Origin of the sequence: Pedobacter mendelii (genome assembly GCF_014635725.1) — a bacterium.
Taxonomy (GTDB): domain Bacteria; phylum Bacteroidota; class Bacteroidia; order Sphingobacteriales; family Sphingobacteriaceae; genus Pedobacter; species Pedobacter mendelii.
On sequence record NZ_BMDJ01000003.1, the window covers coordinates 288,358 to 403,700 of the forward strand.

Consider the following 115,343-nt stretch of genomic DNA (forward strand, 5'->3'; position numbering starts at 1 on the left):
CTCCTTAAAATCAAAGCTAATTTAAGAATGTAACCTTTAATTTCAGTAAATATTGATTGAAAATCTTCTAACCGAATACTACATTTTTGATGAAAAAATGTTTAAAAATTGTTTTTATATCTGCTAATGTACTGAAACAAAACAACTACAAATTAACGACATTTAGTCAGTTATTCAAATTACAATGATAAGCTTCTAAGTTTAGAAAGGTCAAATACAAAAGTCAAAATAACTTAAAAACTCTAATTAAAACCTAGCATATCGCTATCGAAAAACATAAAGATATTCAATCAATATCGCGTATCAAAATACATTACTCCATAGGAAGAATATAAGGCAAAACTAGTGTTCAAAAAGCAAAAAAATCAAAGATTTTATTGATCAATTTTAGTTATAGATCAAAGAAATAATTCTCGAAATTCATAACTAAAATTAAAAAACGAGGTAAAAAATTTTGAAGAAAATCGATTAATAAATGTAAATTAAGAGCTTTATTTAAGGGGTTATCAAAATTACTTATTAAAGCTAAAAAAGGCAGTTTAAAACATTAAAAAACATGATAAATCTGAAGAAATGTAGATTTAAAAATATATATATAAAATTAAAAATCAGATGATTAACAATATTTAAATAAATTAAATATTCATAAATTATAAATTTTAAAACACAACGAAAACTAAATATTTTAGCAAACATTTTAGATGAATATAAATAATATAAACAAAAAACTATTTATCAGATACTTACCTATACTTACATTAAGTTTTATTTCACCATCGGTTTTTGGGCAAATTTTCAGTACTGAACAAAACCCACTTAGTGTAAAATGGAACTACATTCAGTCAGGCGGCTTTAAAATCATCTACCCAAAAGAACTGGAAAAAGACGCTCAAAGAATGGCTAATACCTTACCTTTCATTTACCCTAAAATAGGACTAAGTTTAAGGCAACAAAACACCTCCATCCCACTCCTCTTACAGAACCGCGGAACCATAGCAAATGGCTTTGTTCAGCTGGCTCCAAAGAAGTCGGAATTCTATGCAACACCACCTCAGTATTTTGATAGTCAGGATTGGATGAATAACCTTGCTGTTCATGAACTTCGACACATTGCACAGTTTGACAAATTGACAGGAACCCAAGCAAAGCCTTTCCCTGAACTGGTTTACTTCGCTTACTTTGGCGCAGGTATACCAACTTGGTTTTTTGAGGGAGACGCAGTAGTGAACGAGACCGCTTTGACCGAGTCGGGTCGTGGCCGGCAACCAAAATGGATAATGCCTTTTAGGGCTTCGATTTTAGAGGGCAAAAAATTTTCGTACAGTAAAGCCTATTTTGGATCGAACAAAGACGTAACGCCTGGCTACTACCAAACAGGCTATTTGATGGTAGCCGACATGAGAGAAAAATATGGTCAGTTCATTTCCGACAGTTTACTTGGCGACATCAGAAAAAGACCATTTAGGCTTTATCCATTTTCGCAAAGCCTTAAAAAATTCACCGGTAAAAACACCAAAAAATATTTCCTTTCAACCCAAGAAAAATTAGTAGAAAAATGGAAAGCACAAGATGAAAAAATCTTTTCAGAAGACTATGAAAGTGTGAACAAAAGAACATTGCTCGCAACCAATTATTTTCTACCTGCTCGACTGAATAAAAATCAAGTTTTAGCACTTAAAGAAAGTAAGCAGGATCCGAGACATTTCGTCATCTTAAATATCGATAAATCAGAGCAAAAATTATTTGGAATCGGTTACCAGGAACAACCTTGGTTTAGCTACAAAAATGAAGTATTAGTTTGGGATGAAATTCGCTATGACCCCCGATACAAACAGCGAAGTTACAGTGTAATCTGTTCCTTTAATTTAAAGACAAAAAAATTCAAAAAATTGAGTAGTCAAAGTAGACTTTTCTCTCCAGCCTTATCCGAAGATGGGAAGAAAATTATTGCAGTGAGAGTAGAACTCAACAACCAATTTAATATTATTGAAATTGATGCCTCGTCAGGAAAAATTTTAAAAACTTATGCTAACCCAGAAAATGAAATTTTGCAAACGCCAAGTTTTGACAAAACCGGAAAGCGCATCGCTTACATTGGTGTTAGCGAGAAAGGAAAAAGCTTATGGTTGCTGGATGGAGACAAAAAAATGCAACTCATTTCAAACAGCAGACAACAATTGAGCAGGCCGATTTTTATTGACAATAAAATTGTTTTTAATGCGCATTTCAACGGCATCGATAATATTTATGATATTGACATTACTTCAAAAAAAATCAGCGCACTCAGCAGCTCAAAATATGGCGCATCCAATCCTACAGAAACTGAAGATGGGAAAATCACTTTTAACGAGTATAAAATCAATGGTTATGAAATTGCTGAAAAAGAGGTTTCAGAAAAACCTATTGGAAAACTTAGTTTTGTAGACTTCTCTTCCGCAGCAGAAAAGCAGGAAAACGCTGGCAATGTTTTCGAAAATATTCCAGACAGCACCTACCAGTCGCAGCGTTTTCGACAAGGCTTAAATCTTTTCAGTTTCCATAGCATCATCCCGGTTATAGATAATGAATATATTTTTGGTTTAGAACTTCAATCAAACAATTTATTGAACACGATGGACTTCTATACTGGTGCAAAATACCACCGAGATTTAAAGCGTTTTGAATACACTGCAGACATTAGCTATAAAGCGCTTTACCCTGTTTTTAGCATTCAGTACAGGAATAGACCAAAACGAACGTTCTACAGAGCTAAAAATGCGATTCAGCAGGGCGATTGGCGAGAGAACTACATCAAGCTTAATGCATCGGTTCCGTTATCGTTTAATGCAAGGAATCAGAATTATTCCTTTGCCCTAAACGCGGCAACAAGTTTTACCCAAAGGTATTTACTTGAAAACATGCCTGGCAATTTTATTCGCGAGCTTAAATTTCCGATGGAATATAATTTTACGTTTAACCATAGCGTCCGCACCACCGAAAGAGATATTGCTCCACAATGGGCGCAAGTGTTAAGAGCAACCTATAATCATCAACCTTTTGATAAAAATTTGGGTGGCGAAATTATGGCACTAGAAAGTTTCTTTTACTTCCCTGGTTTAGCTAAAAATCATTCTTTCCTGGCAAGTTTTAATTATCAGAAAGCAAGCGGCGTAAATCAATACGCTACAGAAATTTCGACTGTTTATGGTTACAACAACATCTTAGCGAAAAGTAAATTGCAAAACACTTTGCTTTTTAATTATCGTTTTCCATTTGCGTTTCCTGATTGGGAATTGGGTTCGCTAGCGTATATTAGAAATTTTAGGGCTGGTTTGTTTAGCCATTATGAAAACATTGGAATAAACACAGATTTGAGTCAGCCAAAAACTTATGGCGTAGAATTGAATAGTAGTTTAAACATTTTGCGCTATCAACCTGTTGTTGATGTTGGAGCCAGATTGGTTTTCGTTAACAAAATTTACAATCAAAACCCGATATTAGAGTTTTCATTTAATTATAGCTTTTAACCCATGAGCGGAAAAACCATCTTCATCATCATCCTAACAGCAATATTGACCATATTTTTAATGGTTAATACCGAACCTGTCGATTTTAACTTCTTAGTTACAACTGTTGCGGTATCAAAACTTTTGGTAATTGGTATTTGCATAATTGTTGGTTTTATCATCGGTTTCATTGCCGGCCGACCAAGAAAAACAGTTAGCAGTTACGATGATGAGATTCAAAAAAACAATCCTACCGGAAATAAAACGGATTTGAGCGACGAAGACAGGGAATACATTAGCTAGACAAGGATTTACCAGGATTTTAATGATTAAACGATTTTAGGATTTTAACATCTAATTAAAATTATCATTTAAAAACATTGTATTTCTAGATTTTATAGCTTAGTTTGGTTGAAAGAAAGTCCCTATTTCTAAAAAAATAAATTTATTTATTATGATGAAATATGGCGAAATCACAGGTCGAATTATTGGCTGTGCAATGAAAGTTCATTCTTTTTTAGGCTCTGGATTTCAGGAAAAGATTTACCAAAAAGCATTAGGTATTGAAATGTCAATTGAAAATTTATCTTACAAAGAAGAGATGACAATGACTATTTTTTATCGGGATACGAAAATTGGATGCAGAAGAGTTGATTTTTTCGTTGAAAACAATATCATGGCTGAACTAAAAGCTGTGAGTGCATTAAACGACGCACACCTTGCTCAAGCAATCAATTATCTTGAGGCATATAATCTTCCTATTGGACTACTTATAAATTTTGGGAGTAGGAGTCTTACTTTTAAAAGAGTTTATAATACAAAGCATCCGGACAACAAAAACCAGGATTAATGGGATTATTTGATTTTAGGATAAAGTGAGAAAAGTAAGCAGGTCTATCTTTCGCATTAAAGTAATTCCTTGATTTAAGATATTTATATTCTTATTAAATTCTAAAAACATCAATTCCATAAATTATGCTTTCTATTTGCAATTAAATCCTAAAATCAAATAATCCTATCAATCCTGGTAAACGACAGTTAGCCCAGTGCAGTCATAATTTCTCCGTAAAGCAAACCACTTCCACCACCATAATGTTGAATGATTTTAACCTTCGGTTGAATAGACAAAATATTTTTCTTTAGTATTTCTTCTGCATTTGAATCAATACCATTACCCAAAAGAACTAAATCAACTTTCTGGGTTTCCAAAATTGAAATTGCCTCCGCATCGCTACAAACGCAAATGCCCTTCCATTCTGGCCTGGCATTAAGTAAGCGATTCATCACGATGGTAATTTCTGTATCTCTGCCGATGTAAAGTATTGTTGTTTGCATATTCATCTAAAATAATAAACCTCATAGGCTTTTAAAACCTATGAGGTTTGATAAAAATAATTATTAATTCAATTCCATCGGAACATCCATTAACAAAACCTCTGCATCTGAAGAAATTGCTTTAAAATTAATGCTTTCTGTATCCCAGATACCAATTGCATCGCGTTTGCTTAGTGTTTGTCCGTTAATAGTAACTTCTCCGCTTATTACGAAAGCATAAATACCGTTTCCAGCTTTTTTGATTTTATATGCTGTTTCAAATCCTTCATCGAATTTACCTAGTGAGAACCAAGCATCCTGATGAATCCAAACATTATCATCTTCTGCATTTGGCGATAAAATCTGCTGAAAATTATTGTGACGAGCATCAACATTTAAAGCTTTTTGGTCGTAACGTGGTGAAACATTCTTTTTATTTGGAAACAACCAGATTTGCAATAAGTTTAGCTGAACATCTTCCAAAGCATTAAATTCACTGTGACTTACACCAGTACCTGCACTCATAACCTGAATTTCACCAGCATTAATAACAGCAGAATTCCCCATACTATCTTTGTGGGCAATTGCACCTGCTAATGGAATTGTAATAATTTCCATGTTATCATGTGGATGTGCTCCAAAGCCCATTCCACCATCAATCAAGTCATCATTTAAAACCCTTAAAACGCCAAAGTGCATTCTATCAGGATTGTAATAATTAGCAAAACTGAACGAGTGGTGAGCATTTAACCAACCATGATTAGCATGGCCTCTGGTGTTTTCTTTGTGCAAAATAAACTGTGACATAAATTTCCTTTCTTGTTTATGATACAAATTTACTCTGTGTTTGGTATTTGGGTATTGATGTAGGGTAAGTAATGGCTAAGATTTGCAGGATTATAGGATTTTAAGATTAAAGTGTACTATCGTTCTAAATTTCTAAGATATTGATGCAAGAGTAAGTAATAGCTAGGATTATAGGATTTTAAGATTAAAGTGTATTATAGTTTTAAATTTTCAAGATATCGATGTAGTGTAGGTAATGGCTAAGATTTGCAGGATTATAGGATTTTGAGATTAAAGCGCACTATCGCTTTAAAGTTTTAGATGGAAAAGTAGAGATAAAAAAAAAGCGAGGTAGAAAAACCAACTTGTTTTTCCATCTCGCCTGTAATTCGCACTTCGAAGGCTAAGGGGTGTTTAATGCCTGTTCTATATCAGCCAAAATATCATTAATATGCTCTAAACCGATTGATAAACGTATAGAACCTTGCTCTATACCTACAATATTGCGTTCTTCTTCGGTTAGTTTGCTATGTGTACTTGTTGCAGGATGTGTTGCAATGGAACGAGTATCTGCCAGATTTGCAGAAATTGAGAACATTTTCAATCCATCCATAAACTTTCTTGCACCATCAACACCACCTTTAACAACGATGGTTACAATACCACCACCTTGTTTCATTTGCTTTTTAGCGATTTCGTATTGTGGATGCGATTGCAGAAACGGATATTTTACCAACTTAATTTTAGGGTGTTTTTCAAGATATTCGGCCACTTTTAATGCATTTTCGCAATGTCGATCCATGCGAACGGCCAAAGTTTCTAAACTTTTAGATAAAATCCAGGCATTGAAAGGCGATAAAGCTGGGCCACTGTGGCGGGCAAAACCTATTACTTCTGCAATTAATTCTTTGGTACCTAAAATTACCCCCCCCAAAACACGACCTTGTCCATCGATGTATTTTGTAGCTGAGTGAATGGAGATATGTGCGCCCAATGCGATTGGCTGCTGCAAATAAGGTGTCGCAAAACAGTTATCGACCACTAAAAGTTGATTATGTTTCTTAGCTAAACTGCCTAAAAATTCCAAGTCGATAATATCGATACCAGGATTTGATGGCGTTTCAACGAAAATCATTTTAGTATTGGGCTTAATCAAAGCTTCCCAATCTTGTGGCTTATCTAAATCAGCATAGTCGAATGTTACGCCCCATTTCGAAAAAACATTGGTTAGCAATTGATGAGTAGAACCAAAAACCGAACGACTGGAAACAATATGATCGCCACTTTTTAAGAAAGCGCCAAAAGTAGTAAAAATTGAGGCCATACCCGTGGCGGTTGCAAAACCATCTTCAGCACCTTCTAAAAGACACATCTTTTCTATAAATTCTGATGTATTTGGGTTAGAATAACGGCTATAAACATTCCCTTCTTTTTCGTTAGCAAAAAGAGCTCGCATTTCTTCGGCATCATCAAATTTATAGCTTGATGTTAGGTAAATTGGCGCAGAATGTTCTTTGTGCAAACTGCGTTCGGTTTGAGTGCGTATCGCTATGGTTTCAAAATTTTCGGATTTCATTGTTGTTAGTATCAAGATTTGAGTATCAAGTATCAAGACGCTGTATGTTGTAGAATTAGCATCATGCATTTTAGGCTTTCGCACTTGATACTTGATACTCGCTACTTTATACTTATATCTTGCTACTATTTATCGTGTATGTAAAGTTTATTTTTGCTGAGCGACCTAAGATGTTCGAAACAGAGCAATATTTATCGAAAGTCATGGCTAAAGCACGTTCTACTTTTGCAGTGCTTAAATCGCCAAATAAATCGAAATGAATTTCAATCTCATTGAAAATTGGCGGCATCTCTTCGTCTTTTCGTGTGGCATTAATGCTTATTTTAATATCATCTAAAGGTTCTTTTTGTTTCATTAAAACATTAACCATATCAATGCCACTACAACCACCAAGACCAACCAAAAGCATTTCCATTGGACGGAAGCCTTTACCTTCCCCACCGATAGCTTCTTTTGCATCTAATTCGACAGTAAAGCCACTTTCATTTACTGCCTCAAAATTAAATTTTCCGCTTTTGCGGATGAGATTTATATTCATTTTGTTAGTCTCGAGTATTTAGTATCCAGTATCAAGACACATTTTGCTTTAGTCTTTCAGCTTTTACCTTTCAGCTCTTTTAAATATTATAATAAACTAAATTGTCTTTTTCCAGTTCGGGCAGTTTAACGGGTTCGTTAAAAATTGCAAAAACCGACGAACCGCTACCACTCATTAAAGCGAATGTTGCACCTGCATCGTATAAACTGGTTTTTATTTGATGAATTTGGGGATATTTTGCGAAAACAGAAATTTCGAAATCGTTGATAACCTTATTTTTCCATGTTGTTGGAGACAAATGTATGATTTCTTTTAATGATTGCAAAGGCTTTTGAGGTTTTACCAAAGCGTATGCATCAGCTGTGCTTACATGTACAGGTGGTTTTATCAAAACTTTAAACCAGGCTGACAAATCAACTTCGCATTTTTCGAATTCATCGCCTTTATTGAAAGCATAAACTGGCTTGTTTTCGATAAAGAAAGCACAATCTGCACCTAGCTGCCGAGCATAACTTTCCATTTTTTCTACCGATAAACCCAAATCAAATTTTTCGTTAATCAGTTTAATTACAAAAGCACAATCTGCAGAGCCGCCGCCCAAACCAGCACCAACAGGAATATTTTTTAAAAGATTTATTTGTTGCAAAGGAATATCAAAATCAGCCTTAATGAGGTGATAGGCTTTTAAACAGAGATTATCATTCGCATCTCCTGGAACATCAATGCCATGAATCTTGCAGGATATATGTTCGTTATCTGTAATTTCTACAGCATCTTTTATATTTATTGGATAAAAAACAGTTTCGAGGTTATGATAGCCATCCGCCCTTTTTTCGGTGATATTTAAACCCAGATTTATTTTTGCGTTTGGAAAAGATAACATATTCTTAGTATCGTGTAGTGAGTATCGGTTATCAAGATTTTCTTTCAATCGCTACAACACTTCGCAAACATACAAAATGTTTAAAAAACAGAATTGTAGAAAACTAATGACAGTTCAGTTTGATTAATTTTAGATATTTGTGAATTATCAATGTAGTATGAAACAATATTTAGATTTAATGCAGCATGTGCTGGATAATGGCGCACAAAAACACGACCGTACCGGCACCGGAACCATCAGCGTTTTTGGCTATCAAATGCGTTTTAACTTGCAGGAAGGCTTCCCGATGGTTACAACAAAGAAATTGCATTTAAAATCTATCATACACGAATTAATTTGGTTTTTAACAGGCGATACCAATATCAAATACTTAAAAGATAATGGTGTGCGCATTTGGGATGAATGGGCAGACAAAGATGGAAATTTAGGTCCTGTTTATGGTTCTCAGTGGAGGAGTTGGCCTACGCCTGATGGTAAACATATTGACCAGATTACCAACATTATAAATACGATAAAAAACAACCCTGATTCGCGTAGAATTATTGTTTCTGCCTGGAATGTTGCTGAAATTGAAAATATGGCTTTACCACCTTGTCATGCTTTTTTTCAATTTTACGTTGCACCCCCTAACCCCCTGAAGGGTGAAACAAAAGGTAGGCTCAGCTTACAATTGTATCAACGGAGTGCTGATATTTTCTTAGGTGTACCATTTAATATTGCTTCTTATGCTTTATTAACGATGATGGTGGCACAGGTTTGTGACTTACAAGCAGGCGATTTTGTACATACTTTAGGTGATGCACATTTGTATAACAATCACATTGAACAAGCCAATCTTCAATTAAGTAGAGCGCCAAAACCGTTGCCTACAATGAAAATCAATCCTAATGTGAAAAGCATTTTCGATTTTAAGTTTGAAGATTTTACTTTAGAGAATTATGAGGCGCATCCACACATTAAGGGTGTAGTGGCGGTGTAATCCCTATCCTCCTAAAGGGTTGCGAATGGCAATAGTGATAAAAACAAAAGACACAATAAATTATTATATTTGCTTATGGAAACTTTTTCAATTAGCGTACCAGAGAAAAAAAGCAGTTTAGTAAAGCAGCTATTGAAAGAATTGGGTGTGGTTATAAATACAGATTCAGAAAAAATACCCAACAAGAAAACACTTGCATCTATGGATAAAACCAGCCAAGGCAAAGCGTTAACAAAATCTTCTAGCCATGCTGATTTAATGGAAAAGCTTAACGCGTGATATGTACGAAATATCTTTTTCTAATCAATTTAAAAAAGATTACAAACGTTGCTTAAAACGAAATAATGATATTGCGCTTTTAGAAAGTGTTCTTCAAATATTAAGAGAAAATGGCACTCTTCCATTAAAATACAAACCTCATATCTTAATTGGAAACTATGCAGGCTTTTGGGAATGTCATTTAAAAAGTGATTGGCTATTAATTTGGTTTCAAAATGATAGCACAAAAGAAATTTACCTCGACAGGCTTGGTACTCACTCCGATTTATTCTAATTCTAATTCTAATTTTTAATTACAATGACTATTTCAATAGCTGTTGCCGTAGGTGAAAACTTCGCTATCGGCAAAAACAACAAGCTTTTATGGCACATGCCTGCTGATTTAAAGTTTTTTAAACAAACCACTTCTGGGCATACCGTTATTATGGGTCGTAAGACATTTGACTCTGTCGGCAAACCTTTGCCAAACCGCAGAAACATTGTAATTACAAGAGATACCTCATTACAGATTGATGGCGTGGAAGTAGTAAATAGTTTAAATGAGGCTTTGGAAACAACTAAAAGTGAAGAAAAACCAGTATTCATTGTTGGCGGTGCAGAGATCTATCGCCAGGCTTTACCGAAAACGGATATACTTTATTTAACAACTATCCATCATACTTTTGATGCGGATACTTTCTTCCCTGCAATAGATAGAAATGAATGGGAAACCATCAGTTCTGAGCCACATCAAGCTGATGAAAAGAATAAATACGATTATACTTTTGAGGTTTTGAAAAGAAAATAATTTTTTTTATTAACCACAGAGAAAAAGAGAATTTCACAGAGGACAAAAAGAAACTTTAATTAGTTAAAGCAATTTTAAATAGCGGTGATAATTGCTATCATCCAAAAATAGTTATCCTATCCGTGCCACCTAAACCCGATATTCGTGGATGCCGATTTTTCATCGGCAGGAACATTAGCGGGACCGAACCAAAGCGAAAAGCCACTGCAATTGCTTTCCAAATAAATTTCAGGTTCAAAATCAAAAGCTTCAATAAGTTCTGCGTAACAAAAGTGGCTTTATTGCCCAATAAAAATTTATCTTAATAAATTATCAATTAAGGGGTTCTATAATTTAAAAATTTAATTAGATTTGCCGACTTGTTAAAAAACAGCGAAAGACAAATTATTTTAAACAAACAATGCAAGGAAAAGGTTTTATTAAGTTTATAGCGATAGTATTAGCTATCGTTTGTGCGTATGCACTTTCTTTTACTTTGGTAGCATCCAGTGTAGAAAAAGACGCAAAAAACTATGCGAAAGGTGATTTAGCTAAAGAGAAGGCTTACTTAGATTCGATGAGTACGGAGAAAGTTTATCCTCTTTTGGGTTTTACTTATCAATCTGTTAAATCTAAAGAAATTAATTTAGGCTTAGATTTAAAAGGCGGAATGAATGTAACGATGGAGATATCGTTAGCAGAATTGGTTAAATCTTTAGCAGATAATACAACTGATGCTAATTTTAACAAAGCTTTACAGAACGCACAAGTTCAACTAAACGCTGGTGGTAAAGATTACATTAAATTGTTTGTTAATGAGTTTGAGAAACTAAGCCCAGGCGTAAAACTAGCGGATTATTTTTCTAATCAGGATAATGCAACGCAATTAAAAGCTAGCGCTAGTAATGGCGAAGTTCAAACGTTTTTAGAGAAAGAAGCAACAAGTGCTATCGACCGTTCATTTATCATTTTACGTTCACGTATTGATGGGTTTGGTGTTGTTAGTCCGAATATGCAAAAGCAAGAAGGCAGCAATCGTATTTTGATTGAAATGCCAGGTGTGCAAGATAAAGAGCGTGTTTATAAATTATTACAAGGTTCTGCCGAATTACAATTTTGGCAGGTTTACGAAGTGCAAGAAGTGGTTTCTTTATTAGAAAACATAAATAAAACCTTGGCTTCTACATTAAAAGAACCTACAACTGCAGCATCAGCTGATACAACTGCTACCCCGGCTAAAGGAGGAAAGTTAGCAGGTTTAGAAAAGGCAGCAACTGACACTACTAAAGGTGGAAAGTTAGCTGGTTTAGGTAAAAAAGACTCTACAGCTGCAAAAGCTGCTGTAGCAAAATCAAATCCTTTATTCTCAATTTTAAGCATTCCTACTTACCAGGGAGAAAATGGCCAACCGGCTTTACGTCCAGGACCAATTGTTGGTTGGGTTGCACAAAAAGATACTGCTAAGGTAAATGCATATTTCAAAATGCCTGAAGTAGCTGCTTCTATACCTTCTACAATGAAGTTTATGTGGAGTGCAAAACCTATGGAAGGCTCTAAAGTTTTTGAACTATACGCAATTAAAGTTACAAGTGCTGATGGTAAACCAGATTTAGGTGGTGATGCGATTAGCGATTCTCGTAATGATTTTGACCAGAAAGGCAAGCCTGAGGTAACCATGTACATGACCAGCGAAGGTGCTGCAAAATGGAAAAAAATTACTGCTCAGGCTGCAGGAAATGTTAACGACGAAAATGATAACAAATCTATCGCTGTAGTTTTAGATAACAGTGTTTATACTGCTCCAAGAGTTGGCGGAGAAATTCCAAATGGTGTTTCATCTATTTCAGGAAACTTTACACAAGAAGATACTAAAGATTTATCGAACATTTTAAAGGCTGGTAAATTGCCTGCTCCGGCTCGTATTGCCGGTAGCTACATTGTTGGTCCTACGTTAGGTGCACAAGCCATTCATGATGGTTTAATATCTTTCATCATCGCATTTATCGTAATCTTAGTCTTCATGGCTTTGTATTACCACCGTGCTGGTTGGGTAGCTAACTTTGCTTTATTGTTAAACTTATTCTTCATTATGGGGATATTGGTTTCACTAGGAGCAGTACTAACCTTACCTGGTATCGCTGGTATCGTTTTGGTAATTGGTTTATCAGTTGATGCGAACATCCTGATTTTTGAAAGGATTCGTGAAGAACTTGCTCAAGGAAGAAATGTTGCAACTGCAATTAAAGAAGGTTTTAAACATGCAATGCCTTCAATTATCGACTCAAATGTTACTTTATTTATCTTAGGAGCAATTCTTTGGTTCTTTGGTAGCGGACCCGTTCAAGGTTTTGCAACTACATTATGTATTGGTATTCTTTCGTCGTTATTTGCAGCTGTTGCAATCTCGAGAGTTGTTTTTGATTCATTACTTAACCGTAAAATTGAAATCAACTTTGATAACAACTTCACCCGTAATGCCTTCAAAAATGTGGCTTTCAACTTTGTTGGTCGCCGTAAAATTTACTATGTTATATCTACTGTAATAATTGTTTTGGGTTTTGTATTTTACTTTAAAAACGGTGGTTTAAACTTAGGTGTAGATTTTAAAGGCGGTAGAACTTATCTGGTTCATTTCGACAAAGCTGTTAACACAGAAGATTTAAAAGTAAAATTAAATCCTGTTTTTGGGAACGAAACACCTGAAGTTAAAACTGCAGGCGAAGATAGTCAGGTAAAAATTACAACAACTTTCCACATTGAAGATCAAAATCCAAAAACGGATAAAGTTGTAGAAGATGCTTTAAATAAAGGCTTAGCAGGTTCTAAATATGAAATTGTTAGCTCGCAGAAAGTAACTCCAATTATCGCTAGTGATATTGTTAATGGTGCTTTTTATGCGGTGTTATTATCATGTTTGTTCATGTTTATCTATATCGTAGTACGTTTCAAAAAATGGCAATATGGTTTAGGTGCCGTGATTGCATTGTTCCATGATGTGCTAATGGTACTATCGTTCTATACAATTCTAGATGGAATTATGCCTTTCTCATTAGAAATTGGTCAGGATTTTATCGCAGCAATTTTAACAGTAATGGGCTACACTATGACAGAAACTGTTGTTGTATTCGACCGTATCCGTGAGAAATTAAAAGAAGCAGGTAAGGATGATTTACATGGCGAAGAGCGTAACAACTTAATTAACTTCGCATTAAACAGTACCTTAAGTCGTACCATTTTAACATCACTAACAGTATTTTTCGTGCTATTGGTTATCTTCATCTTTGGTGGCGATAGCATCCGCGGATTTATCTTCGCATTGTTAATAGGTCGTATTATTGGTACGTACTCATCATTATGTATTTCTACGCCTATCGTAATTGATTTGGGTAGTTCTGCAGAGAAAAAAAACTAAGATTTATATAGAATATATTTGAACGCCTCGATTTTTATCGGGGCGTTTTTTTTGATCTCTAAAATAAATATTTGCTTCCGAACGGTTTAAGTAATAGCTCTAAAACATATTTTGAACATCAAAACCATCAATTCTTGGGGTAAACCAGTCCTGCTGTACACTTTATTTCGCTGCGCTTCATGCTCGTTTCCATCAGGTTTATGCACTTAAACCTATACTAAAAACTTCCATAAAGCTCCATCGTCATACCAAAGTTATATAAGGGAATGATTACTACTGAATGTCAAATTTTAAACCTTTTGGCTATCTTTTTGTTACATTAGCAACAGATAAATCAATAGAAAATGGATTTAAAACTTCCTAAAAGTGAATTCCCAAGAGTAGTTATAGTTGGTGGTGGATTTGGTGGAATTGAATTAGCAAAAAGATTAAAAAACAAACCTTTTCAGGTGGTTATGTTAGACAAGCATAATTATCATACTTTTCAGCCATTACTTTACCAAGTTGCAACAGGAGGTTTAGAGGCAGACTCAATAGCTTTCCCGCTTAGAAAAATCTTTAAAGGTCAAGAAAACCTAATTTTTAGGGTAACACAAGTTAAGGAAGTTAACGCAGCAGAAAACTATTTAATTACCGATATTGGCAATATTGGCTACGATTATTTGGTTATTGCGACGGGTTCTACGAGTAACTTCTTCGGGAATAAAGAAATTGAGGCGAACTCAATGCCAATGAAATCTATTCCTGAGGCTTTAGATTTAAGAAGCTTGATTTTACAAAATTTCGAAAAATCTTTAATTGAAACTGATTCAGATAAAAAGAGTGCCTTATTAAACTTCGTTGTTGTTGGTGGTGGTCCAACAGGAGTTGAAACCTCTGGCGCCATTGCAGAGCTTAAAAAACATGTTATTCCGAACGACTATCCAGAAATGGATTTAAGTAAAGTTAATATCTTCTTAATTGAGAATTCCCCAGAACTTTTAGGCCCAATGTCGCCACAGGCTCAGCAGAAAGCAAAAGATTTTTTGATAAAAATGGGTGTTCAGGTTATGAATGAGACTAGAGTTTTAGGTTATGATGGGCAAACACTTTCATTACAAGATAAAGCACCAATTTTAAGCTCTACAGTAATCTGGAGTGCTGGTGTTAAAGGAGAAGTTTTACCAGGCTTGGATGATGCAGAGGTTGTTCGAGGTGGAAGACTAAAAACAGATACCCAAACTTTAGTGGTTGGCTACCGAAATGTATATGCAATTGGCGATGTCGCTGCAATAATTGATGATGAAACACCAAATGGCCACCCTGGGGTTGCACCTGCCGCCATACAACAAGGACATCATCTGGCAAAAAATTTAATCAACATAAGCGAAAACAAACCGCTCGAAAAATTTAAATATTTCGATAAAGGTTCTATGGCAACCGTTGGTAGAAATAAAGCAGTTGTTGATATTGGCAAAATTCGTTTTCAAGGAGTTTTTGCCTGGTTTACCTGGATGTTTGTTCACCTTATGACTTTGGTTGGTTTCAGAAATAAAATCATCGTTTTCATCAACTGGCTTTGGAGTTATTTCAGTTATGACAGAGGAACAAGATTAATTATCAGAACCTTTGCAAAAGATAGAAGTGTAGATTATCGAGAAGAGGTAAATGAAGTTCGTTAGTCGTTGTTTATTAGGGCAAATTGAGGACCACATAATTGCTTTTATTTTTTCTTTGCGAAAAACTTTGCGCACTTTGCGGTTAAAATGTAATCAAGATGAGCCAAAATAAATTTAAATTAGTTGAGTGTCCTCGTGATGCTATGCAAGGTCTTCATGATTTTGTTCCAGCTAAATTAAAATCAGAATATTTAAATTTGTTATTGCAGGTTGGCTTCGATACGCTTGATTTTGGAAGTTTTGTTTCACCTAAAGCCATTCCGCAAATGGCTGATACGATTGAAGTTTTAGCAAATTTGGATTTAACTGATATATCTACAAAACTTTTAGCAATTGTGGCTAATTTAAGAGGCATAGAAGACGCTTTAAAGCATGAACATGTAAGATATCTAGGTTTTCCATTTTCTATTTCAGAAACGTTTCAGCAGCGAAATACCAATTCTAGCATAGAACAATCTTTAACTACGGTTGAGAAAATGCTCCTATTGTGCGATAAAAACAATAAAAAAGTAGTTATTTACCTTTCCATGGGTTTTGGAAATCCTTATGGTGATGTGTGGAACTACGAAATTGTAGAAAAATGGGCAGATATTTTAGTGAGTAAAGGCGTTGAGATTATTTCCTTAGCCGATACCGTTGGCGTTTCTACTCCTAAGAAAATTGAACACATTTTGCCTAAGTTGATTTCGAGGTTTAGCAACACTGAAATAGGAATTCATTTACACTCCACTCCTACTGAACGTTTCGAGAAAATTGAGGCAGCTTACAATTCAGGAGTAAAACGAATCGATTCTGCCTTAAAGGGTTTTGGAGGTTGTCCAATGGCTGCTGATGATTTAACAGGCAACATTGCTACTGAAGATGTAATTGCTTACCTAAATAGCAGATGCGAAACCGTAGAACTTAATATGGAGAAATGGAATGAAGCAATGCGCTTATCGGCGAAGATATTTGGTTAAGGCATTTACTCTTTGTGTTTAAAATACTGGTCATTGCGAGGTACGAAGCAATCCTACAACGATGGGTGGGAATTAATTTTATACGAACCTATTTAACTAGCGAACGCTTTAAGATTGCTTCGTACCTCGCAATGGCGATATGTTGAATTTATACCTTCTTAACCATTTTAAAATGTTGAATACCAGCTTCTTCAAACTGTTCTCCCTCCGCTACAAAACCAAATTTAGCGTACAAACTCATTGCATCTAATTGAGAATTTAAATATATATAGTGTGCACCTTCAGGCAAATCAGAAAGTGCTTCAGCAATTAGCGCCCTACCAACACCTTGGCCTCTAAAATCCTTCATTACTGCAAAACGTTCGAGCTTATAGCCTGCATCCGTTCTACGCCAGCGACAAGCTCCACACGGTTGTCCATTCTGTGTAGCTAAGAAGTGAACTGATTCCTCTTCATGCTCCCATTCTAACTCCGGTGGACAGTTCTGCTCATCTACAAATACAATTTTACGTATAGCAAATACCTTATCTAAATCTTCGGGATGATTAACTTTTTGAACTAGCAGACTCATTATTTACGGTGTTTAAAGTGTTTATTCGTTTTTAATTTCATTTCATTTAAATCTTTTGCTACATCAATAGAATGCGAACAATGAATATCGGCCTCTTTTTTGGCAAGTGTAGCGATCGTAACGTAAAATTTATGTAACTGGTCTAATTCATCTTCGCTCAAATCCTCAATATCTACCATTCGGTTACTTGCACCCTGTTGAGCTGCAATTAACTCATTAAGCTTTAACTGAATAGCTTTTCCATCTTTATTTTGAGCCTTCTGAATCAAAAAAACCATTAAAAAAGTAATAATTGTGGTACCTGTATTAATAACCAATTGCCAGGTTTCAGAATAACTAAATAATGGCCCGGTAATTCCCCAAACAATAATGATTGCTGCAGCGATTATAAACGCCATCGAGCTACCAGTAAATTTAGTTGCTGAATTAGCGAACTTTTCAAAAAAATTATTTTTTTTTGTATCAGATCTAGATTTTATCATCACAAATTGTTTGTTTAAATATAGCAAATAAAAGCGCCATAAGTTTTAAAACCTATGGCGCTTCATTGAAAGATTGATTTTTGAATGACTGAATTCTAAATCCTAACTAAAAATCAGTAAATATTATAACTTATCGTTTGCATTAATACAATTCAAATCTTCGAAAGCACTCGTTAAGCGTTTAACAAAAGTTTCTTCCCCTTTACGCAACCATACGCGAGGGTCATAATATTTTTTATTTGGCTTATCGTCCCCATCAGGATTACCGATTTGGCCTTGAAGATATGCTTCGTTCTTTTTATAGTATTCTAAAATACCTTCCCAAAATGCCCATTGCATATCAGTATCAATATTCATTTTGATAGCGCCATAAGAAATCGCCTCTCTAATTTCTTCTTGGGATGAGCCTGAACCACCATGAAAAACGAAGTTAATTGGTTTTTCAGCAGTTAATCCAAATTTCTCTTTTACAAAATCTTGAGAATTTTTCAAAATTACTGGCTGTAACTTAACATTACCTGGTTTGTAAACACCATGAACGTTACCAAATGCTGCGGCAACTGTAAAACGAGGAGAAACCTTGCTCAATTCTTCATAAGCATAAGCCACTTCACTCGGCTGAGTGTATAATTTCGAGCTATCAACATCACTATTATCTACGCCATCTTCTTCGCCACCTGTAACACCAAGCTCGATTTCGATAGTCATATTCATTTTAGCCATTCGGGCTAAATATTTAGCAGAAATTTCCATGTTTTCTTCAATCGGTTCTTCCGATAAATCTAACATGTGTGAAGAAAACAAAGGTTTTCCGGTTTCAGCAAAGAATTTTTCACCATGCTCTAAAAGGCCATCAATCCAAGGCAATAATTTTTTTGCCGCATGGTCTGTGTGTAAAACCACGGCAACACCATAATGCTCTGCCAATAAATGTACATGCTTAGCCGCCGATACAGCACCTAAAATGCATGCTTGTAATTTCTCATTATCTAAAGTTTTACCAGCATAAAACTGCGCACCACCATTAGATAATTGAATCATAACAGGCGAATTTACTGCCTTAGCAGTTTCCAATACCGCATTAACCGTATTTGTACCGGTTACGTTTACTGCTGGTAAAGCAAACTGATGTTTTTTAGCCTGCTCAAACAATTCTTGAACGGCATCCCCGTAAATTACGCCTTTGTAGCCTTTTAAACTCATTTCTTGTTAATTTTATTAAGTCCGAAGTTATAAAAAAAAATAACATTTTAAGCTTTTGTAACAACAGAATTATTTGCCTAACAATCAAATAAAGGCTATTTAGTGTAAAAAACACATTATCCATCGTGTACTTTTTACACTAAATAGAAATACTTGACTTAAATATTTTTTTCGTTTCTTTGCAATCCAATTCTTTAAAAAATTATATGGCTTGGTTTAAGAGAGAGAATAAAGGTATCATTACCACAACAGAAGAGAAAAAAGAAGCACCAGACGGCTTGTGGAATAAATGTCCAAATTGTAAAAAGCCGCTACATCAGGCAGAACTTCAGGAAAACAAATACGTTTGTCATTACTGCGATTATCACCTTAGAGTTGGTTCAAAAGAATATTTCGAAGTCTTGTTTGATAACAACGAATTCAAGGAGCTTTTCGCTAATTTAACATCTGGCGACCCTTTAAAATTTAACGATAACAAACCTTACACCGAAAGAATTATAGAAAGCCAGGCAAAAACTGGCTTAAAAGATGCAATACGGGCCGGAGTTGGTAAAATTGAAGGTCAGGACTTAGTTATTGCCTGTATGGATTTCGCTTTCATTGGCGGTTCAATGGGTTCGGTAGTTGGAGAGAAAATTGCACGTTCAATTGACTATAGCATAAAGCACAAAATTCCGTTTCTGATGATCTCAAAATCTGGCGGTGCACGCATGATGGAAGCTGCATTTTCACTAATGCAAATGGCTAAAACATCGGCAAAACTAGCTTTATTGAGCCAGGCTAAAATTCCATATATTTCTTTATTAACAGACCCTACAACTGGCGGTGTTACCGCATCTTATGCTATGCTTGGCGATATAAACATTGCAGAACCAGGTGCCTTAATCGGCTTTGCCGGGCCGCGAGTGATTAAAGAAACCATCAAAAAAGATTTGCCTAAAGGTTTTCAAACATCAGAATTCGTTTTAGAACATGGTTTCCTTGATTTTATTGTTGACAGAAGAGCTATGAAAGCCAAACTAAGCGCTTTTATTAAGATGATGAATAACTAGATTGGTTCATTAGTCATTGGTTCATTTGCGCAAATCGACTAATTAATATTTAAAATATAATATGAAAAAGCAGGGCTTGAAGAACTTCGGTTAATTCAGTCCTGCTTTTTGTTTCAAGTCCGCTCCCAATGAAAAATCGGGATTGCGGGCTTTCCACAGCAATCTTGTTTAAATTACTAAGGTTTTGTAATTCTTGGGGAAAGGCAGTAAAAAAACACCCCGCCCTTCGGGCACCCCTCAAGAGGGGAATTCAAACACCGAAAAACTACAGTGCTAATACGCTTTCCTAAGATTTGCCACGGAAACACAGAAGTCGCGGAAATATAAGCTGTGTTTTTATGGCGGATGTTTTAAACAAACTTTCACAACACCACAAACTTTCATAAACGAATCTGGCAGAAGATAAGCTCGCAGAAACGCCTTTTTTTTACAAGGAAAAAAGAAAGCGCCATTCCAGCGGTGTTAAAAAAATACTAATCTGCAACATTTCCATTAACATCACCACTCCCATCACCTTATTCCTTAAATTAGCTTATCAATTAAGCAAACTGAAATGAATAAAAAATTACTATTTCCAACTTTACTTCTATTTACCTCATCTTTTATTTTTGCGCAAGACAAAAAAGTAATCGATAATATCGTTAAAGAGGTTAACGAAAACTCACAATTAGAAAAATTAGCTCACGAACTTCTTGATGTTGTTGGTCCGCGATTGGTTGGCTCACCGCAAATGAAACAAGCAAACGATTGGGCAGTTAAAAAATACAGCGATTGGGGAATCTCTGCGAAAAATGAAAAATGGGGCGAATGGCGTGGTTGGGAAAGAGGCGTTACCCATATTGATTTGGTTAGCCCAAGATTAAGAACCTTAGAAGGTACACAACTAGCCTGGAGTCCATCAACTAACGGTAAGGCTGTAAACGCTGAAGCAATTGTTTTGCCTGCAATTACCGATTCCATTTCTTTTCAAAAATGGTTACCAAACGTTAAAGGAAAGTTAGTTCTAATTTCAATGAATCAAATTTCTGGCCGACCAGAAAAAAACTGGGAAGAATTTGCTACTAAAGATTTGTTCGACAAATACAAGAAAGAGAAAGCAGATGCTGCAAAAGCTTGGGCAACAGGTATTGCCAAAACAGGCCTAAATGCTAAAAATTTAGCCTTAGCAATTGAGAACGCTGGTGCAGCAGGTATCATTATCAATAATTGGTCTCAAGGTTTTGGTGTAGATAAAGTTTTCGGTGCAAATACAACAAAAATCCCAACTGTAGATTTATCGGTAGAAGATTATGGTTTAGTTTATCGTTTAGCCACAAGCGGTAACAAACCAATGTTAAAAATCGAATCAGAATCTAAAGAATTAGGTGTCGTACCAACTTTTAACACTGTTGCCGAAATAAAGGGAAAGCAAAAACCAAAAGAATATGTGATGTTATCCGCTCACTTCGATTCGTGGGATGCAGCAAGCGGCGCAACAGACAATGGCTCGGGTACTATTTTGATGATGGAAACCATGCGAATTTTAAAAAAATTCTATCCTAATCCAAAACGTACTATTTTAGTTGGCCATTGGGGTAGCGAAGAACAAGGCTTGAATGGCTCAAGAGCTTTTGTTGAAGACCATCCGGAAATTGTAAGCAATCTTCAGGCTTTATTTAATCAGGATAATGGAACAGGTAGAGTGGTTAATATCGGCGGACAAGGATTTGCAAAATCAAAAGATTACATCACTCGTTGGTTAGCAGCAGTTCCTGATACGATCAAAAACCAAATTAAAACGAGTTTCCCTGGTATGCCGGGTGCAGGAGGTTCTGATTTTGCATCGTTTGTAGCGGCTGGAGCTTTGGGTTATTCATTAAGTTCTACAAGCTGGGATTATGGAACTTATACATGGCACACCAACCGCGACAGCTATGATAAATTAGTTTTTGATGAGATAAGAAGCAATGTGATTTTAGCTGCGATTATGGTTTATATGGCTTGCGAAGACCCCGAAAAAACGTCAACAGAGAAAGCAACAGATTTACCTGTAAATCCTCGAACAGGCAAGCCTACAGAATGGCCAGTTCAAACAAAATCGAATAGAAAAGGTGGATTATAGATAATTCATCTAGACACTTTTTTAAACGGAGCATTTGGAAACGGATGCTCCATTTTTATGCTATTAATTTCCCTGTACAGACTTATGCTCGATAAACCCGATAAAGTGAAAATACTTTTTGTTGCAGTGCTCCAACAAGCTTAGCATGACTTGAACAAAAAGATTGAAACGATAGCGGGACTATCAGAACCAAAGGATTACTGCATTTGCTTTTCAAGTAATTTTAGCGAATCGGGATAGTAATATAACGGTCTTCTACAGCCTCAGACTGACAATACTGTAAAACTATTCCTCTTTCTTCTGGAATTTATAAAATAAATATCCTAAAAAAGGTAAAATTAAAACACTACCCAAAAGCAAGGCCAGACCTAAACTATAAATTGTTTTCTCGGGTCCGATGGCTTCAAAAAGTGAAATTGCATTTCCATTTTTTAGGCGAATAAAGTTTGGAAAGTGGGCATAACTTATTGCAAGCAAAATCATGGTAACTTGGAAACCGGCAAGAATTCTAAGCACTTGTGTTTTTCCTTTTATCAACAAGTACCAAAGTAAAATAAGCGATAAACTTGCTAAGACGATGGCAGAAAGTCCTACCGGGTTTTTGAAAACCCAATCTGTTAATGGTATATTATCTAATTGTGCAGCGATAAAAACCATAGCTCCGAAAACTACTGCAGCGATATTCATGTATTCGGCCTTCTTAATAAACCGACGTTTATCATAAGCTTCTGTAGTTTCGCCGATTAAATAAATGGCTGCAAGAAAACCACAAAGTGCAACCGTAAATAGCCCTACCGATACCGAAAACCAATTTAACCAACTATAAATGTATGCAGAAGAAAAATCTTTAGCGTTCGTATCGATATGACCTGAAATTAAACTGCCGGCAATAATGCCTAAGAACAGTGGTGTGATAAAACTGGAGTACCTGAAAATACGATTATAAAGCCAATGCATATCATCTTTTATTGCATCGTAATGCCGAAATACAAATGCAGTACCGCGAGCAATGATACCAATAAGCATAATTAAAAGCGGGATATGAAGGTAAACGGACATGGTGGTATAAATACGCGGAAACCCGACAAAAAGAATTACAATGGCGATGATAAGCCACATGTGATTCGCTTCCCACACTGGTCCGATAGCTTGATACATGGTTTTACGGGTTTTACTTCGATTGTTTGCAGATGTAAATAACTCAATAATTCCAGCTCCAAAATCTGCCCCGCCCAATAGGAAATAAAGCAAAATACCCAAACATAAAAAAGTAATTACAACGTATTCCATAAGTTATCTTGTTGCCACATGTTAACACGGATTTGGCTTAGTGTATCTTTTAAAAATTGTTTATCTGTGGTTATTCTTTTCATCTGTGGTTAATTCGTTTTAACAATCGATTTATCATTGTACAGCACAGGAACCATTTTTATTTGTCGATACAGCAAGAATGTAACTACAATGCTCAGCGAAAAGTAAATTGCCGAGAAAATATAAAAGGAATATGCAATGCCAGGCATTGGTGTCACAGCATCTTTGGTACGCATAACGCCATATATTATCCAGGGTTGACGGCCAACTTCGGTAACTACCCAACCAGCTTCTAAGGCAAGGTAGCCAAGCGGAATAGCTAACACAAACAATTTAAGCAACCAGCGTTTCTCCACAAGTGGTTTCTTTCTGATTAGATTGACAAAATATATTAGTGAAATTAAAGCCAATAATGTTCCTATTCCAACCATAATCTGGAATGCATAATGCGTAATAGCTACTGGAGGGTGTTCATCTTCGGGAATTTTATCTAATCCCTTTACTTCAGCTTCGAAATCGCCATGGGCAAGAAAACTAAGTGCTCTTGGAATTTTAATTGCACCTTTTACGGTTTTATCTTTTTCGTTTACAATCCCGCCAATTAAAAGTGATGCAGGCTTTTCAGTTTTATAAAGCGCTTCCATAGCAGCAAGTTTCGCAGGTTGCCTTTTAGCTACATCTTTTGCAGAAATATCGCCACTCAAAGGTTGTAGCAATGCTCCAATACAAGCGAATACTGCAGCTATTTTAAATGCTTTCAGATGAAATTCCTTGTTCTGATTTCTCAATATCATTAGCGCATGTACACCTGCTACTGCAAAGCCTGTGGCAGTAAATGCAGCCAGACACATGTGTAATGCCTGAGAGAACCATGCCTTATTAAACATGGCTTGAATCGGGTCGACATTTAAGTATTGTCCGTTTACAAAATCGAAGCCAGCAGGGCTATTCATCCATGCATTTGCGGCAACTACCAAAATCCCTGAGGCTAATCCGCTTACTCCAACAACCATCCCTGTGAACCAGTGAAACCACTTATTCAATTTATTCCAACCATAAAGGAAAAATCCCAGAGCAATTGCCTCGATAAAAAAGGCCGTTCCTTCCAACGAAAATGGCATCCCAAAAATCGGACCTGCATGTTCCATAAATTTAGGCCAAAGCAATCCTAATTCAAAGGATAACATTGTACCGGAAACAGCACCTGTAGCAAAAAAAATAGCTACACCTTTACTCCAGGCCTTTGTTAGGTTTTTATAAACTTCATCGTTCGTTTTTAACCATTTATAATGCGAAACAGCCATAAAGAATGGCATAACCATACCTATACAAGAGAAAATGATATGAAAGCCTAAGGATAAGGCCATTTGGGATCGTGCTGCTAAAAAATCATCCATATCTGATATTGGATTTTGTGTAACACAAATATAGCAGATAAGGCTTAGGATATAGCGGTTTTAGAGTGGTTGTTTAGATTTATTTTAAATATAGAATGTTTATAAATTGAAGAAAGTTTTGGGTTAATGGGACAATTAGATTCGCAGATTATGTCAGTATCAATCTGCGAATCTGTAGCTAAAAATTAAGCACCTTTCAATTCATCATAGGCAGCACTCAAACTTCTCTGAATACCATCGCCTTGCCATTCTGGTGCTTTTGGTATTGATGTTGCCTTCAAAATATCTTCTTTCGATTTTCCAGCTTTGATTTCTCCACCTACAAAAGCCATCAAATTTTTTAAATAATCCTGATAAGCTTTTACATCTGCCTTCGTTCCTGTCACTTTTTCTGGGTCTAAACTATGTCCCCAAATAAACAGTGTATCTTTATCAAATTGCTTCTGGATTTTATCCAATGCAGTAATCCAATTGCCAATATGTGCACCATTTTCTCTATCAATATACGGAAACCTACGATTGAATACTAAATCGCCTACGTGAACGATATTAGCATTTTCGAAGTGATAAACTGCATCTCCATTTGTATGACCAGAACCATAATAGTAAGCACTAATTTTTTCATCGCCGACAGGCGCTTTCCAACCTGTGCCGAATGTTGTGTCGGGCAATAATTGTTTATCTAAATTATTTGCTTTTTCAGCAGCCTTTTTCTGATTTACAAGTGAGTTTTGATGTGCTACTACTTTCTCTGCCAAACCTTTAAATGCAATATTCCCTGCGGTATGATCGCCGTGATGGTGAGTATTGATTAAATATTTGAAAGGTTTCTCGCCAAGTTTTTTCAATTCTTCTATAACATGAGGCGCTGATGTAGGGAATTGGGAATCAATAGCAACAAATCCATTTGATGAATTGAGCCAACCAATAGTTCCACCTTGCTCGGTAAAAATACCAACGTTATTTCTTAATGGTTTGAAATTGTACGCTCTGAATAATTCTTGCTGTGCAAAAACATCTGTTTTATAAATCGAAAGCATAGCCATAGCCAATGCAGAATTTTTGATAAAATTTCTTCTTTCCATTTTCGTATTTAACTTAAAAGCCACAGCATCTTGCTGTGGCTTAAATTTAATAATTTTTGGTTATAAATTATTTCATTACAAATTTATATTCCAGAACCTGGTGTTGTACCTGGCTCATGACCTGGTCCGAAAGAATTATTCTTGCGGCCTTTATCTTTATTGAATAAATTGGTGCCTACTTTTGATGATTTGTTTTCATCAAGTTTCCTATCGTCTTTAATATCTTCTGCTGATTTGTTTAGCAAGTCATTCTCAACAACTTTACCTTTTTCTTTATTATTTTCCATTGTTTTTCAATTTGATATATTAGAAGAACAAGCGAAAAATAATATTGTTTTTGTTAGTTGTTTTAGGAATGAGTTTAAACATAACGGTTTCTTTCCTTTCGTAGAAAAGATTTTTATTTTGCTTTTGATTTAAAATTATAACATTGAGCCAGACAATTTTCTTAATTCATGTATGCAACCAAATGAATTAAATTTCCTTTTATGAACCTTGTTAAAGTGATTTGAAGATTCAAACGAAAACGGCAGCAAAATGAATTTGTAAATGTGCTTTCTTTCTGATAGCGATTTTCCATTCTCAAGATTTGTTGATTGTGGATTGGTTTCCTGATTTTCCATAACAATAAGTTTTATAAAAGCTTGGTTGCTTTTGTGGGTTGATTAAATTTTAAAAAGAATATGTATTGATTCTACTACCGAGAATTAAAGAAAGCTGTTTTTAAAATTTGTTTAACCTTATACCAAGGGATTTTTGATAAGGTTTCGTTGAGGAACTAAATGTTATTGGCAGTTTTGGAGTGCCTTTATCTTATTTAAATATAAGTTTTTGTTTTGAGATTTGCAAATGATAAATCTTCAGTTGACTTAAGTCAACGGCGATGAAATGCAACTAGCCAAATAAAGTCGGAGGTAATGAAGTGCAACTAATTTAAAACTGAAGCCATTAAATTCATTGCCGTCTTGCTTCAGCAGACGGATTTAAAAATTTATTTTCTTTCCCAAGCACCACAAACCTTTGTAACCCAAACCTGATTGACGTGGAAACCAAAAGCTTTTTCTGCTTTTGTTGGAACAGAAAGCAGGACTAACTTTAACAATTGCACTACAATTGCTTTCAAAAAAAATCGGCATAAAAAAAGTCTCGAATTGCTCCGAGACTGTTCCTATTTGGTTATTGATATTTTTAGGCTAAAGCATTTTGCTTAACCACCATTTTAACTTTTTCGATTACATAATCTAATTCTTCTTTTGTAGTAAATTTACTGAAAGAAAAACGAACAGAGGGACGATTTGGATCGGCGTTTATACCATTTAAAACGTGCGAACCGATGTTAGAACCAGAAGAACAGGCACTACCGCCGGATGCGCAAATTCCATTAATATCTAAATTGAATAATAACATATCGGCCATGTCCATTTCAGGAAAAGAAACGTTTAATACGGTATAAAGGCTTTTATCTGCATCGGTTTCACCATTAAAGGCAATACCCGAAATTTCTGCAATTAGTTGCTCTTTTAAATAATCTTTTAAGCCTTGGATGTGATTTTGGTGTTGTTCCATTTCCGTATAGGCAATTTCTAAAGCTTTTGCCAAACCAACAATACCGTAAACATTCTCTGTTCCGCCACGCATATTGCGTTCTTGTGCGCCACCATAAATCATTGGTGGAATTTTGATATTACTATTTACGTATAAGAAACCAACACCTTTCGGACCATGAAGTTTATGTGCAGCGCAAACAATAAAATGTGCTTTTAAATCGCGAACATTATGTGTGTAGTGCCCCATTGTTTGAACGGTATCTGCGTGATAAATTGCATTATATTTTTCGCAGATATCGCCAACTTTAGCCATATCAGTTAATGTGCCTAATTCGTTATTTGCATGCATTAGAGACACGAAAGTACGTTCATTATTTTGAAGCAATTCTTCTAAATGTGCGTAATCTACATTGCCTTTTTCATCGACTTTTACAAAACTCAACTTATCAATCTCGCCGTTTTTAAGCATGATATTTAAAGTCTGTTCTACAGCGTGATGCTCGATTTTTGAAGTAATTGCATGTTTAATGCCATAAGCTGATATACCGCAACGAATCGCTGTATTATCTGCTTCGGTACCGCCCGAAGTGAAAAATATTTCGGATGGTGATGCACCCAAAAGATTTGCAACCGTTTTACGTGCCTTTTCTACTAAAGTCCTTACTTCTCTTCCAAGCGCATGAATAGCCGATGGATTACCAAAATAGTTCTCCATCACGTTTGTCATTTCTGCAATTACTTCCTTATCTAAAGGCGTTGTAGCTGCATTATCTAAATAAACTCTCTTCATGTGTTAGTTTAATTTAAGGATTTCTTTAATATCAGAAATGATTTTGTTGGCCAAACTTTCGGCAACCGTTTCATTTTCGGCCTCACTATAAATACGGATAATCGGTTCTGTATTAGAACGACGTAAATGAACCCATGTTTTATCAAACTCGATTTTTAAACCATCAATTGTGCTATAAGGCTGATTTTTATATTTTTCTTCTACTTGTTTTAACAAATTATCGATATCCATTTCTGGCGTAAGGGTAATTTTATTTTTGGAAATATGGTATTGAGGATAACTGCTTCTTAATAAAGAGATAGATTTACCAAATTTAGCCAAATGTGTTAAAAATAAAGCAATTCCAACTAAAGCATCTCTGCCATAATGCGATTCAGGATAGATAATTCCACCATTTCCCTCGCCGCCAATAATTGCATCGGTTTCTTTCATTTTATTAACCACATTCACTTCTCCAACTGCCGATGCGTTATATTCTGAACCTGCTTTCTCAGTAACATCGCGTAAAGCACGTGTTGAAGAAAGGTTTGAAACCGTATTTCCTGGAGTATTTTTCAATACGTAATCTGCAACTGCAACCAAGGTATATTCTTCGCCAAACATCCTTCCGTCTTCGTTTACGAAACATAAACGGTCAACATCTGGGTCAACTACGATACCTAAATCGGCATTTTGTTTTTGTACTTCTTTCGAAATTTCAGTTAAATTTTCAGGAAGCGGTTCAGGGTTATGCGGAAACTGTCCGTTTGGTTCGCAATACAATTCGGTAACTCTGGTTACGCCCAAAGCCCTTAACAAAGCAGGAATAAAAATTCCTCCGGTAGAATTTACGCAATCTATAACAACTTTAAAATCGGCTTTTTTAATTGCTTCAACATCAACCAAAGGCAACGCCAAAACTTTATCTATGTGTTTTTGCAGATAAGTATCATTTTTAATCACCTTACCTAATTTATCTACTTCAGCAAATTCGAAACTTGCGCTTTCTGCCAAATCTAAAACTTCTTTACCATCTAAATCGCTAATAAATTCACCATCATGATTTAATAATTTCAAGGCATTCCATTGTTTTGGGTTGTGACTTGCGGTTAAAATAATACCGCCACCAGCTTGCTCACCTGGCACCGCAACTTCTACAGTTGGCGTGGTCGATAAGCCTAAATCGATCACTTCGATACCCAAACCTTGCAAGGTTCCGAGAACCAAATTGTTAACCATTTCGCCCGAAATACGTGCATCACGACCTAAAACGATTCTTTTGTTTCCTGTTTTTTGTACTACCCAGCTACCAAAAGCAGCTGTAAATTTCACTATATCTATCGGTGTTAAGCCGTTTCCAGCTTGTCCGCCAATGGTTCCTCGTATTCCTGAAATCGATTTTATTAAAGTCACTTCGTGTATTTTATTTGAAGCTCAAAAATAAGAAAAAAAACAAGATAGCAGCTATTTTAAGCAGGCTTGGCTTGTTAATTTACATTGTTTTTATATCTATTTATACGATGTATTTAATAGAAATTCGGTTGCTGGTTTTAGTCAAACGTGTGACTGATTTTTTTATTTTTTGAAAAGCAATTGTAGTGATGCTTCGGTTATAGCAGTCCCGCCCTCGTTTCAAATCCTCGTCTCGTTCCTCGCCTTGCGGGTTTTTCACTAAGTCGGGTTTAAAGAAATTAGGATTGTGAGGCAAAACGAAAACTACTGCCGCGACTTTTGTCTCTCTCTTTTGGCGTTCGTCATTCCCAATTTAGTTGGGAATCTTAAAGCAGAATGCTGGCGCATTAAGATTCCCGTATGCATGGGAATGACGTGAGATTGAATACGATGCTTTTTCATTAAACATATTATTCGCTATACTCCCCAATTAAAAACTGAATGCTGATTTCCAAAATAAGACATTAGTCATCAAACTTTATTATAGATAAGTTGAAGATTAGCTTATGTTTAGCATGACAAATTATTGAACTAACAATCATAAAATTGCTTAGCCATGAAATTAATATACTCTGTTTAACCCAAATTTATCTAAGTTTGCAAATTCGAAAACAAAAGGCTTTTTTTATGCAGCGTAAGTGGTTTCAGTATTGGTTTAATTCGCCCTATTATCATATTCTTTACCAACAACGAAACGACGCTGAAGCCGAATTTTTCATCGACAACATCACCAAATTTATTAATCCAAAGTCTGATTCTAAAATGCTTGATATTGCCTGCGGCAAAGGAAGGCATTCAATTTATTTAAATAAAAAAGGCTTTGATGTAACCGGAATTGACCTATCTGAGCAAAGTATAAAATACGCAAAGCAATTTGAAAATGAAAAATTACATTTTTTAGTTCATGATATGCGGAGATTGTTTTACATCAATTACTTCGATATTGCGCTAAATTTATTTACTAGTTTTGGTTACTTTGATACTGAAAAAGATCATGTAAATGCTTTAAAAACCTTTAGAAAGTGCTTATCAGTCAATGGAATTTTGGTTATCGATTATTTCAATACCGAAAAAATCCTTCGAAATTTAAATTCTTGTGAGACGAAATCGCTCGACGGAATTATATTTAACATCACAAAAAATGTTGTCGAAGGCAAGATAATAAAGAAGATAAATTTTGAGGATAAGCAAAAGGTTTACAATTTTGAAGAACGTGTTCAGGCTTTTAGTTTTGAGGATTTTGAACGAATGTTAACAAAAGCTGGCATGACAATCGAAAAAGCATTTGGCAGCTATTCTCTTGATGGTTTTGATGAATCGAACTCCGATCGTTTAATTCTAATTTGCAAAAAAGCATGATAGAAAGCATACAACAATTTGATGTTGAACTGTTTTTGAAAATCAACCGCGGACTTTCGAACGGCTTTTTGGATTGGTTAATGCCTTTAATGAGAAACCGATTTTTCTGGTCGCCACTTTACCTTTTTATTATTGTTTTTTGCATTAAACAATATAAAAAACAGGGGTACTATATTATTGGAATGGTACTTTTCACTTTCGCAATGGGCGATTTAATTGCGTCGAGATTAGTAAAACCATTTGTAAATAGAATCAGACCGTGTAACGATTTGAGCTTGGCAAATGAAATTATTCATCGGGTTCCTTGTGGCAGCGGCTTAAGTTTCCCCTCAGCGCACGCCACCAATCATTTTGCCATTGCCGTATTTTTGATTTGTATTTTCTACCGTCGCTGGAAACCAATTTTACCAATCGGAATATTCTGGGCAGTAATTATTAGCTTTGCGCAGGTTTACGTCGGTGTTCATTATCCTGTCGATGTTACTGCTGGAGCATTACTTGGAATAATAATCGGTTTTGTCTGTTCAAAAATATTTAAAAAAATTCAACCTGATTTTTAATGGAAGCTTGGAAATTTGCTGTACTTTTTTTCTGCGCTTTTTTGGGCGGCGCCGCCATATTTTTGGTTAAAAGCGATAAATCTAAACTGCTGAAACTAATATTATCTTTTAGTGGAGCTTATCTTTTCGCCATAACCGTTTTACATTTAATTCCTGATGCATACAGCGGACCAGATAAAGGACAAATTGGAATTTTTATTCTAATTGGTTTCTTATTGCAAATATTTTTAGAGCAATTTTCTGAAGGTGTAGAACATGGACACATCCACAAACACCACGGCGACAATGTTTTCCCTTTTGGTATAATGATTAGTCTTTGTTTACATGCTTTTTTAGAGGGTATGCCACTTGCTAAAGACCAGCATAACGAACTTATATTTGGGATTTCATTGCATCATATCCCTGCTGCTTTTGCATTAGCCAGCATTTTAATGCAAAATCATTTCAAAAAAGGAAGCATTATAATTTATTTACTAATTTTTGCTATTATGGCTCCTTTAGGCTTTTATGTAAGCATTGGCTTAAGTAATGGAACAATTGGTGGCATCGATGCGTATTTTAATAAAATAATGGGGATTGTGATTGGTATTTTCTTACATATTTCTACCACTATTTTATTCGAATCTAGCGCCGACCATAAAATTAATACTCGCAAAATGATAGCTGTATTATTGGGGATTGGTGTTGCACTGATTGGGTTCTTTGCGGGGCATGCGCATTAATTTATAGTTTGTAGTTTTTCCCAAAAGGATGCCTTTGGCACACTTAGTTCTTCGGCACCTATAAATTAAGAACAGAAAACTGATAATTTTCATTAAATTAGATGATGGAAGAAATTGTAAATGAGCCAAATGTAGAATACAAAAAAAGGCATTTTACTGTTGCGGAATACCTGGAGATGGAAAAGACCTCACAAGAAAAACATGAATATTTTCAGGGTGAGATATTTCCATTACATCGGGATGAAAGTAACGGAGTAAAATCAATGTCTGGTGCTGGTTTTAATCATAATCTTATTTTCTCCAGTGTATTCGGTTTTCTCTCTTCTAAGCTTGGCAGTTCTAAATGCATTCCTTTTGGTAGCGATATGAGAATGAATATACCAGAAAACACACTCTTTACCTATCCCGATATTTCTGTATATTGTAATGAAATTAAGCATCCTAATGAGGATAAAGACACCAATTTAGAGCCAACAGTAATTATCGAAATTCTATCTCCATCTACTAAAAATTACGATAGAGGTGGAAAATTTAAGCTTTACCGAGATATCCCAACACTCAAAGAATACATACTAATTGATTCTGAATCTATTTCTGTTGAGGCTTTTTATCTCAATGGAAAACAAAACTGGGAGCTTATCGAATACAAAGAAACTGATGATGCTTTAAACTTTGTTTCAATAGGATTTGAATTGGCATTAAGCGATATTTACAATCATGTGCGTTTCTCTAAAAGTTAGAACTGAAAATTGAAGACTACCAACTGATTTACTTCTTCTCTTTCATCTTTCCATAGCCCCAAGGACAATGTTTACACTTGTTTTTGCAGCAATAACCTCGCTTTAAGTGATAGGCTTCTGTAAAAACCATCAATCCATCTTCATTAAAATAAAAGTCTTCGCCCTCTTTCATAATTAATGAGTGAATGAGTGAATTTTGAATGAGTGAATGTTTGAAATCATCATAATCTTGAAAAATCCCGTTCCTTAGTTTAGTATTTTAACTTCTAATTTATCCTTAAAATATTCTTTTAATTGTGTTCCATCTCCATGCAAAGTCCAAACCTGTTTTGGCTTCACTTTTTCAATGGTTTCTAAAATCGCTTCCCAATCTGCGTGGTCTGAAATATATAGGGAAATGCCATTCTGTTGCTGCAAGTTTTTCCAGCCAGAAGCGAAAGCCCTAACCACATTTATTGCCTTGTGGTAGCTATGAAAAACCATCGGCGGTACAATATAAACCTGATACTCATGATTATTCTTCATCACTTTTCTATCGTACATTTTGTAATTGCCGATTTTCATTCCGTAATCTTCATAGATTTTTACGAAAGGCATAATGCTATGGTGGACCATCACATTTTTTGCAGGGCAATGCTCGTTCAATAACTGAATAATCCGCTGGCTTTTACCTAATGCATAAGAGCCAAGCATGATATTCGCATTGGTTTCATTCAGTTTTTTAATCTCATCAATTGGCGATGGATGTTTAGTTTCAGGATTGGCAAAAGTGCTTTCCGTAATTAAAACATCGGCTTGAATAAACTCAAAAGGCTCGCAAGTGGCATCGGGTTCAATTTTGTAATCGCCCGTATAAAGATATTTTACATCCTGATATTCCATTAAAACCTGCGCTGAACCTAAAATATGTCCTGCAGAATAAAAAGTGATGGCTACATCTTTAATCTTAAAAGTTTCTTGGTATTTCTTTACATGAAAATCAACCGCGGCAAACTTACGGTAACGATGTTTCATAAATGTTTCAGTAGCGGCAGTACAATATACATTCTGACTCCCGCCAATGGCATGGTCGCCATGCGCATGAGAAACCACTGCTTCTTGCACAGGCTGTTGTGGGTCTAAATAAAAATTGCCATAAACGCAATATAATCCCGTTGGTGTGATGGTAATAAAATCGTCTAAAATCATGACCAGGATTTGTGGAAGTTAAGGATATGACAAGATTTTAGTTTGTTAAGCATATTTGATATAAAATAATTTAATGAAGTATTTAAGATTATTCTTAAATCTGCAAATTAGCTGCCACTTCCAAAAACTGTTTATGCAAAGCCAAAACTTGCTCAATCACAGAATGTTCTTCATCATTGTTTATAAAATAATTGGCCATCTTTGATTTATCTTGATCGCTCATTTGCTTATCCATTATAGCTTTCACCTGTTCTGCAGCAACATTATCTCTTTGCATTACTCGCTTAAGTTTGGTATTTAAAGGAGCAGTAACCAAAATAGACGTATTACACATTTTGTAAGAACCGCTTTCGAAAAGCAATGCTGCTTCCTTTAATATATAAGGAGTGTTCGAATTAATCTGCGTTTCCCAAGTGTCAAAAGCTCTAAAAACTGCAGGATGTACTAATGCATTTAGCTTTGCAAGTTCGGCTTCGTTATTAAATACAATGCCAGCTATGTATTTATTATTCAGTTTTCCATTTTCAAAATAGCTTTCTTTACCAAAAGTCGATTTTACACCTTCGATAAGTAGTAAATCTTTAACCATTATATTTTTAGCTTCGATATCTGCATAAAAAACAGGAATGCCCAAAACTTCAAAAACCTTACAAACAGTCGTTTTACCACTACCAATCCCTCCTGTTATACCAACTTTATACATTATTTTTCTACTATAAAATCTACTTTAGATGGACTGATATTTATCAACTTGCAATAATCAGGAAACTCTGTAAGTTTCACAGTAAATTGATTATGATGCAAAACGGACCATTCATCCACATCAACTGTTGCTGTAATAAAACTTTGATCAACCTGCTCAAAATAACTTAACGCAACTAAAAAAGTAACCTTAATCTTTTTAGGGTAAAGCTTTATGCTATTGTAATTTCTGTTATTGGTAATTTTTAAAGGAACTTCAACTGTTTTTTCTGTGAATTCATCTACGGGTAATTTTACCTCAACAGTTGATGGAAATATGCTTACGTTTTTATGCGTACTATGTTGCATATTTACCCTAACAGTTGTGCTACTCTGCACTTTACTTAATTTTAGTGTATCAGTGGCCCATGTTTCAATTTTTTTAAGCTCTTCAATCGGGCCAGTAACCGTTACAAATTTGGGGTTCACCTTTATTTCACTTGCAATACCATATTGCTTTATAAAATCTACATTTTGCATTAAGCTTACAGGTACCTTTTTAACGGTACGCTTGGTAAAATCAAAATACAAGGTATCGGGTTTTACAGATATTACTTTTTGAGAGGTTTCTAATTGTTTGTTAATGTTGTATAACTGATCTGAAAATACAATAAACTCTCTTGTATTTAATTGATTTAAACTTACAGCTATAGATTGGGGATTAATTCTTAACCGTGCAAAAAGTAATTGCCAACCTGTTCCCTCAACTTGTAAATCTACAGTATCAGATTGTAATGGGTGAAAAGCACGTTTTTGAGGGAAGTTTTTATAGATGAGAACAGTTTTAGCAGTGTAAACATATTTATTATTTAAAGCCATAAAAAGCCACGCAGCTATAGCCAATAGCAAACATGCTAAAAGGCTAAACACACGTCTTCTCTCTATTATAGTTAGTTTAACAAATGGCATAAATAAATTCCATGTTTTATTTGGAAAAGGATAGTTTAATCCAAAATTCAATTAAATCAAATGTAGTAAAACAAAAACAGTCTCGAAAACATTCGAGACTGCACATTATATTTTTGCTGATTAAATTATACTTTCGCTGGAGTAGTTGAGGCCTTTGTCGCATCTAAAGAAATTGCAGATTTATCAAATCTGATTTTACCGCCTCCTTCTGTTTCAATTAAAAATGTTGTATCATTTGCACCAACAATTTTGCCATGAATACCCGCTGTTGTTACAATTTTATCGCCAATACCAAGTTCAGCAACTAATTTTTTATGGTCTTTTGCTTTTTTAACCTGCGGGCGAATCATAAAGAAGTAGAAAACTACCATAATTAGTACCATGGGTACAATTGTACCTAACATACCACCACCTGCTGCTTGTAATATTACTGTTGATGTCATTTCTTATTTATTTGTATTATTTATTTTTTAATTTATTTTTTGGCAAGTACTTCTCCAACCAAATGAACCGTACTTACATTTGGGTTTGCATTTGAAGTAACTGTTACGACTTTATCTTGCATACCCATTTTACCTTCGCTGTTGAATACTACTTTTATTACACCTTCTTTTCCGGGCAATATTGGTTCTTTTGGTGTTTCAGGAATTGTACATCCACAAGTTGCAGTTGCATTAGAAATAATTAAAGGACTTTTACCTGAATTTTTAAATTTAAATTCATGCTGAACCTTTTCACCCTGCTCAATTTTTTCGAAATCATAGATATCACGCTCGAAAGAAATAACAGCTGCATCAGCAGGCGCAATTTTTGAAACATTGGAGGTGTCGTTTCCAACAGAAACTTTTGAAGTTTCAGGAGAATTTGTGTTTGCATTACGACAAGCTGCAAAAGATAATGCAGCTATAGCCAGGATGAATATTCTTTTCATTTTATTCTTCAATTAATCCGCGACCAATCTTTTTTATGGTATTAGTTTTCTTTAAATCGCCTAAAATTTTGTCTAAAATACCGTTTATAAATGAATTACTTTTCGGTGTACTGTAATCTTTTGATAACTCCAGGTACTCGTTAATGGTTACTTTTACCGGAATTGAAGGGAAATTAAGTAATTCGCAAATTGCCATTTTCATCAAAATAGTATCCATTAATGCGATACGTTCTGATTCCCAATTTTTAGTTCTTTCGGCAATCATTTCCTGATATTTTACATCATTTTGCAAAGTATATACGAATAAGTCCTGAACAAATTTACTATCCTCTACCCAATCAGCACTTATTTCAGTAAGCTTATTTTTAAAAGGATCATCTGATGTAAAGTTTTTGAGTGTTTTGGCAACCATACCTTTCATCACTTCATGATCAACTTGCCAATTGATAAATTTCTCTTCAAAAACCTGAATAATTGACTGATTTTTTAAGATGATTTTTCTAAAAATGTATTTGATAATATCTTTTGATGATTCTAAACTTTCATTAGAATCTGCAAGGTATTCTGCATATTCTTTTGAAGCTTTTAACGAGTTGTAAACTGTTTTACGGATTTCCGGATCGAAACCCCAATCTACCTTATACTTTTTAATACAAGAAACATATTCAGGATTTTGCTGCATTAAAACACTAAATTTATTATGCAGTAATTTCATGTTCGGATTGATGTCTTCTGCAGTTTTTATGTGCTTGTTGGCACGTTCTGCAGCATCATTAGCAGTAAACTCAGTAACTTCCACCATTAAAGAAAGCATCCAGATGTACATTTCGTACACACTATCAATACTCTGCATTAAAGTTTTAAGTTCACCTTTAATGTCTTTTTTGTCTGCCATGTGCCAAGCAAAAATATTTTGCAAAGCTTTAATTCTTAAGTGCCTTCTGTTTAACATGAATGTAAGAACGAGTGTGGTTTATATAACCGATTAATAAAATGTTTAATATGTTGATTTAATTTTTTTTATGTCTGCAATACGCTTTTCAGCAATACGATTTGCTGCTATATTTGTTGGTATTTTCTCAGTTTTACTTAATTTGATAACGTTTCTTGTTGCTTCGTAAATATTTTCTGTTAACTGAACAGTACGCTTTTTACCAAAACCAGTTAATTCAGAATAGCAAGAGATTAATCCGCCAGCATTAATTAAATAATCAGGAGCAAAAAGAATTCCTTTTTTCATTAGCAACTCACTATCTAAAACTTCATCTTTTAACTGATTATTTGCCGAACCTGCGATAATTGCAAATTTCATGCGCTCAATGGTTTTGTTATTTACCGTAGCACCCATTGCGCATGGCGCATAAATATCGGCATCTATTCCGAAAATTTTATCAGCTTCTATTGGTTTTGCTTTGTATTTGCGGGCTACGTAAGTTAATTGTTCCTGGTTAATATCACTGATTAAAACTTCTGCATTTTCTTTTCTAAGCAAAGCAACCAAATGCTCACCTACGTTTCCAATACCTTGTACAACGATTGTTCTACCTGCAAGCATATCCGTACCAAAAACTTCTTTAACACTTGCTTTAATACCTAAATATACACCTTGAGCAGTAAAAGGTGCGGGATTTCCTGCACCACCTATCGATTCTGGAACGCCTGTAACATGATTGGTTTCCATGCGTATGTATTCCATATCGCGGGTATTTGTCCCCATCTCTTCAGCAGTAATGAATTCGCCATTAAGGTTATTAATAAACCTACCATAGCTTCTCATTAAACTCTCTGTTTTATCTTTTCTCGAATCGCCAATGATTACCCCTTTTCCACCACCTAAATTTAATCCTGTTATAGCAGATTTGTAGGTCATTCCTCTTGATAAACGTAAGGCATCTTCTAAAGCTTCCCCTTCGGTAGCGTAACTCCACATACGTGTTCCGCCTAAGGCTGGCCCCAATGTAGTATCATGAATGGCAATAATTGCTTTTAAACCCGAGTCGGCATCATTACAGAAAACCAACTTTTTATGCCCGTAAGCACTTAATTGCTCTAAAATGGAAGAATCTGACGAAGAATTTGCTGGCATAATGAACGTTCGGCTAACCTGCTGCAAAATTAAAATAAAAAACCATTATTACATGATTTTAACTAAACTATAACAAAATTTGTTGCGCATTGGCTAAGTTTGTGAAGTATGAAACACCTGAGTCGCTTAAATAAATACTTTCTTAAATATAAATGGTGGATTATTCCCGGAAGTATTTTCGTTGTAATTTCTAATATTTTCGGTGTTGTACCTGCTCAGGTTATTGGTTATGCCTTCGATTTAATTACAGAAAATATTCAAATATATAAGTTGTTTAATGGCTTTAATCGCCAACAGGTTATTTATGATATTTTTAGCAACATCCTTTTATACTTTGGCCTTTTGGTTATTATACTTTATATATTAAGAGGGCTTTTTTTATTTTTTATGCGCCAAACAATTATTCTAATGTCGAGGCATATTGAGTTTGATATGAAGAATGATATCTATCAACATTATCAAAAATTAAGTTTAGGTTTTTATCGCAGAAATAATACAGGCGATTTAATGAATCGGGCAACTGAAGATGTAAACCGTGTTAGAATGTATGTTGGTCCTGCAATTATGTACACCATAAATACCTTCGTATTATCGGTACTAATTATTTGGTCGATGTTTGATGTAAACGCTAAACTGGCTATTTATTGCCTTTTGCCATTACCGTTTCTGGTTATCATCATATATTATGTAAATACATTAATTTTTAAGAAAAGCGGAAAAATTCAGGAACGCTTATCAGACCTATCGAGTTTTGTACAAGAACGTTTTTCTGGAATCAGAATTATTAAATCTTATGTACGTGAAGATTACACCAGAAATATGTTCGAAGCACAAAGCAATGAATATAAAAAAGATTCGATGAGTTTAGTTAAAGTTTCTGCCTTGTTTTACCCAACAATGCTACTTTTAATTGGCTTAAGTACTATTCTAACCATCTATATTGGTGGCATTCAGGTTATGAATGGAAGCATCACAGCTGGAAATATTGCAGAATTTATCATTTACATAAACCAGTTAACTTTTCCCGTAACAATGCTCGGCTGGGTTACCTCTTTAATTCAGCGGGCAGCAGCTTCGCAAAAGCGGATAAACGAATTTTTGGATATTCCCTCAGATATTCAATCAATAAACAAAGAAGAAAAAATATTAAAAGGAAACATTAGCTTCAATAATGTAAGCTTTACTTATCCTGATACGGGCATACAAGCATTAAAAAATGTAAGTTTTAAAATCAATAATGGCGAGTTTGTAGCAATAATTGGCAAAACTGGTTCTGGAAAATCTACTTTGGCCAACTTAATTATGCGCATGTATGATGTAGAAAAGGGTTCAATCAATATTGACGGGCAAGATTTAAAGTCATTAAACCTAAAAAATTACCGTACGCAGATTGGTTTCGTTCCTCAGGAAGTTTTCCTTTTTTCTGATACCATTAAAAACAATATTGCTTTCGGCTTAGATACTGTTACGGATGATGAAGTTTACGATGCTGCAAAAAATGCTTCGGTTTACCATAACATTATTGATTTTGAAGAAAAGTTCGAAACCATGCTTGGAGAACGCGGAATAACCCTTTCCGGTGGTCAAAAACAACGTGTATCAATTGCAAGAGCATTAATTAAAGTCCCTAAAATTTTAATATTTGATGATTGTTTATCTGCTGTTGATACTAAAACTGAGGAAGAAATTCTACAAAATTTAGGCAAAATTATGAATGGTAAAACCAGCATTTTAATTGCGCACAGAATTTCCACCATTAAAAATGCAGATAAAATTTTAGTATTAGATGAAGGTAAAATCATTGAGCAAGGCACACATAATGAATTGCTTAGTTTAAATGGCAGTTATACCGAACTTTACAATAACCAACTTTTAGAAGAAGAAAGCAGAAGTAGTTAATTTGTGTTAAATTCTATTTTGAACTTTAAATATTTGCTTTATATTTACCGAAACCAAAAACCAACATCAATACCAACCATGGGAGAATTCGACAATAAAGAGAGAGAAGAAGTTTTTTCAAAGAAAGTAAGAGCAGGTAAGAGAACTTATTTTTTCGACGTGAAGGCTACTCGTTCAGGTGATTATTACTTAACAGTTACCGAGAGCAAGAAAAGATTAGAAGACGGTGTGTTTGTAAAACATAAAATCTTTTTATATAAAGAGGACTTTGAAAAATTTGCAGAAGGCCTTACAGAAACTGTTGAATACATTAAAACACACCAGGATGTTATAGAGAAGCGCTACGAATACTCTGAAAACGGAGAACATAGCGCAAAAGCAAGCGACGATTTTTCTTTTTAAGTAAATATAATTTCAATACTTGAAGTCTCGATTTTCATCGAGACTTTTTTTATGTTTAAAATCAACTCAAAAGTACATCATTATGAAAAAAATCATCTCTTCACTCCTACTACTTTTCATTATTCTATCTTCATACGGACAGGAAAAGATTGACAAGAAGCTACAATCAAAATTAGATGAATTAGTCAAAGGCTTTAATGGAGATGTTGGGATTTATGTTAAAAGTTTGAAGACCGGTAGATCAGCATCAATAAATGCCGATACAATTTTCCCGACAGCAAGTATGATAAAAGTACCGATAACTTGTGGAATCTTTAATAAAATAGAGAAAGGAGAACTAAATTATCACAGCGATTTAATGTATTGCGATAGTTTATTATATGCTGGCGAAGATATTTTAGGTTCGTTTAAAGATAGCGAGAAAATTGCCTTGAGCAAGGTTTTAATGCTAATGATTACCACAAGCGACAATACAGCGAGTTTATGGTTGCAGCTTTTAGCAGGAACAGGAAATGCGATAAATGAAGTTATGGCTAACAACGGATTAAAAGATACCAGAGTTAATTCTCGAACGCCGGGAAGAAGCCTAAATCAAAAAAAATACGGTTGGGGCCAAACAACACCTAAAGAGATGGCAACATTACTAATGTTAATTAGAAATGGTAAAATGATAAGTCCTGCTGCATCTGAAAGGATTTATAGAAATTTAATTCGCATTTATTGGGATAGCGAAGCACTTTCTCAAATTCCCCCAACTGTACAGGTAGCATCAAAATCTGGTGCCGTGGATGCTGCTCGATCGGAAGTTTTATTGGTAAATGCACCACATGGCGATTACGTTTTCTGTATTACTACAAAAAACCAGAAAGATACTTCGTGGAATTATGGCAACGAAGGATGGACAATAATTAGAAAACTCAGCAATCTTTTATGGAATTATTATGAGCCAAATTTTGGCTGGAAACAACCAGAAGGCATGCAGAAATACTTTTAAATAACTTAAGCTTTGGCCATGCTTGCTGCAAAAAGCAATATAAAAAGGAAGTAACAAACCATTATAACAATTGTAAAAATACCCCAGAATTTAAATAATGATTTCATGTTCATCATAGCATCATTTAAGCTTTCCTGGTCGCCAAATAAAACACCTTGTTTTCCTTTATTTGAAAATTTGAAAAGCAATAAACTCGGATAAAAATACATTAATGCCAATACTAAATAAATAAGCGTTACCCCTATTGCACCAGCACCTGCAAAAGGACCTAGTTGTGCAAGAACTGAAGGGTTTGCAGTTATCGCAGCTCCAATTCCAAAAGAACCGATGATCAAAAAAGCAGATAAAATAAATCCAATAACGGATAAAAATCTAGCCCATTTAGAAATTTCATAAATATAGCTTCTCATTTCTTCAGTTACTATTAATTTTATTTCCTGAGGCGTTTGCTCTAAATCTTCTATGCTCATTTTTATAATTTTGGATAAACTTAGATAAAATATCCATTAGCAACAAATTGCTGACTTAAAATAAAGGTTTAAAAGCTTATCTTTGCCGCCTGAAAAAGGTGAAAGTGAAGAGCTAGGTTTAACTAAAAACCAAAAACGAACAACCAAAAACGTAAATCAATATAATCGTAAATCAATATAATATAAATGGCATTACAATGTGGTATTGTTGGCTTACCAAATGTGGGTAAATCGACACTTTTTAACTGTTTATCGAACGCAAAAGCGCAAGCGGCAAACTTTCCGTTCTGTACAATTGAGCCCAATGTTGGCGTAATTACTGTGCCCGATGAAAGATTAACAAAACTTGCAGAATTGGTGAAACCGAATAAAGTTCAGCCAAATACAATTGAGATAGTTGATATTGCTGGTTTGGTTAAAGGTGCATCCAAAGGTGAAGGCTTAGGTAATCAGTTTTTAGGAAATATCCGTGCTACAAATGCAATTATTCATGTTTTACGTTGTTTTGATGACGGTAATGTAATTCATGTTGATGGCTCTGTTGACCCGATTCGTGATAGAGAAATTATTGATACAGAACTACAACTTAAAGATCTGGATACTGTTGATAAGCGTATTCAAAAAGTGGAGAAAATGGCTAAAACCGATAAAGATGCAAAACGCACTTTTGACATTTTAACTGTTGTAAAAGCTCATTTAGAAAGTGGTAAATCTATTCGTACGGCTACATTAACTCAAGAAGATTTTGATTTCATTGAGGATTTAGGTTTATTAACGCAAAAGCCTGTAATGTACGTTTGTAATGTTGATGAGGCTTCGGTTATTACAGGTAATAAATACGTTGATTTGGTTAAAGCAAATGTTGCTGATGAAAAAGCAGAAGTTTTAGTAATCTCTGCAAAAATCGAATCAGAAATTGCAGAATTGGATAGTTATGATGAACGTGAAGAATTTTTAGCAGATTTGGGTTTAACAGAATCAGGTGTAAACAAGCTGATTAGAACTGCTTATAAATTATTAAACCTTTACACCTATTTTACCGCGGGTGTACAAGAAGTTAGGGCATGGACAATTACTAAAGGTTTTACAGCACCACAGGCAGCTGGAGTAATTCATACAGATTTTGAAAAAGGTTTTATCCGTGCCGAAGTTATTAAATACACCGATTTTGTAACCTTAGGCTCTGAAAATGCTTGTAAAGAAGCAGGAAAATTAGGTGTTGAAGGAAAAACTTATATCGTAGAAGATGGAGATATTATGCATTTTAGATTTAATGTTTAAACCCCAAACCCCTAGAGGCTTATAAAATCATAAAGAATAAGAAGAGCTGCCCAAAAAAGGCAGCTTTTGTTTTTATAGTTATTTTTTCTTAAGATGAAGTCTAACGCACCAAAACTAAAATAATAGCATTAATTAGCTTTTTAAACCTGATTGAAGTGGAAATCTCCCGATTTTTCATAGGGAATTGAAACAGAAAGCGGGAAGAATCTTTAATAGAAATACTAACGTTGCTTTCCAAAAAAAATTAACACAAATAATTTAGCTTTTTCGATAAATTTAAACCTCCAATCCAAAGCCTGCTAATTGCGCTTTAGTGTCTTCGTAACTTGTATGATGAATACCTTGTAAACCCAAACCTTCTGCAACCTGCACAAAAAGCATTCTATCATCTATATACAAACTCGTTGCAACATCACTTTGCGAAATATCTATCGCGACTTTAAAAATATCGGCGTCTGGCTTGCGGAAATGAACAAAACTTGATGAAACAAAGAAATCAACAAACTCATTTAGCTTGAAAGTATTAATTCGATATTGATTAAGTTCTCTTCCCTCATTGCTTATTACTGCAACTTTTAAATTATACTTCTTCTTTAAATCGCAAATTAATGCAATCATATCATTATATGGCAGCGATTTTTTGAACATGAATTCCTTAAAATCATCGTAAGAAAACGAACGTTCTTCGTAAAAAACCAATCTTTCTAAATACTCATCCAAAGTGATTTTACCTACTTCGTAAGTATCAAAAGTCAGGTGATGCCTTTCTTCAACTTCTGCAGAATCTAAATTGAAAAGCACCGCAGCTTCACCCCTAGCCTTTCTATCCCAGCCATTGGTTAAGAGTACGCCACCGATATCGGTAAAAAGTGTTGTGATTTTTGCTTGATTTTCCATAAAATTGATTTAGAGCAATACGCCTTTTAAAAATAAAACTGCAAAACTGAAATATATAATTAATCCGGTAACATCAACAAGGGTTGCTACAAAAGGCGCTGATGATGTTGCTGGGTCGGCACCAAGTCTTTTAAGCAAAATTGGAAGCATTGAGCCGCTTAATGAACCCCAAAGCACCACAAAAACTAGTGAGACGCTTATGGTAAAAGCAATTAAAAGCCAATGTTCTCCATAAGTGTTTGGCCAGGCCAGGTGCCAGAAAAAAATTCTTAAAAAGCCTATAACCCCCAAAGAAAAACCCAATAAAAAACCCGAGCTAATTTCTCTATTCATTACTCGCCACCAATCTTTTATGGTTACTTCGCCTAAAGCCATTGCCTGGATAATTAGTGTGGATGCCTGAGAACCACTATTTCCACCACAAGAAATAATTAATGGAATGAATAAGGCCAACACTGTTGCTTTATGAATTTGTCCTTCGAAAAAGCCCATTGCGGTTGCAGTAAGCATTTCGCCAAGCATTAAAATTGCCAACCAACCCACACGCTTTCTAACTAAATTAAATATGGAAGTATCAAGATAGGGCTCATCTAATGCTGCGGTACCACCAATTTTGTGCATATCTTCTGTGTATTCCTCGTTTGCAATCCACAAGATATCATCAACAGTTACAATACCCAAAAGAATATTATTTTCATCAACAACAGGCAAAGCCACGCGGTTATTCATTCTGAAAATATTAATGGCATCTTCCTGCGGGTCGTTTGCCTTTAAAGCGATAAACCTTTTATCAGTTAGCTCGCCAATAATTGCATCAGGGTCAGCCAACAAAACCTCCCTAATTCTGATGTCATCAAGCAGAATACCATCTTTATCAATAACATAAACTACATCAATGGTTTCTGAATTTTTACCGTAGCGCCTGATATGCGAAAGCACTCTTGAAATAGACCATTCAGGCTTTACGGCAATATAATCAGGGGTCATTAAACGACCAATACTATCTTCTTTATAACCTAAAAGCGCTAAGGATTCCTTACGTTCATCTGGAGGAAGAAGCGTAATCATTTTTTTAACTACATCACCTTTTAATTCACTAAAAAGAGCGGTACGATCATCAGGTGGTAAATCTTTTATAATTTGATTAAGCTTATTGCCCGATAGTTTTTTGATAATACGCTCTTGAGTCGGAAAATCGAGAATCCTAAATACGTTTACTGCCCGGTTTAACGAAATTGTTTCGATAAATTTAGCTGCATATTGCGGAAGTTCATCAATCAGTTCTTCTACATCAGAAATATTCAGCGCATCCAAATATTGTTTTAACGCTTTATCATTCTCTTTTTCAAGCAGTTCCTGAACCTCTTCTACAACCAATTCTTCCATAAACAACTAAATTTTTATTACATGCTTAAACCTTTATAAATGGTTCGCAAAGGTGCATTTTTATTTTTTAAAAAGCCAATTTTGCCATCAACAGGAAGTTAATTTATGGTAAAGTAAATACAGCAAATTCTTTTATCTTAATATTTGGAATTCATTATTTCTGCGATATGCAAAATCAACAGACAAACGAACATGTTGTTTTAATAAACCTCAAATTATGCTGATTTTAACTTCTATATAAGAAGAAAGTAACATTTTGATTTTCTATATTTGCAACTTTATGCTCCCGTAGTTCAATGGATAGAATTATGGTTTCCGGTACCATCGATATGAGTTCGAATCTCGTCGGGAGCACTTCACGAGACAAACCAGTTTTAAGCTGTTTGTCTCGTTTTTTTTATTTCCCACAACTCGATGTTAATCATACATATTAGCTCCACCTCTTCGTTCAATCTGGGTTTTCGATAACCATTCTCATGATAGACTAATTTTTCAGTTAAAATAGCAAATATAATTTCGCTTTTTACGTCTATTTCGTTCTCAAAATATGCCTTATCGATATTTAAAAGGGTGTTAAATAATTTTTTTAATTATGTTGTTTACATCTTCTTATTTTTATTAAAATAGTTTAATTTTTTTTAAGACAATACAACTTTTCCTCATATATACCCAAAATTGGGTTTTACTAAATTTTAAACTTTTCGAGTTTGCTATTATACTAATCTCATTAATCATTGACATATGTAGATCAGAGATTAACATGAAGGTAATTTTACAGACCTTTCTAAGTTCGAATCAATAATTCGAATTTTTTAAATTAATCAACATTAATATTTTAAATTTGATTTGCTTAAGTAAACAATAAATAAAATTAATAACCTTCTACCCTATCAATGAATTACCTGGAAGACACCAAAAAACTGCTTGATAAATCCAATTACTTTTACATTATTACCGCTGGTATGGATGGAAACTATTCCTATGTGAATAAGCATTATGCTAATCAGTTTGCTTACATACATAGAGAACTCCAGGGTCAGCCCTATCACATTACTATGCATGAAGATGACCGGGACATCTGCCGGGAAGTTTCTGAAAAATGCTTCGCCAATCCAGGTTTGCTTTTTCCCGCCACTATCCGCAAGCATGATGGAAAAGGCGGATATATTTATACCCAATGGGAGTATTGTGCGATCTTGGATGAAGAAAACAATCCGGTTGGAATTTTCTGCCTGGGTTATAACATAACTGAGTTTATTGGGGACAAGATTCGTTTGAATGGCGCAATGGATCAAATCCAGGAAAAGTCAAATCTTTTAAATAAGGTTGCTTTTCAGCAGTCCCATTTAATCAGGGCACCACTTACCAATATTCTTGCCCTTGCTGCAATCCTGGAGAAACAGACTAATAACAAAAAACTTTTGTCAATATGTAATATGATCCTGGAGAGTGCCCTCAATCTCGATCAAGTGATTAGAGATATTGTTGGTGATATTAACCACCAGAAACAATAGGATTAGATAAAATTAGGTATCCTATTTTTAGTAAAACAAGTGAAATTAAAATTTGTTATAAAGTTAAAAGTCTAGTCTTTCTACCATATTTGATTTTAATACTACTTGCAAAAGATGAATTACGAAACCCTGATTATAGATGACGATGATATTGCTCTTTTCTTGCACGAAACCATCTTGCAAGACTGTGGATTCGCTAATGAACTTAAAACTTTTAATAAAGCCCAGCATGCATTAGCATATATTGAATCCTATCAGAATAGTGCCGTGAAATATCTTATTTTCTTAGATATCAACATGCCAGTAATGAATGGATGGCGGTTTCTTGAAGCCTTGGAGAATTACCCCAACAGCGCTGATATTAAAGTGATTATGGTTACCTCCTCAATCGAAAAAAGCGATAAAGAACGTGCAATGTCAGTCAAATTTGTAAACGCCTATTTGGAGAAGCCATTAAAGCAGGAGCAAATTCGCAAACTCCAAAACAATATTAACTTTAAGGATTTCTTTATAAGTAATGGTAGGTAAGCGATAAGGACTAATAATATGCCTGTTAAAACCAGTGTTTCAAGCCTTTATTACTATGCATTGTCCCATTTTTTCAATTCATAAGCAGCGTACCAATAACGATATTCCATTCTATAAGCCTAAGTTATCTTTTATCGGTTTTCAGCTTGGCGAAGTGGCGGAAATCGAAGCAGAAAACTTCAATTTTGCACAAAAGTTGAACCGAAGAACAACTGTTGAATTTGGCACTAAACCCGCCATTTTGCCAAACTGATGTTGGCGGTTCGTTGTTTATTCAATATTGTTGGTTAAGTATCCATTTTCAAGTTCTACCAAGTCAAGTTTAATAAATTCTTGAAGATGTTTTGAATTTAAATGTTCGTTAAATGATTGTTCGTTTCTGAAACATTCCCAAATAATTATTGTTGTCGGGTCGTCTTTTAATTGTTTAATGTCAAATGAAATATTTCCATTTTCCAATAATGTCTGGTTTCTTAAAGTTTTAATTTGTGAAATTACAAAGTCGGTTTTAGTCGGGTCTTTTATTTTTAAAATTCCTGTTGAATAAAATTGTTGCTCTACTTTTTTTGGTTCAATTAAGTCCCACTGATTACCATACAAATCTTCAAAAACAGCAACTATTCCATAGTCTTCAAAACTTGGTTCTCTTATAATTTTAATTTTGTTGTCAATTAGGTTTTGATAATCCCTTTTGAAATTGTCGGTATGTAAAAACAGAAAAACTCGTCCACCAGTTTGATTTCCAATTCTACTTTTTTGTTCGTCATTAGCGCCTTTTGCTAATAATAAAGAACACTCATTTGCACCTTTTGGTCGAACTAAAACCCAGCGTTTTGTATCTGATAAAACGGTGTCCTCAATTAAAGTGAATTGTAATTTTTGTGTGTAAAATGCAATTGCCTTGTCATAATCGTCAACAACTAATGCAATACGTGTCAAATTTTGTTTCATTATTCATTTTGTTTTCGGTGTCGGTTTTTTACAATGACCGCCAACTTCTCAATTTGGTCTGACTGGCTGCTTTATTTCAGCGTTCAATCGATTGATGATTTGAAATTAAAAACTCATCATCCACAACACCTCAATTCATTTTTGGTATGGCTTGCTACCATATCTCGTCCTTTACTTATAACCACTTTGTCATCTGGCCATTTAAGAAGGATTTCAACGATTGCCGTCAGATCATGTATCATAGAATATTGAGATCTCACACAAAAAAGCCAAAATGCTAATTAAGAAATCATCGGCATAATGTGATATTATTTTGATTGGGATACGTGAAAGGTTTTTTTTTACGCTTACAGCTTTCAACCCGCAACTGCCTGCTTCTATCCGAAATCTTACCTGATCTCCTATCCTTAAAAACAAGGAGTTTTTGGGCATTTCAAAATCAATGTCCTGAAGATTTGAATCCATAATTTTTCCTTTGCCCCTTAACGCATTATATTTAAATATCTTGCCATACCTTAACATATTGAAATTCAAAACAAAGTAATATTTTTTACCCGTAATTTATATATAAAAAACTACTTTTACAACGCTACTACTTTCAACTAATAATTTCTTAAAAAGCATTTCATTGCACTTCTGCTTTCAAGCTTAAACCAAACTCAGACCGCTAAAAGTTGCATTAGATATTCTCAGACTATACTCCAATTTATGGCACAATACATTTGAATTTAACAAAAGATTACAGATTACTTCAGCATCGATTAACTACGTACAGTAAAAAGGTGAATAATAAAATCACTTTATAAAAAGGCAGCATAAGGCTCAAAACTTTTACCTGCTTAATAATGTTGTACAAGCATTAATTCATTAAAATTATATAGATTCAGGAGAAAAAATTTGAAATAAAGAAGGGCGATACTGAATAAATTGTCGAGCCTCAGGAAAACGGCAATCACAGAATTCTTAAGGAAAAGAGAAATATTAGTTTATGATGTAAGCTCAAACTTGATGAACTGGCATATGCAGGCATTTGAGATTTGATATACTAATCCTGTGCACCAATCTAATAAATATAAAGCTCAGGACTTTATCCGGCCTTTGGTACCTGAACTTTCAGGCAGAAACGACATTGAGGTTTTAATCCCTTGGGAATTTGATATTCCTAAATATATCAAACCTATTGAAATATATAAGAAGTGGAGCAGAGGAATTAACTTGATAAGGTCTAAAGCCGAATAGGCGTTCATTATCCATTGGACAGAATTGGCTTCATAGATTACCTATTCTGAAGTCTGCAATTCGCCTTACATCTTCAAAAAAATTTCGTTGGTTTCTTAGGATAACCTCACTAAAAAAATCAGTTTTTAAGCTGTATCTCTCGTTCTTTTTTATTTTATCTGGATACTGTTTATAATAGATTTTTAGAAATTTTATTTATAAACGTCAATAATAATAAAACCGGACTTTTAAGTTTAAAAGTCCGGTTAGTTAACATGATAAAGTATTTAAAATTATTTAATCACCGGCAATAAATTTCAATATTATCATCGTTAATTTTAAAGCTACCAAATAAAAAAACTTTAATTTACTTCGTTTTTACCATATCAATCATCATTGAAATTTCATCTACAGCAGCTTCATTACTTCCATCAAAGCCTGTTAATTTAAATCTTATGTTTCCTGATCCGTCAATTATAAATTTGGCCGGGATACCAACTACATTATAACTGCTAACAACTTTATTTTTTTTAGTTTGTGCATCTTTTATATCCATTAAAACCTCAAAACTGTACTTCATATTTTTAATAAATGCACTGGCATCTTCTGTTGGATTAGCCTCTCTTTCCCAGGTATGAATAAATAAGAATTTAACATCCTCATCATTCTTATACTTATCTACTGCCATTTGCATCGCCGGAAAAGAAGCTTTGCATGGACCGCACCAAGTTGCCCAAAAATCTAAAATTACTATTTTGTCTTTATAATCCACTAAGGAAACCTGTTTACCATCTAAATCGGTTAAGGTAAACCCTGCAGCTGGTTCTTTAATCATATCCTTTGTTAATTTCTTGCTCAATGCCTCAAGATAACTTTTCCTTATCGCTAATGCATATTCATCAAACCCGACATCGTTTCCTTTAACCTTAACATATAGCTTTTTAAAATCAGCTGCCATTGCAGCATCAGCTTTGCCCGCTTTAACAACTTCCTCAAGTTTATCGTAAGCTTCCTGGTCTTTTTTTAAGCCCATTAAAATTTGTGCGTAACGATAATTTAATTTAGGATTTAAGCTTGTACTTTTTTTATAAGCCATTTCAGAATATTCTAATGCCTCGTTGTACTTTTTACGATCGTAAAGAATGTTAGCATAAGTACTGGCTAAACCAGGATAGCCTGATGCTGAAAATTTAGCCCAGTTTTCATTTCCTTTTTTACCATCTAGGTAAGAAAATGCATTATCCATTGCCATTTTAGCATAAATTTCTGCGTTAGCCAAATCACCATTTTTATGAAAAGCGGTTGTAAGGCCAGAGTATGCATTACCTTTCCAAAAATCTACTTCAAGCATTTTTGCATAGGCATTTGCTTTAGCAACATTCTTTTCAGCAGCATATTTGTTTGCTATTATAGACCGTACGTAATCATAATCCAAACGGTCAGAAACATCTTTATTTTCATATTTTTCTGGTGGGAATTTTTTAATCCATGCTTTATAAGCAGCTTCTGCTTCAGCAGCTGTTTTCATTTCGTAAAAGTCCTTAGATGCTTCTCTTCTTGCTTCCACACCTAATGGAAAACGGACTATAACATCTTTGTAAAGTTGTTCAGACCGCTTTAAATCGCCCGACTGGTAATAATAGTTTGCAGCCATTAATACCGATTTTTCTGTATTCCCTTTTGATAGTTCAGCTAGTTTAGACCTCAGCAATTGCTTGTCAGATGAATCTTTTGATGCAACCAATCGGTTAAGGTATTTAATTGTTGTGTCGGCTGTTGATTTATTCTGTGCCTGTGCAACATTTACCATGGCCGTAAGCAAAAGTAAAGCGCAAAGTGGTTTTAAAAATTTCATATTGATTTTCATATTTAGTATCGATGAGTCAAGTATAGGCTGCCATAGCTTAATTGGCCTGGCAACCTGAATATTATTCATTAATTATAACCCGGATTTTGAGTTAAATTAGAATTTAAATTTATCTGGCTTAAAGGTATTGGATACAATTGAGCAGTTGTTTTGTAGGTCGATTTTAATGGTCCCAGAACAGCATCTGCAGTACCTGTTCTTTTTAAATCGAACCATCTGTTACCAAATTCACCAAAAAATTCTAATTTTCTTTCTTTAGCAATTGCGGTTAAAAGTGTTGCTTGAGTTGAAGCAGTTGTGTTTACCAATCCTGCTCTGGTACGGATTATATTTAAATCACTTTGTGCGCCAGAAATATTAGCTTGCTGTGTTCTTGCTTCTGCACGGATCATATATACTTCTGCTAAGCGAAACAAAACGGTATATTCATTCCCTAATGTTGCTGCGGTAGCCGTTTGAACTTTATACTTGTTAATTCTATAGTATTTTATTGCATTAAAAGTTGTAGAATCAATCCATGTTGTTTTTCGGTTGTCATTTAACTCAAAATCTTTTGTAAAGTTATTGTACAAAACGTAGTTAGGAGGCGAAACATTGTTAGCAGAGCTAGTAGTACGATACGTAGAAAAAGCTGATGCACCAAAAAGGGTAGATAATTGTAAAATTGTTTCTGGACTGGTATTGATGAAAGTATTGGCAGTGGTTGCCATAGTGTAAGTACCAGAACCAATTATTTTTGTAGCTTCTACTTCTGCATTTACATAATCTTTATTGTACAAGTAAACCTTTGCCAATAATGCAGTTGCTGCCCATTTATTTGCCCTCACTTTTAAAGCCGCTGTACCAACATAACTTGTTGGCAAAAGATTTTGCGCATCCTTTAAATCTGTTAGTATTTGTGTGTAAGTTTCGGTAATACTTGCTCTTGGATTACGGGCATTGTTTAGCTCTGTTGGGTCTAAACTAATCGGTACGCCACCAAAATAATTTACCATATTGAAATACATCATTGCCCTGAAAAATTTAGCTTCACCTGTTAATTGGCTTTTCACAGCAGCAGAAATACCAGCTGACTTATTTACACCATCAATAATTAGGTTACTTTGCCTGATAACCTGATAGGGATAATCCCAAAGATAGGATGATGAAATTGAAACGTTTGATGGCAGTACATTCTGAGCGAACAGAATTAAATCAGCATTGGATGTGGTATTTTGCAGCTCATCAGCAGAAAGTCCGCCAAGCCAGCTTACATATTGTAGGGAATTGACCGTTAAAAAGTAAGAATATAACGTCAAAGTGGCACTCGTAGCCGAAGCATCGTTGGCAAAGGCATCTTCTCTGGAAATAAGGTTTGTTGCCAAATCGGCCTCCACAAATTTTTTGCATGAAGATAAAGTAACGGCAACCAAGGCAAGGATGATAGCCTTTTTGAAAAACATATAAATAATTTTCATAATTCTCTTAATTAAAATGAACAGTTTAAACCAAATACAATTGTACGTAACTGAGGAGCAGCAATATACTGACCCGTTCCAAGTCCAGGTCCAGTGCCAGGAACTGTTGATTCAGGATCGTAAGTATATTTCTGCTTCGCCCAGGTATACAGGTTTTGTCCCTGAACGTAAATACTAAGATTGGATAGTTTTAATTTATTTGTTAATTCTTTTGGGAAACTGTAATTGATGCTAACGGTTTTAAGCTTAAGGTAAGAAGCATCACCCCAATTCACATCAGAAGATGTAAGATTGCCATAAGATGGATCATTCACTGTAGACGCGGCAGGAAAAAGTGCAACATCGCCTGGTGCCGCCCACCTATCTAACAACGCTGTGCTTAGATTAGTATAGTTAATTCCTGCCGGGCTTGAGCTTAAAGTCGAATTTAGTATTCCATAACGATGGTTATACTGGAACATAAAATCTAAAGAGAAACTCTTATAACTAATACTGTTATTCATTCCTCCGAAATATGGATGACCATAATAACCTACATACCTATCGCTCGCAAAACTGATAAGTCCATCTCCGTTCAAATCCTGATAGGTTGGTAATCCTGTAGCAGGGTTAACACCAGTGTATTTATAAAACCGCCTGATGTCAGTTGGTTGCCCAACCACGTAGGTACTGGCATAAAAGGTATTTGCAAGGTTATCGAATTTAAGCAGCTTACTTCTGATGATACTTAAATTGATATTGGTTGTCCACTTGAAGCTTCCGGAAGCCACATTAATAGTTGTCAGTTCAAACTCAAAACCTTTGTTTTGAACAGTTGCATCCATATTAGCTGTGTACCCGGTACTTCCAGACTGTGATGGAATGGTTATAAAATTTAGCAGGTCGGAAACGCGGTTACGAAAATAATCCGCCTTTAAGAAAATCCGGTCTTTAAAAAAACCAAGCTCTACTGCTACATCAAGTTTTTTATTGGTTTCCCATTTCAAATCAGGATTTTGAATATTTGAAGGAATAATTGTTGTGGCACCATCGTAATTATATGCAGTACCTGAAGTAGAATAAAGACCAAGATATTGATAGTTCGAAATCTGATCATTACCGGTAAGGCCATAACTAGCCCTTAACTTACCGAAACTTAAAAAAGTAAAGTCTTTCATGAAATTTTCCTCAGTGAATATCCAAGAAGCACCTACGGCACCAAAATTTCCAAACTTATTATTATCACCGAAACGTGATGAACCGTCTCTTCTAAAGGTTCCATCAACAATGTATTTTCCCTTCCAGTTATAATTCAGACGTCCAAAAACAGCATTGTACTTATAAAAGCTATTTGCATTTGCAGATGTGGTAACCGCCGCTGCACCGGTTAGCGAATAAAGTAAAGCTTCATTATTGTATCCCGTACCGTTCAATAAAATTCCGGCTGCATTGGTTTTTTGAAAAGTCGTACCAATTAAAGCTTCCAGATTACCCGCCCCTATTTTAGCTGTATATACCGCTTGCGGTTCAATGATATAGGTGTCGTTATTATTATCTGCATACCTCAAAGTGCTCACTTGTGCCGTTGCAGGATTTTGAGAGCTGGCCGGATTTATCTGCTGTTGTTTTAGTCTGGTTGTGGTATAACCTAAATTTGCCCTTACCATTAAATTTTGTAAAATTTTATAAGAAAGATTAAGGTTGGTTAATAAATTACTCGTTTGGGCATCGGTTCTTTTAGGATCGTAAGAAAGCGGGCTTGTAGATGTCCAGTTTACAGTTCCGTTTGCATTATATAATGGATAATTTGGTGCAAGTGCATAAATACTGCTTAAATCTGTATTTGGCAAAAGATTTTTCATGTATGCATAATTTACTGAACCATCAATACTGAATTTTCCATCAGCACTTTTATGCCCTGCATTTAACCGGCTCGAAAATGTCGTTGCACCATAATCACTTCCATAAACAGTACCTTGCTTACGGTAAGTTGAAGAAAAAAGGAATGAGTTTTGAGCATTTCCACCCGAAACCGACCCAGTTAAGTTTGTAGTATGTGCCGTATGTCCAATAAAATAATCTTGCCAGTTTGTATAAGCATTCTGATCCCAAGTAGTTAAATCTAAAGCATTTGCTGCAGTCGGTGTAACACCCGAACGAGCAAAGGCAGCTTTACGCGTTGCTAGGTATTCCTCTGTATTCATCATTGGAATGAAGTTGGATACATTTGAAACACCACTGTTGAGGTTGAAATTGTAACTGGTTTTTCCTGTACTACCTTTCTTTGTCGTAATTAATACAACACCATTCGAACCACGTGAACCATAAATAGCGGTGGCATCGGCATCTTTTAAAATATCGATACGCTCAATATCTTCGGGTGCAATCATGCTAAAAGGGCTCACGGCTCCGTTAGCTGCACTAACTCCATTTGCATTTAAATTATCAGCAGCAGGTTGCGCACCATTAAAAAGTGTAAATGGAACACCATCAATTACATATAATGGTATAAATCCAGCACCTGAAAGACCTGTATAAGCGCCCCTGATATTCATTCTTACGCCTGCGCCCGGTAAGCCATTATCTTGTGTAATTTGTACACCGGCAATCCTGCCTTGCAGGGCTAACAATGGATTTTCAATTGTTTGTTTACCAATTTCAGTTGCCGTGATTGAACTTACAGCACCCGTATTGTTTCGTTTGGTTGTACTTCCATAGCCAATAACCTGAACCTGATCTAACGATGAAGCTGAAACATTAAGGCCAATATCCAGCAAGCTTGCAACACCGCTTTGCAATAAACCCTGATTAATTTTCAGCTCTTTTGTTTCATAGCCAATGTAAGAAATCACCAAGATGTCGTTTTCTTCCAGATCAAGTACAAATGCACCTGTGGAGCCAGTTATTGTATATTTTTTTGTTCCCTTTACCGTAACGGTTGCACCAACAAGTGGATTTTTATTTTCATCAACAATACGTCCGTTAAATCTAGAGGAAGTAAATACAGAACTGATTTTATCTAAAAAAGAAGATTCTTCTCTTTTAATGAGTATTGTATTTTGTTCAATGGTGTAGGTTAATGATTTATCTTTTAATATATATTTTAATACTTGTGCCAAAGGTGCATTTCTAAAATTGACACTAACTTTAGCCCCATCATTAAGAATATTTGTAGCATATAAAATTCTATAATTGGTTTGCTTTTCAACTTCCTTAAATAAATTGTTGATGGTTACATCTTTTCCTGAAAAAGTTAATTTTTGGGCGAAACTGCTGGCACTAGCATGCATGATTATAGTTGTCATGATGATGACGATGAGTTTCATAATGAGCAGGATTTTTTTGGATGGGTACGTCAAATACCTTCCTTGATAAAAAGGATTAAAATTCATATTTTCGTTTGTTTGGGTTAATGCGTAAATGGACTTCAGAATTCGTTTTTAAAGGGTTAACTCAGATATTTTTCCATGGATGTGCTAGTAACACATTCATGGTTTTTTCTTTTAAACCCTATTGCCTTAACGCGGTTGGAGTAGCTTTTTCTTCATTTGTTTGGTTTTTTTAGTTGATATTTATTTTCTATTTAGGTGGTTAGCCTAAAAGACCTATTTATTTTACGGTTACGATATTACCGTTTATATAAAATTTTATGTTCCCAGTTTCTTCAAGCATTTTAAGCACAACGGAAATCTGATCAAAGCGTGATACAGAACCGGAGAAAGCTGGTAAATTATCAATGCCTTCCTCTAAGACGAATTTAACACCATACCACCTTGATAATTTGCGAAGAATACTTTTAAGGCTCTCATCCTGAAAACGGAACTCTCCATTTTTCCAATCTACAGCAGTTATTGGATCTATCTGCCTAACATCAAAATGACTACCGCTTAAAATTGCCTGTTCACCCGGTGCAATTATTTTTTCAGTATTTGAATTACTCACTTTTACTGCCCCTTCTAATAGGGTAGTTTTAACAACGGGTTCATTACTGTAACTATTAATATTGAAATGGGTACCCAAAACCTCCACTTCCTGCGTAGCACTATTTACAAGAAAAGGATGGTTTTTATCTTTTGCCACTTCAAAATAAGCTTCTCCACCCAACTCAATAATCCTTTTAGCACCAGCAAAATGATTTGGAAACTTTAATTTTGTTCCTGCATTTAACCAAACCTTTGTTCCATCAGGCAAATCAACCTGATATTGGCCACCCAATGGCGTTTCGATTGTGTTATATTTATTAGAATCTGGATTTTTACCTGCATTCAAAACCGAAAAAACCAATAAACCACTTGCAGACTTTTTTATGCTTATTCCATCTAATTTTGCCAATTCACCTGTTTTACTTGTTGCAAGATTAATCTTCCGTCCATCGCTTAAAGTTAAAACGGCCTCATTTCCACCTGGCTTAATATCGTTAGCAAATCTATTATCAAAAGATTCATTTTTTATTTTTACTAAATACAAGCCACCAAGTATAAAAACTGCAATAACTGCTGCAGCTGCAGAAATCTGCCATAATTTTATAGATTTGGCTTTAGGGCTTACAGTTTTTTTATTATCGAATAATTCATTTTCTATAAGCTGTTTAACCTTTAATCCTAAAGCTTGCTTTTCAGTTTCTGAAGCATCCCAGGAATTTGACAACAACTGCTCTTCAATAAATGAATCAATTAAATACTGCTCTTTTGGGTTTGTATTTTCATCAATGTATTTTTTTAATAACGATTTAGCTTGGTCGGTTTTCATAGATTCATAATACGGTTTGGTAGCGTGTTACAATAGGATATTCCAAAAAGATGGTTTTGGTAGTAGATTTATTTGAAATAAATTGAAATAAAAATATTTTATCTAAAAAAATACAACAATAAGGCACTCACTGCAATAGAAAACCTTCCTTTTATTGCTTCAGATATAATTTTTAGAGAATTACTGATTTGTTTTTTAACTGTTAGCTCAGAAATATTTAGCTTTTTAGAAATTTCCCTATAAGATAACTGTTCATCTCTACTAAGAATATAAATTTCCCTCATTTTTTTAGGCAATTTTGCAATACCTTTATCTATTTCGAGCAGTAAATCTTTCAGCGAAATGTTTTGTTCAATATCCTGGCTCTTGTCTGCAATAAAATCAGCCAGTTCTTCAACAAAATGAGTATTATGGACATTCCTTTCTATATAGCGGAGTGAAAGGTTTTTGGTACTTTTAATAAGATACGCACAAAGAGTTCCTTTAATGGAAATTTCGTTTCTCCTATTCCAAAGGGAAATAAAAATCTCCTGAACAATATCAGCAGATTCTTCTTCAGATTTTGTTAATCTTATCGAATAAGAAGCCATTTTTTCCCAATAGCGATTATATATTTCAGAAAATGCAAACTTATCTTCCTTTTTAAGTAGAAAGAGAAGTTCATCATCCGATAAATTCGAAAAGGACACCATAGATTTGTAAGAATACGAATATAAATACAAAATGGCCTAAAAGTTTAAGATTATTGAACATTAAATGATTTGACTTAATTAACCATTTAAAAAATATTAACTTAAGTTTTAAACTTTGTTAAAAGTATAGTGTGGATACTACCTTTTAAGGTTTGCAAATAAACATTTATTTGCGCTTTTTTAGACATTGGAAAAAATAACCTGTACGAATGTTGCGCCAACACTCATACAGGTTAAATTTACTTTATAATTTATTGTAAACTACACTAAAATAAGAACTAAGTGTAAATGATGATGCACTTCCATTAGAAGCCCAAGATGGACTAACCATGTTCATACTATTACCATCGCCGTTCCATGCCCAACCAAGAATGGTCCATCCTTTAGATTTTGCGTAATCTACAATGGCCGACCAGTTTGCACCAGAACCACCCTGGTTACCAAACTCACCCAGTATGCAAGGTTTTCCTGCAGAAGCCAAATCATCTATATCAGAAGTATTCATATATCTTCCTTTAGCCTGGTTGTAAGCGCCCGGATATATGTGAGCAGAAAGGATATAATTACCATCGTTAAGCTTCGTTCCACCGTTTAAACCTTTCGCCGCAGCGGCAGCAATAGCTGTTTCTTGTCCATAGCCCGAAATATCAATGATGATTGGTCCACTGTAAACCTGCCTTACTATTGAAATTGCATTGTTATAAGCAGATGCAAAGCCATTTGCAGTAAGGTTATGGCTCCCCCACTCATTCATCAGGTTTACAGTAAAAGAACCAGAGGAGGCCAAATTAGCATAATTAGCTTTCCACCAATTTGCAGCGGCTGTAAGTTCAGCGGTATTATCAGAACCTAACACGCTAGATTTATGGTAGGTTGCAATAACTGTGTAGCCGTTGCTTTTCGCTTGTGATATCCAGGTTTTCGCCTGACTTACTTTATCCGGCTCAATTTCAAGGCGTACTGTTTTAATCTTGGTTTGCTGCTTCATTAACGACCAACCAAAATTAGGATTGCCATTATTGTAATAAGATGGCTGAATGTTTACACCATTACCGATACCTGATGTTAATTCTGTTTGTGCCACCATTGTCGTTTCTGTAGCACCAGCTGGATTCATATTCTGTTCTACATCTGCATTTTTTTTGCAGCTATTTAACAGACCCAAAGAAAGTAATATACCGATATTTAAAAAGTAGATTTTAGCTGACCACCAATTAGTGGTAAATTGATAATTTTTCATAATCAAAAGGGTTTAGATTTGGTTAAAAATTCCTTTCAAAACGCAAATCACTGTGCACCATGAATTACGGACAAAAGGAATTAAATTTTCTATATACCAAATTTATCTTCTATTTAGTCATTTAGCTAATATCATTTCTTCAATTTTTGATATTATATAAACACTTAAAATACTAACCCGTAATTGAAAACATACATATCCAACTCTACAAAAAATATCAAAAAAAAAGGAATAAATACATGAAAGAAATTCTTAATTTGCTTTTTGTATTTATTCCCAGAATAGAATTTAAGTTATTTTTAAACTACAACAAACCGTATAGTCCGTGAGTGTATTTGCGTAAAGAATCGGAAACAGATTGCATTTTATCCGGAGACGGCCCTGTTACTTTATAGGCCTGAAGGTACATTTCTAAATTTTGATGATTTTCTTCTTCTTTGGAGAATCTGTTTAGCGTGTCATTTTGGATTTCGTCTGTTTTTAAAGGAGCCATATAATATTATTTTTATATGGAAGCAACATGCTTAATTGAGAATAGTTTTATAGCAAATTAAAAAAATTATTTAACTTAAATATTGAAGGTTTTATTTAGCAAATTAGTGCTTCAAGGCATCAATATTGGTTGATTGCCTTTCAACTACAGTAGGTTCTAAAATAATATTACGAATATCATCGTATGGGTTTTGCTTTGCAACCATTTGCAAAAACATTTCTGCACAAGAGGTTCCAATTTGGGCCGGATACTGGTTAATAGTGGAAAGACTTGGAGTAATGTATGCAGAAAAAGCCTCATTAGCAAAACCAATAACGCCTATTTTTGGTGGAGTTTCTCCAGTTTCGTTAAGTTTTTTTATCACGCCAAGTGCTGTAAAATCATCACCGGCAATAATCGCATCAGGCTTATCTTTATTTCTCATTAATCGCCCGGCACCGTATCTGCCATCTTTAATAGAAAGGTCACTAAATATAATATTACGCTCTTGTATAATCATACCATTCGCCTTAAGTGCATCTTTATATCCTTCAAGGCGATCTTTAAAAATTTTAATCTGATGTATTGTTGTTATAAAGGCAATATTTTTATAACCTTGTTTTATAAGGTGTTCGGTGGCAATATATCCAGCCTGGTAATCATTTAGTGTTATCGTTGGCACATTAATTTCCTGATTAACGCGATCAAATATTATCAGTGGTTTATTTTGCTTAATTATTTCTTCAAAATGAGAAATATCATTAGTTTCGAGAGACATCGAAGCCATTATGCCATCTACCTGAGCTTCAAGAAGAGTTTTAACACCTTTTATTTCATTCTCTATTGATTCTTTAGACTGAAATAAAATAATTCTGTAACCACTGTCTTTTAGTCCCTCTTCAATATTATGAATTATGGATGCAAAAAAGTGCGCTTCTATGGAAGGAACGATAACGCCGACAATAAAGGATTTACCTGATTTAAGTGCAGATGCAAGTTTATTAGGGCTGTAGTTTAATCGCTCAGCTACTTCTTCAACGGCTTGTCTGGTTGCTTTACTAATTGCAGGAAAACCACTTAGCGCCCTGGAAACCGTTGAAACCGTTATGCCCAGTTCTTTGGCAATGTCGTATATGGTTGTTTTTTTCTTCAATACTGAACCAGAAATTGATAAAACTTATGTAACTAATAATGCTTTACAAATCTTAAGACCTGTAAAGAACTACCAATACGCATTTTACAATGCTAAACTTCTAAATATATCTGTTAATAACATTTTCTAAATATTCTTGTTTTCCACTTCTTACTTCAGGCTCTCCGTTTTCCGCCGCATAGTTTCTTAAATCTTCCAAAGATAGTTGACCCTTTTCAAACTCTGCCCCTTTACCACTATCATAAGAAGCATATCTTTCTGCTCTAATTTTTTTATAGTCAGACTTTTGAAGAATAGCATCTGCCGTTATCAATGCCCTTGCAAAAATATCCATTCCTCCAACATGGGCATAAAATAAATCTGCCGGATCTGTAGAGTTTCTTCGGATTTTAGCATCAAAATTAACACCACCACCTTTTAAACCTCCACCTTCTAAAATAATTAACATTGCTTCGGTTAATTCATTGATATCATTTGGAAACTGGTCTGTATCCCATCCATTCTGGTAATCTCCACGATTTGCATCAATTGAGCCTAATAAACCATTATCTACCGCAACTTGTAATTCATGCTGAAAAGTATGACCTGCAAGAGTAGCGTGGTTAACTTCAAGGTTTAATTTAAAATCATCAAGTAAATCATACTGTTGTAAAAAGCCTTTGACTGTTGCAGCATCATAATCATACTGATGTTTTGAAGGTTCACAAGGCTTAGGTTCGATAAAGAAAGTGCCTTTAAAACCTTGTTTTCTGGCATAATCTTTAGCAGTATGCAAAAATTTAGCTAAATGTTCCTGCTCGCGTTTCATATTGGTATTAAGCAAACTCATGTAACCCTCTCTACCACCCCAAAAAACATAATTTTCGCCACCTAAAGCTATTGTTGCATCGAGGGCAGCTTTAACCTGGGCAGCTCCATGCGCCAAAACGTGAAAATCGGGATTGGTTGAAGCACCATTCATGTAGCGTTTATGACTAAATAAATTAGCTGTTCCCCAAAGTAATTTAACACCACTATCTGCTTGTTTTTGTTTAGCATACTCAACGAGTGTTTGTAATCTGCGTTCATTTTCGGCAATATCATTACCATAGTCTACTACATCTACATCGTGGAAACAATAATATGGGATTTGCATTTTAGTTATAAATTCAAATGCAGCATCCATCTTATCTTTCGCTCTCTCTACAACGTCTTTCTTTTCATCCCATGGAAAAACATGGGTTGCTCCACCAAAAGGATCGGCTCCATTGCCATTAAAAGAGTGCCAATAAGCACACGCAAATTTAAAATGTTCTGTCATGGTTTTTCCTGCCACAACTTTATCGGCATCGTACCACCTGAATGCAAGTGGGTTATCACTTTCCAAACCTTCAAACTTGATTTGATTTATATCTTTAAAAAATGCTTTTGCTCCTGTTACTACTTTTGCCATTGTATTATGTTTTTATTTCTGATTATTTAGTTCTTTTATTAATATTTTTTTCCAATCCTGATAAATCACTTCATAAGCCTGCGTATTTTTCGGTTCCATGTAGGTAATGATTTTATGCGCTGAAAATGCATCATTAGCAGTTTTATAAATTCCTGCACCAATTCCTGCGCCAATGGCTGCCCCCACACTTCCATCATTTTCATATAATTCTAAACGAACGCCAGTTACATCAACAAATGTTTGTGCAAAAACATCACTAAGAAATAAATTTGCTTTGCCCGCCCGAATCACTTTTGGCTGCATGCCGTTCTCTCTCATAATGTCTAATCCATAACGAAACGAAAAGGCAATCCCCTCCTGAACTGCTCTAAAAATATCAGATTGATTGTGTGTATTCAGATTTATACCGAGTAATTGAGCACCTGTATATTTGTTTCCCAGCATACGTTCTGCCCCATTACCAAATGGCAAAACGCGTAAGCCATTGCTTCCTATTGGAGCTGCTGCCGAAAGCTTATTTAATTCAGGATAACTTAACTGAGGAGCAAAATTATTTTTTGCCCATCGATACATGCTACCAGTACCATTAATACATAGCAGAACACCTGTATGCGGTGTTTCATTGGTATAGGTTACATGCGCAAAAGTATTTACCCTTGAATTAGAATCATATGTTAAAGCATCGCTAACCCCATAAATAACACCTGATGTACCAGCTGTTGCAGCCACTTCGCCAGGTTTTAAAACGTTTAATGATAATGCATTATTTGGTTGGTCGCCAGACTTATAACTCACTGGAATACCTGCCGTTAATCCAAGAATCTTCGCGATTTCATCCTTTAGATAACCATGAACCGAAAATAATTGCCTTAGTTCAGGAATAATTTTTTTATCAAATTGATAATGGTTCATTACCTCTTCAGATAATTCATTCTTGCTGAAATCCCAAAATATTCCTTCTGATAGTGCCGGAATGCTGGTTGTAATTTCGCCAGTTAGTTTCATTGCTATAAAATCACCCGGCAGCATAATTTTATCTATACATTCGTATATTTCTGGTTCGTTTGCCTTAACCCACGCCAGCTTTGAAGCTGTAAAGTTACCTGGAGAATTTAGTAAATTACTTAAAGATTTTTCGTGGCCTATAGCATCAAAGGCTTGCTCGCCAAGTACTACAGCTCTGCTATCGCACCAAATTATACTATCTCTTAGTACATTTTGATCTTTATCTACAATGACTAAGCCGTGCATTTGATAGGCTATTCCTATTGCTTTTACTTCTTTAAGATTAACTCCGGAAACATCCCTCAACTGAAGAATTGCTTTTTGCGTATGTTGCCACCAGTCGAGCGGCGATTGTTCAGCCCAGCCCGTTTGTAAAGACTTTATTTCGGCTTCTTTTTCAGGATAATTGGATGTAGCAATGCATTTTTGCAATACAGAATCAACAACTGAAACTTTGATGGATGATGTTCCTATATCTATGCCTAATAAATACATTTTTATAATAATTTAATTTGGTTATGCAAACGGTTGCATAAATATAGTTTTAAAACTATTAAAGCCAAATTTTTTTTATAAAAAACAGAGAAAATAAAGAATCAAGAAAAGCACTATAAAGGCATAAGTACTTTAAAAAAAAGCATTATTCTTTGAAAATTATATAATTAACGGCATATTTCAGAAATATAAAAATGAGGGTTTTGGAATATTTTCCGAATTACTTGATTTATCAACAAAAAAAATTAAAATGCTATAAATCAAATTAATAACGGAAAATATCTATCTTTTATAGTGTATGAAATGATATAATTAAATACTATTATACATCTTTTCATAATACTCTATTGCCATTCTGGAAGATTCGAATTTAGGTAAAACGCCCTCTATACCTTTTTGAATCATCGAAAACCATTTAGCAGGATTCTGATAGTAAATTGGTAGAACATCATCTTCAAGAATATCCATAAGATTTGAATTTTCCTGAGCATCTCGCTCAGCTTGAGAAAGCTCATCAGCTGCAGGCTGAATAATAAAACAGTTTTCTCCATCAACAGCAAATTCCGGAACCCATCCATCCGGAAGTGAAAGATTTACAGCTCCATTCATTACAGCCGTCATTCCACTGGTACCAGAAGCTTCGCGATACATTTTGGGATTATTTAGCCAAACATCCGCACCTTTTTTAAGCAATGCAGATAAGCCGAGTTCATATCCGGTCAGAACTGCACAATTGGCAAAAGAGCGGGTTTTATCAATAATTTGATTAAACATTTTATTAGCATCAACATCTTCAGGATAAGGTTTGCCTGCCCAAATTATTTGCACGGGCATATCTGTTTCACGGAGAAACTGCAAAAACCGTTCCCAATGGTACATGATAAGATCTGCTCTTTTGTAGGCAGCAAATCGCCTTGCCCAAACAATTGTTATTAGATCTTCTCTGAAAATTTTTCCTGTTTGATTAGCAACCTCTTTAAAAAGCAGCGATTTCATTTCCTTTTTTCTAACATCTGCGCCTTCCTCATCATTTGCTTTTATCAATTCATCAAAAGCAGAATCTTTCCAATAGTTACGATTTTGAGCATTCGTAATTGATATAATTTCGCAAATATTACTATAACCGCCCCACATTTTGCGGGCAACTTCACCATGTAATTTAGATACTCCATTTGCCTTTCCCGAAAATTTAAGTGCAGCAAGAGTATAATTAAATTTATCGCCATCAAGGCCAAGTATAAATTTAACCTCGTGTTCTTGCAGGTGATAGAAGAACGACATCTCTTTAAGTAAAGCGAAATCATGTTCCTCATTGCCTGCTAGTTCGGGCGTATGTGTGGTAAAAACCATTCTTTTCTTAATCTCATCTAGGTTTTTAAATTTTGAATATAAATAGAAATTAAGCGGAACAGCATGTCCTTCGTTCATGTGATAAATATCAGGTGTAATATTTAACTGTTCCAAAAGCAATCCTCCCCCAATACCTAAAATAATAGATTGGGCAATTCTTGTTGTTTCATTCGGATCGTATAAACGATGGGTTATGCTTCTGCTTACGTAGTCGTTTTCTTCTAAATCGGTGCCTAAAAGAAATAAAGGCGCTGAACCAAAAGTTTCGGGTCTTAATAAAAAAGCCTTTACTTTAACCAATCCATTATGAACGGGAACGGAAAAAACGATTCCTGTATCTTCCAAAAAAGAATAATCTTTTTGAATAAATATAGGCTCCATATTATTTGTTTTATCCCTAACCTGATCATAATAACCATATTTCCAAAGCATGCCTATGCCAATTAGATTCTGCTTAAGCTCATATGCACTTCTTAGGTGTGAACCAGAAAGAAAACCAAGACCACCACTATAAATTTTTAGCGATTGATCGATAGCAAATTCCATAGAAAAGTAAGCAACTAATTTGCTGTAACTTGTGTTGGGTGTATACCCTGTAATATCTGTAATGGTCATATTGTGCGATAATAAAGATTAAATCAGATCAAAAATAATCATTTTATCAACACCTTTTGCTTAACAATGTTTTACAAAAGATATAGTTACTTTAAAACTTACTGAATATTACAAGATTGATCTGGTAGGATGAAAGTTTTTAAAAAACACTACTTACAGTCTATCGCCTGCCCATAAGCAGAGCTATTTTTTGGCGATAAAAATGGAATACCTAAATCTGCAGAACGCAGTAAAAAAAGCAAACCCATAAAAAACATAAACCATGGAATAAGTTTATTGGTATTAAAACGGATATACTTTTTTAAAAAAATTCCGCCTAAAGAAATCATCATCATTAATGGAGCAGTTCCCAAACCGAACAGAAACATAAATATTCCGCCCGATTTAATATTTCCTGTATTTAATGCCGTTGCCAACGCCAGATAAACCATTCCACAAGGAATTAAACCATTAAGCATGCCTGCAAATAATCCCCATGCTGGCAAATTAAATACCTTGCCCATGGCTTTACTTAATGGGCTTAATGCCTTAGTCTGAATTTTAGAAAAAAAATTATTATACGCCTTATTAAAATGTAGTGCAGTAAAAAGAATCATTAAAGAACCAATAATTATACTAAGCATTTTCTGATTACTAAAAAATAAAACACTGTTACCCAATGCGCCAACTATTAAACCTAGAGCGGTGTAAACGAATATCCTACCGAATTGATAAAGTAAAAGTTGCAAGCCAGAATTGAAGAGATTCTCTTTTTTAAATGGCATACCAATCATTATCGGCCCGCACATTACGGCACAATGTAAACTTCCAAAAAAGCCCATCAAAAACGCAAGCGGTAAAAAGTTCATCACAATATAATATTATCTTTGTACAAATAATCTTTATTTCCCGATCTCCATTGCAAATTTAAAAACCACATTCCCTTTGCCATTTTGGTTATATCAACCAGAATAAGATGAGCATCTCCTGATGTTTTTCCTTTCAATTTAACATCATCCAAACTATTAGCGGGTCGCATTAATACAAGTTCATATTTAGCAGTTGCTTTTATTTGAATTATAATTTGCTTTTTGGTAATCGTAATTTTTGGTTTTGCATCATCATTAAGGACATTTTTTTTCGCATTGTATTCCGCATTGTAATTAATTCCTTTTTCGTAGTAATTTTCTTCAATAAGTGCGTCCCTGCCATGTACATAAAACATATATACAACCATGCAAACAATAAATAGCATAAATGTAACCATGCCCAATACTACTTTTGTTCCCCAATTCATATTCTTTTTTAACTGCTTACAAAAATTAATTTATTACTCTTCTGCTGGTTGAGCGAAAAAACTAGTCGCTGCTGTACTTAAGATTTTACCATCGGCAATTATTTCAAAAACCACATCTGTTTTATACTTCTTAATGGAATTGTTTTTTCTAATTAAAAAGAAGGTAACATGTGCAGAACCTTCTTTAGGCAAAATATCTGCCTTTTGTATAAAATCAATTTCATCGGTATCGCTTTGTGATTTAAACCTAAACTTAATCGTTTTATTGGTTTTGTTAATCAGCTCTGCATTATAGAGGTTGCTGGTTTTATCCTTACCCCTACTTTGGTAAAGTGTTCCGCTTGCTCTTAAAACTATTGTTTGAATATCTTCCCGTTTATAAATTAGAGATGAAAAAACTAGCATAACGATAAATAGAACAGCAGCGTATCCATAAGATTTCATACCAATTCTATATTGTTTTCTTTCTTTTATAAAATCTTGATTGAAGAAACCTATAAGGTTTTTAGGCTTATTCAATTTGAGCATAACCTCATTACAAGAATCAATACACGCTGTACAGTTTACACATTCCAATTGGGTTCCATTTCTTATATCTATCCCAGTCGGACAAACCTGAACACACAGTCCACAATCAATACAATCTCCAAATTTTAAATCGGCTGCACTTTTTTGCGAATGTCCTCTCGGCTCGCCTCTCGAAAAATCGTAGGCTACAACTAAGCTCTGATTATCCAGCAAAACGCCCTGCAACCTACCATAAGGGCAAATAACCGTACAAACTACTTCTCGGACATAAGCGAAAACGCCATAGAAAATAAATGTAAACAGGCAAATAGATAAAAAGCCTGAAACATGTTGTGAAACTGGTTCAGTTATAATTTTAACCAATAAATTTGAGCCAATAATGTAAGCTAGAAACGTGTTTGCTATGGCGAAAGAAATTACAAGAAAGATAAAGTGTTTAATGCTTTTTTTTAAGATTTTATCAACGTTCCATTTTTGAGCATCGAGCTTTCTTTGTTTATTAGCATCGCCTTCAATCCAATATTCAATCCTGCGGAAAACCATTTCCATAAAAATGGTTTGCGGACAAGCCCAGCCGCACCATAACCTTCCCAAAACAACGGTAAAGCATACTATAAACATGATAAATATAAGCATTGCCAATGCAAAAAGATAAAAATCTTGTGGTGTAAATATTAATCCAAAGAATACGAATTTTCTCTCAATAAAATTAAGCAGCACTAATTGTTCTCCGTTAAACCGTAAAAAAGGAAATGAGAATAAAAGTAAAAGCAAGCCATAGCTTACCCACTTCCGATAAGTGTACAACTTGCCCGATGGTTTTTTAGGGTATAGGGAATTTCTGCCTTTACTTTCAGATTTATTTTTTTGTGCCATCTGTTTTGGTTACACTATCACCAATCGCTTTCTTTTCATTATCCTTAACATCTTTTTCTTCGTATTTTTCGCCTTGTGGTGCTTTAGCGCCAGGGGGATTTGTTCCACTTAAAGAAAGTATGAAATTAGATACTGCACTAATTTGTTTTGAAGTTAAATTTTTCTCCCAGCTAATCATTCCCTTTTCTGGAACACCATATTTTATTGTTTTAAAAACGTTATTAATCCCACCTCCATGTAACCAATACGCATCGGTTAAGTTAGGGCCAATAACACCTTGACCTCTATCTCCGTGGCAAACAACACAGTTACCTGTAAAAATGCTTTTGCCTTCTTCCAAAATGATTTGCGAGTTATCAAACTTTACAGAGTTTTCATCAATTGTATTTGCTGATTTCTCTAAGTAAGCGGCTTTTTCTACCTGCGCTTTTGCCACTTCATTTTCGTATTCTTTATCCTGCAAATCACCATAACCACCAATATGATAGTAAAAAAGGTAGCCCGCAGCAAAAATCATTGTCCCAAAAAATAAGAAATTAAACCATGCCGGAACAGGGTTATTAAGCTCTTTAATACCATCGTATGAATGTTGTATTACCAAATCCTCCTCCTCTTCAATTGGCCGCAGGCTTAATAATTTATTCCATATTGATGGTTTAGTTGGTTTTTGTTTTAACCAGCTGTCATAATCTAAAACTGGTACATTAACTGCCTTCAAGTACGGCGTTGGATTTAATTGCTCCTCGTACATCACCTTAAATGCATTAAGAAGTGTTATCGAAACAAAAAGCAGCACAAGGGTAAAAAGTAAAAGAATTACAACTAGCATTTCAGCGCTGTTTAAGCCTAGTCCGGGTTCAGAAGGAATAACAATAGCCGTTTTTCCGTCTGCAGCAAACGCTGATACTGATAAAAACAAAAATAAAAAGGATAGCTTAATCTTCTTCATACGATATAGGTTGATTTTCTTGAATAGGAAGTTCACTCATTACTTCAATATGTTTTTTATTTAGTTTTAGCAGATAAATACCCACAATTACAAAAAATACCATAAACATAAGTAAAGAGGTAATTAGGTAAAGTTCACCTCCGGCTAAGTCTTTTATTTGATTAAACATAATATTATTGATTTGAAGGAATAGTTTCTTTATTGGCTTTTATATCGGTACCTAAGCGTTGTAAATAAGCAATGATGGCTACAATTTCTCTATCGCTTTTTATTTTGATGTTGTTTTGTTTTAAATCAAAAGCAATTTTATCAGCCTGAATTTTTAAATCAATGTTTGCTTGTTTATCATAACCTTCGGGATATGGCACACCCAGCGTTTGCATCGCTTTTATTTTACTTGGCGTTGAGGTTATATCTAGTTTTTGCTCAATTAACCATGGATAAGGAGGCATAATACTTCCAGGCGACATAGAAGTAGGGTCAAATAAATGATTAAAATGCCAGGCATCAGAATACTTCCCGCCTATGCGGTGCAAATCTGGCCCGGTTCTTTTACTTCCCCACAAAAAAGGATGGTCGTAAACAAATTCGCCGGCCTTACTATATTCTCCATATCGTTCCGTTTCTGAACGGAATGGACGAACGGTTTGAGAATGGCAGTTTACACAACCTTCCCTGATGTATAAATCTCTACCTTGAAGTTCTAAAGCAGAGTAAGGTTTTACACTTGCAATTGTTGGTATGTTTGATTGTATGGTAAAAGTTGGCATCATTTCTACCATACCTCCAATAAGAATTATGATTAAAGAAAGTACCATAAATTTCATTGGCTTACGCTCTAAAACCCTATGCCAAGCCTTATCAGCCGGAGAACTATCAACAATTATTTTTGCCAGAGGCATAGCTTCAGCAGGTTCATTGGCAACAAGTTTTGCGCTTAGCATTGTTTTGGTGAGATTATACGCCATGGCGATAACACCCGTTAAATACAATGCACCACCAATTGAACGCAAAATATGCATTGGAATAATTTGTAAGGTTGTAGCCAGAAAATTTGGATATTTTAACAAGCCTTCCGGTGTAAACTCTTTCCACATTAAGCCTTGTGTAAAGCCAGCCCAATACATTGGTACAGCATAGAAAAGAATACCTAAAGTGCCTATCCAAAAGTGAAAGCCAGCCAATTTTTTAGAGTATAGTTCGGTTTTATAAATTCGTGGAATTAACCAGTACAAAACACCAAAGGTTAAAAATCCATTCCACCCTAGTGCGCCAACGTGTACATGTGCAACAATCCAATCAGTAAAATGTGCCACACCATTTATTTGTTTAAGAGATAACAAAGGTCCTTCGAAGGTTGCCATACCATAAGCGGTAAGTGCTACAACCATAAATTTCAGTGTAACATCTTCCCTTACCTTATCCCATGCGCCACGTAAAGTTAAAAGACCATTAATCATACCGCCCCAACTTGGTGCAATAAGCATAATAGAGAATGCTACGCCTAAAGATTGAGCCCAACCGGGAAGCGAGGTATATAATAAATGGTGAGGACCTGCCCAGATGTAAATAAAAATTAAAGACCAAAAGTGAAGAATACTCAGCTTATAAGAATAAACCGGTCTATTCGCCATTTTAGGCAAGAAATAATACATCATTCCCAGATACGGTGTAGTTAGAAAAAATGCTACGGCATTATGTCCATACCACCATTGCACTAATGCATCTTGAACGCCAGCATACACATAATAACTTTTCATAAAAGAAATTGGCAACTCGAAAGAGTTTACGATGTGTAAAACAGCAATGGTAACAAAGGTGGCTATGTAAAACCAAATGGCCACATATAAATGTCTTTCTCTTCTTTTAATAATTGTACCAAACATGTTTACGCCAAAAACCACCCATATTATTGTTATAGCAATATCTATCGGCCATTCGAGTTCGGCATATTCGTGTGATGTAGTAAAGCCTAAAGGAAGTGTTATAACTGCCGAAACAATTATGAGTTGCCAGCCCCAGAAATGAATTTTGCTTAGCACATCGCTAAACATTCTGGCTTTTAATAAGCGTTGAAGCGAATAGTAAACACCCATAAAAATTGCATTACCTACGAAGGCAAAAATTACAGCATTAGTATGTAATGGTCTGATTCTCCCGAAAGTAGTGTATTGGCTACCAAGGTTCATTATAGGCTTAAAAAGTTGCATGGCTGCAAGTAAACCAACAGTCATTCCTATAATTCCCCACACCAACGTGGCGAGAGCAAAGTTTCGAACAATTTTATTATCGTAAGTAAATTTTTCTAACAGCATAATACAAAATGAGTTTGTTTGTGCAGTAAAGGTACCGTGGTATGCTGATTTAAATGATGATGGTGATTAACTGGAAAAGTGATCTTCTTCACTTTTTCCTGCTGTAACATCATCATCAAAAAGAATACGTATCGCGGGCGTATGAACATCGTCATTCTGTCCATTTTTATAGGCCCAGAAGAAAGCTGCAAGGAAAATTAATGCCATTAAAACACTGCAGCCAATTAAAAAGTAAAGAATGTTCACGCTAGTTTATTTTTTTTGGCGAACCACTTTGTTGCCAGAGTTGTAAATGAGATAATGGTTATTGTGCTAATGGGCATAAGTACTGCTGCAACTAATGGATATAATGTACCTTGTACAGCATAATAAATACCTATGCAGTTATATGCGATAGCAATAGCAAAGCTTATTTTTATAATTTTCAATCCATCTTTACTTTGTTGAATAAAATTTGAAAGAAAGTTTAATGAGTTTCCCTTTAGAATTGCATCGCATCCAGGTGTAAAATTGTTAATATTGTCCGTTATTGCGATTCCAAAATCGCTTTGTTTTAATGCACCTGCATCATTTAATCCATCGCCCAACATCATTATTTTATTGCCTTCATGTTGAAGTTCTAAAACAGCGCTAAGTTTTTGATGAGGGTTTTGACGAAACCTGATTTTTGTATTTAAAGGAAAAATTGCTTTTAAATCGCATTCATCCTTATTTGTATCACCAGATAAAACTTGGAGTTTGAAGCTATTCTTTAAATTGCTGATAAGTTCTTTTAAGTCAGGGCGCCAATGCTGGTTTATAGAAAAGTAACCTTTATACACACCATCAATAACGACATGCACTCCATTACCCGATGCTTTTTTTAAATGAGCGGGTAAAAGTGAAAGATTTCCGGCATAAACTTTTTGTCCCTTAATTTTTCCGCTTAAACCTTTTCCAGGTGTTTCTAAAAAATTCTGAACAGCATAAAATTTATTTGCATTTAGTTTTTTTAAAATTTGCCTGCTCAATGGATGCGCGGAGTTTCGAATTAATGAGCAAACCGCTATCTCTTCGGAGCTATCAAGCATTCCGCTAAATGATATATCTGCAGTTTGGCTGCTTGTTAAAGTGCCTGTTTTGTCGAATATAATGGTGTTGCATTTGGCAAGTTCTTCAACAGCATCGGTATTTTTAATATAAAATCCGTTTTTATCGAAAACAGATAATATAGCAGATAAAGTAAAAGGTGTGCTTAATGCTAAAACGCATGGGCAAGCAACAATAATTACAGCTGTAAATGCCGACCAGGCTTTGTGGCTATCACTTTGAAATAACCAATATCCGGTAGCACAAAATGCAATTGTAAACACACCCAAACTAAAATATTTGGCTACGCTATCATTAAAATTCTGCTTTAAATCATGCTTTTTATAATGTTCGTTGTTCCATAAGCCAGTTAAATAGCTTTGAGATACAGGCTTTACCACCTCAAGTTCAATGGCTTCTCCGGTTTGCCTTGAACCAGCATAAATAATTTCGCCCAAAACCTTATTTACAGGTTCCGATTCACCTGTAACAAAACTCATATCCATTCTACCATTGCCTTTCATTAAAATAGAATCTGCCGGAACCAGCTCTCCATTTCTAATCCAAAGGCGCTCGCCTATTTTGATTTCATTTATGGATACAGGTTTTTCTTTTCCATTCTGCAATGCTGTTACAGCAATGGGGAAATAAGAACGATAATCTCTATCGAATGAAATATGATGATAAGTTCTTTGTTTGAGCCATTTTCCCATCAAAAGCAAAAACACAAGTCCTGTTAGCGTATCAGCAAAACCTGGCCCCAAGCTAAAAACAACCTCAAATGCCGTACGTAAAAACAATACCGCAATAATTAAGGCTAAAGGTGTATCAAGATTTATGTGTTTGTGTTTTATACTTGTAATTGCAGAAATAAAATAATCGCGACCACAATAAAAAGCCACAGGAATAGCAAAAGCCAAATTTAGCCAACCAAAAAGCAATTGAAATTGTTGCTCAAAACCCGAAAGACCAAAATATTCGGGAAAGCTAAAGAGCATAACATTGCCCATGCAAAACCCTGCAACAGCAATTTTTAAAACCAATGTTTTATCAATAGAATTACGATTTTCTTTAACAACATCTTGAAGACTAATTAGTGGCTCGTAACCAATCTGATTTAGTGTTTGCACTAAACGTTTTAATGATATTTCTTCATGATTGAAGCTTATTGTAACTTGTTTTTTAAGAAAATCTATACGCGAACTGAAGATTGCAGAATTAATTTTATAGAGATGCTCTAATAACCAAATACAAGAGCTGCAATGAATTGCCGGAATGTAAAAAGTAATTATACTCGAACTTTCGTGCCTGTAATCTAATAGTTGGGTAATAATTTTAGGCTCATCAAGGTATTCTAAATGGTTTTCGCTTTTAAGCTGCTTACCAGGATTGTTATTGTAAGCATAATAATTGCAAAGGTTATTTTCTGAAAGAATTTTAAAAACACCCATACAACCTGCGCAACAAAAATCTTTATCGCCTACTTCAAATTTTAGTTTGGGTAAATCCTCTCCGCAGTGGTAACAAACTAATTTTTTTACTATTTTCTCTTTACTTTCCATACCAATCTTTAATTAAACAGATAAACTGAACAGCTGCGTTTTTGGCTGTTTAAGCCATAGTTTCTCATCAAAGGCCATGCAAACATTTCTAAGGAACGATTTTCCATGAGCTGTAATTTTTATTTCCTTTTCATTAATTGATATTAATTTATCTATCAATAAAGGCTGCAAGCGTATATTCACTGCCTCAGGAATTCTATTATGATAAGTGGTATTTTCTTTACACATAATATTTAGGATATGCTTTCTGATTTCCAAATCTTCTGCAGTTAACAAATGTCCTTTCTCAACAGGAAGAATTCCATTTTGAATTTTATCGAGATAGGTTTCTACTGTTTTAGTGTTTTGGGCAAAAGCTGTCCAGCTATCGCTTATAGATGAAACACCCAAGCCTATTAATAAATGAGTATGTTGGTTGGTATAACCCATAAAGTTTCGATGGAGTTTCTGTTCTTTAACTGCGTGAAACAATGAATCGCTTTTAAGCGCAAAATGATCCATACCTACATCTTCGTAACCAGCATAAAAAAACATTTGCCGGCCAGCCTGATAAAGTGCAAATTTCTCATCCCCAGCCGGGATATCTTTTTCAGTATAATGTCTTTGGCCTGGTTTTAACCATGGAACATGAGCATAACTGTAAAAAGCAATACGATCTGGCTTCATAATAATTGCTTCCTTAATGGTTTCTTTTAACCCAGAAATAGTTTGCCCGGGTAAGCCATAAATCAGATCGAAATTGATGGAAGTATAACCGATTTTTCTGGCATCTTCTGTAACTTTTGAAACCTGATCTGGTGTTTGGTAACGATTGATGAGAAACTGAACTTTCGCATCAAAATCCTGAATACCAAGACTCAATCTTCTAAAACCAAGGTTATAAAGGGCTATTAAATGATGGGAAGTTGTATTTCCTGGATGTGCTTCAAAAGAAAATTCTGCATCGTTAGCAATTTCTGCATTATGCATTACTCCTTTTATTAATTCTTGAAGGTTTTCTGCCTTAAAAAACGTGGGTGTTCCGCCGCCGAGGTGCAGCTCTTTAATTTTTGGTGTTCCGCCTAAAATTTTAACATACATTTTCCATTCTTTAAGCAATGCATTTATGTAAGGCTTTTCTACTAGATGGTTTTTTGTAATTCGGGTATTACAACCGCAATAAGTACACATACTTTCACAAAAAGGAAGGTGGATATATAGACTTATACCCTCTTCGTTATAATTTGAATATGTTTTTGTTACAGATTTTAGCCAATCATTTATGCTAAAAAGTTCATTATCCCAATAAGGTACAGTTGGGTAGCTGGTGTACCTTGGTGCAGCAACATTATATTTTTTTAGTAGCGCAGCATTTTCCATTATTTTAAAGTTTTAACCACTGCACATTCATTTTGGCAACAACATGCATTGCCCACGCATTTGCCCGCAGCCCATTGATCAAGGTTTTTAATAACCTGCTCCATACGCAGCTTAGGCGTTATATTACTTGGTTGTAATGGAACATTTGCCACTTTCATTCCGGCAGAACCAGCTGCTTTTAAATCAAGATGGTCAGTTTCAAAAGACGAAGTTGCAATATATCTTATACCAAGAGATTTAAGTCCCTGAATCATAGCTTCGCTTAGATAATCGTTATTAAATACTAAAAGTGCTTCTTTTCCAGCTGCAAATGAAAGCGTATCGGCCGTTAAGCTGTTTGCAATTATAGTAATGTCGTGCTTTTTATAGTTGGCGAGAACCAACCATTCTTTTTCATCGGGCTTAATGTTATAAGCTATAGCTTTCATATACAGAGTTTATGTGAACAAAACTATGGCGAAAGTGACTTATAATTGATGAGGAAGATTAAGCTAAAATGTGATTTTTATTACATTTAGCTTTTAAAAACCATTTAATGTTTTATATTTTTAAGTTTTTCCACTGATAGAATATTAATGGCATTACCTGTTTTATCGATAAGTTTTTCATCTTTAAAATCAGCCAACATTCTGCTTATCGTTTCGCTTGCAGTGCCAACTAATGCTGCCAAATCATCTCTTGATATGCGAATGGTACAGCTATCTTCTTTGCCATCGCCAAATTTTGCCGCAACTTGCAATAACGCTTCAGCAACTCTTTTTCTAACTGAAGAATACGCCAGTTCAAGCATCTGTTTTCCTTTATCGCGTACATTTCCTGATAACAGCCCAATAAATATTTTAGATACTGCCTGATGATTTAGCAAGTATTCCATAAAATCGGTTTTAGGTATTTGGATAATATCCGATTCGAATAATGTTGCTGCATTATCTGCATACATTTCGCCATTACATAAGCTCTCATATCCAAAAAAATCACCATCATGATAAAGACTTGAGCTAAGTTCTCTCCCATCTTTAAAACGTTTATATGTTTTAACCTGACCTTTTAATAAATAGTAGAGATGGGTAGGTTCATCACCCTCAACATATATAATTTGTTTATTACCAATCAATCTGGTTTTTCCTTTTTTCCGAAGTTCATCCATTACAGCTTCGGTATTTATTGCCAAAGAGTTAAAACCTGTTGCTTGCTGTTTCTTTTTGAACCTACTCTCTATCGCTTTAAAAAGTTCAATATCATCAAATGGTTTAGTAAGATAATCATCAGCACCCATTTCCATGCCTTTACGCATATCTGCCCGTTCTGTTTTTGCTGTAATGAAGATAAATGGGATGTTGGCCGTGCTTTGATTCTTATTCAACAAATACAAAACACCGTAGCCATCTAATTCCGGCATCATAATATCACAAAGAATAATATCAGGTATGTGTTTTAGTGCCATATCTACCCCAAGCTTACCATGTTTTGCGGTAAGAGTTTCATAACCTGCAAGATCTAGCACTTCGGCTGTACTTTCTCTTATATCATCATTATCTTCAATTATTAAAACTTTTTTGTTCATGGGATGAGATTTATGATGATAAGTTATTTTATGAACCGAAAATTGAGCGTAAAAATAGTTCCCGAATTTTGTTCGCTCTCACAAACCACGGATCCATTCATTAATCCAACATATCGCTTTACAATATTAAGCCCAAGCCCGGTTCCGGGAATATCGCCGGTATTGTGTGCCCTAAAAAAAGGCTCAAAAAGATTATTCTGATCGGCTTTAGGAATGCCTATACCATTATCTTTAACTTCCAGAATAAGCTCGTCATCTTTTAATATAGTATTAAATTGTATTAGTGTATCCTCTCCCGAATATTTTATGGAGTTAGATATCAGATTTATGATACAGTTTTTGAGCAGGTTAGCATCCAGGTAAACTTCAGCTGTGGTACCTGTATGTTCATAAATAATATGCTGATTTTGTTTAGTCATCATTTGCATTTCTTCCGCTATTTCTTCAGCAAAGCTGATAATATTAAAAGATTGAGCAGAAGCTTCTACCTTACCTGCCTCAAGTTTTTCTAATGATAAAAAATCGTTTAAGATGGTTGTTAAGTTGTTTATCGAATTCTTAATTTTCAATGTATGTTTTTCTACACTTGCCGTATCCTGCTTTGTTGTGTATTTATCAATTAACGAAGCTGATAACTGTATAGAGCTTAGCGGCGTTCTAAACTCATGTGATGCCATGGAAACAAATCTTGTTTTTAGCTGATTTAGTTCCTTTTCTTTTTGAAAAAGTGCCCGCATATTCTCTTTAGCCATTTCAAGTTCCGATACAAGCTTAACCAAATCTTGAGTACGTTCTTTTATTTTAACTTCTAGCTTTTCAGTATAACTTTTAATCTGCTCCTCGTTTGCTTTTTCTTTACTTAAATCGTGTATAAAACCAGTGTATATTTTCCTATCGCTAAATTTTATTTCGCTAACACCTAATCTGAAAGGAAAAACAGAACCGTCTTTGCGCTTTCCTGATACTTCTCTACCAGTACCAATAATGTGCTTTTGACCGGTATGTTCATATCTCGAAAGATATTTATCATGGCGTGAATAATCTGGTTCAGGCATTAGTTTTGATATATTTTGCCCTACCAATTCTACTCTTTCATAACCAAAAAGTTCGAGCGCAGCCGGATTTAAATGTTCAATAATTCCTTTATCATCTATAGTTATAATTCCATCTATGGCATTTTCAATTATTGCATCTAAAAATTTCGATCTATCCATTAAACTCATCTGTATGTAATTGTAAATATAGAAAAGTTATTATGATGCCTTTTTTCTTTATTGGATAATGATTTTATTTAACTTAACCTCTGCAATTGCAAGTTCTTTCAACTGCTGAGCCGCCTGAGTAGTAAATTCACCAAATAAAATTTTGTAATAATTTATACCCTCTGAAAGCTGTAATTTAAATCTGGTTAACCGTTTCATTTTTTTATCGCCAAAGTTTTGAAATTGTTTCCTAATATCTTCCTGAAAGTAATCGATATACAAATTAAGCTCATTAATAAAAAAATGTGACCTTTCTACTTTTTCTAATAAATTTACCTTCCCATAAATATGTCCAACCATATCATCAAAAGAATATACATCAGAGAAATAAGCTAAATTAGGCCCCGGACAAATGGCAACGGCCTTATTTTCTTTAGGTTTAAAAATGTTATACTTTAAATATGCAGAAGAGCACAGTCCTTCGCAAAGACAAACTTTTTCGGTTACTTCATTAAATTGCTGTTGGTATTCATCATCTGATAAACCAGCATTTTTTAAACTCTTTATTTTTAAGTTTTGATATTCTCTTGATGCAGTGCAAATGGCCTGCTTTGTAAACTCCGTATTGTTGCAAAGATATTTCTTGGTACATGGACTACCTGGCCTACCTTTTTCAATGCGTTCTTTTCTTTGTAAATCTATTGTACTGTTTTTAAAATTATTAAATTTTATACCCAATGGAGAAACGCTGCTCAGGTAAAAATCACTTTCTTGTGAGTCCGTTAGCTGCACTAATGTTTCAGCATCTACATTTGTAACTTCGGGTACCAAAAGAAAAGGACTGCCCCAGCCTGCAGCGTCAATTCCATAGTATTTTAACAAAAAGTTATGCTCTGCAGAAGTACCTATTCCGCCCTGAACGGTAATTCTTTGTTTGGGTAAGTCTGAAATTATTATCCCTTTTACAGCTAAAGCATTTTTGTAACTTTCTATTAGCTCATTAAACATTTCGCTTTTTTTTACTTTAAAATCCTGTAAAATGGGGCCTAAAAGATACCCTTCAGTAGCAAATGCATGTCCGCCACAGTTTAAACCAGATTCTATTCTGAACTCTGACACCCATAATCCTTTTTTAGCTAGAAACTTAGCCTGAATTAATGCCGATCTAAAATCGCTAACCTTCAATATTATTTTCTTTTTTTGAACACCTTTCTCATCAGGGGAAAAATCTTTAAAGTTTTCCATATAACTATACAATCTCGGGTTCATACCAGCCGAAAGAATAACCGAAGAAGTTAAATTACTTTCTGCAAATCCGCGTAAAGCTGCAAGAGCATCTGTATTTAAATCGCCCGAATATTCATTGTTAATGTAGTTCATTTTATCAACCTTTGCCATGATATTTACATCTACAGAACCTAATTTCATAGCATTGCGCAATACATTCTGAAAAGTTGTTTTCTCATCTCCTTCCGGATAATCCTTCATCAAATCGTAGCTTCGTTTAAGTTTTGACGTTTCGGGCAAAAGCTCAAAATAACGGCAGATATCATTACCTGCTTCAAAATTTTGTTTTTTTAGTACATTAAATTGCTCATCTATTCTTTCACCTAAAAAATTTAAATAGGATGTAATTCTTTTTGAGCGATAATCTGTTTCCTGCTTATCTATAGGTATATATTTTACTGTATATTTTTCTGAATGATAAGCCCGCATGCGCTCAATTAATTCATCATCTACGATTGATAAAACAGAGGAAACGCCATATCTGGCTACTTTTAATGGTGTATCAATAGAATAACCCAGACCTAAAACCGGGATGTGGAAAGTATGCAACATAAGGTTGTTTTTATTATCGCAAACCTATTAAACACTAATTAAATCAGGAAAGAGTATGATTACATTAAAAAATGATGAGCATCACTTTTGCAAAATTCTCGTTTTAGCTTAGCCCTAAAAATGTTTAATTAAGCGACAGAAATAGAAATCACAGCCTTAAATAAATTAACTAATCTATTGGAATTATTTTATTGAACTTTGCTTCAGTATCAACCGGACCATCTGCAGGGTAAGTTTTATAGTTAATTGTAAGCACAAAGTTTTTGATGTCAAATTTGCCTTTATCAAAAAAAGAATAATTTATTGGTGTGGTAACGGTTGCACCTGATACTTGTTTTGCTACTTCTTCGGTTACATTAACTGCTAAATTATCGTTTGTAATGGTGTATTTTCCATTTAGCATTAAAGACCAATCTCCGGTAGCTTTATTTATAAACTTTAATGTGAATTTTCCCCCTGGTTCAAAAATCAATATACGGGAAGTTCCGTATAGTGGTGCTTCTTGCCAGGCACCTGTTAATACATCTTTTGGCAAATCAACATCTTTATTTTTCTTACAAGAGAAAATAAAAAGAGATAAAAAAATAACAATTCCGTAGGTACTTAATGTTTTCATGAGCTTAATTTAGATTCTTTTTTATTGGTAAAACGCAGTTGATATCAAAAAAGCTACAACCTATTAGATTTTTTAAAAATCGTCATTTTCCATTCCTGCTTCTAACCTTTTTAATTCACCATCCATATCAAGCATGGCCATTTCCTGCTTAGCAATAATTTCCCTGCAATTAGCCAGCTGATTTCTTAAATCCATTATTTCCTTTTGAAGCTCAATCATGCTTTTTCCTGTTTCTTCATGCATTTTTCGTAATTCAAGGCGTTTCATAAAATTGCCTTCACTAAGAAAAATTTCCAATCCCGATTGTTTGCCAATAAGAGCAGGAAGTGGGTGCCCATAAGCCTCACCAATAAGTATAATTAAGTTTAGTTGATTTAGCAACTGAAGATACTCGGATGCTAATATGGCATTACCTCTAAAAATATGCAAAACGCGATCGGCCTTAATATATTCTTCGTGCTGAAATTCCTGAAGTATTCTGTCTAGCAATTCGCATTTAGCTGAGGTCAGATTAACGGGGAACCTATCCATTTATGATAATTTTGATATAATAAAGCTTAAAATTTTAAAAAACTTTATGAGAAATAAATATATAAAATATTTACTTAGCCCATAATAATTTTGGATTTATGCAAAAAAATCAATCATTTTTAATTTTCAGCTCCAACAAGCTACTCTTTTCTTATCAAGTTAAAATATTAAATATAACTGAGATAAAAATAATTACACTTACTACTTAAAAGTTTTTGCAGCAGCAATTTTTTCAGGCAAATTTATGATAATATTTAGCGATTGTGCAGTTTCACTCCTGGTATATAACCATTTTATCTTTAAATTGTTACAGGATTTCTGTTTAGACTGCTAAAACAATCCACAATCATTCGATACATTAGCTTTCTTAATATTATTGCATGAAAAAAATATTTACTTTTCTTCTTTTAGGTGGTTTATCCATATCAACAAAAGCGCAAACCATTGTAAATCGTAATACTGATATCGATAAAATGGTTAAGTCTGTTAATCCAGATTCATTAAAATCTTACATCACAAAAATGGTTGCCTTTGGAACCAGAAGCACTATAAGCGATACAAAGAGCAAAACAAAAGGAATTGGTGCGGCCAGAAATTGGGTAGTAAGCAAATTCGGCCAATTTGCTAAACAGGGTGATGGCAGATTAACCACTTTTTTAGATACCGTTACAATTAAAGCTGATGGTAAACGTGTTGATCAGCCAATAAATTTAGGTAATGCAGTTGCAATTTTGAAAGGAACTGATGTTAATGATAAACGTGTTTTTGTAGTGAGCGGTCATTTAGATAGTCGTGTAACAGATGTTATGAATAGGGTAAGTGATGCCCCCGGCGCTAACGACGATGGCAGCGGTGTTGCAGGTGTAATTGAAGCAGCAAGAATAATGAGTCAATATAAATTCCCTGCTACTATTATTTTTGTAGCCGTTAGTGGCGAAGAGCAATCTTTATTAGGCTCGGGATTTATGGCAGCAAAAGCAAAAAAAGAAGGTTGGAATATCGAAGCGATGCTAAATAATGATATGATTGGTAGCAACAACGCAAGCGAAACTCAAATAATAGACAACACTAAACTTCGTGTATTTAGTGAGGGTTTACCAAGTTTCGATTTAGATAAAAATGCAAAGAACATTCGCCAGTTTGGATTGGAGAATGATGGTAAAAGCAGACAACTTGCTCGCTACGTTAAAGAAACTGGCGAACGTTATGTTGATCAGTTAGAAATAAAATTAATTTATCGTAACGACAGGTTTCTACGTGGTGGCGACCATACGCCTTTCGTAGAAAACGGCTTCGCTGCCGTGAGGCTTACAGAAATGAATGAAAACTTCGAACATCAACATCAGGATTTAAGAATAGAAAAAGGAATTAAGTATGGCGACTTAATTGAGTTTATGGATTTTGAATACCTAAGAAAAAATACTGCTGTAAATATTGCCGTATTAGCAAACCTGGCTAAAGCGCCCTCAATGCCAACTGAAGTTAAAGTTGATGTTAAAAACCTAAGCAACTCTACATTTCTTTTTTGGAAAGCACCTGTAAATGGAACTGTAAAAGGTTATTATGTTTTAATGCGTGAAACCAGCAGTGCGGTATGGCAAAAGAAATTTTTTACCACGGCTACCGAATTACGTTTGCCTTACAGCAAGGACAATTATCTTTTTGCGGTTCAAAGCACGGGTAATGATGAGAATGAAAGTTTACCTGTTGTGCCTGCAATTGGCAGATAAGAAACATTTAGGTTTTACGCTTGTTTAATCAGAAATTAGCAGAATGAAATTTAAACCGGTAGCATTTATTATCAACATTGTAATAACATTAAGCATTGGCGCATTAGGTGGTTGGGCAACGGCAAAATCGGTTCAAACCTGGTACCCAACATTAAACAAACCGTCTTTTAATCCACCAAATTGGCTATTTGCCCCCGTTTGGACAAGCCTTTATGTGTTAATTGGTATAGCTGCTTACCTTGTTTGGATTAGAAGAGACAAAATTGCTCACTTTCCAAGAACCGTGGCAATTTATTTCATCCAATTGATGTTAAACTTAGCTTGGTCTTTTATATTTTTTTATTTACATGAGGTTGGATTTGCGCTCTTTGAAATCATTCTGCTGTTAATTTTCATCATTATTAACGCTTTAATGTTTTATAAAATAAATAAATGGGCAGGATTAATTTTTATTCCTTATATCCTTTGGGTAAGTTTTGCATCATTTTTAACTTATAACATCTTTATACTGAACTAAATTTTAAAAGAAAACCTTATTTTTAGGGGTGGTAACTTTTAAAAGATATTTGCTGATGCTTTTCGTTTTGTGCTGTAACCAATTACAGGCACAAAAGGTTGGTCTTGTTTTTAGTGGTGGCGGTGCAAAAGGTTTAGCACACATTGGTACACTTAAAGCGCTTGAAGAAAACCATATTCCGATAGATTACATTACAGGCACATCAATGGGTGGTATTGTTGGTGCCATGTATGCCGCAGGCTACTCCCCTGCTCAAATAGAAACAATTGCCACAAGCGATGATTTTCAGAACTGGGTTAATGGACGCTATACAAGTGATTACACTTATTTCTTCGAAAAGAATGCACCCAACGCATCCATGCTAACTGCAAAAGTTGCTATTGATACAGGTTTTCATTTCAGCTTTCGCTCGAACCTGATTAACGATATTCCTTTAAATTTCGCTTTTTTAGAGCTATTTTCTCAGGCATCTGCAGTTTCAAAAGATAATTTCGATAATCTTTTTGTGCCGTATCGATGCATGGTGGCCGATGTTCTTTCGCAAAAAAGCATTACTGTAAGTAAAGGTAGTTTAGCCGAAGCCGTGAGGGCAACTATGACCGTTCCTATTGTTTACCGCCCGATAAAATTGGATGGTAAATATGTTTTCGATGGTGGTTTATATAATAATTTTCCTGTAGATGTAATGGAGCGAGATTTTAAACCCGATTATGTTATTGGAGCAAACGTTTCTTCGAAAACTTATAATGAATACCCAAAAAATAATGATGACCGCTTAATGAATCGTTTTCTTGTATTTATGTTTTTATCGAAATCAGATTCTACAATGGTTGGTAAAAATGGTGTTTACATTCAACCCGATCTTACCAATTATAGCGTTACCAATTTTTCTCCTGTTGAAGAACTTATAAAAAGAGGCTATGATGCTACAATGGCAGATATGGAGAAAATAAAAGCATTAATCAGCAGACGGGTAAGTGATAAGGATTTGGCGAATCGAAGAGAAAAATTTAACAAGAAGAAACCCGATTTTAAATTCAGTAATATTACAGTTAGTGGCGTAAATGAACAGCAAAAACGGTATGTTGAACGTCTTTTTAAAAGTGATAAGGAAACATTTAATCTAAAGGATATTAAACGAGGGTATTATAAATTGGTAGCCGACCAAACCTTTGAAACCATTTACCCTAAAATTGTTTATGAGCCAGCAACCGATAATTATACTTTTGAAGTTGTTGCACAACCTAAAAAAAGTTTTAAACTAGATTTAGGTGGCAATATTTCTACCAGGCCAATTAGCAATGTTTTTCTTGGCGCACAATATAACTATTTAAACAGAAAGGCATATACTTTCGGCACCAGCTTTTATTCAGGCCGTTTTTATGAGTCGGTTCAGCTAAGCGGAAGGATTGATTACCCTACAAAACTACCACTTTTTTTAGGTGCAGAGTTAACCTATAATCACTGGAATTTTTATAATACCAGTCAAATTTTCATCGAAAATCCACATCCCATTTACATCGAGCAATCTGATAGAAAAATTGATTTAATGATGGGTGTCCCCTTGAATTACAATACTAAAATTGTTCTTCACTCTTCTTTTATTAACAATAATGACAGGTATAGTCCAAACAGCACCTTTTCGGTGGGCGATTTACTTGATCAAACTATTTTTAACGGTTTTAAAGGTTCTTTAAATCTCGAAAAAAACTCACTCAACCGAAAACAATATGCAACCCGTGGGCAAAGCTTTTTATTGAGCTTTAATTTCACAACCGGAAGAGAAAATTACAATCCTGGAAATATTTTCAGAAACACAGTTCTGCCGAACACGATAAAAGCATCAAATCATTTAAGACAATGGGTTGGCATTAAACTTACCCAAGAGAATTATTTTCTTCATTTAAAAAAATATACACTTGGTTACCTTGTGGAAGGTGTTATTTCCAATCAACCACTCTTCAATAACTACTACTCTACACTTTTAGCCTCACCTGCATTTTATCCATTACAAGATAGTAGATCGCTATTTTTGGATAAGTTCAGAGCATCGACTTATGCAGCAGGCGGAATTAAAAACATTTTCAGTTTAAGAAAAAATTTAGATTTTAGATTAGAAGGATATTTATTTTTACCCCATAAAGAATACGAACTAAATAATTTACAGGATGTTGTTTATGCAAGAGCCATTACAAAAATTCGGTATGCAGGTACTGCAGGTTTAGTTTACCAAACACCTGTTGGACCTGTTAGTTTAAGTTACAATTTATATAACGATGCAATTAAAAGAAATGGTGTATTATTGCATATTGGTTATTTAATTTACAATAAACGCTCAATAGAATGAAAAAAGGACTTATACTACTTTTTCTATGCCTAACAGGCTTTTTTGCCTTCGCTCAAACTGCAGCAATAAATAATTTTATAGTTAAAGAGAATTTGCTAAAAAACAATAAGCTAGCCATTATTGCGGCAGATTCACTTGATAATCCGAATGAAAATATAAACGGAATTTACACCTTTAGTGTAAGTGGTTTTACCCAAAGCCTAAAATTTAACGATGGTATTGCAGTGCTTCCGTTACCAATTGAACGCTCTACATTTGTTTATCTGAAACATCAAAACGATTCTGGAACACACAGCAAATTGATTTATGTTTATAAAAAAGATACAGATTTAACGCCTTATTCTATTAATAGCTTATGGCTTTTTATTATTCCAATAATTCTGGTAATTCTTGCTTTTGCTTTCAGGAAACTGATTATTTTTATTGTGGTAGTGTTCTTAGTATTTGTTTACTTTAACCATAGTAATGGCTTAAACATCTCTACTTTTTTTGAAAGTATATTCGATGGTTTAAAAAACTTATTCTAAATTTATTTTCAAGCTAAATTACTAAAATAATTAGCAATTTAGCTGTATGGAAAATCTATTTTTAGTCTGCTTAATTCCACCCATTTCAATAGTGGAGGATGTTGATGAAATCAGAAATCAAATTTCAGAACAGTTTGATGTCTTCGAATCTTTAAAGCGACCTGCACACATTACGCTTTGCAGTCCTCTTAAAATATCGTCTTTAGAACAAGAAAAAAAATTCTTTAATGCTTTGGAAAATGCATCTTATTTCAAACCATTTACTCAGGTACTAAAAAATTTCAAATCATTTCCGCAGCATACGATTTATATTGATGTAGAGCAAAGTGAAACCTTAATGAAATTACAATCTCAGATTAAAGTCGAGCTTAAACATATCGCTTTAATTTCCAATAAAGATGTAATACAATTTACACCACACCTTACAATTGCATTTAAAGATGTTAAACCTCTAGTATATTCTCTAATTATGAAAGAATATAAAGACAAAAATTTTAAAAGAACATTTAATGTAAGCGGCTTTTCCTTATATAAACACATTGATAAAAAATGGCGGCCTTATAAAGATTTTTTATTTAAAAACCCTGATCACAAGCAAAAACCATTGAGCCTTTTCGATTAATTTAGAAAGGCATACCGATACCAAAATTATATTGTAAGAAACGATAAGTATCTGGTGAATGTGATGCATTGTATGTATTTTTAAAATCTCTGGCGCCTGACAAAAATTTACTGATTACCCATTGGTCAGAACCCGAAAATTGTGGGTCTTTTAGTTTTAATCCGATATCAAATCTAAAAACGAAATATTGTACATCATACCTTAAACCAACTCCTGTACCAATTGCTAGTTGTTGAACAAGTTTATTTAACTTAAACACCTTCTCTTCGCCATCTGCATTGGTCAAATTCCAAACATTTCCGGCATCAATAAAAGCTGCTCCTTTTAAAACACCCCCGAAAAATTTTCGAAGAACCATTGTACGGTATTCCAAATTGGTTTCTATCCGCATTTCTCCAAGCTGATCGAGACCAAAAAAAGATCTTCTCTGCGCACTATCAAGCGTCTCTCTATTATAATTACCTGGCCCAATGGTTCTTGCTTGCCATGCCCGTACTCCGCTTGAACCGCCGGCAAAAAAGAGTTTCTCGAAAGGTATTCCTCTACCTACAGAATTTCCATAAGAATAGCCTATACCAGAACTTAATCTAGCGACAAATTGTCTGTCGCCACCTAAATGCTTGTACCAGCGTAAATCTACTTCAGGTCTGATATATTGATTAAAAGGCAAACCTAAAATTTTTGCATAATCACCATTTCCAGGATCGTGTTTTGAACCAGAAATGTTAGATAAAAGTTGCAACATATTACCTGCAACTTCAATATTTCCACGCAGATAAACGAATGACCTAAGTTGATTTAGCTTATCAGCATTAAGGGTATAGGTGTACTTCATGCCCAATGTAAAATCCTTTCTATCAAGCAATCTTACATAATAGAGGTTGTTTGCCAACAAACTTTCTGGTATTTTATCATAATCCAGGCTTCCAAATCTATATTCAAAATTTAAAGGCGTAAATGAATGTAGTTTTGATTTCGTTTCAACCCAATCGTATGTAATTGAATTTATAAATATTCTACGAACAGAAACATCTTTTTGTAGCGCATAAATATAACTGGAAGAAAAAGTTGTATGTGGCATTCCGTTAGCGCCTAAAACAGGTGTGTAAAAAGGAATCATTAGGCGGGGAACACTTATGCTTGCACTAATAGAAAAATCCCGCTGATAGATATCGCTGAAGAGAGAAGAACCATTTCCAATCCTTGATTGCAAGCCACCTTTAAGCTGCAACTCAAATCGTTCTGCACCTCTAAAAATATTATTATTGGTGTAGGTATTACTTAAGTTAAAGCCCACCGTACCACCATTAAACGGAACTTCACCCTCTACCCTGTTACTCATTACCTTTTGGGGTATTAATAAAATAATAGGGTTAATTTTATTCGAAGTACTATCTCGCCTGAAATAATCTATTTTAACGTTCTTAAAAACGTTCAACTCATACAGTCTATCATAAGTCAGGTTTTCATTTCTAATATCGTAGAGTTCGCCTTGTTTCAAAAAATCATACCGAACTATCGGATTTCTTCTATACCTTTTAGATAAATCTGTATAAACAATTCCATTAAGTGTATCTCTATTTATGTATTTTCTTAAGGAATCAGGAAAACCCTCAGGGCTTGGAGCAATAATCAGGTAAGTTGTACCGATATTGAATTGTTTATGGTTACCGTCGGGCGGATCAGTAACGTTCATTCTCAAATCTACCTTTTTAACATCAGTAGTTTCTATAACATCAAAATTTACAAAAGGACGAAGGAAGCTGTAGTATCCATTTTCTTTCATCACCCTGTAAACCTGCTCCCTTTCATAAGATAACGAATCCGAATCGTACTGCATCCCTTCGTGCAAGTGCGTAAACTTAGGTTTTTCGGTATGATAAATATTTCCTATATTTTTTGTTATTATAAAATCTGATAGTTTACGTACATAAGACGCAGGGCCGGGTTGCGCCTTGAAATTTATCTCTGCCTTTTTATCTTTAACTTTAATATCAGAAGTAACCTTTGCCTGGAAATAACCTTTTCCATTTAAAAATTTCTGAATTTGATTCCTTGATATTTCTACAAGTGTACTATCTAAAATTGCAGGCGGTGTACCAAATGGTTTTATATCTGTTGTTTTATAACGACCATCTTTAGTATTAAACAAATTGTAAAGCGGCACATTAATGCTAAAGGAAGATGATGGGCGAATATCTTTTTGAACGTAATTGTACGCCTGTTCTTCAAACTTTGAATCAACACTATCAATAGTTACTTTTTTAACTATTGCCTGGTAATCAGGAATATATTTTGTTGATGAACATCCCTGTATTAAAACAATAATAAATAGTAATATTGCAAGACTTTTCAGTTCAGAATATTTAAAGGATTTGTATGCTTTCAAAATCACAAATTAGTTTTATTAAGTCTTTACATCAAAAAAAATACCGCAAAGAAACTGGATTATTCCTGGTTGAAGGTATAAAATCCATCAAAGAATTTATACAATCTGCCTACCAAATTCATACCATATTTTATGTTAGCGAACAGTTTGATTTGTTACCCAAATTATCGGCAAATATAAACTTATTTGAAGTAAACAACGCTGATTTAAGCAAGATTAGTGCATTGCAAACACCACAAAGTTTTTTAGCTGTTGTTCATATTCCTGAAACGGTACCTGCCGATTTGAAAAATTTTAAAAATCAGTTCACTATTGTTTTAGACGGCATACAAGATCCTGGCAATATGGGAACAATTATTCGTACGGCAGATTGGTTTGGATTTAAAAATATTATTTGCTCTGAAGATTGCGTTGAAGCCTATAATCCAAAAACTGTTCAGGCTACTATGGGGTCGCTTGCGAGGATAAAAATTTATTATGAAAACCTTATAAATTTATTAGCAGTAAATAAAATTTCAGTTTTCGGAGCTTTACTAGATGGAAATTCAATTTACAAAACCGATTGGGGTAAAGAAGGTTTAATTATTTTAGGCAACGAAGGAAAAGGAATTACTACAGAGGTTATTAAAAAGATAAATCATCCAGTTACCATTCCGAGAATTGGTGATGCTGAGTCTTTAAACGTAGCCATAAGTGCTGCTATATTTTGTTCGGAAATTTCTAGAACTAAAAATTAAAAGGATTATTTGTTCATTTATATTTGTTAGGTAAGTATAAATTGCTATTTTTGCAGCCTTGAATTTAAAGGGTCGAGTGGCCGAGTGGCTAGGCAGAGGTCTGCAAAACCTTCTACAGCGGTTCGAATCCGCTCTCGACCTCCATTTGTACAAATAAAATAATTAAAAGGTTATTACCATGGCAGTTACCAGATTAAAAAGAAAAGACAGAAGAAATAAAAATTTTGCACAACAAGATGTAGATTTTTTAAAGAGAGCTACTAACATTGAGTTAGGAAGTCGCTCTGCACAACCTAAGAACGACCAATTGGCTAAAAACAATGCAGTTTTAGCTGGTTTAGCAAAATAGTTTTTAAAAATTCTTCTTTAAAAATTTAAAGCATCCTTCTGATCAAAGGATGCTTTTTTTATGCCCAAAATTCTGAGAAATAAATAATTTGATAAGGAAATTTTCAAAAACTATAAATTAAATATTAGCCGGCTAATTATATTACTTAACCAAGGCTTTACAAATTTCTTTAATCAATCCTGGCCCTTCGTAAATAAAGCCAGTATACAACTGAACCAGGCATGCGCCAGCATCTAATTTTTCCTTAGCATCTTGAGCAGAATGAATACCACCAACACCAATAATTGGGAAAGCCTTGTTTGATTTTTCTGAAAGGTATTTAATAACTTCTGTTGAACGGTCTTTAACAGGCTTACCACTCAAACCGCCCATCTCATCAGCCAATATTTTTTCTGTAGCTAAATTTTCTCTGCTGATGGTTGTATTCGTAGCTATAATCCCCGAAATTTTTGTCTCAGCTACAATCTCAATAATATCATCTAATTGTACATCAGTTAAATCAGGTGCAATTTTTAATAAAATCGGACGAGAAATATCGTTCTTATGATTGCGAAGCTGCAGCGTATTTAAGATTTTTTTTAGTGGCTCTTTCTCTTGCAATTCACGCAAACCTGGTGTATTTGGAGAACTTACATTTACAACAAAGTAATCAACTACGTCGAATAATCTATCGAAGCACTTAATGTAATCGCTAACCGCATCCTCATTTGGCGTAGCTTTATTTTTACCTATGTTTCCACCAACTATAATATCAGGATGATTATCTTTAAGAATGCGCAAGCGCTCTGCCATTACATCAACCCCCTTATTATTAAAACCCATTCGGTTAATTAAAGCTTCATCATTAGGCAGGCGAAACATACGAGGCTTATCATTCCCTGGTTGAGGCATCGGGGTCACAGTGCCAACTTCTATAAATCCAAAACCCAAATTATTCAAGGCTTCAACGTATTCACCATTTTTATCAAAACCCGCAGCAAGACCAACAGGATTTCTGAATTTTATACCAAAAACCTCTTTTTCCAAGCCTTTAATATGAACATCGAAACTACTACGAATAATGGTTTTGCCAAGAGGAAATTTGTCGTTAAACCACTTTAACCTTTTAACTACAAAATAATGTACGTTTTCAGGGTCAAATTTGAAGAATATTGGTTTAATTATGCGATACATGCAACGAAGATAAATAAAATATGGAAAATGTAAGGATGGAAAATGTATAAGGCTATTTACCGCATTTTATACCTCACATTTCCCATTAAATACCAATACATTTTACATCAACTAGTATGCTGCTGTAAACTGTTCTTGATGATGTGCATCGTTTTCCAATTCATCAACAATTACAAGTGATAAATCTTGTACTGATAAGATTGAGCGCCCTTCATTGTTAAAAACCGGAGAAGTTTTACCCAAACGGTATTTACCTGTTCGACCGGTTTTTATGCCAGGATGCATTTCAATGGCAGGACTAAAAAACAACCAATCTAATTCCTTTTCTTGTTTTAAAGTACCGAAATAATCTCTTACTGCAGACGCACCAGGATAAATTTCTTTCGGAAACTGTGATCCATCTACAAGCTGATTTCCATCAATTTGTAATGTACCGGCTCCGCCTATAAAAATATAACGTTTAACGCCTGATAATTTTACTGCCTTTTGAATTGCTTCTGCTCCCATTATTGTGTCGTCATATAAATTTGGATTAGCCCAACCTGCGTTAAATGCACTTACAACAGCATCAGCACCTTTCAAAGCAGCTACTAGCTTTTCAGTATCCAATACGTCAACAGCTAATTTAGTTACTTTTCCATCTGTGCTTTCGATTTTATCGGTATTACGGGCAATGGCGATTACTTCGTTTCCACGACTTACCAATTCGTTTAGAAGTGCTTTGCCTACAAATCCCGAGGCACCTATTAATGCTACTTTCATATTGTTTTAATTTAATTTTTATATAAGTTAATTCTAATATATTTAATTACAGTTTTATACAAAAAAATTTTTTATCTAAATTTTGATGCAAAATCTGCTAATGTTTGTTTTGATAAGTTCTCAATTAATGCATTTTCTGCATCGTTGTAAAGTATATTTAAATGTTCGTTAATTTGCTTTCCAATTGGGCAATTTGGATTTGGTTCATTTTTGTTCTGGCCTAAAATATTGCTGTTTCTAACAGCTTTATAAATTTCTCTTAAATTTATATCTTCGGCATTTTTAGCCAGAAAATAACCTCCACCCTTTCCTTCTTTGCTATCCACAAAACCATACTTCCGTAAATTAATAATTTCTTTGCGAACTAAAACCGGATTAATATTAATACTACCTGCCAAATATTCAGAACTTACTGATTTTCCTTTTGCATCATTAAGCAAGGTTAAAATGTGTAAGGATACTGGAAAACGACTATTATTCATTCTGTAATTATTTTTATTACAGTAAAAATGTAGATAGATTTAATTAGAATTAAAATTTATTTGAAAAATTTATTGCTACCATGCTTCAATATACTGGCTTAAAAGATATTACCAGTGAAATGATGACAATGTTGGCCATTGTGCAATCTCTACTAAACGCAAAAAATTTCGTTTCTAAACCTGTATTAGCGAGCACAAACCTGATTTTTCTTCGGGTGAGTAAAGCGAATAGCAGGAACAAACAATAATAAAATCTCTTGAGTTTGCTTTCCCTAAAATCATAAAAACTTTGTTAAAAATGTTAGGCAATCCAATTTAATTTTCGAGATAAAATAAGCCTTAAAATTTCGTACTTTTGCACCCGAAATGATTTCAATAAATAATTTAACATTCCTAATTGGCTCAAGAGCCTTATACGATGAAGCGAATTGGCACATTAAACCAGGTGATAGAGCCGGTTTAATTGGAGCTAATGGAACAGGAAAATCTACACTTTTAAAAATAATTGTTGGTGAGTATGCGCCTACTTCAGGTACTGTTTCTATGTCGAAAGACTTGAAAATCGGTTATTTGAATCAGGATTTACTTTCCTACGATTCACATCATAGCATTTTGCATGTGGCTATGGAAGCTTTTGAGCGCCAAAACCAATTGCATGATGAAATTGAGGAGTTACTAAAAAAAATAGAGACTGATTATAGTGAAGAGGTTTTATATAAATTAAGCGATAAACAGCAAGAATTTGAGGCTTTAGACGGTTATAATATCGAATATAGAGCTAATGAAATTTTAGCTGGTTTGGGTTTCAGTACTGCAGACCAGTTACGCCCACTTAACACGTTTTCCGGAGGTTGGAGGATGCGTGTAATGCTTGCAAAAATTCTTCTTCAAACACCTGATATTTTGTTACTGGATGAGCCGACCAACCACATGGATTTACCATCAATTAAGTGGCTGGAAAACTATTTAATGGGCTTTGAAGGTGCTATTGTAATTGTATCGCACGATAGATATTTCTTAGATAAGATAGTAAACCGTACCGTTGAATCTCGTAAAGGAAAACTGAATGTTTATGCCGGAAACTACAGTTTTTATGTAGAAGAAAAGGCTTTACGTGGTGAAATTCAAAAAGGTGAATTTAAAAATCAACAGGCAAAAATTAAGCAGGAAGAGCGATTAATTGAGCGTTTTAAAGCTAAAGCGAGTAAAGCAAAAATGGCTCAATCTAGAATGAAGGCTTTGGATAAAATGGAGCGTGTTGACGATGTTGATGATGATAACCCAACGGTTAATTTCGCCTTTAAGTTCTCTAAACCATCTGGCAGACATGTAGTTAGAATTGAGCATGCAACGAAACATTATCCAAATGTTCATATTTTGGAAGATGCCGAAGCTGTAATTGAAAAAGGTGATAAAATTGCCTTAATTGGTGCCAATGGTAAAGGTAAATCTACCCTATTGAGAATGATTGCGGGTGCCGAAAAATTTGAGGGTTTCTGTGAAACTGGCCACAACGTTACCACAACTTTCTTTGCACAGCACCAGCTAGAATCTTTGCACTTAAACAATGCTATTTTAGAGGAATTACAGGCTTTTGCACCTAAACATACCGATACAGAATTACGAGGGATTTTAGGCTGTTTCTTGTTTACAGGCGATGATGTTTTTAAGAAGATTAAAGTACTTTCAGGCGGTGAAAAATCGCGTGTGGCTTTAGCGAAATCTTTAACTACGGATTCGAACTTTTTAATTCTGGATGAGCCTACCAATCACCTGGATATCCAATCGGTTAATATTTTAATTCAGGCTTTACAGCAATTCGAAGGTACATTTATAGCCGTATCTCACGATAGATATTTCTTAGATAATGTGGCCAATAAAATCTGGTTTATTGAGGGAGAAAAAATCAAACAATATCCTGGAACCTATGCAGAATATGAAGAATGGAATAGCAAACGTGTGATTCCGGCTTCTAAACCGATCCCTATTAAAGTGCCTGAAAAGGAAAAACCAGTAGAAAAATTGGTTACACCAAACTCCGCTAATCAGTTAAAAAAACTGAATGAGGAATTAAAGAAAACAGAAACACTTATTTCGGAATTAGAGAAAAATGTTAAAAATATCGAAGCTGAATTAGCAGATGAAAATGTTTACGGCAAGGCAGATAAATTGGCCGAAGCTAACAAACGCTATTTAGCTGCTAAACAAGATTTAGATAGCAGTCAGACTAAATGGGAAACTTTAGCTGCTGAGATTATGGAGCTGGAGGGTTGACCTAAAACCGCCATTGCGCAGCCGATTTTATCGGTTGCGCAATCTTATTAGTAAAGCCGCAGATTTTTCTTCGGCTTTTTTATGCCCTCACCCTATTAGCGGTTTTAGCTTAACTTCTTTTTTGCGTTCCCCCTCCTTAAAGAAAGAGATTTGAAATACAGCAGGTAAAACTCATTTCATTAAAACGGAGGGTTAAAAGAACAGTCTTTTATTTCCCTTTCTTCAAGGAGAGGGATAAGGAGGAACTTACAAATATTTCTGCCTTTCACTGGGTTAGGCTTTGCCAGTTTCCAATAAAACTTTACTTTTAACCATGCAAAAACTAATCGTAATACTTTTATTTTTTATCTCAACCCTAACTTTAGCCCAAACAAATAATATTTTCACTAACGAAAACAAGATTTATATACCAAACATTAAAACAGTTCTTTGTTACAATAGCAATAAGGAACAAAGCTTACCTGTAATTTTGCTTAACTCATCAGAAACAATTGCATTTAGTTTCGATGATTTACTGGCAGGTACTAAAAATTACTGGTACACAGTGGAACATTGCACATCTGATTGGCAAACATCACGAATTTCAAGTTTAGATTATTTGGATGGCTTCGCTGATGATAGAATTATCGAATATCATTACTCATCGAACACTACCAGAAAATATACTCATTACGAACTTACCTTACCAAATACGCAGGTAAAACCTAAAATTGGAGGTAACTACCTGTTGAAAGTTTATGAGGATGGTGATAAAAATAAACCTGTAATATCTCAGCGATTTTACATTTTAGACAGTCAGGTAGCCATTGCCGGCGAAGTAACCAACTCTTTGCAGGTGGCAGATAGAGATTCTAAGCAAAAAATAAACTTTACCATTAACCATTCCATCGCTATTCCTAATCCTTATCAGGATTTAAAGGCTATTGTAATGCAGAATTTTAATTCAAATACAGCTCAAATTAACACTCGACCATCCTTTGTTCGTCCAAATCAATTGGTTTATAATGATTTAAATACAAATGACTTTTGGGCAGATAATGAATTTAGAAAATTTGATACAAGAAGCCTCCGTTTTAAAGGTGATAATGTTAGGGATATTTTTAGAGATAATGAATCGGTAAATGTGATGTTATTTCAGGATATTACCAGAAATACAGGAACTTTTGCCAACCAATTAGACGAGAACGGAAGCTTTTTTATACGCAATACAGACGGCCGTGACGACCGCACAGAAGCCGAATATATGGGTGTTTTATTTACCCTGAATGCATCTGCTCCATCTAAAGATGGTGATGCTTATGTTGTTGGCCGATTTAACAACTATACATTAAATAAAGAAAATAAATTGCTGTATGATGTAAATAAAAAACAATTTTATGGTAATATTTTAATGAAACAGGGTTTATACGATTACGAATATATCTGGTTAGAAAAAAGCTCAAAAACTATAGAAACTAAACCTTTTGAAGGCGCCTTTTTTCAAACAGAAAATACTTATCAAATTTTTGTTTACTACCGCCGCCCTGGCGCTAGATGGGAAACATTAGTTGGTTATACAAACCTAAGCAATAGAATTACCGATAAAAAGTAAACATTGACGCAAAAAATAATAAAAAAAATGGCCTGCAAACAGACCATCTTTTGTACTATTTATTTGCCTTATTCAGTTTTTAAAATCCAAACAGAAACACTACCTGCATTACAATGAAATTCTGCCAAACCATTTTGATCTATTACAACTTCTTTTTCGCGGTGACCTAAAGCATCAATAAAAGTTTTACCTGCAAACTTCTTTCCTATCTCCATCTCTTTAAAACCTTCCTCGCCTGTACTCAGTAATACAGCCAAACCACTATTTTCATGTTCATCATCACCTTCGCGTGTCCAACCAACACAATTTCCATGGTCAAAATACTCACGTTGCAAACCATAAGCTAAACTTGCCCTTAGTTTACTCATTGTTTCAACTTCTGGTATTGAAGCTAAATCTATGTGTACATCATTACCTTCATTGTCTTTGTCATCGTAAATTCCACCATATATATCAGGAAAAAACAAACACGGTATACCTTGTTCCCGTAAGAGAATCATTGCATAAGCCAACGGCCTGAACCAAAACTCCACATATGATTCCAAAGCTTGTAAAGGTTGAGAGTCATGATTATCAACAAAGGTTACGGCAAGTTCAGGTTTGATTTGAACCAGTGTCTTATCAAAAATAGTTCTCATGTCGAACTGATTTTCTTCCTGACTGGCCAAATAAAAATTATGATGGAGTAATGAATCAAAAATTTGAGTTCGTCCGCCAGTAATATCAATATATTCTAACTGCCCTTCTATATCTACAACATTCCAATCTTCGGCAACTACAAAAAACTCGCGATTATATTTTTGATTTAAATGATCTAGCCATTCAATAATAAAATCAGGATTGATATGCTTAACAGCATCTAGCCTAAAACCATCAACTTTAGTGGTTTCAACAATCCATTCTCCCCAATATTTTAATTCATTTATTACCGCCTGATTACGATAATCTATATCGTTAAACATTAAATAATCATAATTGCCAAGTTCGGTTGATGGAACTTTTTCAAAACCTTCTCCCAAATAATTTTGAATTGAATAAATAGCTGTTTCTTTTAAATCCTCTGCCCAATCAACTCCACTGAAACACGTATGATCCCAAATAAATTCCGAATATTTGCCTTGTCTGCCGGGAAATGTAAATTTAGTCCATGCTTCAATTTCAAAAACATCACTGGTAAACTCGTTTCTATTATCAGAATTTACAGTTCTAACTTTTACTTTTTCAAGCTCATCTCCACCTGCTTTATGATTAAAAACAATATCTGCAACTGCTGCAATTCCATTTTCATGTAAAGCCTCAATCGCCTTAATATATTCATCTTTGGTGCCATATTTAGTATGAACTGCTCCCTTCTGGTCAAACTCGCCTAAATCAAATAAGTCATAAACCGCATAACCTACATCGTAGGCAGCATTATTAGATTTATAAGCTGGTGGCAACCAAACCGAGGTAATTCCTAATTTTTTCAAATGTGCGGCCTCTTTAGCAACTTTATTCCATAAATTTTGTTCTTCGTTATAGTACCAATGAAAATATTGGATAATAGTTTGATTCTGCATTATTTTGATTTTTGCTAAGATAACATGATATTTAATTAATTGTTTTCTGATAATGTAAGCCAAAAGTAAATAGCAAATTCGTCGCTTTTGCATCAAGCTTTATCAAAACAATTTTTCTATTCATAAATTTTTAAGCAAAAGTAAAATTTATACTAAAACACGTACTTTTATTAATTTCAAATTCTCAAAAATATGTTGTTTTAATACTGCTTTTACGTACTTTTGCGCTCGATTATGAGTTTGAAAAAGAAATTTGTCAGAGAAAGTTTTACAATAATGAATGAATTGGTGTTACCAAATGACACCAACACGCTGAATAATTTAATGGGTGGTAGATTGCTTCATTGGATGGATATTGCGGCTGCAATTTCGGCTCAAAAACATTGTAATCGCATTGTAGTTACGGCTTCTGTAGATAATGTTTCTTTTAAACACCCGATAAAGCTTGGTGATGTTATTACTATTGAGGCAAAAGTTACGCGGGCTTTTAATACATCTGTTGAAGTTCGTCTTGATGTGTGGGCAGAAAACATTCCAAGTGGTGCCCGCCAAAAAAGCAACGAAGCTTATTATACTTTTGTTGCTGTAGACCAAAGCGCTAGAACAATTCCTGTACCCGAAGCTATACCCGAAAGCACAGAAGAAATAGAACTATTTGCAGGTGCTTTACGTCGTAGGCAATTGCGTTTAGTTTTAGGCGGTAAAATGCATCCAGATGATGCAAATGAACTTAAAGCTTTATTTTTTAAAGCTTAACTAGCTTCCCATTTGCAAAATTTTATCAAATTCAGCAGCCTTTAGTGGCATTACCGATAAACGTCCCTGGCGAACTAAAGAGATATCTTTAAGGCTTTCTTCTGCCTTAATTTGCTCTAAAGTAACAGGATTTTTTAAGGATTCAAAAGGCACTAAATCGACAACAACCCAGTTGGTATCATCCGTAGTTGGATCTTGATAAAATTCTTTAACAACCTTAGCAATACCAACAACATTTTTACCTTCGTTACTGTGATAGAAAAGTACTAAATCCCCTTCTCTCATTTCTTTAAGATTGTTTCTAGCCTGGTAATTACGAACGCCATCCCAAAATGTGCGCCCATCTTCATTAAATTTTTCCCAGCTATATTTAAAAGGTTCTGACTTAACTAGCCAATATTTTGTTTTCATCACAAATTAAACATTAAATACTTAAAATTTGATATAAACTTGCCAATATAGAAATTGTTGACAAATTAAAAATTGTCTCATTAATCTACCAAACGAATTTTCATCAACAAAAATATTAAATGAAATGACATATCAACTTATAATTATAAATTATATGGGTATGGCACTTAGCTGAGTAATATCTTTTAGTGTAAATAACAAAAAATAAATTAAATGCTAATGTGAAGCAAAATCTTCATTCATTAATTCCCACTTAAAATTACAGGGGTTTTTCCATTACCCATTATGATGATTTTAGTGTTTGGAGATAAAGCGATGTCTTTTTGTGCAAGGATAGATTCATATTGAAGTTGCTTGTCACTTAAGCCCGTTGAAAGAATCCGCTGATAATCGGCGATACCCTGGGCTTCGATGCGTTTGCGTTCAGCCAGTTGTTTTTCCTTTTGCAGAACGAACTGCATTTTTTGAGCATCTTGCTCTGCATTTATTTTAGATTCAATTGCTTTACGAACTGATTCGGGAAGAGTAACATTCCTAACCAAAAGCTGCTCTAGCTTAAGTCCACGTTTGGAGAAACTTAGGTCAATTGCAGAAAATATCTTGTTTTGAAATTCCTGTCTTTTTGTTGAATATAATGCAACCGCTTCGTAAGAAACTGCATTATCGCGAATAGCTGTGCGAGCTATGGGACGAACAATCTTATCCAGATAATCATCACCTATCTCTTTCAATATTCTCGGAGCATCTTTCGGTGTAACACTAAATAAGACTGATAAATCAATTGTTACTTCCAACCCATCAGATGTTAGTATACGTATGGCATCATCACCAGCTTTATTGCCTTCATCATGAACAGCAGACATCGTGTAATTTTGGGTCTTAACATCAAAGGTTGTTACCTCAACCAATGGATTAATCACATTTAACCCACTAAAAAGCACATCATTGTCAACTTTACCGTAAAGTGTTTTTACCCCAACTTGACCTGCTGGTATAACCTTAAACATAGAAAGAGATGCACCCAGAATGATAATTACAATTCCGGCAATACGGATAAGCTTACTATATCGGATTAGCGGTGTATCAGTTTTAGCAGAGATAACACTGAGAATAACTATAAGAAAACCTAGAATAATGAGAAACATGATATTTGTTTTTAGTTTACAAATATTATAAAGCAAAGCGAATGCCCTAAACTTAAGATAGCATGCAAAGTGCATCTACTTAACGAATGGATAGCTTTTAATTTTATACTCAAAAATATAGTTTTCAAAAGCCTTTCAAAATGGCATGGTATTTTTCATTTTGAAAAAACAACAGATAATGTTTACGGTTTATTCAATAAAGAATATAACTGATTAGTACAGGAGTATGCGTTCACTAGCTATAGATTTACACACACGAAAGTAAGAGACCAAAAACCATATAAAAAGAAAGCTATGGCTTTATAAGTTTAGCAACTATGACACACGAACTACATTTTCTCCAGCTATACGGCGAAAAATTGTAATTGCCAAAACAAGCAGAAGCGCCGAAGATTGAACTATAATTGGTTTCCTGCCTTTCAAAATTCCTTTTCGCATTTTTACAAGGGCAATCAGGCCAAAAGCAATAGCATCAATATTTTTCTTCTTGAGGGATAAACTTTCTTTTTTTTTAGAGTGTGAAGTAAACATTAACTGATTGGAAAGCGCAATTCCCTCACCAATCAGTTTTCTGTTCCTCCAGCCGAAAAAAAACCTTACCATATCGTTCATCAAAGCTTTAGTTTCCTGGTTTTTATTTGGAATTAATTTCTTTTCAATACCATTCATAATCATATAAATTTATGATTTCCACAAAATTAGTTCTGCCTCACTATCTTGATTATATTCATCATAACCAATTTCAGAATGTTGATTAATAATACCACTCAAAGATTCCAGAAGTTTTACATACAACCGTGTGCCATCATTTACTTCAAATAAATGAACATATTCATCATTCATCAAAGATCTTGATGGAGAACCTGGCCCCATTTTAAGAGAGGGCATATTCAGTAAACTCCGCTCAGAACTTGTCGGAGAAAAATAGGTAGCCCTGCCAATCTGTTTTCCTGCTCTAACCAGAGGATGATTAAGATCGATGGCTGAAGGAGTAATCAGATTTGTCCGCATCACCGTTTCGCAGAAGGTGTGGTTCCTTATAATGTTCATAATTTCTTTTTCATTGTAATGATGGTCAAAACGGATGTCAACCGTAAAAGAACATTCACCAGGAACTATGTTATGCCGAACTCCTGCACTGATTTCTGTTACGGTCATCTTCACCGCTTGGTGGTCAGAATCATGAACAGGAAACCTAAAGCTCGAAAACCATGCAATATCCCTCATTGCCCGGTAAATCGCATTATCACACTCCTGAAGACTTGCATGTCCGGAAACTCCGCTGGAAGTACAATCTAGCACTATAGCTCCCATTTCCTCAATTGCCATTTCCATATCGGTAGGTTCTCCAACGATAGCAAAAGAAATCGGCATCAAATCTGGAAGTATGGAACGAATCCCTTTTTTACCTGAGTTTTGCTCTTCAGTGGTCAGAGCCAAACACAAATTGAAAGGCAGACCTTTCCATTCATAAAAATATAAAAATGCGGATATAAGCGATACCAGAGAAGCACCGGAATCATTACTGCCAAGTCCGTAAAGTTTTCCCTCATGAATAGATGCTGTAAATGGATCTCTTAACCAATTATCATGAGGAATTACGGTATCCATGTGCGAGGTAAGCAGTACAGTAGGTTTCTTAAAATCAAAGCATTTGTTGTAACACCAGATGTTGTTGAATTTCCGGATTGTTCTAATCCCATAATATTGACTGAGAAAATTTTCAAGAAAATCTGCGGCCTGCTTTTCTTCTCCACTAAATGATGGTGTAGCAATTAGTGTTTTCAGAAGCTCAATTGCCTGATGTCCCAATTCTTCGGCAGTATTAATTGGTACAGAGTTGTTTATTATCTTAGTTTCCATAGTATTTAACTTAAAATTAGAATCCGGTATGGGAGATATAAAAGTTAGCCTTTTTTAAGTTTTGTTAACAAGCACTTACACTTTGGATATCATTCGATTTTATACGTTACCTTGCTTTTATCTATCAAACTAAATGCCTTTAACACATATTTTAGACAAAAATGGCCGCTAAATACATTTTAAGTATGAAATATTTTCTTGCTTATAAAATGATGTAATTCTAACCCTTTCAAAACGAAAGGGTAATTGCCATTTTGAAAAATCTGCTATAACGCAAAAAAGAGATAACCTGTTTTGGGCATCTCTCTATTATAAATAATTTTAAAAGCGGTTTATTTGGATATAATTTTAGGCGTTGGGAAGCGTAAAACAGAACCTACTACCTTCTCCAATTGCACTTTCTACCCATATTTTACCTTTTTCTGCTTCAATAAAATCTTTGGAGATGGCAAGTCCAAGGCCCGAACCAGATTTATTTTGACCATCTGTAGGTACTTGAAAATACCTATCAAAAAGTCTTTTTTGGTACTTTTCATCAATACCTTTACCAAAATCTCGTACAGAGAACTGAATAAGACCGGATAACTGAACAACATCCAGAATAACTTTTGATTTTTCTGAACTGTAACGTAAGGCATTAGAAAGAAAATTCACCAATACCCAGGCGGTCTTCTGAATGTCTGCATTCACCTGTGGCAGGTTTTCATCACAACTTACTTCCAGTTTAATATTTTTCTGTTCTGCCTGAAACCTTACCGCCTCTATTGCATAAGTTACAATATCGACTGGTCTGGTAAGTGCAAAGCTAAGTTTAAGATTTCCAGTCTCTGCCTGAGATAGATCTAAAAGCTCACTTGTAATCTTTAATAGCCTGCTCGAATCTTCCTGAATATGCTCCAGCAACTCCTTCTGCTCTGGATTCATCTCACCTACTCTTTCATCCTTTAAAAGCTTAAGACTCATTTTTATAGATGAAAGAGGAGTTTTAAGCTCGTGAGAAACAGTAGCTATAAAATTTGTTTTCGCTTCGTCGAGTTCCTTAAATTGAGTAATGTTTTTTAGTACATAAACACTTCCAGCAGACCTTGACGATTCAATGAGTGTATCCTCTCGGTTAACTTCAAAATTAGGAATAACAATTTCCCGGTTTTCCAGCTGAAAATAGGATTCCTTATCATCTGCATAAATTTTAAGTGGCTTATTATCAGTTGCTGGACTAAGGATACGTTTTAGCAACTCGTTCTTCTTTACAAGTTCAGAAACGTTCTGGCCTACTGTCTTTTCCTCATCAAGATTAATTAGTTTTGAGGCTAAGGTATTTAGAAATAGTACCTCTCCTTTTTCATTCAGACCGATAATAGCATCCTGCATCTGGGCGATAATGGCCTCAATTCTGAGTTTTTCAGACTTAAGTTTAGACAGATTACTGTTTTCCCATTCATTAAGCTTTGTAGCCATGCTGTTAAAAGAAGCGGCCAGTTCGCTAAACTCATCATTGTTGTTAAAATGAAGTCGTTGTTTATAATTCTTATTTCCAATTTGACGTATTGCAGAGCTAAATTCTGCTAGTGGATTGGCTACAAAACCCGGAAAGTTTACAATAAAAGTAAAAAGAATCAAAAAGCAAACTGTGGCAGCAACCGCTATGTAGATATTTGCTCTGCCAGAAGCTTTGTTCGCAAGCTCATTTTTATCATATATAGCCTTCATATTAAGTGCTTCTATTTGCTGAAGTGCTATCCTCAAATTCCTTGCTTCTAAAGCCTTATCATTAGAAGACCCAATAAGTCTGCCATAAGAAGACCTTAAGTATGCAACAGCTTTTGCCTCTCCTGGCTCTGTAATGTTTCGTTCCTCCAGCACTAGATTTTTTTCAAACTTATCCTTACCAGCTGGAGATAGAAACGTACCATTATCAAGCACACTTCGCATAGCAGAGAGATAATTAAGTGTTTTATAGTTATCCTTAAGTATGACTTTAGATTTATTAGAAAGTTCATTAAGGAAAAACAGTGCTATTACTCCAAATGAAAGTACTATCAGGAAGAGGAACCCGAAGCCAAGGCGGAGTTTAGTTTTTATTTTCATGATGGCTATTATTTATTTATAGTAGGATTTAATTGATTTAAGAAAGGATGACCAGGTCAATGTCTTTTAGTGCAAGGTTTTTAAGCAATCCGTTAAAAACTGCCGTTCGGAGTATGACCTGAAAAATATTCAGATGGGGCTTTCCAATGCAGATTGTGGTCACCTCTTTTTCAGTTGCCATATCCATTATTGCACGAGTAATCTGATTGCTTTTCACTTTGATTACTTCTGCGCCAAGTTCTGTTGCCAGTTTAAAATGGTTAATAAGGTGGCGTTGTTTATCCAGTTTTATACGTTCCATGCTTTCGGCCTCGCTCTGTACATATAGTACAATCCATGGCGAACGGTAGTATGATGCTAGTCTTGCCGTTTTGCGGATTACCACACCCGCTGTTTCGGCGTTAGATGAGATACAGGCCAAGAACCTTTCGGGCCTAAGCTTAATTGATTTGGGAATTTCGGTTTGAATTTTTCGCTCGACTTGGTGAACAACTTCTTTTAAAGCAAGTTCGCGGAGCTGTAGAATTTTATCTGACTGGAAAAAATTTCCAAGAGCACGTTCTATTTTAGTTTTATCGTAAATTTTTCCTTCTTTTAGCCTGGTAACCAGTTCATCTGCGGTTAGGTCTATATTCACTATCTCATCAGCAAGCTCTAAAATCTTATCGGGTATACGCTCAGTTACCGCAATTCCGGTAATTTGTTCAATCTCTTCATTAATACTTTCAAGATGCTGTATGTTCACTGCTGAAATTACGCTGATACCTGCCTCTAACAGATCAAATACATCCTGCCAGCGTTTGGTATTCTTGCTTCCTTCTGCATTGGTATGGGCAAGCTCATCTACAATAACAATTTCAGGGTGGCGATTGATTATGCCCTGAAGATCCATTTCTTCAATTTCCTTGCCTCTATAAAATATCTTTCTTCTTTCTACATGTGGAAGGCCCTCAACAAGCGCATGTGTTTCAGCTCTATTGTGAGTTTCTACATAACCAATGCAAATGTCGATTCCATTGCGGAGTAGTGCGTGTGCTTCCTGCAACATTCGGTAAGTTTTCCCTACACCGGCACTCATGCCAATATAAATTTTTAGCTTCCCTCGCCTGGATCTTTTTACAAGATCTAAAAAATGTCGTACAGAATCTTCCTTTTGTTGTTCTTCCATGATAATTTTACCAAGTTACGATCATCATACCTTTTTCAATAAGTATAGAGATGGTAATAATCAGTGCAAGGGTAAATAATAATACCATAAATCTAAAAGAAATTTTTCTGGAAAGCATGTTTCTATACTTTTCTTCTACATAACTTCTTTTAATATGACTTTTCTTATTGATTTTCAGCGCTCGCAATTTTCTAATCATCAATGTACCCAATACTGCCAAAAAAATGCAGAACAGGATTTCTATGTAAAGATGCATAGCTTTAAATTTTAAGGCTGTATCATAGATCAGTTAATTATTAAATCTTGTCACGTTGAGCTTGTCGAAACGCTCTAAAAAGCAGTTTTTACAAGTCCTTTGATAGGCTCAGGATGACATTTTTTATTTATGATACAGCCTCGGATTTGCATTATTCTTTTAGAACGAAACCGCAATACTTGCCGTTAGCGTAGCATTTGCGTTTACCGCTGCTGCATCTCTTAAAAATACTTTATCTTTACTATCGTAAGCTTTACCTTCCAAACGAATTACTGCATTAGAAATCGGCGAATAATCAAGGTTTAATGAATATCCTTTTGTTTTAAAGCCATTCGGTGTTCCTGTTGCAATAAAGATTCCGTTTTGGTCTTCATAATATTCAAACCTTCCAGCTACAGCCCATTTAGGGGCAAATTTATATTGCAGTATGGCTACAGGAGAAATTATTTCGCTCTTATCGCTATTGCCTTTTACTTTCTGCTGTGTTCCGTAATCAAAACCAAGCGTTGCACCAAATTTATCTGTTAACTGGAAAACTCCATAAACGTTGTGATAAAATCTGTTTACTCTTACCGAGTCTACACCTTCTGTACCCAAATAATTGCTATAATTTATGGTAATTTTATCTGTTGGTTTCCAAGTTAACTGAAGTCCTCCTGCAGGTTTATCATTACCGTTTTGGCGAGTAATGCGTTGCCAGCCGTTAAGGTAAAGCGCTGTTGCGGTAAATTTACCATCTTTTGTTCCATAAGAAATTTTTGCACCTGATTCATAGTAAGGAGTATTTTCAGAAGAGATGTTTCTGGTTAAAACCCAGCAATCTTTTGATACAGCACTTTCGAAACCGATGTGCGAAGAAAAAATCCCGGCATCAATCCATAAATTTTCTGTTTTAGATAATTTTACACCTGCGTTGGCCTCAAAAATATTTTTTAACACGCCTGGCTCTGCAGTAAGGTTTGCATTTGCATAAGTACCAGCCATAACGGCTAGGTTTGCACGAATATTTCCGCTATCGTATGCAGCCTTGATAAATCCAAGGTTTAAGTTTACTTCATTTGTACGATTGTGTGAATAAATAAAACCCGGACGATTATGATCTGCTGGTTTATTGAAGTCATATCCGTAATAAGCTTCAAGATACCCTGAAACTTTAATTTTTGGTTCTTCCTGTGCTTTGGCAAAGAATCCGGTTGTAACTGCTGCGGCTAGTAATACTAGTTTTTTCATAAAAATTAGAATTGTTTTGTGTAAAGCAAAGCCAAGGAGATCCCATGCTCGTTTTTATAGGCTCCATCTGCTTTGGTATTATGTATTATTGGGTATTGTATATTATTGACCAGTGATGCTGCCTGCCGGATTGTTTTGGCAAACGCTTTGCAGGCAGCAATTAGGTCAACTCTTAAAGCTCATCGAGCGCAAGATTTAGTTTTAAAACATTAACTGATGATGGACCAAATACACCCAAAAATGGTTTAAGCGTATTCATGGCTACCAGTTCCATAACTTTTTTCTCATCAATTTTTCTTGCCTTAGCAACTCTTGCAACCTGAATAGCTGCGCCTTCTTCAGAAATATTTGGGTCAAGTCCACTTCCAGATGCAGTAACCATGTCTGCAGGAATATCTGATTTTTTAATACCTGGATTATATTTTAATAAGGTATCGATACGCGACTGCACATCTTTAAGATAATCTGGATTAGATGGGCCTTTATTTGAACCAGCTGATCCTGCTGCGTTATAGGCAACTGCAGAAGGTCTTCCCCAAAAGTATTCTGGTTTATTGAAAGACTGACCAAGCAACGCATAGCCTATAGTTTTTCCGTTTTTGGTGATTTTTTCACCGCCACCGCTTCCTTTTGACATTTTTCCAATAAAAGCTACGCTAATCGGATAAACAACGCATAACAGTACAAGTAAAACAACTGTTAAGCGAATGGATTGTATGATGTATTTTTTCATGATGTTATTTATTTAATTTTTATTACTGTCATGCTGAGTTACAAAGCATCTCTGAACTTACAAACAGTATCAGATTTACTTCTTATCACGTCGTCTTCGCTGAACTTAGAATGACAGGTTTTTTTATACAAAAAGGCCAACTAGTAAATCAATAATTTTTATGCCTATGAAAGGAGCTACAACACCACCTATACCATAGATAAACAAGTTTCTACGCAATAATGCAGTTGCTCCGATAGGTTTGTAAGCTACACCTTTTAACGCTAATGGAATCAAAATCGGAATGATTATCGCGTTGAAAATAACTGCCGACATGATTGCACTTTCCGGAGAGTGCAGGCCCATAACATTTAAGCTCTGCAATGCAGGAATCGACGCGATAAACAATGCCGGTACAATAGCGAAATACTTCGCAACATCATTCGCAATAGAAAAAGTAGTTAACGTACCGCGGGTAATTAATAATTGTTTACCAATTTCTACAATCTCAATAAGTTTGGTAGGGTCATTATCTAAATCAACCATGTTACCAGCTTCTTTTGCTGCTTGTGTACCACTATTCATTGCAACACCAACATCAGCCTGTGCTAAAGCCGGCGCATCATTCGTACCATCGCCCATCATAGCTACCAGCTTACCAAGTGCTTGTTCATCTTTAATGTAGTTCATTTTATCTTCAGGTTTTGCTTCCGCAATAAAATCATCTACACCTGCTTTCTCTGCAATATATTTAGCAGTTAAAGGGTTATCGCCAGTTACCATTACCGTTTTAACACCCATTTTTCTAAGGCGTTCAAAACGTTCGCTAATACCTGGTTTAATGATATCCTGAAGTTCGATTACCCCAAGAGCTTTCTCGTTTTCAGAGACCACTAAGGGCGTACCTCCATTAGATGCAATATTCTTTACATGATCCTGAATGTCGGACGGAAAAATATTTCCGGCTTTTTCTACAATGTTTCTGATCGAATCAAAAGCACCTTTTCTGATTCTTCTTCCCTCGGCAGTATCCAAACCACTTGAACGAGTTTCGGCTGTAAACTTAATAAAGGTTGAACCAACCGGCGTACCAGAAGATTTAAAACCTTGTTCGCCTGCAAGTTCGATAATCGATTTTCCTTCAGGAGTTTCATCAGCCAAAGAACTTAATACGCAGGCATCTGTAAAGGTTTTAACATCTACGCCTTCTGTAGGGTAAAAATTTGTTGCTTTACGGTTACCTATGGTAATGGTCCCGGTTTTATCTAATAACAATACGTCAATATCACCAGCTGTTTCTACGGCTTTACCCGATTTGGTTATCACATTTGCTCTTAAAGCCCTATCCATTCCGGCAATACCAATGGCCGATAATAAACCACCGATGGTTGTAGGGATTAAGCAAACAAAAAGAGATATTAAGGCAGCAATAGTAATAGGTGTATTTGCATAATCTGCGAATGGTTTTAATGTAACGCAAACGATTATAAATACCAGTGTAAAACTTGCAAGCAAAATTGTTAATGCAATTTCGTTCGGTGTTTTTTGACGAGATGCACCTTCTACCAAAGCGATCATTTTATCTAAAAAGCTTTCACCTGGAGCAGTACTTACCTGAACTTTAATCTCATCGGATAATACTTTTGTACCACCAGTTACTGAAGATTTATCACCTCCTGATTCACGGATTACCGGAGCAGATTCTCCTGTTATTGCCGATTCATCAATAGTTGCAATACCTTCTATAATTTCGCCATCTGTTGGGATGGTATCGCCAGTTTCACAAACAAAAACATCTCCCTTTTTTAATTGGTTAGAGGAGCGAATTTCAATCTTTCCATTATCTAAAAGTACTTTTGCAGGTGTTTCTTCCCTTGTTTTACGAAGACTATCAGCCTGTGCTTTACCTCTTGCCTCGGCAATTGCTTCAGCAAAATTTGCAAATAAAACCGTTAGCAAAAGAATTAAAAAGATGAAAAAGTTATATAAAGGCGATCCCTGTCCGGAATTACTCATCGAGTAAACCGTAACGTATGCCATTACAAGTGTTCCTATCTCTACGGTAAACATAACCGGATTACGGACCATTACCCTTGGATCAAGCTTTATAAAAGATTGTTTTAGTGCGGTCTGCACTAAGGCAGGTTCGAACAGTTTATTATTGGGTTTCATTTATATATCTATTTAAGCATTGTAAAATATTCCGCCAATGGGCCTAATGCCAAAGCAGGGAAATAAGAAAGTGCATTCAGCACAATAATAACCGCAAAGGTCATCAGTGCAAAGGTTTTAGTATCAGTTTTAAGTGTACCAGCCGATTCAGGTATGAATTTTTTAGCCCCAAGCAATCCTGCGATAGCTATTGGACCAATAATTGGAAGGAAACGACCAAGGAAAATTATAACACCTGTTAATACGTTCCAGAAAATATTGTTATCTCCAAGTCCTTCAAAACCAGAACCGTTATTTGCATTCGCTGAAGTTACCTCATATAGCATTTCCGAGAATCCATGGAAACTTGGATTGTTGAGCCAGTTTTTAGGTTGAACTGCCCAACTTGCATCGCCATAATTTGTAAAAACATAACTTGCAATGGCTGTTCCCGCTAAAATTAAAAATGGACTTAATAATGTAATAATAGCCGCTATCTTAATCTCTCTGGCTTCTACTTTGTGCCCCAAAAACTCTGGCGTTCTACCTACCATTAATCCGGAGATAAATACCGCAACAATCAGATAGATGAAATAATTTAAAAGACCTACACCACATCCTCCGTAAAAGGAATTGATCATCATTCCAAGTAATTGCCAAGTTCCCGACATAGGCATGGTACTATCGTGCATACTGTTTACAGAACCTGTAGAAATAATCGTAGTAACAGTTGACCAATAAGCTGAAGCTGCTGGCCCGAAACGCACTTCCTTTCCCTCCATTGCACCAGTAGTCTGTGAAATACCCATTTTCGCTAATGCAGGGCTACCGCCAAGTTCTGAGCTGAGCATCGGAATAAGCAACATAAATAGACCGATGGTCATTACGCCAAAAATAGTCCATCCCAATTTTTTTCTTCTGATAAAAAAGCCAAAAGCAATTACCATAGCAATCGGGATGATTACCTGAGCAATAAGCTCTACCATATTGGTAAAGTAGCTTGGATTTTCAAAAGGGTGAGCTGAATTCACACCAAAATAGCCTCCTCCATTTGTGCCGAGGTGTTTTATGGCAATCATCTGCGCTGCTGGACCGCGTGAAACGTTTACGGTATCGCCTTGCATAGATATAAATTGATCCTTTCCTTCGTAGCTTGCCGGTGTACCGTTAAAGGTTAATATCAAAGCAATTATAAATGATAGTGGCAACAATAAACGTGTAATTGCTTTTACAAAGAATTCCCAGAAGTTTCCAAGCTGAGTTGTTGTTTTATCTCTAAAAGCTTTAAATAATACAACTGCTGCTGCTATACCGGTTGCGGCACTTACAAACTGAAGAAACATCAGTACATATTGTTGAGTTAGGTAGCTTACACCACTTTCGCCAGAATAATGCTGAAGATTACAGTTGGCAACAAAACTTATAATGGTATTGAAAGCTAAATCTGGTGTCATACCAGGATTTCCGTCCGGATTGAAAGGAAGCTTATCCTGGAAAATAAGTACAAAGAAACCATAAACCAGCCAAAGCAAGTTTATGGTAAGCAGGGCTTTCATCTGTTGTTTCCAGTCCATTTGTTCTTTGACATTGATACCAGAAAGTTTGTAGATTCCGGTTTCTAGCGGTTTTAAAAAATCCGTCCAGACTTTTTCTCCTGCAAACACTTTAGCCAGGTATTTACCAAGTGGAATGGCAATTACAAGGGTGAGCAGGAATGTGGCAATAATGCCGGTTAATTCAGTGTTCATTTCTTAATTTGTTAATAGTCCCAAAAGAGAGACAGGATTAAAATTTTTCGGGTTTAATCAGCACGTAAATCATATAGATAAATACGGCGATGGCGATAATAAATAATGCTATCATAATTTTTAGATTTTTTCGAACCAGTCGATTGATTTGTAAGTAGCCCAGCAGAGCAGGATTAGAATAATAAATAATAGTATTGTCATGATCGTATGATTTTGAATGCCATTAACCAACTCTTGTACCATAAAATTAATAAATAATTTAATATATTGGTTTTCAATAGTTTATGAATATGTAAATAATTATACAGTAAAATGCTAGTAAAAAAACCCTTCCGTTTTGGAAGGGTCTTTTTCATATTGGAAAAATTAAGAAATGCCATACTCCTCTAGCTTTCTATACAAGGTTGTTAGGCCTATTCCAAGAAGCCTTGAGGTTTCTGTTTTGTTTCCGCTGGTATGTAATAATACTTTTTTGATCTGTCTACGCTCCATGGCTTCCATACTCATGCCGTTATTATCTTCTACCAGTTCGTGGAACTCGAATGGCAGCAAATCTGCTGTAATGGTATTGCTTGCAGACAAAATCACAACCCTTTCCATTACATTTTTTAACTCACGGATGTTCCCCTTCCAGGCATGACGGATTAACAGGGCGCTAAATTCCTTGTCCATTATCATTTCTGAACGATTTACTTTTGCTGTAAACTCTTCCAAATAATATTTAGCAATAGGAAGGATGTCTGCCCTCCTCTGTGAAAGCGAAGGAAGTTCTATTGAAAAAACAGAAAGCCTATAAAATAAATCTGAGCGAAAAGCACCATTTTCTGCCTCTTCTTTAAGATTTCGATTTGTAGCTGCAATAATCCTTACATTAACTTTAGTAGTTTTGGTATCCCCTATTTTGATGAAATTTTGGTTCTCAAGTACCCGCAGTAGTTTTGCCTGCAAATCGATATTCATTTCCCCGATTTCATCAAGAAAAAGCGTTCCCTCATTTGCTTCCTCCAGAAGACCTTTTTTATCCTTAGATGCTCCGGTAAAAGCACCTTCCCGGTAACCGAAGAGTTCGCTTTCCAAAAGTTCAGGATTAAAACCACTACAGTTTAATGCTACAAAGGGCTTCATCCTTCGTTGACTTTCGTAATGTATAGCCTGTGCAAATACTTCTTTTCCAGTACCCGTTTCTCCTAATAACAAAACGGTTGCATCAGTTGAGGCCACCCGCCTTGCCATTTCAATAGATTCTAAAATTGCAGGTGAATTTCCGATAACACCTTCAAAGCTGTGTTTTTTGCCAACCTTTCTCTCCAGGTCAAATACTCGCATTTGCAGGCGAACCTTGTCAACTGCCTTATAAAGCAGCGGGATGATTTTGTCGTTATCATCTCCCTTAATGATATAATCGAAAGCACCATTTCGCATCGCTCGCACACCATCGGCAATTGTACCAAAAGCCGTAAGGTTAATTACCTCTATAAATGGCTTTATTTCTTTGATTGCTAAAACCAGTTCAACACCATTTATATCGGGCAACTTCACGTCGCTTATAACTACATGAACCTCCTTCGTTTTGACAATTTTCAATCCCGCTTTTCCTGTATCAGCCTGTAATACTCTAAAGCCCTCCAGTTCAATAATTCTGGATAGGAGACCAAGTATTTTAGGCTCATCATCGATGATGAGAACAGTATTTTCCATGTTATAAATATAATTTTGGTTTTTAATTTAGCATGGCTTTGCTTTGGTACGTTTGGTTTATCCTGGATTTATATCAGGATATTTCTCAAACCTCGGCAAACTTTTATGCCGTGTGAGATCAAGCGACTCTAGAAGGCCAATATAGATGTTGATACCTTCTTCTATTTCATCGATACCGATATATTCATCTGCTGTATGTGACCTGGCAGAATTGCCTGGCCCCATCTTTACAGAGGGCATATTCAGCCATCCTTGGTCAGAGCTGGTTGGAGAAAGATAGGTTTTTCTACCCATTGAAAGTCCGGAAATAACAACTGGGTGTGTAAGATTGATAAATGATGGTTTTAACACATTTGGTCGAAGTTTAAAATAACCAGAAGTATGATTAATGATGGTATTAACAATTTCGCGTTCGTTGTAGTTATGATCAAAACGGATATCAACAGTAAAATGGCATTCTGCTGGAACAATATTGTGCTGAATACC

At 34.9% G+C, this 115,343-nt stretch carries 105 protein-coding genes and 2 tRNA genes (1 of these 107 running past the window's edge); 36 read left to right on the top strand and 71 right to left on the bottom strand.

What is annotated here, in order from left to right:
• Nucleotides 1-701: 701 nt before the first annotated feature.
• The 3 genes from IEV50_RS07295 to IEV50_RS07305 all read left to right on the top strand — a co-directional run bounded on the left by IEV50_RS07295 (nucleotide 702) and on the right by IEV50_RS07305 (nucleotide 4,335).
• Nucleotides 702-3,506: a hypothetical protein gene (locus IEV50_RS07295; protein ID WP_188412581.1), complete on the top strand. Its 2,805-nt coding sequence runs from the start codon at nucleotides 702-704 to the stop codon at nucleotides 3,504-3,506.
• Nucleotides 3,507-3,509: 3 nt separating this feature from the next.
• Nucleotides 3,510-3,788 (top strand): lipopolysaccharide assembly protein LapA domain-containing protein, encoded by a 279-nt coding sequence (locus tag IEV50_RS07300; RefSeq protein WP_188412582.1) that lies wholly within the window; start codon nucleotides 3,510-3,512, stop codon nucleotides 3,786-3,788.
• Between the two features lie 151 nt (nucleotides 3,789-3,939).
• Entirely contained in the window at nucleotides 3,940-4,335 is a 396-nt protein-coding gene (locus IEV50_RS07305; protein WP_229746666.1) for a GxxExxY protein, read from the top strand.
• 188 nt (nucleotides 4,336-4,523) lie between these two features.
• Here the strand turns inward: IEV50_RS07305 and IEV50_RS07310 are convergent, their stop codons facing one another.
• From IEV50_RS07310 to ispE, 5 genes are all read right to left on the bottom strand, one after another.
• Entirely contained in the window at nucleotides 4,524-4,820 is a 297-nt protein-coding gene (locus IEV50_RS07310; RefSeq protein ID WP_188412583.1) for a response regulator, read from the bottom strand.
• Nucleotides 4,821-4,883: 63 nt separating this feature from the next.
• A complete protein-coding gene (locus IEV50_RS07315; protein WP_188412584.1) occupies nucleotides 4,884-5,606 on the bottom strand; it encodes a pirin family protein in 723 nt (240 codons plus the stop codon).
• A gap of 382 nt (nucleotides 5,607-5,988) precedes the next feature.
• The gene (locus tag IEV50_RS07320) at nucleotides 5,989-7,161 is read right to left on the bottom strand and encodes a trans-sulfuration enzyme family protein (protein ID WP_188412585.1); all 1,173 of its coding nucleotides are present in this window, start codon (nucleotides 7,159-7,161) and stop codon (nucleotides 5,989-5,991) included.
• Between the two features lie 112 nt (nucleotides 7,162-7,273).
• Complete coding sequence (locus IEV50_RS07325; RefSeq protein WP_188412586.1) at nucleotides 7,274-7,699, bottom strand: OsmC family protein; 426 nt, start codon at nucleotides 7,697-7,699, stop codon at nucleotides 7,274-7,276.
• Nucleotides 7,700-7,778: 79 nt separating this feature from the next.
• A complete protein-coding gene (gene ispE / locus IEV50_RS07330) occupies nucleotides 7,779-8,582 on the bottom strand; it encodes a 4-(cytidine 5'-diphospho)-2-C-methyl-D-erythritol kinase (protein ID WP_188412587.1) in 804 nt (267 codons plus the stop codon).
• Between the two features lie 157 nt (nucleotides 8,583-8,739).
• On the opposite strand from ispE, the gene IEV50_RS07335 reads away from it, so the two are divergent.
• From IEV50_RS07335 to IEV50_RS07365, 7 genes are all read left to right on the top strand, one after another.
• Entirely contained in the window at nucleotides 8,740-9,561 is an 822-nt protein-coding gene (locus IEV50_RS07335) for a thymidylate synthase (protein WP_188412588.1), read from the top strand.
• Between the two features lie 75 nt (nucleotides 9,562-9,636).
• Nucleotides 9,637-9,840 carry a hypothetical protein gene (locus IEV50_RS07340; protein WP_188412589.1) on the top strand — a complete coding sequence of 68 codons (204 nt, stop codon included), beginning with the start codon at nucleotides 9,637-9,639 and terminating at the stop codon, nucleotides 9,838-9,840.
• A 1-nt stretch (nucleotide 9,841) separates the two neighbouring features.
• Nucleotides 9,842-10,114, top strand: a complete 273-nt coding sequence (locus tag IEV50_RS07345; protein ID WP_188412590.1) for a type II toxin-antitoxin system RelE/ParE family toxin — start codon at nucleotides 9,842-9,844, stop codon at nucleotides 10,112-10,114.
• Nucleotides 10,115-10,138: 24 nt separating this feature from the next.
• Entirely contained in the window at nucleotides 10,139-10,627 is a 489-nt protein-coding gene (locus IEV50_RS07350; protein ID WP_188412591.1) for a dihydrofolate reductase, read from the top strand.
• 400 nt (nucleotides 10,628-11,027) lie between these two features.
• Complete coding sequence (gene secDF, locus IEV50_RS07355; protein ID WP_188412592.1) at nucleotides 11,028-14,018, top strand: protein translocase subunit SecDF; 2,991 nt, start codon at nucleotides 11,028-11,030, stop codon at nucleotides 14,016-14,018.
• A 344-nt stretch (nucleotides 14,019-14,362) separates the two neighbouring features.
• Nucleotides 14,363-15,679 carry an NAD(P)/FAD-dependent oxidoreductase gene (locus IEV50_RS07360; RefSeq protein WP_188412593.1) on the top strand — a complete coding sequence of 439 codons (1,317 nt, stop codon included), beginning with the start codon at nucleotides 14,363-14,365 and terminating at the stop codon, nucleotides 15,677-15,679.
• 95 nt (nucleotides 15,680-15,774) lie between these two features.
• Nucleotides 15,775-16,635 (top strand): hydroxymethylglutaryl-CoA lyase, encoded by an 861-nt coding sequence (locus IEV50_RS07365; protein ID WP_188412594.1) that lies wholly within the window; start codon nucleotides 15,775-15,777, stop codon nucleotides 16,633-16,635.
• A gap of 148 nt (nucleotides 16,636-16,783) precedes the next feature.
• Here the strand turns inward: IEV50_RS07365 and IEV50_RS07370 are convergent, their stop codons facing one another.
• From IEV50_RS07370 to fbaA, 3 genes are all read right to left on the bottom strand, one after another.
• Nucleotides 16,784-17,206 carry a GNAT family N-acetyltransferase gene (locus IEV50_RS07370; RefSeq protein WP_188412595.1) on the bottom strand — a complete coding sequence of 141 codons (423 nt, stop codon included), beginning with the start codon at nucleotides 17,204-17,206 and terminating at the stop codon, nucleotides 16,784-16,786.
• On the bottom strand, nucleotides 17,206-17,688 hold the full coding sequence (locus tag IEV50_RS07375; protein ID WP_188412596.1) for a low affinity iron permease family protein: 483 nt from the start codon (nucleotides 17,686-17,688) through the stop codon (nucleotides 17,206-17,208). The genes IEV50_RS07370 and IEV50_RS07375 overlap by 1 nt, the downstream gene beginning before the upstream one ends.
• A gap of 123 nt (nucleotides 17,689-17,811) precedes the next feature.
• Complete coding sequence (gene fbaA, locus IEV50_RS07380) at nucleotides 17,812-18,891, bottom strand: class II fructose-bisphosphate aldolase (RefSeq protein WP_188412597.1); 1,080 nt, start codon at nucleotides 18,889-18,891, stop codon at nucleotides 17,812-17,814.
• Nucleotides 18,892-19,097: 206 nt separating this feature from the next.
• On the opposite strand from fbaA, the gene accD reads away from it, so the two are divergent.
• Together accD and IEV50_RS07390 are read left to right on the top strand one after the other, a co-directional pair.
• Nucleotides 19,098-19,943 (top strand): acetyl-CoA carboxylase, carboxyltransferase subunit beta, encoded by an 846-nt coding sequence (gene accD / locus IEV50_RS07385; RefSeq protein WP_188412598.1) that lies wholly within the window; start codon nucleotides 19,098-19,100, stop codon nucleotides 19,941-19,943.
• Between the two features lie 553 nt (nucleotides 19,944-20,496).
• Entirely contained in the window at nucleotides 20,497-22,044 is a 1,548-nt protein-coding gene (locus tag IEV50_RS07390) for a M20/M25/M40 family metallo-hydrolase (protein ID WP_188412599.1), read from the top strand.
• Nucleotides 22,045-22,329: 285 nt separating this feature from the next.
• On the opposite strand, the gene IEV50_RS07395 is transcribed toward IEV50_RS07390, so the two are convergent.
• The 6 genes from IEV50_RS07395 to glmM form a co-directional block, all read right to left on the bottom strand.
• Nucleotides 22,330-23,334: a cytochrome d ubiquinol oxidase subunit II gene (locus IEV50_RS07395; protein WP_188412600.1), complete on the bottom strand. Its 1,005-nt coding sequence runs from the start codon at nucleotides 23,332-23,334 to the stop codon at nucleotides 22,330-22,332.
• 89 nt (nucleotides 23,335-23,423) lie between these two features.
• Nucleotides 23,424-24,752 (bottom strand): cytochrome ubiquinol oxidase subunit I, encoded by a 1,329-nt coding sequence (locus IEV50_RS07400; RefSeq protein ID WP_188412601.1) that lies wholly within the window; start codon nucleotides 24,750-24,752, stop codon nucleotides 23,424-23,426.
• Nucleotides 24,753-24,937: 185 nt separating this feature from the next.
• Nucleotides 24,938-25,837 carry an MBL fold metallo-hydrolase gene (locus tag IEV50_RS07405; protein ID WP_188412602.1) on the bottom strand — a complete coding sequence of 300 codons (900 nt, stop codon included), beginning with the start codon at nucleotides 25,835-25,837 and terminating at the stop codon, nucleotides 24,938-24,940.
• An 83-nt stretch (nucleotides 25,838-25,920) separates the two neighbouring features.
• Complete coding sequence (locus tag IEV50_RS07410; RefSeq protein WP_188412603.1) at nucleotides 25,921-26,124, bottom strand: hypothetical protein; 204 nt, start codon at nucleotides 26,122-26,124, stop codon at nucleotides 25,921-25,923.
• 901 nt (nucleotides 26,125-27,025) lie between these two features.
• Nucleotides 27,026-28,174 carry a cysteine desulfurase family protein gene (locus tag IEV50_RS07415; protein ID WP_188412604.1) on the bottom strand — a complete coding sequence of 383 codons (1,149 nt, stop codon included), beginning with the start codon at nucleotides 28,172-28,174 and terminating at the stop codon, nucleotides 27,026-27,028.
• 3 nt (nucleotides 28,175-28,177) lie between these two features.
• A complete protein-coding gene (glmM, locus tag IEV50_RS07420; protein WP_188412605.1) occupies nucleotides 28,178-29,566 on the bottom strand; it encodes a phosphoglucosamine mutase in 1,389 nt (462 codons plus the stop codon).
• 666 nt (nucleotides 29,567-30,232) lie between these two features.
• Here glmM and IEV50_RS07425 point away from each other — a divergent pair.
• From IEV50_RS07425 to IEV50_RS07440, 4 genes are all read left to right on the top strand, one after another.
• Nucleotides 30,233-30,964 (top strand): class I SAM-dependent methyltransferase, encoded by a 732-nt coding sequence (locus IEV50_RS07425; protein ID WP_188412606.1) that lies wholly within the window; start codon nucleotides 30,233-30,235, stop codon nucleotides 30,962-30,964.
• A complete protein-coding gene (locus tag IEV50_RS07430; protein WP_188412607.1) occupies nucleotides 30,961-31,524 on the top strand; it encodes a phosphatase PAP2 family protein in 564 nt (187 codons plus the stop codon). The genes IEV50_RS07425 and IEV50_RS07430 overlap by 4 nt, the downstream gene beginning before the upstream one ends.
• Nucleotides 31,524-32,246: a ZIP family metal transporter gene (locus tag IEV50_RS07435; RefSeq protein ID WP_188412608.1), complete on the top strand. Its 723-nt coding sequence runs from the start codon at nucleotides 31,524-31,526 to the stop codon at nucleotides 32,244-32,246. Before IEV50_RS07430 ends, IEV50_RS07435 begins: the two co-directional genes overlap by 1 nt.
• Nucleotides 32,247-32,347: 101 nt before the next feature.
• Entirely contained in the window at nucleotides 32,348-32,986 is a 639-nt protein-coding gene (locus tag IEV50_RS07440) for a Uma2 family endonuclease (RefSeq protein WP_188412609.1), read from the top strand.
• Nucleotides 32,987-33,014: 28 nt separating this feature from the next.
• On the opposite strand, the gene IEV50_RS07445 is transcribed toward IEV50_RS07440, so the two are convergent.
• From IEV50_RS07445 to IEV50_RS07480, 8 genes are all read right to left on the bottom strand, one after another.
• Entirely contained in the window at nucleotides 33,015-33,158 is a 144-nt protein-coding gene (locus IEV50_RS07445) for a C1orf53 family protein (protein WP_188412610.1), read from the bottom strand.
• A gap of 74 nt (nucleotides 33,159-33,232) precedes the next feature.
• Nucleotides 33,233-34,174 (bottom strand): exonuclease, encoded by a 942-nt coding sequence (locus IEV50_RS07450; RefSeq protein WP_188412611.1) that lies wholly within the window; start codon nucleotides 34,172-34,174, stop codon nucleotides 33,233-33,235.
• Nucleotides 34,175-34,268: 94 nt separating this feature from the next.
• Complete coding sequence (gene coaE / locus IEV50_RS07455) at nucleotides 34,269-34,877, bottom strand: dephospho-CoA kinase (protein ID WP_188412612.1); 609 nt, start codon at nucleotides 34,875-34,877, stop codon at nucleotides 34,269-34,271.
• Complete coding sequence (locus IEV50_RS07460) at nucleotides 34,877-35,824, bottom strand: CdaR family protein (protein WP_229746668.1); 948 nt, start codon at nucleotides 35,822-35,824, stop codon at nucleotides 34,877-34,879. Before IEV50_RS07460 ends, coaE begins: the two co-directional genes overlap by 1 nt.
• 125 nt (nucleotides 35,825-35,949) lie before the next feature.
• A complete protein-coding gene (gene yajC, locus IEV50_RS07465; protein WP_188412613.1) occupies nucleotides 35,950-36,267 on the bottom strand; it encodes a preprotein translocase subunit YajC in 318 nt (105 codons plus the stop codon).
• Nucleotides 36,268-36,299: 32 nt separating this feature from the next.
• Nucleotides 36,300-36,755, bottom strand: a complete 456-nt coding sequence (locus tag IEV50_RS07470; RefSeq protein WP_188412614.1) for a DUF1573 domain-containing protein — start codon at nucleotides 36,753-36,755, stop codon at nucleotides 36,300-36,302.
• Between the two features lies 1 nt (nucleotide 36,756).
• On the bottom strand, nucleotides 36,757-37,707 hold the full coding sequence (nusB, locus tag IEV50_RS07475; protein ID WP_188412615.1) for a transcription antitermination factor NusB: 951 nt from the start codon (nucleotides 37,705-37,707) through the stop codon (nucleotides 36,757-36,759).
• Between the two features lie 45 nt (nucleotides 37,708-37,752).
• Entirely contained in the window at nucleotides 37,753-38,841 is a 1,089-nt protein-coding gene (locus tag IEV50_RS07480) for a Glu/Leu/Phe/Val family dehydrogenase (RefSeq protein ID WP_188412616.1), read from the bottom strand.
• A 108-nt stretch (nucleotides 38,842-38,949) separates the two neighbouring features.
• On the opposite strand from IEV50_RS07480, the gene IEV50_RS07485 reads away from it, so the two are divergent.
• From IEV50_RS07485 to IEV50_RS07495, 3 genes are all read left to right on the top strand, one after another.
• A complete protein-coding gene (locus tag IEV50_RS07485) occupies nucleotides 38,950-40,740 on the top strand; it encodes an ABC transporter ATP-binding protein (RefSeq protein ID WP_188412617.1) in 1,791 nt (596 codons plus the stop codon).
• A gap of 78 nt (nucleotides 40,741-40,818) precedes the next feature.
• The gene (locus IEV50_RS07490; protein WP_188412618.1) at nucleotides 40,819-41,142 is read left to right on the top strand and encodes a DUF3276 family protein; all 324 of its coding nucleotides are present in this window, start codon (nucleotides 40,819-40,821) and stop codon (nucleotides 41,140-41,142) included.
• Nucleotides 41,143-41,224: 82 nt separating this feature from the next.
• Nucleotides 41,225-42,136, top strand: coding sequence for a serine hydrolase (locus IEV50_RS07495; RefSeq protein ID WP_188412619.1), 912 nt, complete (start codon nucleotides 41,225-41,227; stop codon nucleotides 42,134-42,136).
• Nucleotides 42,137-42,141: 5 nt separating this feature from the next.
• On the opposite strand, the gene IEV50_RS07500 is transcribed toward IEV50_RS07495, so the two are convergent.
• Nucleotides 42,142-42,606 carry a DUF5362 family protein gene (locus IEV50_RS07500; protein ID WP_188412620.1) on the bottom strand — a complete coding sequence of 155 codons (465 nt, stop codon included), beginning with the start codon at nucleotides 42,604-42,606 and terminating at the stop codon, nucleotides 42,142-42,144.
• Nucleotides 42,607-42,792: 186 nt separating this feature from the next.
• On the opposite strand from IEV50_RS07500, the gene ychF reads away from it, so the two are divergent.
• Nucleotides 42,793-43,887, top strand: a complete 1,095-nt coding sequence (ychF, locus tag IEV50_RS07505; protein WP_188412621.1) for a redox-regulated ATPase YchF — start codon at nucleotides 42,793-42,795, stop codon at nucleotides 43,885-43,887.
• A gap of 276 nt (nucleotides 43,888-44,163) precedes the next feature.
• Here the strand turns inward: ychF and IEV50_RS07510 are convergent, their stop codons facing one another.
• Nucleotides 44,164-44,784: an HAD hydrolase-like protein gene (locus tag IEV50_RS07510; RefSeq protein ID WP_188412622.1), complete on the bottom strand. Its 621-nt coding sequence runs from the start codon at nucleotides 44,782-44,784 to the stop codon at nucleotides 44,164-44,166.
• Nucleotides 44,785-44,793: 9 nt separating this feature from the next.
• Nucleotides 44,794-46,170, bottom strand: coding sequence for a magnesium transporter (gene mgtE / locus IEV50_RS07515; protein ID WP_188412623.1), 1,377 nt, complete (start codon nucleotides 46,168-46,170; stop codon nucleotides 44,794-44,796).
• A 282-nt stretch (nucleotides 46,171-46,452) separates the two neighbouring features.
• Between mgtE and IEV50_RS07520 the strand changes: the two genes are divergently transcribed.
• The 4 genes from IEV50_RS07520 (at nucleotide 46,453) to IEV50_RS07535 (ending at nucleotide 48,465) form a co-directional block, all read left to right on the top strand.
• Nucleotides 46,453-46,524, top strand: a tRNA-Arg gene (locus IEV50_RS07520).
• Nucleotides 46,525-47,063: 539 nt separating this feature from the next.
• The gene (locus tag IEV50_RS07525) at nucleotides 47,064-47,684 is read left to right on the top strand and encodes a PAS domain-containing protein (RefSeq protein ID WP_188412624.1); all 621 of its coding nucleotides are present in this window, start codon (nucleotides 47,064-47,066) and stop codon (nucleotides 47,682-47,684) included.
• 114 nt (nucleotides 47,685-47,798) lie between these two features.
• Nucleotides 47,799-48,212 (top strand): response regulator, encoded by a 414-nt coding sequence (locus IEV50_RS07530; RefSeq protein ID WP_188412625.1) that lies wholly within the window; start codon nucleotides 47,799-47,801, stop codon nucleotides 48,210-48,212.
• A 55-nt stretch (nucleotides 48,213-48,267) separates the two neighbouring features.
• Nucleotides 48,268-48,465: a hypothetical protein gene (locus IEV50_RS07535; RefSeq protein ID WP_188412626.1), complete on the top strand. Its 198-nt coding sequence runs from the start codon at nucleotides 48,268-48,270 to the stop codon at nucleotides 48,463-48,465.
• Nucleotides 48,466-48,482: 17 nt separating this feature from the next.
• Here IEV50_RS07535 and IEV50_RS07540 read toward each other — a convergent pair whose 3' ends face one another.
• The 27 genes from IEV50_RS07540 to IEV50_RS07670 all read right to left on the bottom strand — a co-directional run bounded on the left by IEV50_RS07540 (nucleotide 48,483) and on the right by IEV50_RS07670 (nucleotide 82,572).
• Nucleotides 48,483-49,163: a VOC family protein gene (locus IEV50_RS07540; RefSeq protein WP_188412627.1), complete on the bottom strand. Its 681-nt coding sequence runs from the start codon at nucleotides 49,161-49,163 to the stop codon at nucleotides 48,483-48,485.
• A 1,585-nt stretch (nucleotides 49,164-50,748) separates the two neighbouring features.
• Nucleotides 50,749-52,236, bottom strand: coding sequence for a TlpA disulfide reductase family protein (locus IEV50_RS07545; RefSeq protein ID WP_188412628.1), 1,488 nt, complete (start codon nucleotides 52,234-52,236; stop codon nucleotides 50,749-50,751).
• Nucleotides 52,237-52,316: 80 nt separating this feature from the next.
• Nucleotides 52,317-53,705: a RagB/SusD family nutrient uptake outer membrane protein gene (locus tag IEV50_RS07550; RefSeq protein WP_188412630.1), complete on the bottom strand. Its 1,389-nt coding sequence runs from the start codon at nucleotides 53,703-53,705 to the stop codon at nucleotides 52,317-52,319.
• An 11-nt stretch (nucleotides 53,706-53,716) separates the two neighbouring features.
• The gene (locus tag IEV50_RS07555) at nucleotides 53,717-56,989 is read right to left on the bottom strand and encodes a SusC/RagA family TonB-linked outer membrane protein (protein ID WP_188412633.1); all 3,273 of its coding nucleotides are present in this window, start codon (nucleotides 56,987-56,989) and stop codon (nucleotides 53,717-53,719) included.
• A 304-nt stretch (nucleotides 56,990-57,293) separates the two neighbouring features.
• A complete protein-coding gene (locus IEV50_RS07560) occupies nucleotides 57,294-58,433 on the bottom strand; it encodes a FecR family protein (protein ID WP_188412635.1) in 1,140 nt (379 codons plus the stop codon).
• 98 nt (nucleotides 58,434-58,531) lie between these two features.
• Nucleotides 58,532-59,125: an RNA polymerase sigma factor gene (locus tag IEV50_RS07565; protein ID WP_188412637.1), complete on the bottom strand. Its 594-nt coding sequence runs from the start codon at nucleotides 59,123-59,125 to the stop codon at nucleotides 58,532-58,534.
• Nucleotides 59,126-59,369: 244 nt separating this feature from the next.
• Nucleotides 59,370-60,365, bottom strand: coding sequence for a glycoside hydrolase family protein (locus IEV50_RS07570; RefSeq protein ID WP_188412639.1), 996 nt, complete (start codon nucleotides 60,363-60,365; stop codon nucleotides 59,370-59,372).
• A gap of 304 nt (nucleotides 60,366-60,669) precedes the next feature.
• Nucleotides 60,670-60,858: a hypothetical protein gene (locus tag IEV50_RS07575; protein WP_188412641.1), complete on the bottom strand. Its 189-nt coding sequence runs from the start codon at nucleotides 60,856-60,858 to the stop codon at nucleotides 60,670-60,672.
• A 103-nt stretch (nucleotides 60,859-60,961) separates the two neighbouring features.
• The gene (locus IEV50_RS07580; RefSeq protein WP_188412643.1) at nucleotides 60,962-61,990 is read right to left on the bottom strand and encodes a LacI family DNA-binding transcriptional regulator; all 1,029 of its coding nucleotides are present in this window, start codon (nucleotides 61,988-61,990) and stop codon (nucleotides 60,962-60,964) included.
• 100 nt (nucleotides 61,991-62,090) lie between these two features.
• Entirely contained in the window at nucleotides 62,091-63,422 is a 1,332-nt protein-coding gene (xylA, locus tag IEV50_RS07585) for a xylose isomerase (RefSeq protein ID WP_188412645.1), read from the bottom strand.
• A gap of 12 nt (nucleotides 63,423-63,434) precedes the next feature.
• A complete protein-coding gene (locus IEV50_RS07590; protein ID WP_188412647.1) occupies nucleotides 63,435-64,922 on the bottom strand; it encodes a xylulokinase in 1,488 nt (495 codons plus the stop codon).
• A 312-nt stretch (nucleotides 64,923-65,234) separates the two neighbouring features.
• Nucleotides 65,235-66,887, bottom strand: coding sequence for an alpha-glucan family phosphorylase (gene glgP, locus IEV50_RS07595; protein ID WP_188412649.1), 1,653 nt, complete (start codon nucleotides 66,885-66,887; stop codon nucleotides 65,235-65,237).
• A gap of 149 nt (nucleotides 66,888-67,036) precedes the next feature.
• Nucleotides 67,037-67,735 (bottom strand): sulfite exporter TauE/SafE family protein, encoded by a 699-nt coding sequence (locus tag IEV50_RS07600; RefSeq protein WP_229746672.1) that lies wholly within the window; start codon nucleotides 67,733-67,735, stop codon nucleotides 67,037-67,039.
• Nucleotides 67,735-68,163, bottom strand: a complete 429-nt coding sequence (locus IEV50_RS07605; RefSeq protein ID WP_188412652.1) for a FixH family protein — start codon at nucleotides 68,161-68,163, stop codon at nucleotides 67,735-67,737. The genes IEV50_RS07600 and IEV50_RS07605 overlap by 1 nt, the downstream gene beginning before the upstream one ends.
• Before the next feature lie 33 nt (nucleotides 68,164-68,196).
• Nucleotides 68,197-69,567, bottom strand: coding sequence for a cytochrome c oxidase accessory protein CcoG (ccoG, locus tag IEV50_RS07610; RefSeq protein WP_188412654.1), 1,371 nt, complete (start codon nucleotides 69,565-69,567; stop codon nucleotides 68,197-68,199).
• Entirely contained in the window at nucleotides 69,551-70,516 is a 966-nt protein-coding gene (locus IEV50_RS07615) for a cbb3-type cytochrome c oxidase N-terminal domain-containing protein (protein ID WP_229746669.1), read from the bottom strand. The genes ccoG and IEV50_RS07615 overlap by 17 nt, the downstream gene beginning before the upstream one ends.
• The gene (locus IEV50_RS07620) at nucleotides 70,503-70,685 is read right to left on the bottom strand and encodes a hypothetical protein (RefSeq protein WP_188412656.1); all 183 of its coding nucleotides are present in this window, start codon (nucleotides 70,683-70,685) and stop codon (nucleotides 70,503-70,505) included. Before IEV50_RS07620 ends, IEV50_RS07615 begins: the two co-directional genes overlap by 14 nt.
• Nucleotides 70,686-70,689: 4 nt before the next feature.
• Nucleotides 70,690-72,831, bottom strand: a complete 2,142-nt coding sequence (gene ccoN, locus IEV50_RS07625; protein ID WP_188412658.1) for a cytochrome-c oxidase, cbb3-type subunit I — start codon at nucleotides 72,829-72,831, stop codon at nucleotides 70,690-70,692.
• Between the two features lie 66 nt (nucleotides 72,832-72,897).
• On the bottom strand, nucleotides 72,898-73,077 hold the full coding sequence (gene ccoS / locus IEV50_RS07630; protein WP_188412660.1) for a cbb3-type cytochrome oxidase assembly protein CcoS: 180 nt from the start codon (nucleotides 73,075-73,077) through the stop codon (nucleotides 72,898-72,900).
• Nucleotides 73,074-75,461, bottom strand: coding sequence for a heavy metal translocating P-type ATPase (locus IEV50_RS07635; RefSeq protein ID WP_188412662.1), 2,388 nt, complete (start codon nucleotides 75,459-75,461; stop codon nucleotides 73,074-73,076). The genes ccoS and IEV50_RS07635 overlap by 4 nt, the downstream gene beginning before the upstream one ends.
• Nucleotides 75,462-75,473: 12 nt before the next feature.
• On the bottom strand, nucleotides 75,474-76,820 hold the full coding sequence (hemN, locus tag IEV50_RS07640) for an oxygen-independent coproporphyrinogen III oxidase (protein ID WP_188412664.1): 1,347 nt from the start codon (nucleotides 76,818-76,820) through the stop codon (nucleotides 75,474-75,476).
• Nucleotides 76,820-77,248 (bottom strand): Rossmann-fold NAD(P)-binding domain-containing protein, encoded by a 429-nt coding sequence (locus IEV50_RS07645; protein WP_188412666.1) that lies wholly within the window; start codon nucleotides 77,246-77,248, stop codon nucleotides 76,820-76,822. The genes hemN and IEV50_RS07645 overlap by 1 nt, the downstream gene beginning before the upstream one ends.
• A gap of 104 nt (nucleotides 77,249-77,352) precedes the next feature.
• A complete protein-coding gene (locus tag IEV50_RS07650) occupies nucleotides 77,353-78,384 on the bottom strand; it encodes a response regulator (RefSeq protein WP_188412668.1) in 1,032 nt (343 codons plus the stop codon).
• 23 nt (nucleotides 78,385-78,407) lie between these two features.
• Nucleotides 78,408-79,598, bottom strand: coding sequence for a PAS domain-containing sensor histidine kinase (locus IEV50_RS07655; RefSeq protein ID WP_188412922.1), 1,191 nt, complete (start codon nucleotides 79,596-79,598; stop codon nucleotides 78,408-78,410).
• Between the two features lie 57 nt (nucleotides 79,599-79,655).
• Nucleotides 79,656-81,425 carry a hypothetical protein gene (locus IEV50_RS07660; RefSeq protein ID WP_188412670.1) on the bottom strand — a complete coding sequence of 590 codons (1,770 nt, stop codon included), beginning with the start codon at nucleotides 81,423-81,425 and terminating at the stop codon, nucleotides 79,656-79,658.
• Between the two features lie 169 nt (nucleotides 81,426-81,594).
• Nucleotides 81,595-82,041: a hypothetical protein gene (locus IEV50_RS07665; protein WP_188412672.1), complete on the bottom strand. Its 447-nt coding sequence runs from the start codon at nucleotides 82,039-82,041 to the stop codon at nucleotides 81,595-81,597.
• A 72-nt stretch (nucleotides 82,042-82,113) separates the two neighbouring features.
• Entirely contained in the window at nucleotides 82,114-82,572 is a 459-nt protein-coding gene (locus IEV50_RS07670; RefSeq protein WP_188412674.1) for a hypothetical protein, read from the bottom strand.
• A gap of 380 nt (nucleotides 82,573-82,952) precedes the next feature.
• Here IEV50_RS07670 and IEV50_RS07675 point away from each other — a divergent pair, with 380 nt between their 5' ends.
• The 5 genes from IEV50_RS07675 to IEV50_RS07695 are packed head-to-tail and all read left to right on the top strand — an operon-like array spanning nucleotide 82,953 to nucleotide 88,315.
• Nucleotides 82,953-84,302, top strand: coding sequence for a M28 family metallopeptidase (locus IEV50_RS07675; protein WP_188412676.1), 1,350 nt, complete (start codon nucleotides 82,953-82,955; stop codon nucleotides 84,300-84,302).
• 43 nt (nucleotides 84,303-84,345) lie between these two features.
• Nucleotides 84,346-84,819 carry a TspO/MBR family protein gene (locus tag IEV50_RS07680; protein WP_188412679.1) on the top strand — a complete coding sequence of 158 codons (474 nt, stop codon included), beginning with the start codon at nucleotides 84,346-84,348 and terminating at the stop codon, nucleotides 84,817-84,819.
• A 55-nt stretch (nucleotides 84,820-84,874) separates the two neighbouring features.
• Nucleotides 84,875-87,166, top strand: coding sequence for a patatin-like phospholipase family protein (locus IEV50_RS07685; protein WP_188412681.1), 2,292 nt, complete (start codon nucleotides 84,875-84,877; stop codon nucleotides 87,164-87,166).
• A complete protein-coding gene (locus tag IEV50_RS07690) occupies nucleotides 87,163-87,693 on the top strand; it encodes a hypothetical protein (protein WP_188412683.1) in 531 nt (176 codons plus the stop codon). Before IEV50_RS07685 ends, IEV50_RS07690 begins: the two co-directional genes overlap by 4 nt.
• Before the next feature lie 46 nt (nucleotides 87,694-87,739).
• Nucleotides 87,740-88,315 (top strand): 2'-5' RNA ligase family protein, encoded by a 576-nt coding sequence (locus tag IEV50_RS07695; protein WP_188412686.1) that lies wholly within the window; start codon nucleotides 87,740-87,742, stop codon nucleotides 88,313-88,315.
• A gap of 1 nt (nucleotide 88,316) precedes the next feature.
• Here the strand turns inward: IEV50_RS07695 and tamL are convergent, their stop codons facing one another.
• Nucleotides 88,317-90,704, bottom strand: coding sequence for a translocation and assembly module lipoprotein TamL (gene tamL / locus IEV50_RS07700; RefSeq protein ID WP_188412688.1), 2,388 nt, complete (start codon nucleotides 90,702-90,704; stop codon nucleotides 88,317-88,319).
• Between tamL and IEV50_RS07705 the strand changes: the two genes are divergently transcribed.
• From IEV50_RS07705 to IEV50_RS07715, 3 genes are all read left to right on the top strand, one after another.
• Nucleotides 90,695-91,441: a TrmH family RNA methyltransferase gene (locus IEV50_RS07705; protein ID WP_188412690.1), complete on the top strand. Its 747-nt coding sequence runs from the start codon at nucleotides 90,695-90,697 to the stop codon at nucleotides 91,439-91,441. The genes tamL and IEV50_RS07705 overlap by 10 nt on opposite strands.
• Nucleotides 91,442-91,511: 70 nt before the next feature.
• Nucleotides 91,512-91,585 (top strand) — tRNA-Cys (locus IEV50_RS07710).
• A gap of 34 nt (nucleotides 91,586-91,619) precedes the next feature.
• A complete protein-coding gene (locus tag IEV50_RS07715) occupies nucleotides 91,620-91,790 on the top strand; it encodes a spore protein (protein WP_123205146.1) in 171 nt (56 codons plus the stop codon).
• A gap of 141 nt (nucleotides 91,791-91,931) precedes the next feature.
• Here the strand turns inward: IEV50_RS07715 and IEV50_RS07720 are convergent, their stop codons facing one another.
• The 3 genes from IEV50_RS07720 to IEV50_RS07730 all read right to left on the bottom strand — a co-directional run bounded on the left by IEV50_RS07720 (nucleotide 91,932) and on the right by IEV50_RS07730 (nucleotide 94,207).
• Nucleotides 91,932-92,963, bottom strand: coding sequence for a quinone-dependent dihydroorotate dehydrogenase (locus IEV50_RS07720; protein ID WP_188412692.1), 1,032 nt, complete (start codon nucleotides 92,961-92,963; stop codon nucleotides 91,932-91,934).
• A 111-nt stretch (nucleotides 92,964-93,074) separates the two neighbouring features.
• Entirely contained in the window at nucleotides 93,075-93,725 is a 651-nt protein-coding gene (locus IEV50_RS07725) for an NAD(P)-dependent oxidoreductase (RefSeq protein WP_188412694.1), read from the bottom strand.
• Between the two features lie 71 nt (nucleotides 93,726-93,796).
• On the bottom strand, nucleotides 93,797-94,207 hold the full coding sequence (locus IEV50_RS07730; RefSeq protein WP_188412696.1) for an Rrf2 family transcriptional regulator: 411 nt from the start codon (nucleotides 94,205-94,207) through the stop codon (nucleotides 93,797-93,799).
• Between the two features lie 80 nt (nucleotides 94,208-94,287).
• On the opposite strand from IEV50_RS07730, the gene IEV50_RS07735 reads away from it, so the two are divergent.
• The 3 genes from IEV50_RS07735 (at nucleotide 94,288) to IEV50_RS07745 (ending at nucleotide 98,072) form a co-directional block, all read left to right on the top strand.
• Nucleotides 94,288-94,455 carry a hypothetical protein gene (locus IEV50_RS07735; RefSeq protein ID WP_188412698.1) on the top strand — a complete coding sequence of 56 codons (168 nt, stop codon included), beginning with the start codon at nucleotides 94,288-94,290 and terminating at the stop codon, nucleotides 94,453-94,455.
• 118 nt (nucleotides 94,456-94,573) lie between these two features.
• On the top strand, nucleotides 94,574-96,481 hold the full coding sequence (locus IEV50_RS07740) for an ABC-F family ATP-binding cassette domain-containing protein (protein WP_188412700.1): 1,908 nt from the start codon (nucleotides 94,574-94,576) through the stop codon (nucleotides 96,479-96,481).
• A gap of 313 nt (nucleotides 96,482-96,794) precedes the next feature.
• Complete coding sequence (locus IEV50_RS07745) at nucleotides 96,795-98,072, top strand: type IX secretion system plug protein (protein WP_188412702.1); 1,278 nt, start codon at nucleotides 96,795-96,797, stop codon at nucleotides 98,070-98,072.
• Nucleotides 98,073-98,140: 68 nt separating this feature from the next.
• Here the strand turns inward: IEV50_RS07745 and IEV50_RS07750 are convergent, their stop codons facing one another.
• Nucleotides 98,141-99,631, bottom strand: coding sequence for an alpha-amylase (locus IEV50_RS07750; protein ID WP_188412703.1), 1,491 nt, complete (start codon nucleotides 99,629-99,631; stop codon nucleotides 98,141-98,143).
• 234 nt (nucleotides 99,632-99,865) lie between these two features.
• Here IEV50_RS07750 and IEV50_RS07755 point away from each other — a divergent pair, with 234 nt between their 5' ends.
• Nucleotides 99,866-100,387 carry an acyl-CoA thioesterase gene (locus IEV50_RS07755; protein WP_188412705.1) on the top strand — a complete coding sequence of 174 codons (522 nt, stop codon included), beginning with the start codon at nucleotides 99,866-99,868 and terminating at the stop codon, nucleotides 100,385-100,387.
• Here IEV50_RS07755 and IEV50_RS07760 read toward each other — a convergent pair whose 3' ends face one another.
• The 14 genes from IEV50_RS07760 to IEV50_RS07825 all read right to left on the bottom strand — a co-directional run.
• Nucleotides 100,388-100,798, bottom strand: a complete 411-nt coding sequence (locus IEV50_RS07760; protein WP_188412707.1) for an EVE domain-containing protein — start codon at nucleotides 100,796-100,798, stop codon at nucleotides 100,388-100,390.
• Nucleotides 100,799-101,040: 242 nt separating this feature from the next.
• On the bottom strand, nucleotides 101,041-101,943 hold the full coding sequence (locus IEV50_RS07765) for a prohibitin family protein (RefSeq protein WP_188412709.1): 903 nt from the start codon (nucleotides 101,941-101,943) through the stop codon (nucleotides 101,041-101,043).
• 315 nt (nucleotides 101,944-102,258) lie between these two features.
• Nucleotides 102,259-102,612 (bottom strand): hypothetical protein, encoded by a 354-nt coding sequence (locus tag IEV50_RS07770; RefSeq protein WP_188412711.1) that lies wholly within the window; start codon nucleotides 102,610-102,612, stop codon nucleotides 102,259-102,261.
• A 12-nt stretch (nucleotides 102,613-102,624) separates the two neighbouring features.
• Nucleotides 102,625-103,806, bottom strand: coding sequence for a M20/M25/M40 family metallo-hydrolase (locus tag IEV50_RS07775; RefSeq protein ID WP_188412713.1), 1,182 nt, complete (start codon nucleotides 103,804-103,806; stop codon nucleotides 102,625-102,627).
• A gap of 348 nt (nucleotides 103,807-104,154) precedes the next feature.
• Nucleotides 104,155-105,894, bottom strand: a complete 1,740-nt coding sequence (locus tag IEV50_RS07780; protein WP_188412715.1) for an ATP-binding protein — start codon at nucleotides 105,892-105,894, stop codon at nucleotides 104,155-104,157.
• 37 nt (nucleotides 105,895-105,931) lie between these two features.
• On the bottom strand, nucleotides 105,932-107,062 hold the full coding sequence (locus tag IEV50_RS07785; protein WP_188412717.1) for a sensor protein KdpD: 1,131 nt from the start codon (nucleotides 107,060-107,062) through the stop codon (nucleotides 105,932-105,934).
• Nucleotides 107,063-107,069: 7 nt separating this feature from the next.
• Nucleotides 107,070-107,318, bottom strand: coding sequence for a hypothetical protein (locus IEV50_RS07790; protein ID WP_188412719.1), 249 nt, complete (start codon nucleotides 107,316-107,318; stop codon nucleotides 107,070-107,072).
• A 159-nt stretch (nucleotides 107,319-107,477) separates the two neighbouring features.
• Complete coding sequence (locus IEV50_RS07795; protein ID WP_188412721.1) at nucleotides 107,478-108,548, bottom strand: porin; 1,071 nt, start codon at nucleotides 108,546-108,548, stop codon at nucleotides 107,478-107,480.
• Nucleotides 108,549-108,720: 172 nt separating this feature from the next.
• A complete protein-coding gene (locus IEV50_RS07800; protein WP_188412723.1) occupies nucleotides 108,721-109,281 on the bottom strand; it encodes a K(+)-transporting ATPase subunit C in 561 nt (186 codons plus the stop codon).
• Nucleotides 109,282-109,404: 123 nt separating this feature from the next.
• Entirely contained in the window at nucleotides 109,405-111,432 is a 2,028-nt protein-coding gene (gene kdpB, locus IEV50_RS07805; protein ID WP_188412725.1) for a potassium-transporting ATPase subunit KdpB, read from the bottom strand.
• A gap of 8 nt (nucleotides 111,433-111,440) precedes the next feature.
• Nucleotides 111,441-113,159, bottom strand: a complete 1,719-nt coding sequence (kdpA, locus tag IEV50_RS07810) for a potassium-transporting ATPase subunit KdpA (protein WP_188412727.1) — start codon at nucleotides 113,157-113,159, stop codon at nucleotides 111,441-111,443.
• Nucleotides 113,160-113,196: 37 nt separating this feature from the next.
• Entirely contained in the window at nucleotides 113,197-113,274 is a 78-nt protein-coding gene (locus tag IEV50_RS07815) for a potassium-transporting ATPase subunit F (protein ID WP_082035969.1), read from the bottom strand.
• Between the two features lie 251 nt (nucleotides 113,275-113,525).
• Nucleotides 113,526-114,857: a sigma-54-dependent transcriptional regulator gene (locus IEV50_RS07820; protein ID WP_188412729.1), complete on the bottom strand. Its 1,332-nt coding sequence runs from the start codon at nucleotides 114,855-114,857 to the stop codon at nucleotides 113,526-113,528.
• A gap of 57 nt (nucleotides 114,858-114,914) precedes the next feature.
• A protein-coding gene (locus IEV50_RS07825; protein WP_188412731.1) for a M20/M25/M40 family metallo-hydrolase crosses the window boundary here: on the bottom strand, nucleotides 114,915-115,343 show its end. Its footprint extends 726 nt past the window's final position; the window shows 429 of its 1,155 coding nt (coding positions 727-1,155); its start codon lies off the right edge, out of view — the gene reads right to left on this strand; the stop codon is at nucleotides 114,915-114,917.

What these genes read in the sequence shown, in the direction of transcription:
- IEV50_RS07410 (WP_188412603.1), bottom strand. Translation starts at nt 26,124, where the DNA reads ATGGAAAATAATAAAGAAAAAGGTAAAGTTGTTGAGAATGACTTGCTA.
- IEV50_RS07745 (WP_188412702.1), top strand. Translation starts at nt 96,795, where the DNA reads ATGCAAAAACTAATCGTAATACTTTTATTTTTTATCTCAACCCTAACT.
- IEV50_RS07785 (WP_188412717.1), bottom strand. Translation starts at nt 107,062, where the DNA reads ATGGAAGAACAACAAAAGGAAGATTCTGTACGACATTTTTTAGATCTT.
- IEV50_RS07400 (WP_188412601.1), bottom strand. Translation starts at nt 24,752, where the DNA reads ATGGATGATTTTTTAGCAGCACGATCCCAAATGGCCTTATCCTTAGGC.
- IEV50_RS07725 (WP_188412694.1), bottom strand. Translation starts at nt 93,725, where the DNA reads ATGAAAGTAGCATTAATAGGTGCCTCGGGATTTGTAGGCAAAGCACTT.
- IEV50_RS07325 (WP_188412586.1), bottom strand. Translation starts at nt 7,699, where the DNA reads ATGAATATAAATCTCATCCGCAAAAGCGGAAAATTTAATTTTGAGGCA.
- IEV50_RS07485 (WP_188412617.1), top strand. Translation starts at nt 38,950, where the DNA reads ATGAAACACCTGAGTCGCTTAAATAAATACTTTCTTAAATATAAATGG.
- IEV50_RS07345 (WP_188412590.1), top strand. Translation starts at nt 9,842, where the DNA reads ATGTACGAAATATCTTTTTCTAATCAATTTAAAAAAGATTACAAACGT.
- kdpB (WP_188412725.1), bottom strand. Translation starts at nt 111,432, where the DNA reads ATGAAACCCAATAATAAACTGTTCGAACCTGCCTTAGTGCAGACCGCA.
- IEV50_RS07770 (WP_188412711.1), bottom strand. Translation starts at nt 102,612, where the DNA reads ATGAATGGTATTGAAAAGAAATTAATTCCAAATAAAAACCAGGAAACT.
- IEV50_RS07635 (WP_188412662.1), bottom strand. Translation starts at nt 75,461, where the DNA reads ATGGAAAGTAAAGAGAAAATAGTAAAAAAATTAGTTTGTTACCACTGC.
- IEV50_RS07720 (WP_188412692.1), bottom strand. Translation starts at nt 92,963, where the DNA reads ATGTATCGCATAATTAAACCAATATTCTTCAAATTTGACCCTGAAAAC.
- IEV50_RS07525 (WP_188412624.1), top strand. Translation starts at nt 47,064, where the DNA reads ATGAATTACCTGGAAGACACCAAAAAACTGCTTGATAAATCCAATTAC.
- fbaA (WP_188412597.1), bottom strand. Translation starts at nt 18,891, where the DNA reads ATGAGTTTAAAAGGCTACAAAGGCGTAATTTACGGGGATGCCGTTCAA.
- IEV50_RS07575 (WP_188412641.1), bottom strand. Translation starts at nt 60,858, where the DNA reads ATGGCTCCTTTAAAAACAGACGAAATCCAAAATGACACGCTAAACAGA.
- secDF (WP_188412592.1), top strand. Translation starts at nt 11,028, where the DNA reads ATGCAAGGAAAAGGTTTTATTAAGTTTATAGCGATAGTATTAGCTATC.
- glgP (WP_188412649.1), bottom strand. Translation starts at nt 66,887, where the DNA reads ATGACCATTACAGATATTACAGGGTATACACCCAACACAAGTTACAGC.
- IEV50_RS07675 (WP_188412676.1), top strand. Translation starts at nt 82,953, where the DNA reads ATGAAAAAAATATTTACTTTTCTTCTTTTAGGTGGTTTATCCATATCA.
- IEV50_RS07405 (WP_188412602.1), bottom strand. Translation starts at nt 25,837, where the DNA reads ATGGAAAGAAGAAATTTTATCAAAAATTCTGCATTGGCTATGGCTATG.
- IEV50_RS07765 (WP_188412709.1), bottom strand. Translation starts at nt 101,943, where the DNA reads ATGTTTCTCATTATTCTAGGTTTTCTTATAGTTATTCTCAGTGTTATC.
- IEV50_RS07335 (WP_188412588.1), top strand. Translation starts at nt 8,740, where the DNA reads ATGAAACAATATTTAGATTTAATGCAGCATGTGCTGGATAATGGCGCA.
- IEV50_RS07300 (WP_188412582.1), top strand. Translation starts at nt 3,510, where the DNA reads ATGAGCGGAAAAACCATCTTCATCATCATCCTAACAGCAATATTGACC.
- IEV50_RS07310 (WP_188412583.1), bottom strand. Translation starts at nt 4,820, where the DNA reads ATGCAAACAACAATACTTTACATCGGCAGAGATACAGAAATTACCATC.
- IEV50_RS07570 (WP_188412639.1), bottom strand. Translation starts at nt 60,365, where the DNA reads ATGAAAAATTATCAATTTACCACTAATTGGTGGTCAGCTAAAATCTAC.
- IEV50_RS07510 (WP_188412622.1), bottom strand. Translation starts at nt 44,784, where the DNA reads ATGGAAAATCAAGCAAAAATCACAACACTTTTTACCGATATCGGTGGC.
- nusB (WP_188412615.1), bottom strand. Translation starts at nt 37,707, where the DNA reads ATGTTAAACAGAAGGCACTTAAGAATTAAAGCTTTGCAAAATATTTTT.
- IEV50_RS07705 (WP_188412690.1), top strand. Translation starts at nt 90,695, where the DNA reads ATGCTTTCAAAATCACAAATTAGTTTTATTAAGTCTTTACATCAAAAA.
- IEV50_RS07365 (WP_188412594.1), top strand. Translation starts at nt 15,775, where the DNA reads ATGAGCCAAAATAAATTTAAATTAGTTGAGTGTCCTCGTGATGCTATG.
- accD (WP_188412598.1), top strand. Translation starts at nt 19,098, where the DNA reads ATGGCTTGGTTTAAGAGAGAGAATAAAGGTATCATTACCACAACAGAA.
- IEV50_RS07655 (WP_188412922.1), bottom strand. Translation starts at nt 79,598, where the DNA reads ATGGATAGATCGAAATTTTTAGATGCAATAATTGAAAATGCCATAGAT.
- IEV50_RS07690 (WP_188412683.1), top strand. Translation starts at nt 87,163, where the DNA reads ATGAAAAAAGGACTTATACTACTTTTTCTATGCCTAACAGGCTTTTTT.
- IEV50_RS07425 (WP_188412606.1), top strand. Translation starts at nt 30,233, where the DNA reads ATGCAGCGTAAGTGGTTTCAGTATTGGTTTAATTCGCCCTATTATCAT.
- IEV50_RS07550 (WP_188412630.1), bottom strand. Translation starts at nt 53,705, where the DNA reads ATGAAAATTATTTATATGTTTTTCAAAAAGGCTATCATCCTTGCCTTG.
- IEV50_RS07615 (WP_229746669.1), bottom strand. Translation starts at nt 70,516, where the DNA reads ATGAAGAAGATTAAGCTATCCTTTTTATTTTTGTTTTTATCAGTATCA.
- xylA (WP_188412645.1), bottom strand. Translation starts at nt 63,422, where the DNA reads ATGGCAAAAGTAGTAACAGGAGCAAAAGCATTTTTTAAAGATATAAAT.
- IEV50_RS07680 (WP_188412679.1), top strand. Translation starts at nt 84,346, where the DNA reads ATGAAATTTAAACCGGTAGCATTTATTATCAACATTGTAATAACATTA.
- IEV50_RS07600 (WP_229746672.1), bottom strand. Translation starts at nt 67,735, where the DNA reads ATGAACTTTTTACCGCTTGCGTTTTTGATGGGCTTTTTTGGAAGTTTA.
- IEV50_RS07715 (WP_123205146.1), top strand. Translation starts at nt 91,620, where the DNA reads ATGGCAGTTACCAGATTAAAAAGAAAAGACAGAAGAAATAAAAATTTT.
- IEV50_RS07295 (WP_188412581.1), top strand. Translation starts at nt 702, where the DNA reads ATGAATATAAATAATATAAACAAAAAACTATTTATCAGATACTTACCT.
- IEV50_RS07480 (WP_188412616.1), bottom strand. Translation starts at nt 38,841, where the DNA reads ATGCCAGCAAATTCTTCGTCAGATTCTTCCATTTTAGAGCAATTAAGT.
- IEV50_RS07780 (WP_188412715.1), bottom strand. Translation starts at nt 105,894, where the DNA reads ATGAAAATAAAAACTAAACTCCGCCTTGGCTTCGGGTTCCTCTTCCTG.
- ccoG (WP_188412654.1), bottom strand. Translation starts at nt 69,567, where the DNA reads ATGGCACAAAAAAATAAATCTGAAAGTAAAGGCAGAAATTCCCTATAC.
- IEV50_RS07650 (WP_188412668.1), bottom strand. Translation starts at nt 78,384, where the DNA reads ATGAACAAAAAAGTTTTAATAATTGAAGATAATGATGATATAAGAGAA.
- IEV50_RS07555 (WP_188412633.1), bottom strand. Translation starts at nt 56,989, where the DNA reads ATGACAACTATAATCATGCATGCTAGTGCCAGCAGTTTCGCCCAAAAA.
- IEV50_RS07590 (WP_188412647.1), bottom strand. Translation starts at nt 64,922, where the DNA reads ATGTATTTATTAGGCATAGATATAGGAACATCATCCATCAAAGTTTCA.
- IEV50_RS07315 (WP_188412584.1), bottom strand. Translation starts at nt 5,606, where the DNA reads ATGTCACAGTTTATTTTGCACAAAGAAAACACCAGAGGCCATGCTAAT.
- ychF (WP_188412621.1), top strand. Translation starts at nt 42,793, where the DNA reads ATGGCATTACAATGTGGTATTGTTGGCTTACCAAATGTGGGTAAATCG.
- IEV50_RS07430 (WP_188412607.1), top strand. Translation starts at nt 30,961, where the DNA reads ATGATAGAAAGCATACAACAATTTGATGTTGAACTGTTTTTGAAAATC.
- IEV50_RS07415 (WP_188412604.1), bottom strand. Translation starts at nt 28,174, where the DNA reads ATGAAGAGAGTTTATTTAGATAATGCAGCTACAACGCCTTTAGATAAG.
- IEV50_RS07750 (WP_188412703.1), bottom strand. Translation starts at nt 99,631, where the DNA reads ATGCAGAATCAAACTATTATCCAATATTTTCATTGGTACTATAACGAA.
- IEV50_RS07460 (WP_229746668.1), bottom strand. Translation starts at nt 35,824, where the DNA reads ATGCCATTTGTTAAACTAACTATAATAGAGAGAAGACGTGTGTTTAGC.
- IEV50_RS07660 (WP_188412670.1), bottom strand. Translation starts at nt 81,425, where the DNA reads ATGTTGCATACTTTCCACATCCCGGTTTTAGGTCTGGGTTATTCTATT.
- ccoN (WP_188412658.1), bottom strand. Translation starts at nt 72,831, where the DNA reads ATGCTGTTAGAAAAATTTACTTACGATAATAAAATTGTTCGAAACTTT.
- IEV50_RS07360 (WP_188412593.1), top strand. Translation starts at nt 14,363, where the DNA reads ATGGATTTAAAACTTCCTAAAAGTGAATTCCCAAGAGTAGTTATAGTT.
- IEV50_RS07735 (WP_188412698.1), top strand. Translation starts at nt 94,288, where the DNA reads ATGCTTCAATATACTGGCTTAAAAGATATTACCAGTGAAATGATGACA.
- IEV50_RS07490 (WP_188412618.1), top strand. Translation starts at nt 40,819, where the DNA reads ATGGGAGAATTCGACAATAAAGAGAGAGAAGAAGTTTTTTCAAAGAAA.
- kdpA (WP_188412727.1), bottom strand. Translation starts at nt 113,159, where the DNA reads ATGAACACTGAATTAACCGGCATTATTGCCACATTCCTGCTCACCCTT.
- IEV50_RS07320 (WP_188412585.1), bottom strand. Translation starts at nt 7,161, where the DNA reads ATGAAATCCGAAAATTTTGAAACCATAGCGATACGCACTCAAACCGAA.
- IEV50_RS07695 (WP_188412686.1), top strand. Translation starts at nt 87,740, where the DNA reads ATGGAAAATCTATTTTTAGTCTGCTTAATTCCACCCATTTCAATAGTG.
- IEV50_RS07470 (WP_188412614.1), bottom strand. Translation starts at nt 36,755, where the DNA reads ATGAAAAGAATATTCATCCTGGCTATAGCTGCATTATCTTTTGCAGCT.
- hemN (WP_188412664.1), bottom strand. Translation starts at nt 76,820, where the DNA reads ATGGAAAATGCTGCGCTACTAAAAAAATATAATGTTGCTGCACCAAGG.
- IEV50_RS07560 (WP_188412635.1), bottom strand. Translation starts at nt 58,433, where the DNA reads ATGAAAACCGACCAAGCTAAATCGTTATTAAAAAAATACATTGATGAA.
- IEV50_RS07565 (WP_188412637.1), bottom strand. Translation starts at nt 59,125, where the DNA reads ATGGTGTCCTTTTCGAATTTATCGGATGATGAACTTCTCTTTCTACTT.
- IEV50_RS07305 (WP_229746666.1), top strand. Translation starts at nt 3,940, where the DNA reads ATGATGAAATATGGCGAAATCACAGGTCGAATTATTGGCTGTGCAATG.
- IEV50_RS07495 (WP_188412619.1), top strand. Translation starts at nt 41,225, where the DNA reads ATGAAAAAAATCATCTCTTCACTCCTACTACTTTTCATTATTCTATCT.
- IEV50_RS07790 (WP_188412719.1), bottom strand. Translation starts at nt 107,318, where the DNA reads ATGCATCTTTACATAGAAATCCTGTTCTGCATTTTTTTGGCAGTATTG.
- IEV50_RS07545 (WP_188412628.1), bottom strand. Translation starts at nt 52,236, where the DNA reads ATGAAATTTTTAAAACCACTTTGCGCTTTACTTTTGCTTACGGCCATG.
- IEV50_RS07665 (WP_188412672.1), bottom strand. Translation starts at nt 82,041, where the DNA reads ATGAAAACATTAAGTACCTACGGAATTGTTATTTTTTTATCTCTTTTT.
- coaE (WP_188412612.1), bottom strand. Translation starts at nt 34,877, where the DNA reads ATGTATAAAGTTGGTATAACAGGAGGGATTGGTAGTGGTAAAACGACT.
- IEV50_RS07645 (WP_188412666.1), bottom strand. Translation starts at nt 77,248, where the DNA reads ATGAAAGCTATAGCTTATAACATTAAGCCCGATGAAAAAGAATGGTTG.
- IEV50_RS07540 (WP_188412627.1), bottom strand. Translation starts at nt 49,163, where the DNA reads ATGAAACAAAATTTGACACGTATTGCATTAGTTGTTGACGATTATGAC.
- ispE (WP_188412587.1), bottom strand. Translation starts at nt 8,582, where the DNA reads ATGTTATCTTTTCCAAACGCAAAAATAAATCTGGGTTTAAATATCACC.
- IEV50_RS07755 (WP_188412705.1), top strand. Translation starts at nt 99,866, where the DNA reads ATGAGTTTGAAAAAGAAATTTGTCAGAGAAAGTTTTACAATAATGAAT.
- IEV50_RS07535 (WP_188412626.1), top strand. Translation starts at nt 48,268, where the DNA reads ATGCATTGTCCCATTTTTTCAATTCATAAGCAGCGTACCAATAACGAT.
- IEV50_RS07390 (WP_188412599.1), top strand. Translation starts at nt 20,497, where the DNA reads ATGAATAAAAAATTACTATTTCCAACTTTACTTCTATTTACCTCATCT.
- yajC (WP_188412613.1), bottom strand. Translation starts at nt 36,267, where the DNA reads ATGACATCAACAGTAATATTACAAGCAGCAGGTGGTGGTATGTTAGGT.
- IEV50_RS07350 (WP_188412591.1), top strand. Translation starts at nt 10,139, where the DNA reads ATGACTATTTCAATAGCTGTTGCCGTAGGTGAAAACTTCGCTATCGGC.
- IEV50_RS07815 (WP_082035969.1), bottom strand. Translation starts at nt 113,274, where the DNA reads ATGATAGCATTATTTATTATCGCCATCGCCGTATTTATCTATATGATT.
- IEV50_RS07395 (WP_188412600.1), bottom strand. Translation starts at nt 23,334, where the DNA reads ATGGAATACGTTGTAATTACTTTTTTATGTTTGGGTATTTTGCTTTAT.
- IEV50_RS07730 (WP_188412696.1), bottom strand. Translation starts at nt 94,207, where the DNA reads ATGAATAATAGTCGTTTTCCAGTATCCTTACACATTTTAACCTTGCTT.
- IEV50_RS07740 (WP_188412700.1), top strand. Translation starts at nt 94,574, where the DNA reads ATGATTTCAATAAATAATTTAACATTCCTAATTGGCTCAAGAGCCTTA.
- IEV50_RS07795 (WP_188412721.1), bottom strand. Translation starts at nt 108,548, where the DNA reads ATGAAAAAACTAGTATTACTAGCCGCAGCAGTTACAACCGGATTCTTT.
- IEV50_RS07450 (WP_188412611.1), bottom strand. Translation starts at nt 34,174, where the DNA reads ATGATTTTAGACGATTTTATTACCATCACACCAACGGGATTATATTGC.
- IEV50_RS07530 (WP_188412625.1), top strand. Translation starts at nt 47,799, where the DNA reads ATGAATTACGAAACCCTGATTATAGATGACGATGATATTGCTCTTTTC.
- IEV50_RS07605 (WP_188412652.1), bottom strand. Translation starts at nt 68,163, where the DNA reads ATGAATTGGGGAACAAAAGTAGTATTGGGCATGGTTACATTTATGCTA.
- IEV50_RS07820 (WP_188412729.1), bottom strand. Translation starts at nt 114,857, where the DNA reads ATGGAAAATACTGTTCTCATCATCGATGATGAGCCTAAAATACTTGGT.
- IEV50_RS07620 (WP_188412656.1), bottom strand. Translation starts at nt 70,685, where the DNA reads ATGTTTAATCAAATAAAAGACTTAGCCGGAGGTGAACTTTACCTAATT.
- IEV50_RS07435 (WP_188412608.1), top strand. Translation starts at nt 31,524, where the DNA reads ATGGAAGCTTGGAAATTTGCTGTACTTTTTTTCTGCGCTTTTTTGGGC.
- IEV50_RS07445 (WP_188412610.1), bottom strand. Translation starts at nt 33,158, where the DNA reads ATGAAAGAGGGCGAAGACTTTTATTTTAATGAAGATGGATTGATGGTT.
- IEV50_RS07440 (WP_188412609.1), top strand. Translation starts at nt 32,348, where the DNA reads ATGATGGAAGAAATTGTAAATGAGCCAAATGTAGAATACAAAAAAAGG.
- IEV50_RS07340 (WP_188412589.1), top strand. Translation starts at nt 9,637, where the DNA reads ATGGAAACTTTTTCAATTAGCGTACCAGAGAAAAAAAGCAGTTTAGTA.
- IEV50_RS07685 (WP_188412681.1), top strand. Translation starts at nt 84,875, where the DNA reads ATGCTTTTCGTTTTGTGCTGTAACCAATTACAGGCACAAAAGGTTGGT.
- IEV50_RS07370 (WP_188412595.1), bottom strand. Translation starts at nt 17,206, where the DNA reads ATGAGTCTGCTAGTTCAAAAAGTTAATCATCCCGAAGATTTAGATAAG.
- mgtE (WP_188412623.1), bottom strand. Translation starts at nt 46,170, where the DNA reads ATGGAAGAATTGGTTGTAGAAGAGGTTCAGGAACTGCTTGAAAAAGAG.
- IEV50_RS07760 (WP_188412707.1), bottom strand. Translation starts at nt 100,798, where the DNA reads ATGAAAACAAAATATTGGCTAGTTAAGTCAGAACCTTTTAAATATAGC.
- IEV50_RS07800 (WP_188412723.1), bottom strand. Translation starts at nt 109,281, where the DNA reads ATGAAAAAATACATCATACAATCCATTCGCTTAACAGTTGTTTTACTT.
- IEV50_RS07670 (WP_188412674.1), bottom strand. Translation starts at nt 82,572, where the DNA reads ATGGATAGGTTCCCCGTTAATCTGACCTCAGCTAAATGCGAATTGCTA.
- IEV50_RS07500 (WP_188412620.1), bottom strand. Translation starts at nt 42,606, where the DNA reads ATGAGCATAGAAGATTTAGAGCAAACGCCTCAGGAAATAAAATTAATA.
- IEV50_RS07375 (WP_188412596.1), bottom strand. Translation starts at nt 17,688, where the DNA reads ATGATAAAATCTAGATCTGATACAAAAAAAAATAATTTTTTTGAAAAG.
- IEV50_RS07775 (WP_188412713.1), bottom strand. Translation starts at nt 103,806, where the DNA reads ATGGAAACTAAGATAATAAACAACTCTGTACCAATTAATACTGCCGAA.